Here is a 108,693-nt window from a genome sequence, read left to right as displayed (position 1 = left end):
CCGGGACGCGATGGATCAGGAGGTGGTGGCCGACGAGATCCGCGAGTCGATCGTCGGCCACGAGTTCCGCGTGCGAGGCACGCTCTCGATCGACGACTACGGCGCAAATCTGGAAGCGACCGAGTTCGCGCCTCGCGACGACGACCCCGCCGAGCACGCACGAACGCTGCTCGCCGAGGCCGACGAGGCGGGCGGGGTGGAGGTGGCAGAATGAGCAGCCGGCCGAACCGCGAGACCGCCTATCGGGTCTTCGCGGCCGAGTTCGACGATGCGACCCTCTCGTACGCTGAAAGCGACGAGGAGCGCGCGCCGAACTACGTCGTGACGCCGACCGGCGCGCGGCTCAACCGGCTGTTCGCCGTGGGCGTACTGACCGAGATCGAGGCGGTCAACGACGAGCAGCTCCGCGCCCGGATCGTCGATCTCACGGGTGCGTTCGTCGTCTACGCCGGCCAGTACCAGCCCGAGGCGCTCTCCTTCCTGGAACGCGCCGACGCTCCCGCGTTCGTCGCCGTCGCGGGCAAGGCGCGCACGTTCCAGCCCGAGGACTCCGATCGGGTGTTCACCTCGATCCGCCCGGAGAGCCTGAACGAGGTCGACGCCGCCACGCGCGATCGCTTCGCCGTCGATGCCGCCGAACTAACCCTCGAACGCGTTCGGACGATGCGCGCGGCGCGCGACCGCGACGAGCGCGGCGATGCGCTCCGCGACACACTCGAAGGCGAGGGTGTCGAACGGGGGCTGGCCGCCGGGGTTCCGCGCGCGCTCGCCCACTACGACACGACGCAGGAGNGGAGGTCGGCCCGCTCGACGTCTCGCCCGAAGGTCGATCGACCGGGCGCGATGCCGTGACCGAGCGTGCCGAGGCGACCGATTCGGGGGCCAGTAGCGACCGCGACGCGGCGACTACGGCCGGTGACGAATCCGACACGGAGCCGGCAGTCGAAACGGATGACGAGTCGATCACAGCTGAGAGCGCGAATGCGGACGACGAGACCACATCCGTAGCGGATTCGATGGGCGATACAGAGACCGAGACCGGTATCGAAGCCGAACTGGATCGAGAACCCGAGTCAGCTACCGAGAGCGAAACCGAGGTCGAAGCCGAAGCGGAGCCCGAACCAACTGCTGGGGACGAATCCGACGAACGTGAACGCGCCGAAGCGGCGGAGCCGGAGCGATCCGGGAACGAGCACGAGGACGGCGAGAACAAAACCGACGAGTCGTTCGGCGAGATCGACGGAACCGACGACGAGATCACTCCAGAGGTAGATGACGAGGAGGCCACCGGGACGGACAGTGAGGAGTCGGTCGAGGTCGACGTCGACGATCCGGAGGAGTTCGAGATCGATCCCGACGAGCGCGAGCGGATCGAGGAGGAGTTCGGTACCGACTTCGAGAGCGCCGCCGAGGTGGGCGACCCGGGCGAGGCCGACATCGAGACGCCGATGCCCGACGAGATGGACGAGGCGGGTTCCGAACCGGCCGATCCCGCTTCCGATACCGAACTCGCGTCGGAGCCCGGGGATGAAGGCGAAAACGACGATGTCGTTGCCGACGACGAGACCGACGAGGCTGCCGACGTCGATGACGGCGACGAGTCGGAGGGTGCCGAGGATGACCCCGATCCCGAGGAAGCGGTCGTGGCGGCGATGGCGGCGCTGAACGAGGGCGACGGCGTCGATCGCGAGGCGATCGTCGAGCACGCCGTCGCGGAGTACGATCTCACGCCCGAAGCGGCCGACGACGGGATCCAGGAGGCGCTGATGAGCGGCGAGTGTTACGAACCCGACGACGACAGACTCAAACCGATCTGATGGGCGGGAAGGGTCGCGTCGAGCCGATTCCGGGCGAACCGGCGGCCGTCGTCGAGTGCGGCGAGCGCGTGCTCTGCATCGCTGACTACCACGCCGGGCTCGAAGCCGCGCTTCGCTGGGAGGGTGTCTCGCTGCCGAGTCAGGCCGACGAACGCCGCGAGCGCGTGCTCTCACTCGTCGAGACGACGGCAGCCGAACGGGTCGTGTTCCTCGGCGATCTTGCCCACTCAATCGGCGGTTCGCGGGGTGACGAGCGCGAGGAGCTCGAAACACTGCTGGCCGCGCTCACCGATCGCGTTCCGGTCACGCTCGTCAAGGGCAACCACGACGGAGAGATCGAAGCGCTCGCCGAGGAGTTCGGCGTGGCCGTGACGCCGACCGACGGCATTCGAGTCGGCGGGGTGGGATTCGCCCACGGACACACCTGGCCGAGCGAGCGTGTACTCGAAGCGGATGTGGTCTGTGTCGGCCACGAACACCCGACCGTCCGGCTCGAAGACGAGGTGGGCGGGAGCCGGGCCGAGCGCGCGTGGCTCCGTGGATCGCTCGCGCCGGAGCCGTTCGAGGAGCATCACGACACCGAACTGGCGATCGACGGCGAACTCGTGGTGTTCCCGTCGTTCAACGATCTCTCAGGTGGGACGTGGGTGAACGTCGAGGGTCAAGAATTTCTCGCGCCGTTTCTGCCCGACGGACTCGCGAACGGCGAGGCGTATCTGCTCGACGGGACGCGTCTCGGCGCGTACCGACGGCTCTAACCCGGAGTTCTTAATCGGCTCGCACCCATAGAAAATCCAATGGCAGATAGCGAGGCCGCCGCCGATCTGGCGGCCTTTACACACCTCGGCGAGCAGGTGAGGGCGGCGCTCTCCGAGCGCGGGTTCACGACCCCGACCGAGCCACAGCGCAAGGCGATCCCGCCGCTGGCCGACGGGCAGGACGGGCTCGTGATCGCACCGACGGGCACAGGGAAGACCGAAACCGCGATGCTCCCGGTGTTCGACGCGCTCGCGGGCGAGGACCGGTTCGGGATGCAGGCGCTCTACATCACACCACTGAGAGCGCTCAACCGCGACATGCGCGACCGACTCGACTGGTGGGGCGAACAGTTGGAGCTCGACATCGACGTGCGCCACGGCGATACGACCCAGTATCAGCGCGGAAAGCAGGCTGAGGACCCGCCGGACGTGCTCGTGACGACGCCCGAGACGCTCCAGGCGATGCTCACCGGCGAGAAGCTCCGCAAAGCGCTCGGGGACGTCTCGCACGTCGTGATCGACGAGGTCCACGAGCTCGCGGCGTCGAAACGCGGCGCGCAGCTCACGATCGGGCTCGAACGCCTCCGCGAGCTCGCGGGTGAGTTCCAGCGCATCGGCCTGTCGGCGACGGTCGGCGATCCCGGCGAAGTGGGAAAGTTCCTCACCGGCGGGCGCGACTGCGCGCTCATCGAGGTCGACGTCGGCAGCCGGCTCGACGTCCAGGTGCGAAAGCCACGGATCACCGACGAGGACGAAACGCTGGCGGCGGAGCTCGCGAGCGATCCCGACCTCGCGAGCCACGTGCGGGCGATCCGCGATCTCGTCGCCGACAACGAATCCTCACTGATCTTCGTCAACACACGCCAGACGGCCGAAGCGCTCGGTTCGCGCTGCAACGCGCTCGATTTACCCATTGGAGTGCATCACGGTTCGCTCTCGAAGGAGGCCCGTATCGAGGTCGAGGACGCGTTCAAATCCGGCGAACTGGACGGGTTGCTCTGTACCTCGTCGATGGAGCTCGGCATCGACGTGGGGCGCGTCGATCACGTGATCCAGTATCAGAGCCCGCGCGAGGTCGCCCGCCTCCTCCAGCGCGTCGGGCGGGCGGGCCATCGCTCGGACCGACTCTCGTCGGGTACCGTGCTCACGACACGCCCGGACGACACGCTCGAAGCGCTCGCCATCTGCCGGCGCGCCCACGAGGGGCTGGTCGAACCCGCCGAGATCCACCACGGCAGTCTGGACACGGTCGCCAACCAGATCGTCGGGCTCGTCATGGATTTCGGCGAGATCGGCGCGCGCCAGGCCTACGAGATCGTCACGCGCGCCTACCCGTTCCGCGATCTCGGCGAGGAGGAGTTTCGCGAGATCGTCCGCGAGCTATCGGGCAACCGAATCCTCTGGCTCGACGAGGAGCAGGACAGACTCGAGAAGTCGGGCGGCTCGTGGCAGTATTTCTACGCCAACCTCTCGATGATCCCCGACGAGGAGACGTACACGGTCTCGGACGTCGCCTCCGGGCGGACGATCGGCACGCTCGACGAACGGTTCGTCGTCAACTTCGCCGGCCCGGGCGAGACGTTCATCCAGCGTGGCGAGATGTGGCGGATCGCGGAGGTCAACGACGAGGAGAGCGAAGTGAAGGTCAGTCCTATCGAGGATCCCGCCGGCGAGATCCCCTCGTGGACCGGCCAGGAGATCCCGGTGCCGCGGGCGGTCGCCAGCGAGGTCGGCGAGATCCGGGAAACGGTCGGTGAGTCGTTCGCCAACGGCACGTCGCGGACTGGGGTAGCCGACGATCTCGCCGAGCGCTATCCGACCGACGAGTACACCGCGAGCGAGGCGCTCGACCCGCTCGAAAAGCAGATCGAGGCGGACGGTCCGATGCCGACCGAGAACCGGGTCGTCGTCGAATCCGAACCACGGTCGGTCGTCGTGAACGCCTGTTTCGGCCACACGACCAACGAGACCCTCGGGAGGGTTCTGTCGGCGCTGCTCGGTCAGCGGACCGGCTCCTCGGTGGGTATGGAGATCGACCCATACCGCATCGAGCTCGACGTGCCGCGCGCGGTGTGCGGGAGCGACGTCGTGGAAATTCTGAACGAGACGGCCGCCGAGCACGTCGCGGGGCTCATCGAACTCAGCCTCAAGAACTCCGACGCGCTGAAGTTCAAACTCGCACAGGTCGCGGCGACGTTCGGTGCGCTCAAGTCCTGGCAGAGTGACAGTCGGTTCGGTCGCGGACGGCTGCTCGCGGCGCTCGAAGACACGCCGGTCTACGACGAGGCCGTCCGCGAGGTCTTCCACGACGATCTCTCGATCGACGACGCCGGCGACGTGCTCTCGGGGATCAAATCTGAAGAAATCGAGCTCGTGACCCACAGCGGGCACACCCCCGTGGGGATCGACGGGCGCTCGTCGGGCAAGGAGCTGCTCGCGCCAGAGAACGCCGACGCGAGCGTCATCGACACGGTGCGAGAGCGGATTCAGGAGGATCGGATGCGGCTGTTCTGTCTGCACTGCCAGGAGTGGGAGCGCACGCAGGAGGTGCGGCGGATCCCCGATCAGCCCGAATGCCCACTCTGTGGCTCGACGCGCATCGCGGCGCTCAACCCGTGGGCCGAGGAAGTCGTCGAGGCGATCAAAACCGACGAGAAGGACGACGAACAGGAAAAACAGACCGAGCGCGCGTATCAGGCCGCGACGCTCGTCCAGAGCCACGGCAAGCAGGCCGTCATCGCGCTCGCTGCCCGCGGTGTCGGCCCGCACAACGCCGCCCGCATCATCGCCAAGCTCCGCGAGAACGAGGACGATTTTTACCGGGATATCCTCTCACAGGAGCGCCAGTACGCCCGCACACAGTCCTTTTGGGGCTGACACCCTTCCGAGATGAGGCTAACGGCTATCATCGAAGACTACCTTCTCCTGTGGGTTCTCCTCGCAGTTGGTCTCGGAATCGCCGTCCCACGCGTGGCGGTCGTAACGGAGGTTTCAACTGTCATCCTTGCCGTGATGATCGGCAGCATCTCGCTGACGCTCTCGGTCGGGCAGTTCCGGCAGATCGAGGAACGAACCCTTGGGATCGCGCTTCTCGGTCACGTGACGATGCCGTTTCTCGCGTTCGCCATTGCTCGCGGTCTCGGACTGTCACCGGAACTCACCGTCGGTTTCGTCGTTCTCGGGGCGGTCACCCCCGAACTCGTGACGCCAGTGATGACCGAACTCGCGGGTGGTGACACCGCTCTTTCGGCGACGGCGCTCGCGGCCATCGGCATCGGGAGTATCGCGTTCATCCCAGCCGTCGTCGTGGTACTCGTCGGTGGCATCGGTGTCTCGACGGTCCCGCTCGTCGAACAGTTGCTGGTTGCCGTCGTCGGGCCGATGCTCCTCGCGGTCGGCGTCCGTGCGTGGCGGCCCGAGCGCGTCGAACGATACGACGACTACTACCCATCCGTGTCGGCACTGATGGTGATTCTCGTCATCGGCGGCGTGACCGCGACCAACGCCGCCGTGATCCGTTCGAGCGGGACGGTGCTGTTCGTTGTGGGTGCTGGGGCCGCTGCTCTCAATTTCCTCGGATACGGCATCGGATGGCTCGGGAGCGTCCACCGACCTCGGGACGAACGAATCGCGGTCGCCCTGTCGGTCGGGATGCGGGATTTTGCGGTTGCGGCCGCACTCGTCGTCGCAGCGGGGCTACCACCGAGTGCCTCGCTGCCAGCCGTCGTCTTCGGTATCGTCGAAATGACGACGAGTGCCGGTCTCGCACGGTACTTCGCTCGATAGCGTCGCTACGAAGACGCTCTCATAACGAACAGGGCCGGCTACCGCTTGCAAGTGGGGTCTCGACGTACCACTCCGGGTTTTCGTAACGGCTATCATACGACCCGAACAGCGTTTCGTATGGCCGGTCTGCCGTCCCGCCGCTGGCTCGTTCGGGGGCTGCTCGGGGTCGTCGTGCTCTCGTTGGTGCTCCTCAGCGGCGTGCTGACGCTCTCGTACGACGAACCGACGCTCAAACGCGGCGTCACGAGCACCACGCCCGACAGCGAGACGGTCATCTCCAGCCAGGGCTGGCACGCCCAGGGGATGTCACTGCCGAACCGTCCCGCGCGGCTCGTCTCGGTCGACGAGAACGGATCGGTGAACTGGACCCACGACGGCCTCAACGACCGGACGAACTGGTTCTACGACGTCGATCCATTACCGAACGGCAACCTGCTCGTCGTCAACCCCGTCCGGGGGACGACCGTCGTCTACGAGTTCGACCCCGATAATCGGGAGCGGGTCTGGACCGAGCGATTCGACAGTCCGGACATCCACGACGTCGATCTGATCGACGGCGACGAGTTGCTCGTCGCGGGCATCAACTACGATACCGGCTCGACGAGCAACGACAGCGTGTTCGTCTACAACCGGACGACCGAGACCGTGACGTGGGAGTGGCAGTTCAAGAACCACTACCCGGCGAGCGCCGACGACGGGATCGAGACGAAGGACTGGACGCACGTCAACGACGTCGACGAGTTCCGGGAGGGCGAGTTCCTCGTCTCGGTACGCAACATGGACCAGGTCATCGCCGTGAATCGCTCGACGAAGGAGATCGACCTGCGTCTCGGCAGCGACGACGATCACTCGACCATGTTCGAGCAGCACAACCCGTCCTATCTCGACGGCGCGAACGGTACACCGACGATACTGGTGGCCGATTCCGAGAACGATCGGATCGTCGAGTACGCGCGCACGGGCGGCCCACCCGGCGACGGAAGCTGGGAGCGCACGTGGACGCTTTCGGGTGGGCTGAACTGGCCGCGTGACGCTGATCGCCTCCCCAACGGCAACACGCTCGTCGTCGATTCGATGAACCATCGGGTGATCGAGGTCACGCCCGACGGCGAGATCGTCTGGGAGATGCACGCGCCCTGGGCGACCTACGACGCCGAGCGGGTGGCCCACGGCGACGAACCGAACGGACCGACGATCCGCGAGCAGAACGCCACCGGAGCCGTCACTCTCCACGGCGGGAGTCGCGAGACGATGCTGCCCTCGGTACCGGCCGTCGTGGACGGCGTGGTGTCCGCGACACCGCTCCCGGGCGAACTCACCGAGCTCGCCGTGCGCTGGAAACACGTCGCGCCGTGGCTCAAACCGACGTGGCTGCCGACCTGGGCCTTCACGGTTCTCGGCGTGGGTCTGCTCGTCTCGCTCGGCTGGGCGATCGGCGAGGGCGTCTATCAGCGCCGGCGCATCCGTCGACGGCTCGTGCGGGCGGTCGGCGGCGTTCGGGATACGTTGGAAGGCAGCCAGTAACACCGTTCGATCGGGGAACACGCCATCTCACTCGAACGTTGGCGTGATCGACTCGCCGGCATCCTCGAAGTGCTCGGCCGTAATGGACACCTCGTCGGCGTGTGCGGTGGCGTCGTCGGGGCTGTACTCGCCGGCGACCTCGCGGATGGCGGCCATCGAGGCCGCTCGGCAGAGCGCTTCGATGTCGGCTCCGGAGTATCCCTCCGCGTCGGCGGCCAGTCGATCGAGATCGACGTCCTCGGCGACGGGTTTGTCGTCGGTGTGGACGGCGAAGATCGCCCTGCGGGCGGCCTCGTCGGGGGCTGGTACCTCGATGTGCGTTTCGATGCGGCCCGGCCGGAGGAGTGCGGGATCGATGGCGTCCATCCTGTTGGTCGCGGCGAGTACCATCAGGTTCGGATTCTCGGCCAGTCCGTCGATCTCGGTCAGGAGCTGGGAGACGACCCGTTCCGTTACCTCGTGGGTTTCGCCGCGCCCGCCCGCGACGGCGTCGATCTCGTCGAAGAAGACGATCGCCGGGGCGGCCTGCCGGGCGCGGGCGAACACCTCTCGGATGGCCTTCTCGCTCTCGCCGACGTACCGATCGAGCAGTTCTGGCCCCGCCACGGAGATGAAGTTCACGTCGCTCTCGCCGGCGAGCGCGCGGGCGAGCAGCGTCTTCCCCGTTCCGGGCGGCCCGTGGAGGAGCACGCCCGCCGGCGGGTCGGTCGCGGTCGCCTCGAACAGCGCGCTGTAGGATAACGGCCACTCGACGGCCTCGGTGAGCGTGGCCTTCGCGTCGTCGAGCCCACCGACGTCGTCGAAGCCCGCGTTCGGGTTCTCGGCGACGTACTCGCGCATCGCCGAGGGATCGACGGCCGCCATCGCCGTCTCGAAGTCCGCGCGAGTGACGGCGAGCGAATCGCGCTCGGTGCGGTGTCTGAGTGCCGCCATCGCCGCCTCGACGGCGAGCGATTCGAGATCCGCGCCGACGAACCCGTGTGTGCGGGCGGCCAGCCGATCGAGATCGACGTCCTCGGCCAGCGGCATCGAGCGGGTGTGGACGTCAAGAACCTCCCGCCGGCCCGCCTCGCCGGGCGCGCCGATCTCGATCTCGCGGTCGAACCGTCCACCCCGGCGGAGCGCGGGATCGATCGCGTCCACCCGGTTCGTCGCGCCGATGACGACGACCTGTCCCCTGTTCTCCAGGCCGTCCATGAGGGTGAGCAGCTGGGCGACGACGCGGGTCTCCATGTCGGCGTCGTCGCCGCGCGCGCTCGCGATCGAGTCGATTTCGTCGATGAACACGACCGAGGGCGCGTTTTCCTCGGCTCGATCGAACGCCTCGCGGAGCTTCTCTTCGGACTCGCCCTTGTACTTCGAGACGATCTCCGGGCCCGAGATCGTCGTGAAGAAGGCGTCGACCTCGCCGGCGACCGCCCGCGCGATCAGCGTCTTCCCCGTTCCCGGTGGTCCGTAGAGCAGCACACCGGAAGGTGGCTCGATGCCGAGCTCCTGGAACAGTTCGGGCTCCGAGAGCGGGAGTTCGATCATCTCACGGACCTGATCGAGTTCGTCGTCGAGTCCACCGATGTCCTCGTAGGTGACTCGGGCCGAGCCCTCGCTCGCGTCGGCCGTCCCCGCCGTCGACGTCGCCTCGACCGTGGTCGTCGTGGTCGTCGTGTCCGTTTCGAGCTCGGCCCCACCGCGAAGCGCGATCGTCGTCTCGTTCGTGACGCGGACGGTCCCCTCGGGCGTGGTCGACTCGATCGCGAGCGGTGCCGGCCCGAGCCGTTCGATGCGCAGCTGCTCGCCGGCCTTGATCGGGCGATCGAGCAGCGCGCGTGTGACGAGTGCGGTGAGGTCGTCGTCCGCATCGAGGGTTTCGGGGACGTCGACGGTCACGCGCGTTGCCTCGGCGACCGAGACGGGCGAGACGGTCACGGAGTCGCCGACGGTCACACCCGCGTTCGTCCGCGTATCGGCGTCGATACGGACTCGATCCCCGGCGAGGTCGCCGCTCGCGGGCCAGACCTTCGCCACCGTGGCGCGCTCGCCCTCGACGACGACCGTGTCGCCGCTCAGCACGCCAAGCGTGTGTCGGGCTGTCTCCGGCAGGCGTGCGACGCCCCGGCCCGCATCCCGCTTCTGTGCACCTTCGACCGTCAGTTCGACGCCGTCGACGTCCCCACCGGCCATACTCGGACTGGCGGACCGACAGCCTTCAGCGTTCCCACTGGGGACAACACCTTTGGTCGTCGGTGGTCCACGTCTGGTATGGTGGTCGAAACCGAACGTGACGGGACCACGTGGCACGAGTGCGAACACTGCGGGCTCATGTTCGACGACGACCAGGAGGCCGCACAGCACGAGGAGACCTGTGACGCCGAGGACCCGAGCTATCTCCAGTGATCGCTAGTCGCTAATCGCCACCGATATCCGACGACTGCTCGCCGGACGGTCCCGCCGCCGGCACCGCGTCCGCCCACTCGACGTCGACGGCGACCTCGTTCGTCCGGAGGAAAGGCGGGGTGGACGGATCGTTGTATCCGAGACTGAACGGTTCGCCGACGGGCTCGACGTCGCTGTCGTCGAGCGAATCCAGGAGCTTCGACGCCTGCCGGCGCGTCCGCCAGTCCGGTCGCCACCACGAGAAACGCCGTGTCGCCACCGATCGCGGCGGTTCGACCGCGAGCGATACCTGTGAGTCCGTCGGCCGCGGCGCGGTGTTCGGCGTGTAGTTCGCGGGCAAATAGAATCCCATCCGAACGCCGTCGTCGTCCGTATCGGTGCGGACGGGAGCCGTCATCGACACCGATTCCGAATCGCTGCCGTTCTCCGTTCGGACGGGCGCGGTCATCTCGATTTCCTCGCCCACCTCTTCGTCCTCAGCAGTGTTCTCGTCAGTTCGTACGGGAGCCGTCATCGAGACGTCCGAGCGGGACTCGTTCGCGCCCTGGATGTAGTCGAACAGCCGTCCGAACGCCTCGCGCGTCGAATCGCCGGTGGTTTCGACGCGGACGAGTTCGGGATAACGCCTGATCTCGGTCCGGTCGTCGATCGTCCGTTCGACGGTGTAGTCGACCCGTTCGGCCGATCGCGTGCGCAGCACCCCGAAGGCGCTCCAGACCGCGAGTGCGCTCCCGGCCGTCACCGCACCGATCGCTCCGAGCCGTGCTCGATTCATGGACAGACGAGACGGTGACGACTGAAGGCTGTGTCGCTCGTTCCGGTTCGACGATTCTTCCCCTTCCTTTCCCCATATCCCACCGCTTTCCCACCACGGACGGAACGGACAGCTACGGCCGTTCGTAGTCGGGATCGAACAGCTGTGCCGAGAGTGGGGTCGGATCGCCCTCGGTACAGTTGTAGCGCTCGAAGTCGGTGACGCCGGCTTCGCGGAGCACGTCCTCGTCGTAGACGGCGTTGCCGGTGAACTCCTCGTCGCGGTCGAGCAGTTCGAGCACGGTGTCGGCGACGATGGCCGGCGAGCGCCAGTCGTCCTCCGTTCCCATGCCGAAGTAGCGCGTCGCGCGCGTGTCGATGGCCGTCACGGGCCAGAAACTGTTGGCCGAGATCCCCGTTCCGCGGAGTTCACTCGCGAGCGAGAGCGTCACGAACGTCATCCCCATCTTCGACCACGCGTAGGCCGCCTCGCCGGGTGCGCGATCCATCTTCACCGGGGGCGCGTTCGTCAGGATCCGTCCGCCACCGATCTCCTTGAGATGGGGGATGAACGCCCGAGAAGTGAGGTAGGTCCCGCGGATGTTCACGTCGGTCAGCAGATCGAACCGGTTGGCCGGCAGTTCCTCGACGGAGGCCATCTGGATGGCGCTCGCGTTGTTGATCACGATGTCGACCTCACCGAAGACGTCGATCGCCTCGGCGGCGGCCGCCTCGACCTGCTCCTCGTCGCGCAGGTTCAGCTGGATGGCGTGTGCGTCGACGCCGTGCTCCTCGCATTCGGCGGCGGTCTCGTGGATCGTCCCGTCGAGATCGCTATCGCTGTCGTCGACGGTCTTGCCCGTCGAGACGACGTTGCAGCCGGCCTCGGCGAGTGCGAGCGCGATCCGCTTGCCGATGCCCCGCGTCGTGCCGGTGATGAACGCCGTGTGACCGCTCAGATCCGGAGTCGCCAGTGCCATGCGCTGGGTCTGTGGGGGTCTCCCATAACATTGGCTATGGGCGATCGTTCGTGACAGTTCCCAAAGCCAGCTCGACGCTTATGGTTCCCGCTGGCGGAGGAGGGGGCATGGAACTCGAACGGTTCTCGCTCGACGGGAAGGTCGCGCTCGTGACGGGTGCCAGCCGCGGCATCGGCGAGGAGATCGCCGTCGCGATGGCCGATGCCGGGGCGAGGGTGGTCGCGCTCGCGCGCTCCGAGGACGATCTCGAAACGACCGTCGAGCGCATCGAAGCAGCTGGAGGAGATGCCATCGCCTGCACGGCGGACGTGACCGAGGACGCCCACGCCGAGGCGGCGTTCGACCGTGCCGAGGACGCGTTCGGTTCTGTCGACGTGCTCGTGAACAACGCCGGCACGAACCCGTACTTCGGCGATGCTCGGGAGCTCGCGATCGAAACCTGGGAGGAGATCATGGACGTGAACGCGACCGGAGCCTTCCGCTGTGCACGCGAGTTCGCCCGCCGCGTCGACGGGCGCGACGGCGAGGGCAGCGTCGTGAACGTCGCCAGCGTCGGTGGGGTCGTCGGGCTCCCTCACCAGGTTCCCTACACGGCCTCGAAACACGCGCTGGTCGGCATGACGCGAACCCTCGCCGTCGAATGGGCACCCGCCATCCGCGTCAACGCGATTGCCCCAGGCTACGTGAAGACCGAATTCACCGCTGGCGTCAGGGGGAACGACTCGGTCCACGAGGAGTTGCTCGCCGAGATCCCGCAGGATCGGTTCGCCGATCCCGAGGAGATCGCCGGCGCGGCGGTCTATCTCGCGGGCCCGGCGGCCTCGTACGCGACCGGCGAGATCCACGTCGTCGACGGCGGCTACGCGGCCCACTGAGCACTCCACCTCGGTAGGCCTTTGTGCGGCGGTCCCGAACCATTGTTGATGACACGAGCAAGCGTCGTGGGTGCCGACATGACGACGTTCGGCGTCCACGAGAGCACGCTGTCGGAGCTGTTTGCCGAGGCGGCGCTCGGCGCGTACGACGACGCCGGGGTCGAGCCGGACGAGATCGACGCGCTCTACTTCGGCAACGCGATGGGCGGCCAGACCGAAAACGACACGCATCTCGCCCCGGCGGTCGCCTCCCAGATCGGTCTCGCGGGCGTGCCCTGCCAGCGCTACGAGGACGCGTGTGCGACCTCCGCGAACGCCTTCAAGAACGCCGTCGAGGCCGTCGAAGCGGGCATCCACGACACAGTACTGGTGGGTGGCGTCGAGCGCTGCACGCCCGAAACGGGACTCGGCACCGGCGAGATGACGCGCATCTTCGCCTCCGCCTCGGATCGCCACTACGAACAGCCGACAGGTCTGACTTTTCCGGGCGTGTTCGCGCTACTCACCAAGCGCCACATGCACGAACACGGCACGACCGAGGAGCAGCTCGCCCACGTCGCCGTCAAGAACCACAAAAACGGGACTCGCAACCCGAACGCCCACTTCGGCAAGGAGACGACCGTCGAGGAGGTGCTCGACTCGCCGATCGTCGCCGATCCGTTCCATCTGATGGACTGCTGTCCGTTCTCCGACGGCGCGAGCGCCGTGATCGTCACGAACGACGACCGCGCCGACTCGTTCGATAAACCTGTGGACGTGAGCGGTGTCGGCCACGCGACGGACGTCGTCCCACTGAGCGCGAAACCCGTCCCGCACGCGACGCAGGCCGCCCGCGACGCCGCCGCGCAGGCCTACGAGCAGGCCGGGACGAGTGCTGACGAGATGGCCTTCGCCGAGGTCCACGACTGCTTCACGGGGGCCGAGGTGATGGCGAGCGAGGCCATCGGCTTCTTCGAGGACGGCGAGGGCGGTCCCGCGGCCGCAGAGGGCCGCACAGAAATGGATGGCGACCGACCGATCAACCCCTCGGGTGGGCTGAAGGCGAAGGGCCATCCGATCGGCGCTACTGGGACTGCGCAGATCGTCGAACTCACCGAACAGCTCCGGGGCGATGCTGACGAGCGCCAAATCGACAGCGCGGAGAAGGCCGTGGCACACAACCTGGGTGGCGACGCCGCGACAACCGTCGTCTCAGTCATGGAGGTGCGCGGATGAGCCTTACCCACGACGACTGGACAGCAGCACTCGAAGACGGCGATTTGTTGGGAGTGCGCTGTGGCGACTGCGGCGCGACCTATGGCACGCCGTTCGCGGTCTGTAACGACTGTGGTGGCCGCAATCTGGAGACGACCGAACTCCCCGAAGAGGGCGAGGTCTATTCGGAAACGACGGTGCAGGTGCCGCCGACGAGCTTCGAAGGTCCCTATCAGGTTGGAACTGTGCAACTCGACGGCGCGCGCGTGACCGCCCGACTGGAGGGCGACGTCGAGATCGGCGATCACGTGGTCTTCGACGGCGCTATCGACGAGTCGGGGGAGATCGCACCGGTCTTTCGCGTCGAGTAGTCCTGAAAAAACGAGTTCGGAGACGGACCGCGCTACAGGTTCATGTTGATCGTCTTGGTCTGTGAGTAGTGGTCGAGGGTCTCCTCAGCCTGCTCGCGGCCGATGCCCGACTGTTTGAACCCGCCAAAGGGCTGACCGGCCGGGAAGTCGTTGTACTGGTTGACCCAGATGTTGCCCGCCTCGATGTCCCGGGCCGCACGATTGGCCTTCGAGAGATCGTTCGTGATGAGCCCCGCCGCGAGCCCGTACTCGACGTCGTTGGCCCGTTCGATCATCTCGTCGTAGTCCGACCACGCGAAGACCTCCTCCACAGGACCGAATATCTCCTCCTGCACGGGTTCGGAATCGTGGTCGATCTCGTCGATCACCGTGGGGACGACGAAACAGCCGTCGGCGAGCGCGTCGTCTTCGGGTTGGCCACCGCCGGTGACGATCCGTGCGCCGTCCTCCCTGGCCTGGTCGACGTACGAGAGCGTGCGCTCGACCTGCTCCTCGGAGACCTTGGGGCCCAATCGGGTGTCCTTCGAGAGCGGATCACCCATCTGGAGCCCCTCGGCGCTCTCGACGAACGCGTCCATGAACTCCTCGTAGATCTCCTCGTGGACGAACAGGCGTGTGCCGGCGGTGCAGCACTCGCCGGTGTTGTAGAACATGGCGAGCATCATGACGCGGACGGCCTGCTGGATATCGGCGTCGGGAAAGACGACGACGGGGCTCTTCCCGCCGAGTTCGAGGGTGACGTCCGCGACGTTCTCCGCGGCGGCCTTCATGACTTCCTTGCCGACCGCGGTCGATCCCGTGAAGGAGACCTTGCGCACGTCGGAGTGGCCCGTGAGCGGCGCGCCAGCCTCCTCGCCGTAGCCCGTCACGACGTTGACGACGCCATCGGGCAGCACGTCGTCGATCTCCTCCATGACCCGCAGTATCGACAGCGGGGTCTGTTCGGCGGGTTTGAGAACCACGCAGTTGCCGGCGGCCAGCGCCGGCGCGAGCTTCCAAGAGGCGATCAGCAGCGGGAAGTTCCAGGGCACGACCGCACCGATCACGCCGTACGGCTCGCGAAGCGTCTGGATCGACTGCCCGCTCCCCGAAGGGATCGTCTCGCCGCCGTGCGTGCGGGCTGCGCCCGCGAAGTAACGGAACTGGTCGGCGACGAGCGCGACGTCGGCGCGTGCCTCGCGAATCGGTTTGCCGTTGTCGAGCGTCTCGATCCGCGCGATTTCGCTGCGGTTCTCCTCGATGCGATCGGCGATCTCGGTGAGCAAGCGCTGGCGTTTCGTTCCATCCGTGTCGGCCCACTCGCTCTCGTAGGCCTCCCACCCCGCCTCGACTGCGCGATCTACGTCGTCGCCGTTGCCGGCCTGTGCCTCCGCGAGCACCTCGCCCGTGGTGGGATCGCGCGTCTCGAAGGTCTCGCCCGAGGCGCTTTCGACCCATTCGCCGCCGATGTAGTGGTCGTACGAGTCGGCGAGCAGCTCCTCGCGCGCCTCGCGGTGGCGTTCCTTGATCTCGTCGCGGCTCTCGTCGATCTGCTGTGTTTCTGAAGACATCGTAGTGAGTGATTATTCGAACTTCTCGAACGGTTGGTTGCAGTCGTGACAGTAGTGCATCGACCGACAGAGCGATGGTCCTTTCGGATGCTCGCGCTCGGTGTTCGTCGACGCGCAGTACGGGCATTCGGTCCGCTCGTCCTTGCCGGTGGTGTCGACGCTCGGATCGCTAAACCTGTTCATCAGATGCTCAACCCGAACTCTCGGAGGTCGTCTTTGCCCTGTTCGGTGACCATCTCGACGGTCCACTCGGGCGACCAGACGAGCCGGAGTTCGGCATCGTCGACACCCTCGACCGCCGCGACCCGCTTGCGAACGGTCTCCTGAAGCATGTCGCGCGCGGGACACCCGGTGTATGTCAGGGTCATGTCGACCCGCGCGTGGCCGTCATCGATTGCGACGCCGTAGATCAGCCCCAGATCGACGATGGAGATGGGCATCTCGGGGTCATCGATATCGTAGAGGGTGTCCCAGACCGCGCGCTCGATGCCGGTACTTCCCACGCCGGTCGCGGGCAGTTCTTCGACCGACTCGCCCGATTCGTAGTCGGTGTACGCGCAGTATTTGGCGTCCGGATCGAGCTCGGGGTCGACACCTGACTCGCTACTCATCGTCGGGGTCCTCCATCAGCCGTGCCGCGTGATCGCGGCCGAGTTCGTCGTAGGTGTTCGTGATCTCGTCGTAGTGGGTCGCCCAGTGATCGGTGTGATCGCCACCCCGCCCGACGTGATCGGGCAGTTCGTCGGTCGACACTCGTCCGTCTTCATCAGTCGCGGGCGCACGAGCGTCGATCCCGATCTCGGTCAGCATCCCGGTGACGGTCTCGATCCACTCGGCGCGCATCGCCGACGGCGAGCGCGTACGGATTCCGAGATCGTCGATGGCCGCGTCTTCTTCCGTTTCCTCGAACAGCGTCAGCGCGTAGGGGAACAGCCTATCGACCGCCTCCTGTACGCGCTCGCGACCCTCGTCACCACCGACGAGTCGGCGCAGCCAGTTCTCGGCGTGCTCACGGTGATACCCCTCCTCGCCAACGATCTTGCCGACGCGATCGCGGATGCGCGGGTACGACGACTCTTCGAGCGCCTCCAGTCTGAGATGCTCGGCCTCGTCGTAGAAGTAGCTCCGCACGATGGCGTCGGCCCAGTCACCCTCCGCGAACGGAAGCTCGCAGAGCGTGCTGTGCCGGAACGTTTCGGGGTCGCGCTCCCAGATGAGCTCCGGCTCGGTGTGGCCGAAGTCCTCCAGCAGGTCGTACCAGAGCCGTGCGTGGCCGAGTTCGTCCTGCGCGATGTTGGCGATCGCGATGTCGGATTCGACGGTTGGCGCACGCACCTGCCAGTCGGTGTAGCGGTCGGCGATGACGAACTCGTCGTCGGCCAGCCGGTAGAGCAGGCTTTCGACGGCCGCGCGCTCGCGGTCGTCGAGATCGTTCGGCCCGGAGAGGCTCTCGGTGGCCGCCATCAGCGCCGCCCCCGTTCCTTCTCGGCGTCGGCCTGTTCGCTCTCGGAGTCGGCAACCTCCTCGGCGGCGGCCGTGATGTTGTACTGGGTCGCCCAGCGGTAGCCCTTGTCCGTGGTGCCGCCGAAGGTCGCGCCATCCTCGTTCACCTCACCGATCTCCTGCTGTGGCGTGACCCAGATGCTGTGGGTCGGCTTGCGCCGGCCGTGCTGGATCTGAGCGAACATGAGCGCCATCTCACGATCCGGCGCGTGGACGTTCCCGCAGTGGGTGTGGTACTTGCCAGCTCCCTCCTGTCGGAACACTTCCCAGATCATCTGTTGGCCCTCATCTCAGTCGGCCGCCTGCGGCGCGTGGCCGCTCGCCGTGGTTTCGTACTCGTCGAGCGTCTCGCGAACCCACTCGACCGCGTCGTGGGCGCGCTTGCGCGAGTCGATCTGTCCCCGTCCGGGATCGTACTCGTTTTTGGCGATCTGGAAGAACTCCTCCCAGTCGAGTTCGTCCTCGGCGACCCGATAGTTGCCGTCCTCGTCCTGCTCGATCGTCGGCGTATCCGGGATCTCGAGCCCGTACTTCTCGGCTTTCGGGAGATACTGGTTGAGGAACGACTGCCGGAGCTCGTCGTTGGTCATCTGCTTCAGCCCGACCTCGGCGGAGAAATCGTGATGGGTCGAGTCGTCGTCCGTGGGCCCGAAGAACTGGATGATGCGCGGCCACCAGGTCTCGAAGGCGTCCTGCACCATCTCCTGTTCCTTTTTCGACCCGGTAGCGAGCTCCTTCAGGATGGACTCGCCGTGTTTGATGTGAAATCCCTCCTCGAAGACGACCTTGTCCATCGCGTGGGCGTACGGCTCCCAGCTCGTTCGCTTGAGCGTCGCCTGCCGGCGCATCGCCGCACCGTCGACGAAGAAGGCGATCATCGGCGTCTCGACCCACGACTCCATCGGATAGTGGAAACAGTTGAGGAACTTGCCCTCCCCGTTGGCGAGCTCGTTGAGCATCTGCTCGCGCGTCTTGATCCCCAGCGACTCGGCCGCCCGATACAACAGCTGGCCGTGGCCGAGCTCGTCCTGGGTCTTCGCCGAGTAGGCCAGCTTGCGATCCAGACTCGGCGCTTCGCGGATGAACGGCCGTTCGAGATACGCGCCCATGATCTCCGAGTTCGCGTGGAACTGGATCATCCGCGTCGCAGCCTCACGATACTCCCGCGGCATGTCGTCGTCCGGGCTGAACTGGCGCGGCCCGGCGCGCTCTTTCACTGTGTCGAGATCCATTGGTACACACCCACATCGTCGTTCTATCATCATAGACCTTCACACGTCCATGAACGGGGTTTATACGTTCGCGGCGACGACGACGGTCGTGATAGACGAGTGTCTCGTCGTCGAGTTCCGCGTGCACGACGACGACTGCCCGCTGGCCGACGCCACGCGCGCGGCGGGCATCGAGATCGACGCTCAGCCGCCACAGCTGCGCGCCGACGGGTATGCCTTATTGAGTTTCACCGCCCCCGAATCCGAACGGTTCGCGACGGCGCTCGACGCGGACGACCGCATCCGCTATCTCCATCTCGCCAGAGTCGACGGCCGACAGAACGGTCGCTGTCTCTCGAAACAGCCCTGTGTGGTCCACGACCTCGTGAGCGCGGGCCTCATCGTCGAATCGCTGCGCTATCGCGAGGGCAGCGCGACCGTCACCGGTGCGGTCGTCGGCCACGACGTGCTCAGGGGCGTACTGGACACCGCCGGCGAGACCGTCGGCGTCGCGCTCGAACGCGCCTACCCGCTCCAGACCGACGACGAGGGGGCGATCGCGACGCGCTGGAACGTGACTCCCAGACAGGAAGAGGCGCTCAGGGCGGCCGTCGAACGTGGCTACTTCACCGTTCCGCGGGGCGCGACCGCCGCGGAGGTCGCCGACGATCTCGACATCTCGAAATCGGCGTTCATCGAGCGCCTCCACCGCGGCCAGCACGCACTGTTCTCGCAGCTGTTCGCCTGATCAGCGGTGATCGAACACCCGCTTCACCTTCCCGACCTCTGTGCGCTCGATCGTCCCGGGTTCGACCACGTCGATACCGTCGGGCGAGACGTCGAGCTCCTCGCCGAGTCGCTCCTCGATCGTCGCACGGAGCTCCGCCGGGGTGGTCGCGGAGCGTTCGTGTGGTTCGACGGTGATCTCCATCGTGTCGAGGCTGTCCTCGCGACGGAGATCGATCCGGTAGTGGGGTGCGACGTCGTCGATACCGACCATGACTGCCTCGATCTGGCTCGCGTAGACGTTGACACCGCGAACGATGAGTAGGTCGTCGGTCCGACCGGTGACGTTGCCCATCCGCCGTTCGACGCGGCCACAGTCGCACTCGTCCTCGTAGAGCCGCGTGATATCGCCCGTGCGATAGCGGAGTATCGGCTGCGCCTCCTTCGTGAGCGTCGTCAACACCAGTTCGCCCGTCTCGCCCGGTGGGAGGGTCTCACCGGTGTCGGGATCGACGATCTCGGGGTAGAACTGGTCTTCCCAGACGTGGAGGCCGTCCTGTGCTTCGGCACACTCGATCGCCACGCCCGGACCGACGATCTCCGAGAGCCCGTAGATGTCGATCGCGGTGACGTCGAGGGCCGCCTCGATCTCCTCGCGCATCGGATCGGTGAACGGCTCCGCGCCGATGACCACGGTCTCGAAGGGGAGCTCGCGCGGGTCGAGGCCGCGTTCTTCGGCGCAGTCGGCGAGATAGAGACAGTACGAGGGCGTACACGCGAGCGCGTCGCTCCCGAGGTCCTGAGCCATCGTGAGCTGACGGGCCGTGTCCCCGCCGCCCATCGGGACGACCGTCGCACCGAGGCGCTCGGTGCCGTCGTGGAGGCCGAGGCCGCCGGTGAAGAGGCCGTAACCGTAGGCGTTCTGCACCGTATCACCCGGTTCGACCCCGGCGGCGGCGAGCGATCGTGCCACGACCGCTGCCCAGCGCTCCAGATCCCCGTCGGTGTAGCCGACGATCTTCGGCTTACCGGTCGTCCCCGACGAGGCGTGGATCCGGTTGATCTCGCCGTCGTCGACCGCGAACAGTCCGTCGGGATATTCCTCGCGAAAGGCCGTCTTGGTCGTCACCGGTAGTGTTCCGATATCGTCGATGCCGTCGATGTCGTCGGGCGAAACTCCGTGTTCGTCGAGCCGATCGCGGTAGAACGGGACGTTCTCGTAGGCGTTCGCGACGGTCTCGACGAGGCGTTCGTCCTGTCGGTCGGCGAGTTCCGAACGACTTAGCTCGGGTTCGATGGGCACCGTCATCGCCGATCGACCGTCCATCGCCACGTTCGCCCGTCGTGCGTGGTCGCCCCCTCCCCCGTGACAGGAAATAACATACCAACCGGTGTCGGCGTGAGCGGATATAGATTTCCCCGCACATGGGGCGGGTTTATCACTGTCGACCGCGGTGCGCAAGTTTCAAACACTACGTGGGCGAACGGCGCACAACGCGCGACGCACGCAGCGATTCGTCGAACTCCCGATCCGTGGTGGGTCCGTTTGCTATGGCTGAGCGCCGCGCGAGTGACCACCATGAGAGAGCTGCTATCGACGCGACTCGGAACCGATCGGTCGCCGACGGTGCTCGTCATCTTCGCGAGCACGCTCGTCAGCGTGATGGGCGTCTCGCTCATCAGCCCAGCGCTCCCGACGATCCAGGCGGCGTGGAACGTCTCGACAAGCCAGGCGAGCCTACTCATCTCGGCGTTCACCTTCCCCGGCATCGTCCTCACTCCCTTCGTCGGACTCGTCTCCGACCGGATCGGGCGCAAGAGCGTACTCGTTCCCTCACTGTTCCTGTTCGGCATCAGCGGGCTCGCGATCGTCTTCGTCGGCGACTTCACGACCGTCCTCGCCCTCCGGATCGTTCAGGGCACCGCCGGCAGCGCCATCATGAGCCTTACCGTCACCCTGCTCGGTGACATCTTCACCGGCGAGCAGCGCAGCCGGTTCATCGGGCTGAATGCCGCGATCCTCGCGATCGGCGCGGCCGGCTACCCCCTGATCGGCGGTGGGCTCGCGCTTATTTCCTGGACTGTGCCGTTCGTCTGCTTCGCGCTGGCCGTCTTCGTCGCGATCGCCGGCTCGGCGATCCTGCCCGAACCCGAGGGCGAATCCGAATCGGGCGGGCTCTCCTATTTCCTCGAAGCGGCACGGGCGATCCCGACACGGACGGCACTCGTGCTCTACACGGCGATCTTCGGCATCTTCGTCATCCTCTATGGCGCACAGCTCACGGTCGTCCCGTTCGTGCTCGACGACGCCTACGGACTCTCCTCGGGCACGATCGGCCTCCTGCTCGGACTGCCGGCGGTGGCGATGGGAATAATCTCCTCACAGTCCTCGCGACTGCTCGGCTATCTCTCGCCGCTCCGGCTCATCGCGCTCGGCTTCCTCACCTACGGAGTGGGTCTCAGCGTCGCCGCACTCACCGACTCCATCCTCGTACTCGCCGGCGCGCTGTTCCTGTTCTGTCTCTTATACACATCTCTGAGCGGGCTNGGCATCATGAGCATCCGGACGAGCATCCTCCAGTTGGGCACGACCGTCGGCCCGCCGCTGTTCGTCTCCGGTGCCTCGATCGTCGGCTACAGCGAGACGCTGCTCGTCGCTGGCGTGACCGCCTTCGTCGTCGGCGTCGCCGGCATCGGCTATCTCGCGCTGTTCGGTGGCGAACGAACGACGAACCTATAGAGCGGCCGAAAACGACCGTCCTTCCGCGATCGTAAAAACCGAATTCGACGGGTCGGGTTACTCGTAGACCCAGGTCGAGGCGTCGCGATCCCAGTCGAGGAGTTCCTCGTCGTCGAAGAAGAGGTCGATCTCGCGTTCGTTCGCGCCCTCGTCCTCGTGATCCGAGCCGTGGATCAGGTTGTGGCCGAGATCGTTGCCGAGGTCGCCCCGGATCGTTCCGGGAGCGGCCTCGCGCGCGTCGGTCGCACCCATCAGTCGGCGGACCTGTCGGGTGGCGTCGTCGCCCTCCCAGACCATCGCGAAGACCGGCCCGGAAGTGATGAACTCGACGAGCCCGTCGAAGAACGGCTTGTCCTCGTGTTCGCCGTAGTGTTCGTGGGCGAGCTCCTCGTCGATCCGCATGAACTTGCCCGCGACCAGCTTCAGTCCCTTACCTTCGAGCCGGGAGACGATCTCGCCGATCAGCCCCCGCTGGACGGCGTCGGGTTTGGCCATCACGAAGGTTCGTTCGTCGTGTTCGCTCACGCGAGACACCCCATGTCGAGCGTGAGGTTGTCAGTCGCAGCCGGCGAGTGGAACGAGCCGGAACGTCTGACTGAACTCACAGGTCGTCCTCGTCGTCGGTCTCGCGGGTCGTCTCCTCGCCGACGTTCGCCTCGGCCTCGCTCTCGTCGACATCGGACACGTCCTGGTCCTCCTCGATGTCGGGGTCCGAGCCGCCGGCGCTCCGGCCTTCGACCTCGTCGAGTTCGTCGGTGTCGGCCGCGGCGTCGTCATCGACACGCTCGTCGGTTGCGGCCGCGGGCTCACCAGAGCGCGAACCGGCGTCGCCGGCCGCTGCCGCGACCGCCTCGGCCTCGCTCTCGCCCGGAACGGTGTCCATCTCGTCGGCGACGGTCTCGTCGCTCTCGCTCGGCGGTTCGGCGGCGACCTGTTCGGCCTCGTCGGGCGTCCCCGCCTGACTATCGGTGCTGCGCCGCCCCTCGGCGGTCCATTCGAGATTGCGGGCAGCACGACCGAGATCGGCGTTGTTCTCGCATTTCGACGAGCAGTAGTGGATGACCTCGCCGTCGACGCGGACGAACATCGTCCCAGTGCCGGGTTCGATCTCCGACCCGCAGTAGTCGCACGACCGCGTGTCGACCATCAGCGACCTCCTATCGAGTCGGCCTCGCGGGCGGTCTCCCTCAGCTGGAGCACGTCGCCCTCGCGAACCGGACCGAGACAGTTGCGCGTGATGATCCGTCCTCTGTTCTCGCCTTCCTGGATCCGACAGTTGACCTGCATCGCCTCGCCGTGCATCCCGGTCTTGCCGACGACCTCGATGACTTCGGCGGGCGTGGAGTCAGTTCCTTCGGCGCTCATCGTCCTATCGGAGGTCCTCGACGGTGGTGGTGATGTCTGCCACGTCCTCGTCGGCGTCGCCGGCGTCGACGATGGCCGCGGCGGCCGAGCCGACTTCGAGGCCTGCCGCGTGGCCGACGTCGTCCTGAGTCTCGACGAAGACGAAGGGGATCTCCTTCTCGTCGGCGAGTTCGGGCAGATGCATCACGATCTCTTCCGGGCTGACGTCCTCGGCGATGTAGACGAGCTCGGCGTTGCCGCGCTCGACCGCCTTGGTCGTCTCGTTGGTTCCTTTCTTTACCGTGCCGGTGTCCCGAGCGACCTCGAGCGCCTCGATGGCGTCGTCTTCGAGGTCCGCCGGAACGTCATAGGTGACATAAACTGACATTGTGTGGTCCTCCTGTACGCGAGTTCTGTCTCCCCCGCCATGTCAAAAGCCTCGCTTTTGACTGCTCGCCGAGGGGTTCTCGGCGGCGACCGAATCCCTGAGGCTGGGAGCTTCACAACCCCGTACAGGCTGTAGCCAGCGGTAGCGTAGCCCTGCATAAAAGCGCTTTCAAAGCACGCACGCCGTGCGAGGCGAGCGCACGGACGAGTTCACACAAACTTTTTCTTGCCGTCAGATGTGATCCGAACATGGCAACTCGGACGGACGACCTCCCCGATCACCTCTTCGAACAGGGACCGATACTGGTCGTCGGATTTATCCTTCTCTGGGCGTTCTGGGCGGTCTTCTTCGTGTTCGAGTACGTCGGCGACGACATCCGATTCTCGGCCTTTTTGCTCGCACTCGTCGGCGGAATGCTCGTTGGTGTCGGTTACGGGCACTGGCATCGGCGAACCGAGACGGGGCGGCGCGCGGATCGGTGGTATCGAAACGCATCGCTCAATCGGAAAGCCGCGTTCGTCCTCGTCGCTGCGATAGCGATGATCGGCGTGATCTATCTCACAGTGACCCTTGGGATCTCATCGCTGCTGCTTGAGGCGGCCCTCTTCGGCGCGGCCCTCACCAACCATCTCGTCGATATCGGCGTGGTCCACTCACACGCGAGAGCACACGGGTCGGTGTAGTCATCGTCGAACGCAACAGTACCGGCAGCGAGCGAGAACGATCGCGATAGATCTCGAAAATCGACTCAGACGTTCCGCACCGAGAGGCCGACGACAACCAGACAGATCACCACCGCGAGCGCCGTAACTCCGAGCAGGATCGGCCAGAGAGTCTCGACCAGCGCGGGACCGCTCGCGCGGGCGACGCTCGTGGCCTGGTCGATGGTCGTCGAGGCGACTTTCAGAATGACGCCACCGAAGGCCGCGACGAGGAGGAGTACGATCTGGAGTAGCGAGGTGAACCGTTTCCACGTCGGTTCGTCCGAATCGTCCCCCGATGCCGAATCCGATTCGCCGCCGAACCGCTCGCGAAGTTGCTCGAACGCCGACGTGGAGTCGCCGCGCTCGTCCATCTACTCGGCGTTCGTGACGCACGGACTAAGTTTTGTGGGTCGGGCTGAGACAGCGAACCGACGCGCCCATGCCGTCCGGTATCCGTCCATCGGTATGATCGCCGACCTCGCGGCCGCGCTCGGCGACGAGGCCCGCCGGGCGAACGAGCGCCGCGCGCTGGTGCTCACCGGCGAGCGCGAGGACTGCTATGCCGGGGCGCGCGAAGCACTCGATGCGGCCGGGATTTCGGGAGTGGCGACGACGCTCGTCGCCAACGAGGACACCGACGATCTCGACTGCGAGCGAATTACGCCGAAGCACGCCGACGAACTCCTCGGTCGAACTCGAGAAGCGATCGTGCTCGACTGCCACGACGAGTGTCGGCCGAACGCGATCGGGCGCACGGTGGGGGCGGTCGATGGCGGCGGACTACTCCTCGTGCTCACGCCGCCGCTCGATTCGTGGCCCGATCGCCGGGACGGCTTCGAGGCGACGCTCGCCGTGCCACCCTTTGAACCCGCATCGGTGGCCGGCAACTTCCGGCAGCGACTGGTCGACACGCTCCGAGCGCATCGGGGGATCGCCATCGCGAACGTCGATTTCGGAACCATCGAGTGCGATGGTCTGACCGATCCACCGCCGCGCGAGCAGCGGCCCGTACCCGCTCCGCCGAACGAACACGGGTTTCCAGAAACGGCCTACGAGGCCTGTCTGACTCCCGATCAGATGGCGGCAGTCCACGCCTTCGAGGAACTTCGCGAGCCGGGCGAGGCACTCGTCGTCGAGGCCGATCGCGGGCGGGGGAAATCGAGCGCCGCCGGGCTGGCCGCCGGTGCGCTGGCGGCCGACGGGAAGGACGTCCTCGTGACCGCCCCCGCCTACCGCAGCGCCGCGCCGATCTTCGAGCGCGCGCAGGAGCTGCTCGCGACGCTCGACGCGCTCGCCGATATGGATCGGGACGAAACCCCACATCGACTCGATGCAGTGGGGGGAGGGGAGGTGCGGTTCGCGACGCCCGCGATGGCGACCGAGCAAGCCGAACGGGCGGACCTGCTCGTGGTCGACGAGGCTGCCGCGCTCCCGGTCGACCGGTTGACCGAATTTCTCGCCGCGCCGGCGGTCGCGTTCGTCACGACCGTCCACGGCTACGAGGGGGCCGGCCGCGGGTTCTCGGTGCGCTTTCGCGATCGCCTCGACGACAGCGCGTTCGCCGTGCACGAGCAGCGCCTCGACGACCCCATCAGATACGCCGCCGGCGACCCGATCGAGGTGTGGGCGTTCCGTGCACTGCTGCTCGACGCGCGCCCGCCTGTCGCGCCGCTGGTCGAAGAGGCGACGCCCGAAACCGTCGCCTACGCACGGCCGGAACCTGTCGAACTGCTCGCCGACGAACACCGTCTGCGCGAGGCGTTCGGGCTGCTCGTCGCCGCCCACTATCGCACGGAGCCGAACGACCTCGCGCGCCTGCTCGACGCGCCGAACGTCTCCGTTCACGCGCTCCTCTCCGAGGGTCACGTCGTCTCCGTCGCGCTACTCGCCCGCGAGGGCGACCTTCCCGAAGATCTGTGCCGCGAGGTGTACGAGGGTAGTCGTCTCAAGGGCCACCTCCTCCCGGACGTGCTCACGAGCCAGCTCCGCGACGAGCGAGCGGGCGTGCCGACCGGCCAGCGCGTGCTCCGCATCGCCACCCATCCGGCTGCCCGCTCGCGCGGGCTCGGCTCGCGACTGCTCGACGAGATACGGGCGACCGCGACGACCGACTGGCTCGGCGTCGGCTACGGCGCGACGCCCGCACTCGTCGATTTCTGGCGTCGCAACGGCTTTTCGACGGTCTATCTCGCGACGACGCGCAACGAACGCAGCGGTGAGCACTCCGCGCTGATGCTCGCACCGTTGTCGGATGCCGGTCACGAACTCCGTGATCGCCACGCGCGGCGGTTCGTCGAGCGCGTCGGTGCGACGCTGACCGACGCGCTCGCTACGCTCGACCCCGACGTGGTTCGGGCCGCGCTCGGGGCGACCCATGTCACTGCCGAGGTGAATTTTTCCGACCACGAGTGGCGCGTCGCCGCCAGCGCCGCCTACGGCCCCGGCCTCGCGGAGATCCATCCGCACGTCTTCCGCGCGCTCGCACTATGCCACCTCACGGACGCGGACGGCGACCTCTCGGCGCGCGAGGAACGCCTGCTCGTCATGCGCGTGTTGCAGACTCGCTCGACGGAAGCGGTGGCCGGCGCGCTCGACTACGTCTCGACCGGCGCGTGCATGCGTGCGCTCGGCGACGCCTACAAACCGCTCGTCGATCGGTACGGGAACCGTGCGGCCCACGACGAGCGCGACCGCTTCCTGGATTGAGTCCATCAGCCGACCGCGCGAACGACGAGCCACGCGAGCGCGATCGCCGCGAGCGATCCAACGAGGTTCGCGAGTCCGTTGACCGCTGCCCGGCCGATTTCGCCCTCCTCGATCAAACGTACGGTCTCGAACGAGAACGACGAGAAGGTGGTGAAGGAGCCACACGCGCCCGTACCGACCAGGAGAACGATCGTCTCGCCCGCACCGGCGAACGTCACCAGCCCGAGTGCGAGGCTGCCGAGGACGTTGACCGCGAGCGTGCCGACCGGGTACTCGCCCTCGAAGCGCTGGCTCACGTACACTCGGGCGAGCGCACCGAGCGCGCCGCCCGTACCGACGAGATGGGCCGGGTCGATCGCGGTCATCGATAACCGCCACCGATCCGGCGGGCGAGCGCTCGTCCCACGAGCACGCCACCGAACCCGAGCGCGTAGGTCGCGAGCACGTTCGCGACCATCCACAGCGGGCGGGCGAGCAGCGTCGTCTGGAGCGCAAAGGTGCTGTACGTCGTCAGCGATGAGAGAAAACCGGTCGCGAGAACCAGCCGTGCTCGCTCGGTGAGGATTCCCGTATAGCGCGCCTCGTAAAGGACGAAGCCGAGCACGAAACTGCCGGCGACGTTGACGAGGAGCGTTCCGCCCGTTCCCGGGAGAAATCGTGCGACGAGAAAGCGGAGGTTCGCACCGGCGAACCCGCCGATGGCGATCAGGGCGATCGATTCGAGCGTGCGGAGTGGATGGGGTCCCGACATGGCAGTCTCCGGGAGGAGTCATCAGCTGGATGCCCAGCGATTGTGGCAGGCGGACCCCATCGCCCGATAGGTGAGGGTCGGTCCCGGCGTATTTAATCCCGTCAGTCCCCGATGCACGGTATGGTCGATATCGCCGTTCTTGCCGCCGTCGGTCTGGGCGTCCTCGGCGTCGTCGGCAGCGTCGTGCCGCTGGTGCCGGGCACGCTGAGTTCGCTCGTCGGCGTCTATCTCTACTGGTGGGCGAGCGGCTACACCGAACCCGGGCCGCTGTTGCTCGCCGCGCTGACCGTCGTCGGCGTGCTCGCGCTCGTCGCGGACTACTTCGGCGGTGCGGTATCAGCGCGCGCTGGCGGCGCGTCGATGGTCACGACGACGCTCGCGGCGATCGTCGGTATCGCCCTCTTCTTCGTCGTCGGGCCGCTCGGCATCGTCCTCGGCGTCGCCGGCACCGTGTTCGTCGTCGAGTTCTACCGCCACCGCAACCCGGAGCGCAGCCTGCGCGCGGCGCTCTACGCCGCCGTCGGGGTGCTCGCCTCGACGGTTGTCCAGCTGCTCGTGACGGTGACGATGCTCGTCGCGCTCGTGGCCGTCATCCTCCTCTGAGGGCAATCGTTGTATGGGTTCGTGCCGAACGATAGGTATGGCTGCGTGTGCCGAGGAGGGCTGCGATCGACCGGCAGCGGTACGACTCCACGTTCCGTGGGCCGCGAACCGCGAGGTCTGTACGGCGCACGGTCGCGCGCTCGTCCAGCAGGAGGGTGTCGTCGCCGAACCACTGGAGGGTGCGAGCGAGAACTGGCAGTGATCAGGGTTCGAGCGCCAGCATCACCTCGTCGATGTACTCGCCGTCGTACGTGTAGTGGTTCTCGCGGACGGCCTCGACCTCTCCACCGTGTGCCTCGAAGAACTCGACTGCCTCCTCGTTGGTCGAGGGGATCGAGTTGTAGAGCTTCTCGTAGCCCTTCTCGTCGGCCCAGTCGAGCCCGCGATCGAGCAGGTGGCCGCCGATGCCGTAGCCCTGGTACTCCTCCAACACCCCGAGGGTGAGTTCGGCCGTATGCGAGAGTTTCTCCAACTCCGGCGATTCGAGATGGATCCAGCCGACCACCTCGTCGTTGACGGTGGCGACGAAGAACATCCGCGAGTGGACGGGACTCTGCTGGACGACCGTCTCCTCGTGATCGATGATGTCGGCGACGCTCTCGGCGACGGTGTAGGTCTTGCCGCCGGCGACCTGTCGGATGACCCCGACCAGCCCGGAGCGATCGGTCTCGATCGCCGGCCGGATGGTGAACGTCAGGCCTTCGGCATCGAACTGCTCCTCGTCGGTCTCGTCGCTGCCCTCGAACGTCGCCCGGAGCTCGCTCCCCTCCTCGGTGACGAGCCCGTCACGCTTCAGGATGGCGACGTGGTGGCGAAAGCCGCCCGGATCGAGGCGGAGCGACTCGCGGACGTCGCCGGCGGCGACGGGGTCGTCGCTGTCTTCGATATACTCGTAGATGCTCTTCCTGTCTTCGTGGCTGAAATCAACTGTTTCCGACACTTGCATGTTCGTAGTTAGCACACCACGTCACTTAACTGTTGACCGAGGTCACGCACGACTGTCACGACCGATCTCTCGATCGGATTCTATCGCGTTGCTGCTTGCCTCTGAAGGGACATGGCTGAAACCGTTAGCAGCGTGCGTTCTCGCATCATGAGCGACGCGGCCGCCGGCGACGCCGGCGAGGTCACCACCGAGCTGAATCGGGATATCGGGCTGCTCGGAGCACTCGCCATCGGCATCGGGACGATGATGGCCGCGGGGATCTTCGTGCTCTCGGGACTGGCGGTGAGCAAGGTCGGCGTTATCGCCATTCTCTCCTTCGCGATCGCGGCGGTCGTCGCCGCTTTCACGGCGGCGGCCTACGCCGAATTCTCCTCGATCTACCCCGAGAGCGGCGGCGGCTACATGTACGTCGCCAATACTTTCAAGCAGAACTTCACCTACATCATGGGCTGGACGATGATCCTCGGCTATCCGGCGAGCGCTGCCTTCTACCTCGCATCGTTTTCGGACTGGTTCTACCGGTTCATCTACCCGCTCGTCGGCATCCCGCAGGCGATCCCCTACTGGCTGCCGGGGGTTGCCGTTCTCGCACTGTTGGTGTTCATCAACATCCGCGGCAGCGAGGAGTCGAGCCAGTTCCAGATCGTCGTCACCACGCTCAAGGTGGTGCTCGTCGGGTTCTTCCTCTACGGCGGGCTCCAGGCGTTCAATACGGACATCGTCGCGACGTCGGCGGCGGAGAACGTCGGTCAGTTCGCCGAGATCGGCGTGACGAGCGCGCTCGTGTTCATCACCTTCTTCGGCTTCTCGGCGATCGCGACCGACGCCGACTGTGACGTGCTCGTCGAGCGCCTCGGCGACGACGCCGCCGGCGACGTCGAATCGGTACTGCTCCCCACCGCTGGCGGGCCACACGCCGAGCTCAGCAGGGAGATCGGCCGGGCGATCTGTCGCGCCACGGGCGCACGGGCGGAGGTACTCCGGGTAGTCCCGCCCGACGGCGACGTCGACGACGCGCGCGAACAGGCCGAGGAGAGCGCGGCCGAGCTCCGGGCGGCCGAGGTCGCGGTCGAAACCACCGTCGTCGAGAGCGACGACGTGCTCGACGCCATCACCGATCGCACGAGCGAACACGACCTGACCGTCGTCGGCTCGACCCGCGAGGGGCTGCTCCAGCAGTTCGTCTTCGGCGCGATTCCCGAGGAGGTCGCCCGCGCGGCCGACGACACGGTCGTGATCGCGAAACGAAACGAAGGGCTATCGTCACAGGCCCGGTACTCACTCCGTCGATGGCTCCAGTAGACGACGTCCGCGCCGGCGATCCGCCGATGGCCGGCAAGCGGACCGACGACGATCGCGACGAACTCGACATCGCGTACGCCCATCATCGGCGGGTCGAGGAGATGGTCGACATCGTACGCTTCTGTCTCGAGGCCATCAGTCTGGAGTTCGACCGCTGGGGCGAACCGCACGTCAGCGGCCCTGGCTTCTACCTCGCGATCGTCTCGGGCACCTCGGTCGAGGGGTACGCCGACCCGATGGGTGCGAACCGCTGGCCGGTCGAGCGCTGTGCCAGCGTCTTCGGCGATATCGAGGCGTTCCACGCGGCGGCCGCGACGACCGCCGACCGGATGGACGGTGCGGTGATCGCGAGCATCGACGGTGTGCTCCAGGAACGGCTGGTCCGACTGAAGGATCTCGATCGTGCAACGCTCGAAGAGCACAACGGCGGCCCGATCGCCTACGCCGACTGGATGGGATCGCGACACATGAGCGCGCTCGACACCTCGCTGCGCGACGACGTGGTCGCGACGATCACGCTCAGTGAGGAGACCGGCCGTGTGACGACGTTCGTCGACGGCACGTTCGAGGACTACGATCGAGCCGAACTCGGCGGCCGCTGGCGTACACAGGACTAGCCCGTGCGCGCCGGGACGTGCGTGAGCAACTGCGCCGTCGCCCGGATGTCGTCCGTCCCGATGAGTACCTCGGCGGCCTTCCTGACGGTCGTGTCGGGCTCCATCGAAACGCCGTAACAGCGTGCGTACAGCGCGAGCCAGTCGTTCGTCGCACGGTGGAACCGGGCCAACTCCTTGTTCGAAAAGACGACCGCTTCGTCCGCAGTCCGCGCGTCGAGATAGAGCACCACGAGCGGGCCAAGCCCTTCGCGAAGGAACGTCATCGCCCGCTCCTCGTCCGGGGGATTCGGGGGCGGCTCGAACGTCGCACGGTCGCGGGCGGCCCGCGCGGCGAGTTCGCCGATCCGCTCGCGGTACTTCGTTTCCGGGCGAGCCATCAGCCCTCCCGGAACTCGACGCCCTTGCCGCCGCGCGGGTGTTCCCACTGCGTGTCGGCGACGACGGCACAGGTCCCACACTCGACGCAGGGCTGGGTGTCGAGGCTCACGACGCGCTCCTCGTCGCCGTTCGATTGTACTGTCTCCTCGCGATAGCAGCCACCGCCGAACCCCTCGGCACTCACCGGGCAGGCCGTCACGGCCGCACCGCTGGCTGCGACGGAGTCGTCTTCCAGAACGATATGTGGGTTGCCGACGTCGGTGTCGTAGGTCAGCTCGCCGATGCGCTCGCCGAGACTCGGCGGCTCGATGGTGTTGTCGTCCGCGACACGCGTTCCGAGCTCCTCGGCGATGATCGTCGGCAGCGTCACGTAGGGCGTCTTCGTATCGGGCATCATCGACGCCAGATACGGCGAGCCGTAGGCCCGCCCGAGCAACCCGGCCGTGTCGGCGGCACGCACGCTGGCGCGCCCGAGCGGCGAATCGAGCAGTCGTTCGGCGAGATCGGTGGTGATATCGTTCTCGCCGGCCGCGCTCGCGACCTCGTAGCGCATCGGTCGGAGCTTCGCCATCACGCCCTCGTCGTGGAGGCGCTGCTCGTAGCGCTCGCCGGCGGTACTGGGTTTTCCCCTGGAACGAGCTTCGACGAACGCCTCGGCAGCGAGCGCGCCGGCCGTCACCGCGTGGTTCATCCCCTTGATGATCGGTCCTTGGGCCTGCATCTGGCCGCCCGCATCGCCGACGAGCACGAGCCGGCCCTCGTGAGGCGAGGGGTTGGCGGCCTTCTTCGAATCGGGGACGAGTTTGGCCGAATACTCCCGTTCGTCGTACTCCTCGCCGAGCCACTGGGCGAGCAGCGGGTGGGTGAGCAACGCGTCGAGCAGCTCCTGTACCTCGGCTTCCTCCGCGACGATGCTGTCGAGATGGAAGACGTTCCCGATGCACAGCGAGCTCTCGTTGGTGTAGAGGAAGCCACCGCCACGGACGCCGTCGTAGAGATCGCCGGAGAACAGATGCGCCTCGCCCTCGTCGTCGTCGATCCCGAACCGTTCGTTGATGGCATCGCCGGGCATATCGACGACGGCCTTCACGCCCTGGAACCACTCCTCGGGCTCTTCCCAGTCCATCAGCCCTGCTGCGCGCGCGAGTTCGGAGTTCACGCCGTCGGCGGCGACGATGAAATCGGCCTCGATCGGGTCGAGCTCCTCGCAGGTGACGCCGACGATCTCGTTGTTGTCCCGCAGGAGACCGTTCACCTTCACGCCCGTCAGCAGCCCGCCGCCGGTCTCGCGGGTGAGTTCGTGGACCCGTTCGGCCATCCAGGAATCCATCTTCCGGCGGAGGACCGCGTCGGCCCACTCGGTGTCGCGCTCGTGTCCCTGGGTGATGTCGAATGTCTTCACCTTCTCGCCGGCGATGTTGTGGATGTAGTAGTCGGTGACGGGCCGTTCGGTCGCGTGCTCACGAAAGCCCGGCAGGAGCCCGTCGATCGTGTAGGGGGCGGATTCCTCGGCGTAGATGAGGCCCCCGGTGACGTTTTTCGATCCAGCATCGACGCCCCGTTCCAGGACCACGGTTTCGACGCCGTTGCGCGCGAGCGTCGCGGCCGCCGCCGCGCCGCCCGGACCCGCTCCGACCACCACCGCCTCGTAGTGTTCGTGTTCGTCAGTCATCGTTGGTGCCTCCATCGGCTGCGAGTTGCTGTGGCTCCAGTTCACCGGATTCGAGTGCCGCAGTGAGCGTCGGCAGTACATCGAAGAGATCGCCCTCGATGAAGTAGTCCGAAAAGTCACGGATGCGCGCGTCGGGATCGGTGTTCACAGCGACGATCGTCTCGGATTCGTCCATCCCGACCTTGTGCTGGACGGCCCCCGAGATCCCGGCAGCGATGTAGAGATCTGGTTCCACTACCTGCCCCGTCTCGCCGATCTGTCGTTCTTCGGCCGTATACTCCGTGACGTGGCCCGCGAACTCGTAGGCACCGGTGACGATCCCTCGGGAGACGCCGAGCGCGGCGTCGTCGAAGGCGTCACGGAGATCGAGCCCGAGCTCCATCCCCTCGGTGGGGCTGTCGCCGATCCCCCGCCCCATTGCCACCACCACGTCGTGACCGGTGAGATCGACGCCCTCGTCGAGTCGGTCGTGATCGGTGACCGAAACACGAAGCCAGTCCTCGTCGAGCTCGCCGTCGTGATCGACGATCTCGCCCTCCCTGTCGTGATCGGGTTCGGGCAGGTCGAAACTCCCCGGGATCACCGACGCGCCCTGTGGGTGGAACTCCCTGGTCGGGTTGTCGAGACAGAGGATGGTCGAATACTCGAACCCGGAGAAATCGGGGCGCTTCATGTGGAGCACGCGCTCGAACTCCTTTTTCGCGCCCGGTCGCCCGGTCTTGGCCGGATTCGAGATCATCGATTCCTCGATGTAGAGATCCGAACAGTCGGAGGCCAGTCCGGAGTCGAGTTCGCCCTGGACGAGCGCCGAGAGATCCCGTCCGTTGTTCGTCGCCGGGAACACCGTGTACCGGGGTTCGTCGTACTCGCGCCAGTCGACGGCTGCGTCGCGACCGCGGCTCTCACCGGGGATCGCGCCCGCCCGCGCCATGTCACAGAACAGTTCGGTGTAGGGCTTGTGCTGGAATCGCTCCAGTCGCTCGTCCTCGTGGTAGACGACCACGTCCGCGCCGTAGGCGACGACGTCTTCAGCGTGTTTTTCGACGTCGCTGCCGACGAGCACCGCCACGACGCGCTCATCCTCGTCGTACGTCTCGTTGTAGCCGTCCATCAGCTCGCGGGCCTTGCCGAGCATCTCCTTCGAGACGTCGACGAGCTCGCCCGCCTGCGTCTCGCAGTAGACCCACATGTCCCGGTACTCGCCGTCGTCGAGCGCCTTGACGTACTGTTTGTCCGCCGTCGGATGGTCGAGATCCGGATGTTTCTCTTCCGGAGGAACGACCTCGATCTCCTCGGGCTCGTCGTCTTTCTGGACCGACTCGATGCGTTTTTCGATGAGGTTCGTCGCCGCATCCCGATCCTCGCCGGCCTGTTCGGCGTCGAGGACTTCCCGGAGGCGCTCGGCGTCGTCGATACCCTGGAGGGCGTTGCCGAGCCCGGCCGTCGAGAGTTCGGTGGGATCGATCTCGCCGCCTTCGGCTTCCTCGTTTTCACCTACTTTCTCGATCCGGCTCTCGATCAGCGTCACGACGTTGTCGCGGTTCTCGCCCGCTCGTTCCGCATCGAGGATCGCGTCGAGTTCGGCAGGATCCTCGACGTCCTTGATCGCCGGGCCAAATTCGGCGATGTCGTACTCCGACGGGTCGAGCGCGAGGTCCTCGGATTCGTCCGCGTCGCCTGCCTCGCTTTCGTCGTCTCCACCGTCGTCCTCGATCTCGTCGGCCGACTCGCGGTACTCGCCCTCGGTTTCGGTGCCCTCGTCGATCGCGTCGTCCTCGTCGGTGTTCACCGCGCGCATCCGTGCGCGGATCGCCTCCTGGGCGCTCTTTCGCTGTTTGCCGTCTTTCTCGGCGTCAAGCAACCCTTCGAGCTCGCGCGGGCTGTCGATCTCGTCCAGCTCGTCCTGAAGCTGTTCGACGGTGTGCTCGCCGGGGTCGAGTTCGCTCATTGCTCGCCTCCCGCGTGGGCCGCCATCGCGTCGAAGACCTCGCTCATGCCCGCTTCGTCGCCCGGATCGACCATCGTCGCCTCGCGCTCGGCCGGCGCTTTCGGGATCGGGTCGACCGACGAGACGATCGTCGGCGAACCGTCCAGCCCGATGTAGTCGGGATCGAGGTTCAGATCCGCGTGATCCCAGGTCGTCATGTGCTCCTCGTGGTTCTTCGCGCGCTCTTTGGTCTCCGCACGGAGGTCTTTCAGCGTGAGGCGATCGCCGGCCGTGCGGTAGGTGGGCTCGAACTCCGGATCGGCGACGACGAACGCCGGTATCGGCGCTTCCACGGTCTCGATCTCCTCGATATCGCCCTCGACGAGTCGTTTCGCCCGCACCGTTCCCTCGTCTTCGTCGACGTCGAGCGCGATCACGTGGGTGATGATCGGCCAGTCGAGACACCAGCAGGCCTGCGGGCCGGTGTGGCCGGTCTCGCCGTCGGCGGTTTTGAACCCCGCGAACACGAGGTCGGGAGTCTCGTCGAGCTTCTGCAACCCGGTGGCGATCGTGATCGCCGTCGCCCAGGTGTCGGAAGCCGCGAGCTCGCGATCAGAGAGGAGATAGAGCTCGTCGGCGTAGACCGACTCCATCGCCTCGCCGAGCACGTCGCCGTAGCCCGGTGGCCCCATGCTCATCACGCTCAGCCGGCCCCCATGGCGGACCTTCGTCTGGAGCGCCGTCCGGAGCGCGTGCTTGTCGTTGGGATTCATCACCGTCGGGGTGTTGCCCCGTTCGAGATGGCCGTCCTCGTCGAACGATACCTGTCCCTCGCGGAAGTCGGGAACGCCCTTCGTCAGCGTGACTGTGTGCATTGCTAGTCGGTCTCCCGTGTGACTATTCCTAACATACTCCCCCGACAACTATTACCGTCCCGGTATTCCGTACGTTTTTGCCGCTATCGGGTCAGGTTCGGCCGGCACGGCCCGCGTCGACGTCGATCGCGTCCACGGGACAGACGTCGACACAGAGCATGCAGTCGATACACTGGGCCTCGTGGGTCGGGTCGGCCTTGATCTCGCTCTCGGGATGGTCGGGCGAGTCGACCCACTCGAAGACGTCGACGGGACAGTCCTCCAGACACGCGCCATCGGCGATGCAGATGTCGAAATCCACCGCGACGTGCGTGCCGTGGATCCCCAACTGTTCGGGTTCCTCGACCGGCCCCCAGACGTCGTGACCCTCGTGTTCGTCCACCGTCTCGCGGTTCTGTTCGAATTCAGGGTCGATCGCCATACCAATCAACACTCACGACAGCCGACTATTTAACTCTTCGACCGAACGGGATCGGTCACGGCGGGGCGAGCAGCGTCGAGATCCGTGCGTTCTCCTTCAAGAGGATCCCGCCGGACGGGATCGACAGCGGGACGCGTTCGACCTCGCGGACGAACAGCGTCGGGTGGAACGCACCGCGCTCGCGTAGTTCGGCGCGCGTCTGGAGGACGAGTGGTTCGTCGGCATCGACTCGTTCGTTGAATTCGACGAGATACTGGCCCGCTTCGAGCCGCCACCAGCCGTAGTCGTCCTCGGCGTTTCGCTTCTCCGTTCCACGGGGTGTCGTGCTCGCGGCGTCGAGCTCTCCACCGCCGAAGTCCACGCGTCCCGGCGTCTCGATCTCGTGGACGGCCGCGAGCGTCAGATCGAGTCCGTCGTCGCCGACCTGTGTCTCCTCGTGGACGATCCCCTCGACGTGTTCCGTGAGTTCCGCGCCCGTCATGGCGGCGATAGCACGTCCGGGGACGAAAACGTATGGGCCAAAACCGAAGACCGATGGCTCGGAGGGAAGAGAGTCGACGGCTCAGGGGTGGGCGTAGTACGCGACGGTCTCGTCCTCGTGCTGGGCGTCGATGCGTGCGAACCCGATGCGCTCGAACTGGACCATCTCGTCGGGCTCTCGATCGGCGATCCCGGGTTCGGCCTGACCCTCGACGTCGCCCTCCATCGTTCGCAATAGGACCGTGCGGTTGTCGTCGGCCGGCACCCAGTGCACCACGGGGACGTCCTCCTCGCGAACGACGTCGATGTCGGTGCCGACGAACTCGAAGGCGTCGCGCGTGTGGCGCACACAGCCGTAGCCCTTGAGCCAGACGCGCTCGCCGTTGGCCGGCACGTCGTCGGGTTCGATTAGCACACCCCCCTCGACGGGGATCTCGCGAACGCCGCGCTCCTCGTGATTGGGATGGACCGGTGGTTCACCCGTTTCCGGGCCACCGACGACGGTCTTTTCGACGCCGTCACGAACGAGGAAGGCGCGGTCGGTTTCCTCGTCGATGCGCTCGCGGTTGGCGGCGTAGATCGCGCTCATCGCCAGATCGACGTTGCTCGTCGACGTGCCGAGCGAGACCATCGCCTCGGTGATGGCGTCACCGCGGATCCCGCGCCGGCGAAGGCTCGCGACCGTGGGCGCGCGGGGATCGTCCCAGCCGTCGAGTTCGCCCGCCTCGACGAGTCTCTTGATCGTCGAGGTGCTCATCTTCACGTCGTAGGCGTCGATCTGGACGTGGCCCCAGTGGGTTACTTCGGGGTATTCCCAGTCGAAGTAGTCGTAGAGAAAGCGCTGGCGCTTGGCGGAGTCCTGGAGGTCGATGCCGCGGATGATATGCGTGACCCCGAACAGGTGGTCGTCGACACCCGACTGGAAATCGAGCAAGGGCCAGCATCGGTACTCGCTGGCCGCCTCGCGGGGGTGTGGCGTGTCGATCATCCGGAAGGCGACCCAGTCCCTGAGTGCGGGGTTCTTGTGCTCGATATCGGTGCGCACGCGCAGCACCATCTCGCCGGCGTCGTACTCGCCGGCGACCATCGCGTCGAACTCCTCGCGCGTCGTCTCGGGTGCTTTCTCCCGATGTGGGCAGGCCTCGCCCGAATTCTTCAGATCGGAGAACTCCGCGGCGGGACACGAGCAGGTGTACGCGCCGCCGAGGTCGATGAGTTCGCGCGCGTGTTCGTAGTAGGTCTCCATCCGGTCGGAGGCCCGGGCCACTTCGTCGGGTTCGAAGCCCAGATAGTCGATCGCCTCTAGGATGGCGTCGTAGGCCGCGGGATCGGGGCGTTTGGTCTCGGGATCGGTGTCGTCGAATCGGCAGAGCATCCAGCCGTCGTACCGGTCTTTGTAGGTGCCAATGACGGCGGGCATGCGGGCGCTGCCGAGATGCCACGGCCCGTTCGGATTGGGTGCCAGCCGCATTCGGACCTCCCCCTCCTCGGCGTTCGGCAGGTCGGGCAGTGGATGGTCGTCACCCTCGTCATCGGCTTCGAGATCGGCGAGCAGGTCGGGCGCGAGCGCTTCGAGGCGCTTCTGGCGACCCTCCTCGCCGAGTTCGTTCACCTGTGAGACGATAGGGGCGACGGCCCCCGGAACCTCGTCGCCGTGCTCCTGGAACTCCGGGTTCTCGCCCATCAGCGGGCCGATTACCGCGCCGACGTCGGCCTCCTCGCCGTGTTTGACCGCGTTGAGCAGGGCGTGGCGCTCGGCCTCGTGCTCGACGCGCTCGCGAAGATCGTCGTCCATTGAGGATGGCTCAGACGCGGGCGATGAAAACCCGTCGGGTTTCGGTGGCCCGCGGCGGTGGCGGTGCGGTCGCGGCAGCGGCGCGGTTGCCGTGTGGTGGTGGTCGGCGGTTCCTTGGTGGATGAAGGGCGAGCGCGACCAGCGAGAGCGCGAGGGCTTCTGCGGTGCTGTTTGGTTGCGGCAGTGTACGGTCAGCGATCGCGGTGCTGTGCGAAGGTGTGGCATCCGCGCGAACGGAGTGAGCGCGGTTCACCGCTCGCGCAGTTTGCGAGCGGGAGTTTTTAGCGTAGCTTTTTGCAAGCGGGGGTCGGGCGAGCCGAGCGGGACCGAAGGTCCCGCTGGCCGTGCGAACGGGCGGCGAAGCCGCCCGTGAGCAGACGTAGCGAGCGCGACCCCCGCAGTAAAAAGGTCCCTATGCGACGTTGTAGCCTTTGTCGCGGAGGAAGTCCTCGATGCGGCCGGTGTGATTGCCCTGGAGTTCGATGGCGTCGTCCTCGATGGTGCCGCCACAGGCGAATTTGGATTTCAGGTCCGAGGACAGACTCGACATGTCGACGTCCTGCGGATCGAACCCTTCGACGATCGTTACCTCCTTTCCGTATCTACGCTCGTCGATGCGGATGGTGATCTGCTGGGACTCTCTGGCGACGTCTTCGCAGACGCAGAGTTCCTCGGGCAGGCCGCACGTCGAGCAGACTTCCGACATTACAGCGATATATATGAGACGGCCATATTAAATACTGTCGGGACCTCGCTCGCGCGAGCGCCGAAACCGACCGAGCACGGGGGTGCGCTCGCCGCGGAGTTCGTCGACCAGCGCCCGTGCCTCGGTGGCGTCGGCGTCGCTCACCGCCTCGCCGTAGTGGGCGCGCTCGAAGAGCGCGCCGACCCGGCGGGCGCGGTCGTCGGCGTCGATCGCGGCGAGATACTCCCGTGGCGTCTCGCCGTCGCGACGTGGGCGGTGCTCGTCGGCGAGCAGGTATTCGAGGCGCTCGAAGGCCGCCTCGGTCGTTTCGGTCGGCGATCCGCTCGGCCAGTAGCGCAGCCAGAGCGCGCGGTAGAGTCGCTCGGCCAGCCCCGTGCGGTGTGCGCCCGCAGCGAGCCCGACGAGCGCGACGAGCCCGAACGCCACCTGCTCGCGCGACGGTGAGGGGAGTTCCGGCAGCGGTGACGAGTCCGTGGCCGACGTCGTGCCACCTGCCGCTCCCCCACCGGCCGGCGTCGCCGAGCCGTTGGCTGCATCCGGCGCGTCCTGCTCGGCGGCACGCTGGAGTCCGGCCGGGTTGGCCGTGTCGCTGGCGCTCGATCCCGTATCGTCGCTTCCGCCGGCGGGCGTCGCTTCGGGCGTCGGCGTCCATTCGCCGTCCTCCGAGCGGTTGGTGTCGACGTTCGATTCGTTGCCCGCGCGCGCGTTTTCGAGGTTACTCTCCTCGACGGCCGAGCGCGACTCGGCCGGTGTCGGATCGAAGCGCACCCAGCCGGTCTCGGGGAAGTAGACCTCGACCCAGGCGTGGCTGTCGAGCCCGCGGACGACCCACTCGTCGCGCGCGACGCGCTGGCCCGGTGTGTAACCCGTCACGAACCGTGCCGGGATGTCCTGAGTCCGCAGCATCGTCGCCATCGTCGTCGCGTAGTAGGTACAGTAGCCGGCGTTCATCTCGAAGAGATACGAGTCGGCGATGGAGCCGTCCGGCCGGTCCACGTCGAGCGAGTAGTTCTTCGATCCTTCGAGCCAGCGCTCGATGGTACGAGCGGTGTCGTAGGGGGTGTCGGCGTTGCTCGTGAGGCGATCGGTCCGGTTGGCGACGCGTTCGGGCGTGCTCTCTGGTAGCTGTGTGTATCGGCCCCGAATCCCGTCGGGGTAGTCCTCGCCGGCCGAGCGCAGTTCGTCGGCCGTCCAGTTCGGCCGCTGGCTCGTGACCGTGTAGCTCGTCCCGTTCGCCAGCGTTCCGTCGGGCTGGAGGCCGGCGAGCGACGTCACGCGCGCGTCGTCGGCTGGGTCGCCCGAAACGGTGCTCGGTTTCCACGCTGCCGGCATGATCGAGAGCGACATCTCGGTCGTGTAGGTCTGCGTGAGCCGTGTCGCGTCGCCCGGCGGACCGGCGAGCGAGCCGTTGTAGGGTCGGTCGTCACCGGTCCTGACCCATCCCTGGCCCGTGTAGCGGTCGTAGCTCGCCACGCGCCAATACTCCTGGTTCTCGCTCTCGACGGTGAATCGGACCTTCGGCGAGAGCGAGATCGAGCCCTGGACACTTACCTCGTCGCCACCCGTGAGCAGGCCGGCTTCGATCGTCTCCGGACCGCCACTACCCGAGGACACCATCGGATCGGCGGCACCACCGGGAACGACGCTCACGAGCGGTGCGAGCACGATCATCGCCGCGAGCACGGCCACGAGCGTTTCGACCTGTCCGACGCTCCCCCGGTGACGTTCGAGTTCGCCGAAGCCGACGACACCGGCCGCACCGACGACGCCGACGAGGGCGACGATCGGTCCTGCATCACCGGTGAGGACGAAGAAGCCGAGTGCCACGCCGCCGCTGATCGCGCTGGCGACGTAGTGTCGCCGCAGCGCCAGATACCACGTCAGAAACGTCGGCGCGGGCGCGAAACCGATCGCCCAGACGCCTGCCTCGGCGATCCGGAGGATCGAGAGCCCCGTCAGCAGCGCGATCACGTCAGCGCGCACCGCGTCGAACGAGCGGAGGAGCAACTCGCCGTTCGGCACCGCCTGGATGTAGCCCCAGAGCCCGACGGCGAACAGTCCGGCGGCGAGGACGGGTGCGAGCGCCGCCGGTAGGAAGCGCGCCAGCACCGTCGCCGCGAGCAGACTCCCGGCGACGAACAGCACCAGCCGGTCGGTGCCGCCGGCGACGTCGGTGACGTTCGAGAGAACGGCGAGAAAGGAGCCCATCAGCAGCGCCGTCGCGCCGAGGGCGAGCGCACGCCGCGCGCCATCGCCGACCCACGAGCGTTCGGTCGCGACGCTCACGACTCCGCCCTCCCGGTAGCCACGGCGTTCGCTGCTGTACCGATCGATTCGAAGGGAAACTCACGACCATCGACCGTGAGCCGCGTGCCGCGATCGTCGGTGAAGACGCGGAGATCGGCCTCGTGCTCGACACGGCCCGTGCCCGCCCGCGCGAGCGCGCTCAACACCCGCTCGCGCTGTTGCTCGCCGCCGGTACGTTCGACCTCGCCACCCGGATACCGGAGCGCGACGGCGAAGCCGGCGTCGAGCAGCGAGACGGCGACGCTCGCGGCCGCGCTCGCCATCTCGTCGGCGTGGCCGGCGGTCGCCTCGGCGGCGACCGTGAGGGCGGTCAGCTCGCGCGTCCCGTCGAACTCCATCACGACGAGATCGTCGCGTTTCGCGCTCGATTTCCAGTGGACGTCGCGGAGGCTGTCGCCACGGACGTACTCGCGGAGCCCGTCGAACCGCTCGCGCTCGTCGGCGTGCTCGGCGAGTCCGCCGACGACGCCCATATCGCCGACGTCGTGGAGTTCGGGATAGACGAGCACGGGCGTGCGCCGCGGATACTCGAACGTGCGCGAGAGCAGGCCGAACGCGTCGGTGACGGTGAGCGTGAGCGGCCCGAGCCGCTGTTCGCCGCGCTCTCGAAGCCCGATCTCGTACTCGATCGTCGTCGGCACGCTCAGGGTCGCCCCGTCGAACGTCGATGCCAGCCCGTCGCCGACCTGCTCGGAGAGCCGTGCGGCGAGCGGGTCGTCGGTCTCGACGGCGAGTTCGATACGGCGCGTCTCACCCGGAAAACCGGCAGCGGGCGGGCGACGTCGGATCGTCGGACGGTCGGCGAGCAGGAGCTGGACGGCGGCCGCGACGAGCGCGACGAGCGCCGGGACGACGAGCGCGTTCAGCGAGCGCGCGCCGAACGTGACGGCGAGCCAGACGGCCAGTACGACCAGCCCGACCAGCGCGACCGCCCGGCGCGTCGGTCTCATTCGACCCGAACCGACGACAGCGCCGCCCGGATCACGTCACGGCCCGTTTCGTCGCTCTCGCCGACCGGTCGAACCCGATGGGCGAGGGTGACGACCGCCTCGTGCTGGATGTCGTCGGGAACGACGTACTCGCGCCCGTCGAGGGCGGCCCGCGCCTGGGCGGCGCGCAGCAGCGACAGCGACCCGCGCGGGCTCACGCCGAGCTGGGCGCGCTCGCGGGTGTGATTGGCGAGTCTGGTGACGTACTCGCGAACGGGCTCGGCGACAGTGATCGTCGCGACCCGCTCGCGGGCGGCCCGGAGCTGATCGAGGCTGGCGACCGGTTCGAGCGTTTCGATGGGATGGGTGCCGACGACGTTCTCGAGCATCGCCGATTCGTCGTCCGGTGTCGGATAGCCGAGTTCGAGCCGTTTCATGAACCGATCGACCTCGGCCAGCGGGAGCTCGTACGTTCGATTGCGCTCGACGGCGTTCTGCGTCGCGATCACCGTGAATGGATCGGCGAGCGCGTGCGTCGCGCCGTCGACGGTGACCTGCTGTTCTTCCATCGCTTCGAGCAGCGCACTCTGGGTCTTCGGCGGCGCACGATTGATCTCGTCGCCGAGCACGACGTTGGCGAAGATGGGGCCGCTCCGGAACTCGAACTCCCGTGTTTTCTGGTTGAAGACGTTCACGCCCGTCACGTCGGAGGGAAGCAGGTCGGGCGTGAACTGCACGCGGTTGAACGAGCTCTCGAACGAGCGCGCGATCGCTCGCGCGAGCATCGTCTTGCCCACACCGGGCACGTCTTCGAGCAGGACGTGGCCGCGCGCGAGCATCGTCGTCACGATATGCTCGATGGCGTCGTGGCTGCCGACGATCACCTCCTCGGTGTTCTCGATGACGGCGGTGGCGAGCTCGCCGGTTTCGGCGATCGAGAGACGGGGCTGGCGGTCGGTCGCGGCGGCCGCGGGCCGCCCGCCATCGGTGTCGGCGTCCGCATCCGTCATGGCTGCGACGGCAGCGTTGGGGCGCTCGGACGGGGGGTGAAACACTCGTACCGACGCATTTGCACGTTTGTGGGGCCGAGCGCATGTAACGTTGCTGCTTCACTGTGACTGACAGACACACGGTCCCTCACTAGTTCGATCACCGATCGACCGGCGACGCGATTCCAGAAAGAAGTTATAGCCGCTTTCCATACCGCCGGCCGATGGCCCTCTCCGAGGAGGCACAGGAGCGTCTCGCCGACGTGGTGGCCCTCCAGCCGACGAAGAACGGCGAACTCGAGGAGCGCTGGGGGATGGACAGCGGCAGCGAGGTCCACCAGTATCTCGAAAGCGAGCTCAAAGCGTACTACTACCGCGACGAGGACAGTCTGATCCGCGCGACCGCCGACGCCGCCGATCTCGTCGGAGCCGACACCGAAGACGACGGCCCACGAACCGTAACCGTGCCCGAACTCCAGGCACAGGTGTTCGCCGTCGTCGCCGACGAGGACGACCGCGCCGAGAGCGTCGTCTCGGTCCTGCACAGCCTCCGCGACGCCCACGATATCGACCCTGCACCCGAGAACGTGCGTTCGGCGCTGCGCGGGCTCGCCCGCCGGGGTGTCGTCGACGTCGTCCAGAAGACCGTGCCGACCTTCCGGCTGGCCGTCGAGCGCGAGGACGTGGTCGTCGAACCGCTCGACGAGTAAGCTACTCGCCGGGCCGTTGGCGCTCGCGCCGGTCATCCAACAACCGCTGTATCGCTTTTCCGGGACCACCCTCGATCGGCCAACCGTGTGATCGCCACGTGGGAGGTTCGGGCTCGAATTTCGGACAGGAGCCCGCACACTCGGCGGCGCTCTGGTGTTTTTCCTTCGCCGCACACCACGGCAGGGCGGTCCGGCCGGACTCGCGAAGCTCGAAATGCCGACAGTCGGGGCGCATCGTGTCGGCGTACGACCGCCAGCCGCGCTCGTAGGCCCGCTCGGCGATGGCGAGTCGTTTCTCGGCCTTCCAGTCCGGATCGGCGAACTCGACGGTCGCCGCGCCCTCGTCGCCGCTGGCCCGGTCGGTGATCCGCGTGCCCGCTTCGGCGGCGGCGAGCGTTCGGGGATGCCAGGCGACGCTCGCGGCATCGTCGGCGTCGGTATCGACGACCAGAACACCCGCCTCGACGGGGAAATCCTCCAGAAGCACGGGTTCGATCGAGTGTTCGGTGCTGGCGGTGGCGACCCAAACCTCGTCGCAGAGAGCGAGCGCCACGTCGCGCTCGATCTGTCCGGCGAGGGCGCGCGCGGCGCTCGCGTCGAGATCGGGTTTGTTCTCGATGGCGACGATCCGCTCGATCCAGTTCGGATAGCGCCATTTCCGCCGGAGTTCGATGCGATTGTTCTGCCGACGGGTTTCGACGATTCCGCGGCCGGCGGCTCGATGGACCGCCTCGCGCACGTATCGCCAGGGGAAATCGGGCTCGGGCAGGGCGTCCCGATACCACGTCCACGATTCGGGGGCGTTCTCGACAACACGGAGCAGGTCGCTATCGAGCGCTCGAGTACCGAAACGGGCGCGCTGGGCGAGTGCCTCCCTGTCGGCCTTGATTATCACTGTGTCCCAGCGTCGGTATCTGGTGCCGAGCTGGCGCGCGACGATCGCCGCCGTATCGGGATCGAGATCGCCGTCGGGTGGCCAGTTGCGCTCGGCCCAGCCACAGACCCCAAGCTCGAAGACGAACTCGCTGTCGGGGCTCACATCCCGTCGGCCGCCGGTTCCTCAGTAGTCCGCATCGTCGATGTAGTCGTGAGCCTCCCGGAAGATGTCGCGTGGACCATCTTGGGTGATCGTGTTGAGCGCCTGCTCGTAGTCGCGCCACTGGTGGTCGCGGTGTTCGTGCGAGAGCTCGGCGCTGGCCTCGGCGGATTCGGCGATGAACAGATGCACCGTCTTGTGGATGGTTTCGCCGCCGGCCTGAAACACGTAGTCGTACTCGCGGCGGAACCCGTCGATGAGTCTGAAATCGCTGATCCCCGATTCCTCCGTTACCTCTCGAATCGCCGTCTGCTGGAGTTCTTCCTCGCCCTCGACGCCGCCTTTGGGGAACTCCCAGTCCCCGGGACGGCTCTTGAGCAAGAGATACTCGCGGCGGCCTCTCGTGTCGCGAAAGAGGATAGCCCCCGCGCTCGTCGCTTCGACTGCCATTGGAGTGGCTATTCGGGCAGCGTTTAATTGGTTGTTGTTTCACCGGGCGACGCGGCCAACCGGGGCCGTTTTGAGCGGGCGGGAACTCACTACCGAGTATGCCTTTCGTCACGAAGCTCGCCCTCACGAGCGGCGACCGGGGCGCGCTCGATCGCACGGTCACGGAGATCAAGGAGAGCGCCGCCCGCAAGGGCGTCGAGTTCGGCGGCCCACACGCGGGTCAGCCTCGCCAGCAACGCGCCCCACAGTCGAAACGGCTCTCGACGTCCGGCGGGCGGTTCGCCGACTGGACCTACACGATCTACTCGCGCACGATCGAGATCGTCGGCCACGACGAGTTCGCCCGCAGCGTCGCCGATAGCGGGTTCCCCGCCGGCGTCCACGTCGAGATCGACGTCGAACAGGTCCGCTGAGCGTCCGGATTTAAGAATCGGGGCCACGCAGTCGGCGTATGCAGGACGCCCGCCACGCCGACCTCGTCGAACTGCGCCGCGACCTCCACCGCCACCCGGAACCCGCCTGGCGGGAGTTCTACACCACGAGCCGCATCGTCGACGAGTGCGAGCGCATCGGCGTCGACGAACTCCACGTCGGCCCGGACGCGCTCGCCGACGGCGATCGCACGGCCGTGCCCGACGGTGACGAGCTCCAGCGATGGTACGACCGTGCCCGCGAGACCGGCGCACGCGAGGACGTGCTCGATCGACTGGAGGGTGGCTACACCGGCGCGGTGGCAGTGCTCGAACGCGGCGCGGGACCCACGGTCGCGCTCCGTGTCGACATCGACGGCCTGCTCCGCGAGGAGTCGGAGAGCGAGGAGCACACACCAGTCAAGGAAGGGTTTCGCTCCGAAACGGGCGCGATGCACGCCTGTGGGCACGACGCCCACGCGACCATCGGCATCGGGGTGCTCGAAGCGATCGCCGAGAGCGATTTCCAGGGGACGCTGAAGCTCCTGTTCCAGCCCGGCGAGGAGATGGTCGCCGGCGGGAAGCCGATGGCCGACAGCGGCCATCTCGACGACGTGGACTACCTTTTAGCTGTGCACGTCGGCCTCGACCACCCGACGGGCGAGGTGGTCGCGGGCATCGACGACTTTCTGGCTGTGCATCACTTCCGCGCCGACTTCTCGGGCGCTCCCGCCCACGCCGGCAACGAGCCGAACGCGGGCGACAACGCGGTACAGGCGATGGCGACTGCCGTTCAAAACCTCTACGCGATCCCGCGCCACGGCGACGGTCCCACGAGGGTGAACGCAGGGATGGTCGGCGGCGGCAGTGCGACGAACATCGTCCCCGAAGAGGCGTTCGTCGAGGGCGAAGTCCGGGGCCAGAGTACGGAACTGATGGAGTACACCCGCGAGCGCGCCGAGCGAATTCTCGACAACGCCGCCGCGATGCACGGCTGTTCGCTCTCGCTCTCGACCGTGGGTGGTGCGCCGAGCGCCGAAAGCGACGCCGGGCTCGTCGATCTCGTCCACGAGGTCACCACAAGTATGGAACGCGTCGAGACGGCGACCGAACGCGACGCGCTCGGCGGCAGCGAGGACGCGACCTATCTCATGCGAGAAGTCCAGGAGAACGGCGGGCTGGCGGCCTACGTCTGTGTCGGCACCGATCATCCAGGAGGGCATCACACCGCGACCTTCGACGTCGACGAGGAATCGATCGCCATCGGCGTCGATACACTCACCGATTCGATTCAGGAGATCGCCGAACGACGACCGTAACGCCGCGATTCCGACGATGATCGGTGTGAGCGCCAGGTCAGTTCGACTGCGGTCGGGGCTGTACCTGCGGGCGCTCGCTGGACGGTATCGACCGTTCGGAATCGTCCAGGAGCCGGCGCTTGGAGTTGTAGACGACGATGAGGCTGCTGACGGCCATCATGAGGGCGGCGAGCAGCGGCGTGATGACGCCGGCGATCGCGAGCGGGATCGCCACCGCGTTGTACGCGCCCGCCCAGAGCAGGTTCTGCTTGATGCGCCCGCGCGTCGCCGTCGCCAGCGAGAACAGTTCGGGCACGGCTTCGAGGCGGTCGTCCATCACGACGGCGTCGGCCGCTTCGATGGCGATCTCGGTGCCGCTCGCGACGGCGATGCCGAGATCCGCGCTCGCGAGCGCCGGCGCGTCGTTCGTCCCGTCGCCGACCATCGTGGTCGTCCCGCGCTCGCGCAGGCCACGGACGATCGCACCCTTCGACTCGGGGCGTACGCCCGAGAACACCTGGTCGACGTCGGGGTGGCTCGCGAACGTGCCGGTCATCCGCTCGTCGTCACCGGTCAGCACGACGATCTCGCGATCGTCGGCCGCGAGGTCCGAGACGACGTCGGCCCAGCCCTCGCGGGGCGTGTCGCGGACCGTCACGAGCCCACGTACCTCTCCATCCCACGCGACGGCGGTCGGATGGGTTCCCGAATCGTAGGCCTCGACGACTGCCCGCTCGATCCCTTCGGGCATCGCCCACTCGTCGCCGAACGAATCGGGATGACCGACGACGACGCGGGTGTCGTCGACGAGCGCCGAGACGGTGCGATCGGCGCGCTCGAAGGCGGAGACCGAGCGGGTGGTCGGCGGTGCGGCCGCGTCGATGGCGGCGGCGATCGGATGGCTCGATCGGCGTTCGACGGCGGCGGCCATCGCCAGCACCTCGTCCTCGCTCTCGCCCACGACGTCGGCGAGTTCCATCTCACCGGTGGTGAGCGTCCCCGTCTTGTCGAAGACGACGATGTCCGAGTCGTTGATCCGTTCGAGCACCGTCTCGTTGAGCACCAGGATCCGATCGTCGGCGGCGTCGCGGGTGGCCGCCGCGAGCGCGAGCGGCGTGGCGATGCCGAGCGAGCACGGACAGGAGATCACGAGGACCGAAACGCCGGCCAGCATGGCCGTGCTCACGTCGTTGCCGAGCGCGAGCCAGCCGACGGCCGTGAGCGCGGCGATCGAGACCACGAGCGGGACGAACACGACCGCGAACCGGTTGACGAGACGCTGAACGCCCGAATCCGAACTCTTGACGCTCCAGAGCAGCTCGACGAGCCGATCGATCGTGCTCGTGGCGTCCGGGCCGACTTCGACGACGATCGCGCTGTCGGTGAGCACCGACCCACCCAGCACGTCGTCGCCGTCGGACTTGCGCTGGGGGACCGACTCGCCGGTGACGAGCGCCTCGTCGATGGCCGCGGTGCCCTCGACGATGGTTCCGTCGACCGGGATGCGCTCGCCGGGTTTGACGAGCAGGTGATCGCCCGGTTCGCAGGCGTCGATATCGATCGTCTCGGTGGTGTCGCCGACCATCCGGCGCGCCTCGCTCGCCCGCGAGTCGGTGAGTTCGGTCCGGTTGCCGAGCGCGGCGCGCTTGACGCGCGACTCGATGTGGTTGCCGATCGTGACGACGACGAGCACCATCACTGCGACGTCGAAGTACGGGTCACGCCCGCCGGCGAGCAAGGTCACCAGCGAGTAGCCGTAGGCCGCGAGCACGGCGATGGCGATGAGCACGTCCATGTTCGGCCGGCCGACGCGCAGGCTCACGTAGGCCCCGCGGAAGATCGGATAGCCGAGGCCGATCAGGATGAGGGTGCTCCAGACCGCGAGCGGGCCGAACACCATCGCCTCGATGGTTCCCCCGTAGAGGAAGCTCTCTGGATAGATGCCGAGATAGACGGGATAGATGAACAGGATGTAGAGGACCAGCACGGGCATCATCACCACTGCGGCGAGAACGGCTCGATACTTCCCGAACTCGACGCGCGAGCGCAGCGAGTCGTCCTCCTCGTCGGGCCCGCTCGCACGATAGCCGAGGCGACTCACCGCCTCGGCGAGCGCCTCGCGATCGGTTTCGTCGGGATCGTAGACGATCCGGAGCATCTCGGTCGCGTAGCTCGCGCGCGCCTCGTGGACGCCCGACTCCTCCTCGGCGAGCAGTTCGATGAACCCCTCGCAGGTCTGACAGTGCATCCCGTCGACCGAGAGATAGGCCGTCTCGGCTCCCTCGGGAACCGAGAGTTCGGGATCTTCGTCGGCCGCGCGCTCGCGGATGGCCGTGATCGAGAGTTCGGTCTCCTCGTCCTCGTCGACGAGGCGGGCGACTTCGAGACAGCCACGACAGCAGAACTCGCCGTCGACGTCCGGATCGGTGATCGGTTCCTCGACGGGGAGTTCACAGAGCGTACACGCCGCCATTCAGGCGCCCCCACCCGGTCCGAGCGGCTGGTAGTAGGGGATCTCCGGCAGCGGGAGAGTGATGCCGAAACGCATGAAACCCATCGCCAGCAGTACGTAACCGAGCCCGATAAACAGTACGCCAAGGCCGTAGTGGACGACCTGTCGCTGGCGCGCGCTCACCGACTGGATGACCGTGCCGTAGAGAAAGACGCTCGGAATCGTCCCGAGACCGAGCGCGCCAAGCGAGAGGAGTCCGTGAAGGGGCGAGCCCTGTGCGAACGCGTAGAGAAAGGCAGGATAGAGCAGCATGCAGGGGAGGAGGCCGTGGAGCGCGCCCAGACCCATGATCCCGACGCCGTTGACCCAGCGGTCGATGCGCGTCGAGATGGCCGTGTAGCTCCGGGCGAACAGCGAGCCGATCCCCGTGCCGGCGACGATTCCCTCGACCGTGCCCTGTTGGTAGCCCGCCAACCGAGTGACGCCCATCACGACGATCGCGCCACCCATCACGATGCCGATCGCGCCCTGGATCGGGCCGAGCACGCCCGCGAGTTCCACCGTGCCGTAGAGGAGCGCGCCGGCGAGACCGAAGATCCCGCCGATGAGCGCGTAGCTGATCGTGCGCCCGAGGTTGAACAGCGCGTGCTGGCGCACCTCGTAGAGCGTGAGCGCGCCCGACCAGCGGTCGTCGGTCTCCATGCGCTCGGCGTAGGTCGCGACCAGCGGTCCGCACATCCCGATGCAGTGTGCGCCGCCGAACAGTCCGATGAGGAAGAACACCGCCAGCCCGTAGCCGCCCGTCGCGAGTCCCGAGAGCTGACCGGAGATCCCCGTCCCGACGGCTGCGAGCGGGCTGGCAACCATTGCAGTCGCTACGGTACGGTCGACGTAATGGGTTCTGGTTCGATGCTCGAACCGCAACCGCGAACGTGAGTTTCGGCGGCCCCGGGCCACCCGGTGGTGGCAGTCGCGGTGCGGTCCTGGCGGATGAAGGGCGAGGCGCGCGAGTAGCGAGGACCGAAGGTCCCTCGTACCCTGCGAGCGGGCCTCCGGCCCGCGAGCAGACGACCGTAGGGAGCGAGTAGCGAACGGAGTGAGCGCGCGCCGAGGGCTTCGGCGGTGCTGTGCGGAGAGTGTGCATCCGCGCGAACGAAGTGAGCGCGGTTTGCGAGCGGCAGTTTTTAGTCCAGGTTTTTGCGACGAGCGGTCGGCGAACGGAGTGAGCCGACCCGAGTCGTAAAAAAGTGGAGGTTGCCTACTGGAAGGTCCGGCCGACCTCGCGCTCCTCGGTGGCGGGTTCGCCGCTGTCGAAGCGGTCCTCGATCTCGTCGTAGCGCTCCTTGGTCTCGGCGGTGACGCTCGGCGTGACGTCGTCGAGCGCCTGGTCGAAGTGCTCGTCCTCGATACGGACGTTGCCGACGCTGCCGTCGAGATCCTCGGGATCCACAGTCTGGATGAACTCGCGGGTTGCGGCCATCGCAGCCTCGCGGGTGACGGCTTCGATGTCCGCGCCGACGTAGCCCTCCGTCCGCCGGGCGAGATCGTCGAGGTCCACGTCGTCGGCGAGTGGTTTGTCGCGCGTGTGGACATCGAAGATCGCCTCGCGGGCGTCCTCGTCGGGCACGGGGACGTGGACGTGTCTGTCGAGCCGACCCGGGCGCAGGAGTGCGCTGTCGATCAGGTCGGGTCTGTTGGAGGTGGCGATCACCACGACGTCCTCCAGCTCTTCGAGCCCGTCGAGCTCCGTGAGGAGCTGGGAGACGACGCGTTCGCCCACGCCGGAGTCGCCCATGTTGCGGCCGCGCTCGCCAGCGATCGCGTCGATCTCGTCGAAGAAGATCACCGTGGGAGCGTTCTCGCGTGCTTTGGAGAACACTTCACGGACGCCCTTCTCCGATTCGCCGACGAACTTGTTGAGCAGTTCGGGGCCCTTGATCGAGATGAAGTTCGACTGGGCTTCGTTGGCGATGGCCTTCGCCAGCAGGGTCTTCCCCGTACCGGGCGGGCCGTACATCATCACGCCCTTGGCGGCGTTCATGTCCATCGCCTCGAACACTTCGGGGTAGTCGAGCGGCCACTGGACGGTTTCGCGGAGGCGCTCTTTGGTGTCCTCCAGACCGCCGACGCTCTCCCAGGTGACGTCCGGGACCTCGACGAAGACCTCGCGGAGCGCGCTCGGCTCGATGCCTTTGAGCGCGCTCTTGATGTCGTCGCGCGTGACCTGCATCGATTCGAGCACCTCGGCGTCGATCTCCTCCTCGTCGAGATCGAGCTCGGGCCGGATCCGCCGCAGCGCGTTCATCGCCGACTCCTTGGCGAGGCTTTCGATGTCCGAGCCGACGAACCCGTGGGTGTTCTCGGCGTAGGTGTCGAGATCGATCCCGTCGGCCAGCGGCATGCCACGCGTGTGGACCTGCAGGATCTCCTTGCGCCCTTCCTTGTCGGGGACGCCGATTTCGATCTCGCGGTCGAACCGGCCGCCACGGCGCAGTGCGGGGTCGATCGCGTCCACACGGTTGGTGGCGGCGATCACCGTCACCTGGCCGCGCTCTTCGAGCCCGTCCATCAGGCTGAGGAGCTGGGCGACGACACGACGTTCGACGTCGCCGGAGGTCTCGTCGCGTTTGGGCGCGATCGAGTCGATCTCGTCGATGAAGACGATCGCCGGCTCGTTTTCTTCCGCTTCGTCGAACATCTCGCGGAGCTGTTCTTCGCTCTCGCCGTAGTACTTCGACATGATCTCGGGACCCGAGATCGTCTCGAAGTGGGCGTCGATCTCGTTGGCGACCGCTTTCGCTATCAGCGTCTTCCCCGTGCCGGGCGGGCCGTGCAGGAGAACCCCTTTCGGCGGTTCGATGCCCAGCTGTTGGAACAGCTCGGGGTGGCGCATCGGCAGTTCGATCATCTCGCGGACCTGTTCGAGCTCGCGGTCGAGTCCGCCGATGTCCTCGTAGGTCACCGATGGGGTGGTCCCGCCGCCGTCGCCGCTCTGGGCGTCGGAGACGATCTCCTCCGCGGGTTTCTCGCTGATCTCGATATCGGTGTTCTCGGCGACGATCACCGTGCCGTCGGGGTTCGTTTCGGCGATCCTGAGGGGGATGCGCTGGCCCGAACTGCCCGAAAACGGCCCGAAGCCGAGCGAGAACGGGATCGTCTGACCCTGCGTGATGGCCTGTCCCGAGAGCTTGTCCCGGACGTAGGGGCCGATGTTCCCCCTGATGCGGAGGTTCTGGGGCAGCGCCACCGTGACCGACTGGGCGGGCTTGACTTCGGCTTTCTCGACGCTCACGCGATCGTCGATGCCGACCTGGGCCTCGCTGCGGAGCTGGCCGTCGATGCGGATCACGCCCTGTCCCTGATCGTCGGGGTAGCCGGGCCAGACGCGCGCGATGGCGCGACCCTCGCCACCCTCGATCAGGATGTAGTCGCCGTTTTCGAGATCGAGGTCGTCCATCGCCGCGCGGTCGACCGCCGCCAGTCCGCGCCCGGCGTCCTTCTGTTTGAGCGGTTTGATCGTGAGGTTCATTGCGTCACCTCGACGGTAAGCACGCCGTTGTTGATGGTCGCTTCGGCCGTTCCCGACTCCGGAATCTCGAAGTCGGCCTGTTCGTCGCCGCTGACGATCATCACCGTGTTGTCGACGATATCGACCGTCGCCTCGTCGGCGTCGGAGCCGATATCGGCCGCGTAGACGACCGACGCGTCGTACTCGTACCGGCTCAACGCGTCCCCGTCTCGGTCATCGAACTGCTGGAGTGTTGGTGTCATCCTAACTCTGAGTTAGTGCTACTACTATATAAACGTTTCTCGAAATCGGCACCCCCGTGTCGGGAAGAGAGGGAGAACGATGGGGTTGCGGTTCAGGGTTTGGTTGGGGCTCGGAACGAAAGAGGATATCGGTAGCTGGGGCGCTGAACTGTGGATCGATCAGTGGAGAAGCGGTTTCGGTCGTCCGCCCACTGCGGAGCCGCGATACTGGCTTGCAGCCGGTCGCTACGAGATGAACTCGTTGTTGCGCCAGTCGACGCCCTTGCTCGCTGCCGGCCCCTCGGTGGGATCCTCGACGACTTCGAGGGAGGCCGGTCGTTCCTCGCCGTCGACGATGCGGGTGGCGGTGAGATCGCCCTCGCAGGCGGTGATCGCCGTCAGGGTGCCCTTCTCGGCGATCCGGGCGATGTCACGAAGCACCTCGAACATGGCGTACTGGACGGCGGTGTTCTGGAGGACGGTCTCCCGGTCGCCCTTGAAACAGGCGTATTCGACGAGCTCGGAGGGCGGCATCTCGTCCTCTTCGCCGGGTCCGCCACCCCAGCGCGGGCCGCCGGCGGGCGGTTTCTGTTCCTCTGGTGGTTCCTCGTAGACCCGGTTTTCGGACACGCTGGCTTTCAGCTGGGCCGTCGGCGTGTATTTACTCAGCGAGTCGTCCTCGGCGACGGCGCTGACGATGAGCGTGTTGTTCCGACGGGTGAGATCGATCGATTCGAGCTCCTCGGGGAGGGGCGGATCGTCGAGGAACTCGTGCAGGTCTTCGAGGGGCAGTTCGAGCGTCGAGTGGAGTTTGAATACACAGTCCTTCATGGTATCACCGGCAGTCGGGCGTGCTGCCGACGCTGCCCGTTCGTCGGTATATCGGTGGTCCGGACGTATATTCCCTGCCTTTCGTCCATCGCCATCACTCGCCGGCCAGCGCCGGTTCGAGATCGCCTTGCTCGTCGAGTTCAGCCAACACGTCGCTGCCGCCGATGAACTCGCCGTCGACGTAGGTCTGGGGCGTCGTCGTCCAGCCGCTGTGGGCTTCGAGCGCCGTCCGATACTCGTCAATCGATTCGAGCACGTCCACCGTCTCGAACTCGTCGCGATACTGGGAGATCAGCCCAAGCGCGCGATCGGAGTAGCCACACTGGGGCATCAGCTCGTTGCCCTTCATGAACAGCACCACCTCGTTCTCGTCAATCGCCGCATCGACGCGCTCGGTGACGGTCTCCTGCTCCAGTCCGCTGTCGGGTTGGAACGGCATGACCTTGCATAGGGGGCGTTCGGTCAAATGCATTGTGCCGCCGATGTTCCTCCACTACCCCCCCCCTCCTACTTCTCCCCGATATCATGACGTTTCTATCAGTTGGACTGGAAAATCAACCGGGCTACTCGGCAGTCTCGGTCGCCGGCCCGATGCGCTCACGCAACGCCTTCTTGTCGGTCTTGCCGATATCCGTCAGCGGAACCTGCTCGACGAACTCGACCGCGGCGGGCACGGCATGCTTTGCGACACGACCTTCCAGATAGTCGACGATCTCTCCTTCCGTGAGATCGCCGTCGTAGTCGGGATCGGGCTCGACGTAGACCTTCACGCGCTCGCTCCCGGGGCGCTCGGGATCGGGAACCCCGATCGTCGCCGGCCGCTTGACGCCCGGATGGCCGAACAGCTCCTCGTCGATCTCTTCGGAGTAGACCTTCAGCCCGGAGACGTTGATCATGTCCTTCACGCGATCGACGACGTAGAACCGGCCGCTTTCGTCGATCTTGGCCACGTCACCAGTGCTCACGAACCCCTCGTCGTCGAAGGGCTGCTTGTCGGCATCGAGATAGCCCTGCATGCGCTGCGGACCGTTGAGATACAGCTCGCCCTCGCGCTCGTCATCGATGGCCTCGTCGAGCGGGATCGGTTCGCCGGAGTCGACGTCGACGAGCTTTACCTCCGTGTCGGGCACCGGTACGCCGATGGTCGGCTGGTCGAACCCGCCATCGTCGGAGCTGCCGCCGGTCATCATGTCGAGCAACCCACGCGTGTTGAAATGCGTTATCGGCGACATCTCGGAGAGTCCATAGCCCTGTGAAACGCCCGTGCTCTGCTCGGCGAAGGCGTCCTTCGTCTCGCTCGCGAGCGGTGCCGATCCCGAGATGCCGATGATATCCTGTCCCAGCTCCTCGTCGACGATCTCCATGAACTGGGTGGGCACGCCCATCATGATCACCGGATCGTGCGTCTCGATGAGATCGCGCATCGTCCCCGTATCGCGCGCGTCGGGAACCGTGAGTACATCGAGCCCGAGCTCGATCAGCGAGTGCAGTACCGAGTAGCCGTAGGCGTGATAGAGCGGCAGCGCCATCAGCGCCGTCTCGCCGCCGCGCATCAGCTGTGCCATCCGACTCATGTTCGCCGTCGCCTGGAGGGCGTTCGCGGTGACGTTGCGATGGGTGAGCAGACAGCCCTTCGGTCGGCCGGTGGTGCCGCCGGTGAACAGCAGCGTGTGGACGTCCTCCTCGGGATCGAAGTCGATTTCGGGCGGCTCGTCGTCGGCGCGTTCGATTACGTCGGGCAACCATTCAGCACCAGCGACGTCGTCGTGATCGCTCGGCGGATCGTCGGAGTAATCCGCGATATCGGTAAGGATCAGATGGTCGAGATCGAGGTCGTCGCGGAGCGAACACAGCAGCTCGCGGTGGTCGTCCAGCCCGACGAGTACCGCTGGATCGCCCTCTTCGAGACGATAGCGCAGGTCGTCGTCGGCGTCGAGAACGTCGTTCGGGATGTGGACGCCGCCGGCCCGCGAGATCGCGTAGTCGGCGAGCACGAACTGGATCGAGGTCGGCAGGATGGTCGCTACGCGATCGCCCTTTCCGACGCCGCGATCCGCGAGCGCGCTCGCCAACCTGTCGACCGCCTCGGCGAGTTCGGGATACGTGAGTTTCTGTCCGAACTGGACCAGCCCCTGCTCGGGATGGGCGTCGGCGCTCTCGTACAGAAACGAGTGGGTCGGTTCGTCGGGATACGGTTCGAGGGTTTCCGGAATGCCGAACTGTTCGTACTCGTCGAACCACGGCGCGGCGTCGGGCATGGTTCGTGGTAGCTCGCGTCGTGTCTAAACCCGTCTGCGGCTATGCCCGGTGGTTCAAGTCGTCGTCCCGTTCGTCGTTGTTGTCTCGGCAGTTGTGGTTTCGACCGTCGTCCCGTCGGTTGTCGTTTCGGGTGCAGACGTGGATGACTCCGTAGTCTCGGTTGGCGACGGAGTGGATGTCGTGATAGCGGTCGTTTTCGCGCTCGTCTCTGTAGACGTGTCCGTCACGTTTGCTTCGGTGGTCATCGGTACCGAAGTCGTGGTGGAACTTGTGGTCACACTGGACTCCGTCGTAGTCTCGGTTGCAGTTGACGTCGTATTCGTTCCGTTTACGCTCGTTGTCGTGTTCGCAGTGGTGTTCCATGTCCCAGAGGAGAAAGAGACTTCGCCGGCTGCTGAATCTCCAAGTTGAGCATAGGTAACGGCACCACCGCCGGCACCTGCGATGGCGATAGCGCACACCGCGACAACTGTGATGAGTCGGGTTCGCTCCATCATCAATCCTCCGTGTTTACATCTGTCGGCCCGTCCGTCTCTGTCGGCGTGTTTCGCGCTGCGACCGCGAGATCGTAGATCTCTCCGAGTATCAGTAGTCCGAGTGGTATCCCGACCAGCGCAAGGAACCCCATCTGGGTGCCTGCGAACTTGATCACGTATCCGATAAATGGGATCGAGAACGCGAGTGCCCCGATGACATTCCTATCAGATACTTGTTGCGGGTCTCGGTTCTCATTTGCATCACCCTTCGTGACGAACTCTCGGCCCTCGTCCGTCTGGACGACTTCAACGACGCGATGAGTTGTTGGGGTTGCCTCGTCTTCGGTAGCGAATGTGATGATGTCACCGCGCTCGATAGATGCTGGTGACTGTTCGGCCACGAGGACGGCATCGCCCGTCGAAATCGCCGGTTCCATGCTCCCCGAAAGGACGACGTAGCTGTGATCTGCGCCGACGGCATTCGGTACGGCGTAAAGGGCAAACGGGGCAACTAGTGCGATCAACACGATCAGTACGACAAACCGCAAGATCGTCCCGCGATCTGGCGTGTTCATGATCGTGGTTCCCGTCTCCCAGATTGCTGTCCTCTGGATCGCGATCGCCGAGTTCGTTCGAGCTTCGTCGTTTGTATCGGTGTCATCATCACAATCAATATCGCTGTTTCAGTCACCGGTGCACGGATTGTTCGTCCCGTCGTGGTGACGGGCCTGCATCGCGTGGAATCGGAGATCGAATCCGAACTCCTTGTTCTGAACCGTGGCGTCGGTATCGTCAGGAAGTTTCCAGTCGATGCAGAGACACGGTCCGGTAGTCTCGCCCGACGAACTCGGCTCGTACGCAGTCTGTTTGCCTGCATCGCGATCCCGACCCTTGGAATCGAGCGGAAGTCCATCGTTGAGTGCCGAGAACACACTACTGAGGTTCCGATTCTTCTCACCGATGGGATTCCCCTTCGTCCCATCCTGGTCGCGATAGCGAACCGTGGCCTCTATCGCATCCGCGAGGTCGCTACTGGTGGTCAACTCGCCACAAGCCCAGAGGTACGCCGGGTTGTTGGCGAGCTCGAAACAGAACTTCAGTTGCCCGGAATCACCGGTCATGAGTTCGCTATAACCGGGCAACTCGGTCGATCCCTGGCCGTCGATAATCCCTGAATCCGTTTGTTCGTCATCGCCCACGTATGTCCGGTCGTAGTGAACGCGCAAGTCGAGCGATCCGCTCGTAAACGTCGCTTTCGTGCTCGCGGTGTCGCTGAAGACTGCGTACGTGCCGGCACCCCCGAGCGCGCCGATCCCGCCAGCGGTGGCGATCGCCGTCAGTACGCGTCGTCGTGTGGTTTCATCGGTCATCTGTGTTCTGTTGTTGTTTCGAAAAATCACGCGCTGGGAGCGTTTCGACTGCCAATGGGGCTGGCAGCGCGCTGTGCGGTCGCCAGTCGGTCATTGCTGGCGTTTCAGGTTCCGCCGTTTAGGTTGTCTCCCTCGCTTTGATCGCTAGATGCGTTTTCGCCGGGATTGTAGGACCCATCCGTCGGATCGCCATTGTGACGTGCTTGGATGAAGTCGAAGCTGAACACGATGTCCAATTTGTCTCCCTGGACTTCGTTACCGGTCTCGTATGGAAGCGACCAGTCGTAACCGAAGTTGATCTTCCCGCCCTCGCCCGCGGGTGGCAACGGTTCGAAGCCCTGATCGTTGCTGTCGTCGAGTGCTTGACCATTGAGAAGTACGCAGCCATCCCCCATCTCAGGAGCGCCATCGGGCGGAGATTCGAGAGTACCGCCCGAGTTGTCGTCGTTCAGCCAGTCACGCGTGCCCTGCGAGAGCCCCGCAGACGTAATGTCGCTCACAGTTCTCGCACTCAGGTTGTCAGTAGAGTTGTCCCAGTATGCATCTAGCGTCCCGCTCCCGATCTCCACCTTATTTGGAGGACCACTCCCGGTTGGATCGAAGAACGACGAGCTGACGTTTGTATCGTAGAACGGGATCATGCGCATGTGCTCGTCGAGTTCACCATCGTCGTTCTCGGTACTCACGCATGAGGCGACCCACGCGGGGTTGGTTTTGACTTGGAGTCCGAACACGAGACTACCGTAGTCGCCCGGTTTCAGGTCATTGACTCTTAATGCGACGTGATCAGCATCAGGGTTTGCCTGAATCATCCCAGATGTCGAATTGACGGTTTCACCGTTGTAGCTCGCCTCGTAGCTGATCTTGCCGTCGAGCTCACCAGCGGTGAACGTTCCATCTGTTTGCGCCCGATCGCTGAACGCGGCCCACGAGCCCGCTCCGAGCGCGCCTGCTGCACCGATCGTTGCCATGCCGCCGAGCACCCGTCGCCGGGTCAGCGGTGATTTGTCGTTGTCGTCTGCCATTGTCTTGGATCTCCGTATTCCGTTCCCCATCAGCGGGGACCATCGTCCGCCGTCGCTGCACGCCCCGCGAACATCGACATCGATGCAGCGTGGCGCGCTACCTGAGGCCATGACTCCCACCCCCATTGTATCACGCCGCCTGAACGAATCGCAGGCATCGTTTGAAGCGGCGCAAACGCGGCCTGAACGGCAGTAAAGGGAGCCTGAAGAGCAGTACAGACGGCCTGAATCGGTGTATCGACAGCCAAACGAGCATCGATGCTCACGAGAGGGGGAGTTGTCAGAACAGATCGGCGAGATCTAGTTAGCTAGAGTGCAAATCTAAGTGATACCGTGTTTCGTATTGGTATATGAGTGCAATCGACACCATCGAACTGCTCGCACGGTCGGAACATCGCGTGCGGATACTCGATCTGCTGTGCGAGAACGGTACGCTCGAAAAACACGTACTCGGAGATCGAATCGATGCCTCGCGGACGACGATCGGTCGAAATCTCGACGCGCTCGAAGAGCAGGGCTGGGTCAGCCGGACGAACGGGACGTGTACGATCACCCGGCAGGGCGAGCTGGTCGCGGAGGCGTTCGCCGATCTCGTGAGTGAAGTGGAGCTCACGGACAAACTGCGATCGTTCATGCGGTGGGTTCCCGACGACACGCTCGACCTCGATCTCTCGTTGCTCGCGGAGTCGAAAATCACGCTGGCACAGCCTGGCGATCCGTACGCGATGATCAACAAGCAGGTGCAGCTCATCAAGGAAACGGAGTGGTATCGGGTCGTACTCCCGTTTACCGGGCTGCACGCAACGGAGGCAGCGAACGAGCAGATCGTCGGTAACGGCGCGGAGGGCGAGCTCGTCGTCGAGCCGGATATCGCGGAGCTCTACTGTTCGGCCCAAGAATACGCCGATCTGTGGGGTGAAATGGAGGCGACCGGACGACTCGAACTGTTCGCTTACGACGGAACGTTGCCGTACTCGCTCGGAGTGTTCGACGACACAGTACAGATCGTCGTTGCCGAGGATGATGAACCGCGTGCGCTGCTGGAAACGACCAACGAAACGGTGCGTGAGTGGGCGTTGGAACAGTATCGACGCTACAAGCGCCACGCCGACGGCTTCAGCGTATCGTGAACGTTCATCGAGAAGTCACTCTCCAACAGGGAAAGCCACGCACAGCCGGTGTGCATCCCCTGCACGCTGTGCAGGAAGTACACTGATAGTGAATCCAACAAACGGGATAGACATGGGCACGGCCACAAGCGACCCTCCAGCCGAACCGGACGTGACCGACGGACAGCCGTCGGCGGAGCCGGTGGGGGCGGACGAGAACGATCGGAGTGGCCGAAATCTCTCACGGGATGCGCTCTTCGACGTACTGAGCAACCACCGCCGGCGGTACGCACTGCACTCGCTCAAACAGCACGAACGAACGGCGAACATCGGCGATCTCGCCGAACAGGTCGCCGCGTGGGAGAACGACGTTCCGCGGGTCGATCTCAGTGCGGCCGAGCGAAAGCGCGTCTACACCGCCCTCCAGCAGTTCCACCTGCCGAAGATGGATTCGGCAGGTGTCATCGAGTTCGACGACGCACGGGGTACCGTCTCGCTCACCGCGGCGGCCGACGGTCTCGACGTCTATCTCGACGTTGTCGGCGAGGACGACATCCCGTGGAGTCGGTACTATCTCGGCCTGTCGGCGATGGCGCTCGCGGGCGTCGGGGGCGTCTGGCTCACCGGCTTCGAACTAGTGCCCGAGCTGGCGTGGGCCGCACTCGTCGCCGGCGTCGTCTTCCTCTCGGCACTCGTCCACAGCTACTACGACCGACGGATGCAGCTCGGTGCGGCCGATACGCCACCGGACGCACCGGAGCGCTGATGTATCCCGTTCAGGCGGTCACGACGACCGCCTGCCGCCGAGGAGACGGCGACACGGTATCCGATCAACCACGCGAATCGATCGACGACAGCGACGACGATCGCACTCCGTCGATGGCGGTCGTTCGCGCGATCTCGCGACTCCCCGGCATCCGGGAGCGAGCACCCCGCCGGAACGCGCTCGTCATGTTCACCTATCTGCTCCTCGCAGCGTCTCTCGCCGGCCTGTTCGGCTGGATTATCGATAACGTCCCACTCGCGCTGTAGTGTGCTTTGGCAGGCGGAACCCCGACCTGAGAATCAGTCGTCGGCCGGTGCGGGCTGACCGCTCTCCGGCTCGATGCTCGGCGGATATTTCCCTCGATCGAGCTTCAGATCGGAGAGCGGCCGCGCCATGCAGGTGAGGGCGTACTCCTCGGCCTCGCGCTCGGAGAACCCGCGAGCGGCCGGCTGCGTCACCTCGCCCTCGACGATCTCGGCCGAGCAGGCCAGACACATCCCGACCCGACAGGAGTATTCCTGGGCGATCCCCTCTTCGAGACAGCGCGAGAGGATGGTCTCGGTCTCGGCGACGGTGATCGTCTCGCCGGTCGAAACGAACTCGACGGTGTGCTCGGTCATACCCTCCACTCCAGCCGGCCCCGACAAAACCCTTTACCCATGTCGGCCGACGGGATGGCCGCGACGGGTGGGAAGAGTTTTCCACCCGCCCCTCGACCATCGCCCAATGCGAACGCACGAACCCGACGTCACCATCGTCGGCGCGGGGACCGCCGGCTGCTACGCCGCCGCGACCCTCGCGCGAGCGGGCTACGCTGTCGTCATCGTCGAGCGCAAAACGGCCGACGAGGCCGGCCACATCGCCTGTGGCGACGCGCTCAAGGGAGCCGACGCCTTCCCCGAGGCGATCCCGAAATCCCACATCGCACCCTCGTTCACCAACACCGCAGTCGATCACGGCCGCTTCGAGATCCCTCAGGAGGACGCCGTCCTCGACATCCCCGTTCCGGGCGAACTCGCGGTCATCGACCGACTCGAATACGGCAAGCTCGTCATCGAGGGAGCCAAGCAAGCAGGAGCGGAGATCCACTACGACACCGTCGTCAACGACGTCCAACAGAACGACGAGCGCGTGACGGGCCTGACTGGCAAGCGACAGGGCGAGCCCGTCGAGTACGAGAGTGAACTCGTCATCGACGCCGCCGGTGCGCTCTCCGTGCTTCAGGACAAGGCCGATCTCGCGGACGCGACCTTCGACACCAACGTGAACTACTCGCAGTTCTCCTCGGCCTACCGCGAGATCGTCGAGGTCGACGAGCCCGTCGAGTGGCAGGACGCGCTCGTTCTCAAGCCAACCCAGCGCGCGGCCGGCTATCTCTGGTACTTCCCGCGGACGCCGACCGAGATCAACGTCGGGCTCGGCTTCCAGATGAGCGAGGAGCCGATGGAGCTCGTCGAGGCGCTGCGGCGCGATCTCCGCGAGCGCTCGGAGTTCAAAAACGCCACCGTCAAGGACAAGCTCGGCGCGGCGCTGCCGACACGTCGGCCGTACGATTCGGGCGTCGCCCCCGGCTTCATGGCCATCGGCGACGCTGCCGCCCACGTGAACCCGACCACGGGCGGGGGGATCGCGGGAGCAGCCTACGCCGGCAAATACGCCGGCGAGGCGGCCATCGACGCCATCGAGGACGGCGACGTGAGTGAGGACGCGCTCTGGGAGTACAACGAGCGGGTGATGGACCACTTCGGCGGGCGCTACGCGGCACTCGATGTCTACAACATCTTCGTGATGGCGACCGGCCTCAACAACCTCACCGGCCTGCTGGCCGCCCTGCCCGCGGCGAAGCTCTCCGACGCGCTCTACTCGGGCAGCGCGACGATCGATCTCCCGCTCAAGATCAGAACCGCGATCAAGAGCTTCGGCCACTGGAAGACGGTGTTCGATCTCTACGAGACGAAACAGGAGGCCGACCGCCTGCTCGACCACTACGAGGAGTATCCCGACAATCCCGACGAATTCGAATCCTGGCAGGCCCAGCGCGACGGGCTGATGGACGTCATCTACGCGACGACCGGCGCAAGCGCGAAATACTAATCGAGCCGTTCGGCCGCGTCGCGCTCCAGCAGCGGCGTCACGTTCACGTCGGGGAGCGTCACCACGTCCTCGCTCGCGAGATCGTACGTCCGCTCGTCCGCCCCGAGGATCTCGCCGACGTCGCGCGTGATGCGAACGGTCGTTCGCTCCGTTTCTCGCCCTGCGTCGTCAGCCGCAGCATCCTCATCCGATTCCACACTTGTGTCGGCCGTATCGGGCGAAGCCTGCGTAGTTTCAGGTGTGGGTTCGGCTGCCGATTCTTCCATGGAATCAGACGTCTCGCCACCCATCACGTCGGCCGCGCTGACGCCGCCCTCAGCTTCCGGCGGGGATTCCCGCCCGCTCGTCCCCTCCGCAGCCTCCGGTTCGACGGATTCGGGTGCTGTCGGCGGCTCGGTCGCCGCCGTCGAGGGTGCATCGACACCGTCTGATGCGTTCTCGCCGCCTGGTGCGGCGTCGGTCGTCGCGCCAGCACTGTTGACGAGAACGTCGTCCAGGACGTGCTCGCGGTTCGACTCGATCGCGTCGACGAGCGTTCCGAACAGGTCGCGCTCCTCCTCGGTGAGCCCGTCTTTCTCCGCAGGCATGCCGGCGGCGGCGAGGCTGGCGAGCTTGACGAGCTTGCCGACACGGCGCTCGTAGATCGCTTCGACGGTGTCTTCGGCCGTCTCGATGTCGTCGGTCAGTCGGCGGACCTCTGGCGCGTCGAAGGGGTCGTCGGTGGCCTCGGCCGCGCGCTCGCGTTCGGTTCTGAGTTCGGCTACGAACGCCCCCACGTCACTGTAAAAATCCTCGCGCAGATGCTGGAGACTGTCCTTCTGGCGCTCCTTGCTCCGTGTCGACTGGAGATCTCCGAGGTTCATTCTTCGCCCTTCTCGGCGGTGCCGCGCGTCATGAGGAACACGCCGACGTACTCCGGGACGTGAGATGTCCCCGCCGGCACCGTAAAGCTATCGCCAGCGAGTTCCGTGGTCGTTGCCTCCTCGCACTCGACGGTGATCTCCTGCCCGCGGAACGTCGCCGGGATCGCGTCGACGAGCGGGTCGAACCCCTCGATCTCGTCGCGTGCGAGCCGTTCGACGGAGAGCCCGCTCCCGCCGTGGAGGCTGCCCGGCAGGCGGATCAAGCGATTGGTGTCGGTGGTGACGGGTTCGTCGATCGGTGCGTTGTCCGCCGCGACCACCTCGGGGAACAGTCGCTCGGCGAGCGCGTAGAAGGCCGGATGGACGTCGACGTTCCCCGCCTCGATCTCGTCGCCGTTCGTCCGTGCGGCGCGCAGTGCAGCCGCGGCCTTACCCTCGCCGATGCCGTCGAACTCCCGGAGGCGGGCAAGCGCGTCGTCCTCGTCCATGGCGAGCAGTTCGTCGACGAAGTCGAGGAGATAGCGGTGTGCGCGCCGGCTCCAGCCGCCGGTCGTGTCGAGCGTGCGCTTCTGGGCCGGACTGCTCCGGCCGGCCGTGCCGCCGACCGCTTCGTGAGAGATGAGCGCGTCGATGTCGATCCCGATCCCGCGGACGTAGTCGACGATCTCCCGGCGCGCGTCGCTTTCGAGCGGCTGGACGCCCGCGTCGCGGACGTGGACGTGGTAGCCGCGCCCGCCCGAGAAGACGATCGTGAGATCCCGAAAGCCGAAGTCGTTCTCCAGGAAATCGAGCAGGCGCAGCAGTGCGGCCTTGCACTTTTCGAGCATCTCCTTGTACGAGTCCGCGCCGAGCTCCACGCTCGGAAGGTGGTCGGCGTCGAGATCGAAGACGAGATCGGAGCCGCGCCAGCCCTTCTCGGCCATCGAGCTCGCGCCGGGATCGTCGTATCGCCCCGCCGAGAAGTAGACGTGACGGGGGCGCTCGCGCGCGAGGAAATCCGGGAGGGAGCCGAGATCGAGCGTCGAGTTGTGGCGCACCATCGTGGTGCCGGGACCGGCGGTCCACGGGATATGGCCCCATTCGCGCGCGTCGGCGTCCGGCGGCAGCGTCGGCTCCGTCCGGCGGTAATGGTCGCGAAAGCGCCCCCGGAGATACGCGCGCGTGCGCTCTTCCATCGGGCGACCTATTCGAGAACACCACGCAAAACGTTGCCGTCTCGACGACGGCAGCCGACCTCCTCGTTCGCCATCGGATCGGACGATGGAGAAGTTCCCGTCGAATCAGTTCTGGATAAACGAGCAGTGGGTGGCTCGGTAAAGGGCCTCGTCACACGGGGCTCGGCGGGGGTAACGGTTCGTCATCGCCACCACCGGAACCAAGCGGGGCGGCGGGCAAAAACGCTTCCACACCGCCGGATCATCGGCACTCCCGTCGTCAGTCGTAGCGAAGCCAGATGAGCAGCCGCTCGTTCTCGCGGGTCTTCGTCGAGACGGTCCCCGGAACGCTGTGGAACGACTGCAGGCGGCCGAAGGTGACGCGATTATCGTGGCCCTGCAGCCGCAACCACGACCGAACCGAGTGTGGCTGGAGCATCGTCACCTTGTGCGCTCGCCCGAGTCGCTGGGGACGATAGTCGATTTTCGTGGGAACCCCAGCGATGGCGACGGGCGTCCCGGCATCGACCTCGCTCACCGAACGATCGATCTCGTCGAGCGCCGACCGCGTGACGTCGCCCGTCTCGCCCCAGCCAGAATCGGCGTACAGCAGCGGCGACGCGGCGAGCGACGGGACCAAGAGAACCAGCACGGCGACGACGACCAGCGCGTCGGTGTCCCGATTCGAAAACGTCCGCCATCCGTCGACGGCGGGAAGCGCGGCGTCGAGACAGACCGCGGCCAGCGCGAGCAGCGGTATGGCGAAGAAATACGCGTCGCGGAAGGCGAACTGCTTGGCGAGGAAGAACAGGGGCAGCGGCGAGAGCAGCCACAGGAAGAAAAACCCCATCGAACGGCCGGCGGTGAACGAGCGGGCCGAAGCGATGGCCGCCAGCAGCGCGCTCGCGGCGCCGACGGCGAAGACGATCCCGGCGGTGTACCAGCCGGCGTGATCGATCGCGTCGACCGACGCGAGTGGCGACGCACCCGGAAAGCGAGCGACGACGAGCAGAACGGCGAAGCCAACGATGGCGACGACGAGCGGGAGAGCGCGCCGCGGGGCGATCCGGCCGAGTGTACGATCACGGGCGAACGAAACGAGCAGCGCCAGCGGAACGGCAGTCACGACGGCGATCACGAGCGGCGTCGAAACGCCACTGATCGCAGCGAGAACGTCGGCCTGATAGACCAGCGAGAGCACGTACTGCACCGGAAAGAGGAGTGTCTGGGAGAGCGGCGGGTCGTGCGTGTAGCCACCGATGCCGCCGAGCACGGCGAACCGGACGGCGAGATAGCCCACCGCGACGGCCGCCAACGGGGCCACGGCGACGATGGCCCGGCGATACGTCGAGCGTTGGCGCAGCGAGGGCCCTTCGAGCACTAGCCAGAGGAAGGCGAGCGGGCCGACGACGGCTGCGGTTTCCTTGGAGAACAGCGCGAGTCCGTAGGCCACGGCCGATCCGACGCGCAGCCGCCGGCTGTCACGGCGGACGCTCTCGACGAACAGCCAGAGCGCGAGCAGGCCGAACAGGGCGAGCAGCATGTCCTGCCGCCGCGAGATCGCCGGCACGACGTCGGTGCCGAGCGGGTGGATCGCGAACAGCGCGCCCGTGAACGTGCCGACGCGGAGCGAATCGGTCAGCGAACGGATCGTGAGCACGACGAGCACGCTGACGAACCCGTGCAGCAGCAGGTTCGTGAGGTGGTAGCCGAACGGGTCGACGCCCCAGAGCGCGTACTCGGCGGCGTAGACGAGGTTGACGACCGGCCGGTAGAACCGCCCGGCGTCGAGATAGGAGGTGCCGTACAGCAGTGGTTTCGTGAAGATCGTCCGGAGATCGGCGAGCGAGGCGATGCGGCTCGTCTCGACGAGCGCGATCGAGTCGTAGGAGGTGAACCAGTAGCCGAGCGACTCGACGTGTGCCAGCACGGCCAGCGAGAACGCGAGCACCGCAGCGAGCGCGACGCCGTGTGATCGCTTCATCGGTGGTTACTCGTCGATGACGCGACCGGGGGTACTCCTCTTTGTGGTCGCTCGCGATCCGTCGCTCGCCGAACCCAGACGAGGGTCGCCCGCTCGCGTGCCTCGGCGTGGAAATCGAGTTTTGGGAGATCGGAGACGGTCGCAGACCGGACGAACCGGACCTGCGTGTCGGCCGTGTCGGTGAGCGAGAGCCACGCCTCGACCGAGTATGGCCGCAGCGGCGTCACCGACTGCGCGTGCGGGGCCGACCGCTCGTCGGCGTCGAACGCGTTCGGGAAGCTCGCGACGTAGATCGGCTCATCGCCGGGCGCGTCGTCGATCGTGTCCGCGAGGCCCGACAGCGAGCGTTCGTTGAGCACGCCGACCGAGCGCCAACTGTCGCCGGCGTAGAGAAGCGGTGATGCACTGATCACGGGAACGAGCAGGAGGAGAACGACGGCGATACGCGCCACGTCGCCGGTGGGCAGCGCGGTGGTGCGGTCGGCACCGAGCGCGCTGCGGACGGTGGAGACGATCCGTTGCAGGGCGGGAACCAGCAGCATCGCGAGCGCGGCCATCGCGGGCGCGGTCGCGAGATAGGCGTTGCGCATCCCGAACCCGAAGGTGAACGGCTTGCTCGCGACGAACCCCCGCGTGCCGAGCAGGACGATCGGGACGAGGATCCAGCAGGCGAAAAACGCCAGCTGTCGGCGTCGCGAGTCATCGATGACGATACCGTCCGCGAACAGCGCGGTGGCGAGACCGGCGAGACAGGCGCCGACGAACAGCAAGCCGACGAGATAGCTCCCGAGAGGATCGCCGACGGCCGGCAGCGCTACCGAGCCAAGCGATTCGCCGGCGAGCACGAGCGGGATACCCGCGAAGCCGACGACGCTCGCGACCGGTGTGAGCGCCCGCAGCGAGCGAAACCGACCGCGATGGAAGTAGCCCCGCCGGAGCAGCGCCATCACCGTGATCGCACCGACGACCAGCACGACGGCGACGCCGACGACGAGCGACGGCACCCCGACGGAACGTATCGCCGGCAGCTCGACGACGGCGTTCTGCGGGACGAACAGCCAGAGGAGATACTTCACGCCGAACAGGAGCCGATCGGCGAGCGTGGCGCTCGTCGGGACCGCGTAGCCGCCGAACCCGCCGAGTACGGCGATGCGGACGGCGAGATACAGCGCCGTGACGGCGACGAACGGGCCGATCGTCCCGACGAGAGTTCTGACGATCTGCGTTGGGCGGTCGCTGTCGCGGTCGAGCAACACCCAGACCGCGGCCAGCACGGGAACGACGAGCGCCGTCTCCTTCGCGCCGATCGCGAGCGCGTAGGCGACCAGTGCGGCCACGAGCCCGCGATGGCTCGTCCACTCCCACGGGAGTCGCTCGTCCGGCGGGGTCGCGCGATACCAGCGGACGAAGAGGGTGAGCGCGGCCAGCACGAAGATCGTCAGGAGGGTGTCCTGTCGCCGCGCGGTCACGGGAACGACCTCGGTCGTGACGGGATGGATCGCGAACAGCGCCCCCGCGAGCGCGCCGACCGCTCGACGGCGCGTGATTCGAGCCGTGCAGACGGCGACGAGCGCGGCGGCGATCGTGTGCAGGAGGACGTTCGTGAGATGATAGCCGAACGGGTCGAGCCCCCAGACGGCGTAGTCGATGGCGTAGCTGAGCGTCGAGAGCGGCCGGTAGAACAGCGCAGTGGTGGTGAAATCCGATCCGGCCATCAGTGGCTGGGCGAACAGCGAGACGAGTTCGGCGGGATCGGTCGCACGACTCGTCTCGATCAGCGGCAGCGTGTCGCTCGCGACGAACCAGTAGCCGAGCGTTTCGGCGTGAGCGAGGAACGCGAGCGACACGACCGGCAGGAGCCACCGCCACCGGCCGGACCACGAGCGCATACGTCGAATGGAACTAGTCGGCGCGCATAAGTGGGTCGAAATCCGCCTCGATGAGCGAGCAGTCCCCACAGCATTCGAAAGCGGGTTTCAGCCCGTTGGAATCGTCGGCTCTCCCGTGGATTCGTGGACAACTGTTTTCGTAACCGTTCTCGAACATCGGTCCAGCTGGAGCACCAGGAGCCGAGCCACGATAGATGACACCGAACCGGCGTCGTCGCGACAGGGAGCGATCGACGGCGCGCTCGAACGAAGAGACGAGGAAGAGCTCGCAAAGCTCGTCGGAAATCTTTCGTCAATTTCCGGCGAGACGTGCAAAGCGTGTCTCCGTCGGCTGAAAGCCGCGGTGACCGACGATCCGGATCTCGTAGGGTCAGCGCTGCCGGCATGTGAAGGTTTGCTCACCGACGACGAGCGCTCGGTGCGACTGACGACTGCCAAGCTGTTCGTCGCGGTCGCGGAAACCGACCCGGATTCCGTCGTTCCGACGGTGTCGAAACTCGCCGATCGGCTGGCTGACGACGAAGAGTTCTACTACGTGCGCGCTCGCTCGGCCGAGGCGCTCGGTTACGTCGCGATCGACCATCCCGACACCGTCGCGACACCCGAGCTGCTGGCCGATCTCAGGATCGGGCTATCGTTCGACGAACCGGAGGTGAAGGAGAAGCTGGCGAAGGCGCTCGAACACGTCGCGCTGGGCGATCCCGAGCGGCTCGCTCACCACCACAGCTCGGCCCTCGCCGAGCATTGCGATGACGAAAGCGAACTCGTGCGCTATCACCTCTGTACGGCGCTGGTGATCGTCGGCTGTGAGCAGCCCGAGCATCTGTCCGATGTGGTGGACACGCTGCGAGAGCGACTGACCGACGAAAATCCGTACGTGCGGGGGCGGGCGGCGGAAGGCATCGCCCTGCTCGCACAGTCGTCGACGGCGATCGGTCCGATGCCCGATCTCGACCAGGTCGACTCGGTGGACGACCCACCGTCGTTTCTGGTCGATCGCGTGCGTTTCGCTCGGCGGGCACTGGACGACGAGCGGCCTGCGGCGACCCCCGGAGTTCTCGGAACTCTCGATTCGGTTCGCGACGGGACGGACGATCTCGTCGCGGAGATCACGTCGCTCGATGCCGACGGCGAGTGTTCACACTGTCGCTAGTTGTCCACTCTACCAGTCACGGTACGAGCAAGTGCGTAGAAATCGGCCAGACGTGAGGCGGAGTCCCAGTGTAGCATGTGNTCGCTAGTTGTCCACTCTACCAGTCACGGTACGAGCAAGTGCGTAGAAATCGGCCAGACGTGAGGCGGAGTCCCAGTGTAGCATGTGCGAGAGGCACTCCACTGAAGAGAATCTGTCGAGCTACGGATCTCTCGTTGGTGATTCCGGGACAACTGTGCCCGTAGGAGATAGCTGTCGCTCCTCGCCAGCCTCGCTTCGATCGAAGCGAGGCGGCTCAGGCGAGTCCGTGATCGCATCCCGCCGGCAATCCCACCCCGTTCGTTCGATACTTCTCCTTCCACCCGAGTTCATCGTCTAACACTCGTTCGACTCCGTGGAGAAACCCATCACTGAACGTGAATTCCACCGGAAGTGCTCGCCCGCCACGTCGTGGCTGGGCGAGCACCGCCCACTGGAGCACGACCCACAACTGCTCTAACAGAAAGCCAACACCCACGTAGAACAACCGAATCGTCGTCGATGGCGTTGTTGTGAGGGCACGCGCTTCACGGAACTTCTCGTAGCTCTTCTCGATCCGTGACCGGTTGTCGTAGACTGTCGCGACCTGCGCTGGCGTGCGGTCTTCCAGACCGTACGCCGCGTATCCCGTCCGTTTCACACCGGACTTTCCTCGATCACCGTTCTGATAGGTCACGTTTACCGCCAGCGGGTACGTTTGTTCGTACTCCTTGCCTTCACAGATCGTCTCTTCGGTCATGTATGACGCGTTGACCGAAAGCTTCTCCCGGAGCGAGTCTTTCCCGGTCTTGACCGGAAAGACTGGCGGAGCCGTCTCACGAAGCACACCGATCAGTTCCCCGTTGAAGGCAGCTCTATCGATGAGAATCCGCTCGATCTCGAAGGGATAGGTCTCGACGCGGGCGAGCACGCGCTCGACCGCGTCGGCCTTGCTGTCCTCGCCAGCTACTGGCTCTACGGCGAGGGTCAGCGGCTTTCCCCGGGCGATGACGAACGCTGTACAATAGCGGTGGCACTTCGTTGTTCCGTCACGGGCTTGCATCCTCCTGAACTCGTCTTCGTCCTCCGGATGGCCGTGGAACGGGTTGTCCATGAAGTCGATACAGACGGTTCTCGACCCGCCACGGTCGAGAACCGTCATTGCGACCAACGCAAGAATATCGTTCACAGCGTCCAGTATGGCGGGTTTCTGGAGGGTATGGAGCCAGTCCATCACGGTCTCCCGGTTTGGCGTATCGCTGGTCTTCGTCGTGACCCCGTTGACCGATGTGGTTCCAACAGCGGCCCGAAGCACGACTTCCATGATTTCCTCGGGATCGAGGCCGGAGCCCTCGATCCCTTCCATCGGAATCAACTCCAGCATCTCCAGAGCAAGAGACTTCAACTGGGCGTTCGAAATGAACTCGTCCGGATCTGTGAGAACTTCCTTGAGTAAGGGTAGGTTCATCACTCACAAATCCGGATAGCGGGTGAATCAGGTCACTGATTCATCCGCTTCGTTCCTACAACGTATCAGCTACTGGGCTGTTGAGCCAGAGTGGACAACTAGCGANTAGCGGGTGAATCAGGTCACTGATTCATCCGCTTCGTTCCTACAACGTATCAGCTACTGGGCTGTTGAGCCAGAGTGGACAACTAGCGACTGTGGCCTCGAACTGCCGGAGAGCGGCCCACCGGTCTGTCCGCGCTGTGGAGCGCCTCACTGACCACCGATTTTGGCTTGCCTAAAGTTCGGAACGCTTTTGCCGTGTTAGGCGAGCCTAAACTATATGGCAGACGACGCTCCCGAACGCGAGGCACCGACGCGGCGCGACTACGTGAAATACGGCGGCGCGGTCATCGGTGGCGGGCTGCTCGCCGGCTGTACTGGTGAGAGTAGCCCAGCCGGCAGCGGCGACATGCCGGGACCGAACGGATCGGACGACTCGACACGGACACGAAACCGGTATACGGCAGCGATCGAGCCGGTCGGCGAGGTCGAGTTCGATTCGGTGCCCGAGAAGTGGATCACCCACGAGTTCTCCCTGGACATGGCGGTCGTCTGTGGGACGACCGACGGCATCGTCGAAACCGCGTGGCGACCGGGCGAGTACGTCCTCTCGTTCTACCGGATGCTTCCCGACGTCGACGTGCCGAGCGTCGCCGAGATGAACGGGATTCTGGGCAACAGCGAGTCGATGAACAAGGAGTACATCTACGAAGTCGACCCCCACATGATCGGTGTCGACCCGAACTGGTTGCTCCAGTATTCGTCGGGCACGGGGAAGGACATCGAGGAGATTATCGACAACGTCGCCCCGTTCTGTGGGAGCTACAACCAGCGAAAACGCGACGACTCCTGGCCGACCTGGCCCGACGGGAAATACCGGTACTACGACCTCGCCGAGGTGACGAAATACTGGGGCCAAGTGTTCAACCAACCCGAACGCGGGGAGGCGATGGCCGAACTGAGTCGATCGATGGCCGAGCGGATCAGGTCGCAGGTCCCCGAGACGGACGAGACGATGGGGCTTCTCTGGGCCGGACCGCCGGACAGCGGCGAGATTTACATCTACAAACCGACCCAGGAGACGGAGAAAGTCTACGGCAGGAAACATTTCAGCGATCTTCAGGTGAACGACGCCCTGGCCGGCCAGTACGACGGCAAAACGTCGATTTACGTCGATGCCGAGGTGATTCTGGAGGCCGATCCCGACAAGATAGTGCTCCATCACGGGCTGATGAAGAACCAGCTGCCGGCCTCGGACGCGTACGACGGGAACGACACGGAGGGCAAAACGATCGCCGAGTACACGCTCGACCTGTACCGGAACGATCCCGTGCTGTCGGAGCTGACCGCCGTCAAGAACGACGAGCTCTACATCGGAACGATGGAAACCACGGGGCCGATACAGGGTCTGTTCAACACCGAAGTGCTTGCCAAACAGCTGTATCCGGAGACGTTCGGCGAGTTCCCCGGGTTCGACGACGACAACACGTACGACGTGCCAAAGAGTGAACGGCTGTTCGACCGCCAGCGCGTCGCTGACATCTGCAATGGGAACCTCTGACTATGGGTGACAACGATAGCGACACCACGACCGGGCCACCGACGCGCCGAGAGTACGTGAAATACGGCGGTGCAGTCATTGGCGGCGGGCTGCTCGCCGGCTGCACGGGTGAAAGCAGTTCCGAGGGAGGCACGGGGGCCGGAGCGACAAACACTGCAAACGAGACGACGACCGGCGGGAACACGACCGAGAATGGCGAGGACCCCTATTCGATACGAATGGCACCGATGGGGAACGTCGCGTTCGATTCGGTGCCGGGATCAGTTTTCACACGCCTTACACATCTAGCCGGGATGGCGTTCGCGCTCGGACGGGGAAACGACGTGAACGCGATGCACGCGCCGGACTACTACGACGCGCTGTGGAACCAGTTCACGCCCCGTCTCGATGGGGTATCGCTCGATTGGAGTGGGCTGTACTCCTCGTGGGAACCGAGCAAGGAGAAACTGTACGAACTGAACAGTGATGTCCATCTTGCGGACCCGGCAGGCGTTTTCTCGCTGGACGGCTGGAGCAGGGCGGACGTCAAGGAGATCCGAGACAACGTCGCACCTTGGTTCGGGAACTACTACAGCGATCGCCACGCGGAACCACCCGCCGAGTGGAAGGACAGCTATCGATACTACGGCCTGTGGGAGATGTTCGAGAAGGTCGCGAAGGTGTTCCGCGAAAACGAACGGTACGAAGCACTCGCGAAGATCCATCGCGAACTGCTCGATACCATCGAAGTGAACCGTCCACCCGCCAGCGAGCGGCCGACGGCGGTGATGGCGCTTCCGACGGACTTCGACGAGATATACGTATATAAAGTAAACAACCCCGGATTTCTGACGGCCCACACCCGACCGCTCGGAGCAACCGAGGCGTTCGGAGACGAGACTTCCTCTGGCGATACCGTCGACATGGAGGGACTGTTAGAGGCGGACCCGGACGTGATGCTCGGACTCGGCGGCATGCATCCCGAAACGGGCATGCAGGAGGTGCGAGAGAAACTGAATGAGAACCCGGTCGGAAAGCAGCTTTCGGCGGTCACAAACGATCGCGTGTATGCCCAGGGCGCACGCTATCAGGGACCGATTCTGAACCTCTTCCAGCTCGAAATGACCGCCAAACAGCTCTATCCCGGGCAGTTCGGCGAGTGGCCGACCTACACCAGCGGGCCATATCCTGAGATCCCCAAAGAAGAGAGACTGTTCGATCGCCAGCGTGTTGCGGACATCATCAACGGAAACCTCTAACCATGCCCGACGACACACCGACCGCCCGTCGAACGGTTCCGCAAACCGACGACGGCCCGATCGGACACCCATCGTCCGATTATCACTCGTACGGCGACGACCGGCTGCGCCAGTGTTTTACCGGCGCAACAGTCGCCTTCTCCGCGAGTACGGGCCGGACTGGCGGACGATACACACGCTGTGTGGTCGAGGAACGACTCCGCGTCCGTGGTATCGATCCGCTCGACGTCGTTGCGGAGCTGAACGATGACTGACTCCGACAACACGACCGACGTTGACGTCGTTATCGTCGGCGGCGGACCGGCAGGCTGCTCGGCAGGCGTGTTCACCGCTCGGTACGGCCTGAATACCCTGATTTTCGACCGCGGGCGCTCCTCGATTCGGCGGTGTGCACATTTAGAGAACTATCTTGGCTTCCCTGCCGGCATCGATATCGAGATGTTTCAGGACCTGCTGCACGCCCACGCCACGGAGGCCGGCTGTGAAATCGTGCCAGATATGGTCGAATCGGTCGAACGCGCCGACGACGGCGGGTTCGTCGTCGAACCACAGGAGGACGACGACGTCACCGCGGCGCGGGTCGTCGCGGCGACGCGCTACGGTGGCGAGTATCTCCGCTCGCTCGACGGCGATGCGATGTTCGAGAGTCACGAACACGATGGCGAGACCCACGAACGGTTCGGCCGCTCGTACGCCGCGACGGACGGGACGACGCCGATCGACGGACTCTACGTCGCATCCCCTTCCGACGAGTCGGATCGACAAGCGATCATCGCCGCCGGGCGCGGCGGACGCGTCGGATTGAGGGTCGTCGACGAGGTGCGCCGCGAACAGGGCTATTTCGAGGGGTTCGTCGACCACTACGACTGGGTGCGCGACGAGGCCGAACTCGCCGGCGAATGGGCCGATCGCGAGCGCTGGCGCGAGTACGCCGATGCCAGCCGACCCGACGATCACGACGTGAGCGAAGAGCGGTGGGCCACGCTGCGAGAGCGGGAGATCGACCGCCGGTTCGCGCAGTATATCGATGTCGAGGAGATCGAGCGTCGTGGTACGGCGGGTCAGCGAGCACTTCTGGAACACATCGACAACGATCTCATCCGTGAGCACGCAGCAACCCTCGATCAGCAACGATGACTGGCAAATCGGACGATCACAGCGCGTACAGCGTCGTCATCGTCGGCGGGGGCGTGGCGGGCCTGTCGGCGGGGATCTTCACCGCCCGGCACGGCCTCGACACGCTCGTCGTCGACGGCGGCGACTCGATCATGCGACGGAACGCCCACCTGGAGAACTATCCGGGCTTTCCCGCCGGCATCAACGCCCGGCTGCTCCTCGAAATGATGGGAAAGCAGGCCGATGGGGCTGGCTGCGATCGCCACTCGACCGAGGCGATCGCCGTCGAGGCGAAAGCGGATGGTTTCGCGGTCGAGACGGCCAGCGACGACCGCTATCACGCCGAGTACGTCGTCGCCGCGACGAAAAACGCCACCGACTATCTCACCGACGTCGACGGAGTCGGGATCGTCGATCGCGGGAAGACCTACGTCGAGACGGACGAACGCGGGCGGACGGGCGTCGAGGGGCTCTACGCGGCGGGCCGCCTCGCCGAGAAACCCCATCAGGCGATCGTGGCCGCTGGCCACGGTGCCGAGGTCGCCGTCACGCTCTTGGAGGACGACGACCGCCCGTTCTACCACGATTGGGTCGCCCCGGAGGGCTACTTCACCGATCGTGGGCGGGAGCTCCCGCCTGGCGTCGAGGAGATCGGCGAGGAGGAACGCCGTCGCCGGGCGGCCGCGTCACGGGAGACGCTGCGCGAACATGTCGCCGAACCACATCCCGACGAGCAGCAGACGCATCCGAGTCTGGAGGACTGATCCCGTCAAGCGCTGAGTGGGGTTTACGAGTCGGTGGTCGATGTGGGTGAATGTCACGGTGGTTTTACGTTCCTTTAGGTCGGCCTAAAGTGTATGGTCGATACCACAGTCGCGGTTCCAGCGTGCAGCGGAACGGGCACGGCTGCCAGCACGCTCGTTCGCGATGGAGCGCTCACGGACTGTGCGAGCCGAATCGGTGCCGATAGCGCGACGAGCGGATCGAAGACAACGAGTGAAGACACGACGATCGCCGATTCGCGACTGGCCCTCCGAACGACACGAAATCAACCATCGATGACCGAACCCACGCTCGACGATCTCCGCACTCGAATCGATTTCCTGGCGACCGACGTCGGCCGGTACACCATCGTCTGCGCTCGCACCGGCGCGCGTCCGGTGCCGATCGCCGGGCGACAGTTCCCCGATCGGGAAGCGGCCACGCGGGCCGCCCGCGCCGCCCAGCGCTACCGTGCGCGGCTGCGCCGCTACGACTCCCGAGTGGCCTACCACGATCTCATCGTTCGTGAAACGATGGCCACCGGCGAGGAACGAAACACGTGCGCGTCAACGAGCCGTGACTGGCAGTACCGGTTTTGGGCACTCGCCGACCGCGAACTCGCGCGCCTGCGTGCGGCTCACGAGGGCGAGCCATGACTGTCGAGACCCATATCCGACAGGCGATCGATCGCGTGCACGAGGAACAGACGGCCATCGACGGGAAACAGGCGGCGTACAAGCGCTTCGTCACCGGCGTCGAAGGGGTTGCCGTCGAGACGCCGACTACCCAGCGGGGCGGGCTCCGAACCGGCCCCGCCGCCACGGTAGCGGCGAGCTCGTCGGGCGGATCGAACAGTCGGCAACAGGTCCGTGAACGGTTCGCCGAGACGGTTCGCCCGCACAGCACTGCGGACGTCGACGATCCCGAAACGCTGCTCGAAACGGTCGGGGCCGAACTCTCCGAGCAGGTCGCGATGGCTCTCGCGCCACAGAACATGACGGGGTTCACCGCCAACCTCAAGCAGGGCGTGCTCTCCGAGGCGGCACAACGACGCCACGAGCTCCGGGTGATGGAGCGCGCGCTCGACCGCGAGGAGGCGTCGCTCGTCGCGGCGAACGACGCCATCGACGAGCTGCTGGCGTGGATCGTCGACGCGAACGAGACGGCGCTCACTGACTGCGGATTCGCGGCGCTTCGGGCACGACACGAGCGGCTGGACGGGTTCCACGACCGATGCGGAACGATCGCTCACGAGCGCCAGTCGCTGCTTCACGCGACCACCAGCGTCGACGCACAGGTCGGCATCACCCAGCAAGAGCTCGTGAACTGTCTCTACGACGGGTTCCCGGTGGCGTATCCCGTTCTCTCGACGATCGCCCGGGTCGAACAGATCTGTGACGAGTGCCAACGAGCGATCCGAGCGCATCTGGTGCGACGGGTGTGAACGGACGATCGACAGAACGGCTACCATCCCCACGAATTGATACGTTTCCAGGGGCCTCTCATACTAACGAATACATCGCGGCACGATCACGCGAGAGATGCGTCGTCGCCTCACTCGCCACCATGTTTTGACGTCGTACTCCGTGTGAAACCTGGTCGATGCTGCCGTGCGATGACTGATGGCCATCGAGGCCATACTGCGATCGATGGCCGATATCCGAGCGCCGAGCGTTCCCGACGACCGCCTCGACGGCTGGACGAGGATCGAGGGGACGACCGAGACGCTGTTCGCGCTGCCGACGATGCGGGTGCGCGGCCACACGCTCGTCTACGAGGACGGCCCGCTCCGCGAGGCCCTGCGGGCGGCCGACGACGCCCTCGACATGCCGTGGCGATTTTTCTTCGCCACCCGTCTTGCCTTCCGTCCGCCGCTCGCACCCGGGATCGGCACGGCGTCGGTGCTGCCGACCGTCACGACCGAGCTCCGCCGATCGTTCGCGTCCGACCTCGAAGACAGGGGCTTTCGCGCGGTCGAACGGGGACGAAACCAGCGCATGCGTACCGATACCGGTGATCGCGCTCGTCTCACGAAATACACCGCCCGATACGCCGTCGAGCGTCGCGACAGCGATCACGACATCGCCATCGAAGGCTGGGTCGCCATCTGGACGCGGCGAGGCGGGTTCCGCATCGCCGGCGGAGCCTACCCGACCCAGGGGTTCGCCGCGCTGTGCGAGAGCGCCGGGGTCGACCCCGACGACCCGAACGCGTACCGCGAGGAACTGCTCGGGCTGCTCCGCGCCGTCGAGTGAGATGCGTGTTCATCGAAGGCAGCTCGCTGACCAGCATTTTTATCCCCACGATGGGCGATTGCCCGAGCGCGCATGCGATTCAGGCGCGTTCTCGACGCGGTGCGGACGGCAGCGCGGCGGCGGGTGGGCGCGCGACGGCTGCGCGTGCTGCTCGGCCGGCGAGTAGCCGTCTGGCTGACCGTCGCGGTGGCGCTGCTGTCGATCCTCACCGGCGTGGCCGTGCTCGGCTCGCCGGAGACGTTCGGCCCGCTGACCGGCATCATCGCCAGCGGCGTCCGGCGAACCGCGGGGTTCTCGGCGGTGATCACGGGCTTTCTCCTCCTCATCAGCGCGCTCGATCTGCGCAGCGGGCGGCGCGCGGCGTGGCTCGCGACCGTCGTCCTGCTCTCGATGACGGTGTTCGAGGCGGTCGTCCAGTCGAGCCTCGTCTCGTTTCCGGTCGCCGCCCTCTCGGTGGCGACGCTCGTCGTGCTGGTGCTCACCCGCAACCGCTTCGACAGGGGGCTCGACCTCTCGACGACGCAGATCGCCGCACTCATCGCCGTCAGCGGCGCGCTGCTCTACGGCACCGTCGGCGCGTACACGCTCCGCGAGTCATTCCGCGGCGTCGAGACGCTCACCGACGCCGTCTACTACACGATCATCACCGCGAGCACCGTCGGCTACGGCGACGCGACGCCCGTCACCGGCCAGGCACGGCTGTTCACCGTCTCGGTCATCGTCGTCGGCGTGTCGAGCTTCGGGCTCGCGATCGGTGCGCTCGTCTCCCCGGCGATCGAGGACCGCCTCACACGCGCGCTCGGAACCATGACAGACACACAGCTCGCCGAACGCGACGACCACGTGCTCGTGCTCGGCTACGGCAGCCTGACCGAATCCGTCATCGACGAACTCGATATCGACGACTTGGTGCTCGTCGTCCCGGAAGCCGACGAGCCGAAACTCCCGCCGGCCGCCGAGCGCGAGCTCCCCGTCTTCGTCGCCGATCCGACCGACGACGCGGCGCTCGACCGTGCCGGCATCGACCGCGCTCGAGCGGTGATCGTCGCCAGCGACGACGACGCGACCGACGCGCTGGCGGTGCTCACCGTCCGCGAACGGAACCCCGAGATCACGGTCGTGGCCGCCGCCACCGAGGGCGAAAACGGCCCGAAGCTCGAACGCGCCGGCGCGGACGCCGTCGTCACTCCCGCTGCCATCGGTGGTCGCCGGCTCGTCGAATCGGCGCTCGGTGAGGAGTGACCATCGAATCGATTGCTTTGATTCGGCAGTTGTGCTACGCAGGGAGGGTGAACACAGCCATCCGTCTTGTGTTTGATGCTAAGCCGTGTAGCGACTCGATCCGACGATCATCACGGCCACCACGCCCACGACGAACGCCGCGAAGACGTACCAGAGAACACCGTTCGCGATTTCGAGGTGATCTAGTACTCCAGTCAGAACGGTTACGCCACCGACGAGCAGGGCTAATGACCCTGTGAACTCTGCAAGCCCCGATTCGTCGACGATCTCGTCCGAATCGTAGCCCGCAATGAGCCCCACCATGCCACGATACTTGATCAGGTAGCCGACGAGCACGACCGACAGACCGCTTGCACCGACGAGTAGTACACGTCCGAGCGCCATATCTAATCGTTCATCCCACGTGGCAAATACTCTCTGCAGAGTGGGGTGTATCGCCGTACCGTTGAACGGCAATTTCTATAGGCGACGCAGCGGTAGTGAGTCGTATGACCGAACACGTCCTCGTCCCCATCGATGGCTCGCCGCGGTCCGAGCGGGCGCTGGAGCACGCACTCGACATGGACGACGTCGAGCTCACCGTCATCACCGTCGTCAACCCCTTCGACACCGATCCGAACACGATCGGCCTGCAGTCGCCGACCGGCATCCCCGGCATGCCCGGCTACTCCGAGGAGTGGTACGAGGGCGCGCGGGCGGAAGTCGAGGAACTCCACGCGGCGGCGAGCGAGCAGGCTGCCGAGGCCGATGTCAAGTTATCCNAGATGTGTATAAGAGACAGCAGTTGGAGGAGAGATCGAACGCGTCGGCGAGCAGTTCGTGCGAGCGGAGCACGTCGTCGGGATCGGCGAGCTGGCTCTGGACCATGACGCGCTCGACGCCGGCCTGTGCGGCCATCTCTTCGAGGAGCTCCCGCGCGGTCTCGGGACTGCCCGAGATTTGGCGCGGCCACTCGCCCGGTTCGAGCGGCTGCTCGGTCGGTTCGGGCACCCCGCCGAGCTCCTCGATCGCTTCTTCGGTCGAGCGGATCGGCGGCGCGTCGGCGATGCCGCTCTGGAGTCGCTTGCGGGCGGCTTCGGTCGTCGCGCGCAGCCGTGCGGCCTCCTCGTCGGTTTCGCCACAGGTGACGTTCACCGCGAGCATCCCTTCTGGACTACTCGGCCCGGCACCGAACGACGAGGGCTGGAACCGCTCGCGATAGGTCTCGAACGCCTCGACGGCGGGGCCGGGTCTGATGAACGACGCGAAACAGTAGGGCAGCCCCAGTTCGCCGGCGATGGCCGCGCTCGACGGGCTCGATCCGAGCACCCACACCTCGGGAACCGACTCCGCCGAGCGGGCGACATCGAGCTCGCTGAACTGGTGATCGTCGGGAAAGCCGTCGTAGAGGTGGGCGGCGGTCTCGTTGATCTTCTCGGCGTGGTCGTCGCTGCGCCGGCGCTGGCTCCGATCCGGCTGGAGGGCGTAATCGCTCACCGGGTTGCCGGTCGCCCGGCCGAGCCCGAGATCGATGCGATCGGGCGCGAGCGCGTCGAGCACGCCGAACGTCTCGGCCACCTTGTACGGGCTGTAGTGGTTGAGCAACACTGTGCCGGAGCCGACGCGGATGCTGTCGGTTTTGGCCGCGATATGGGGGATCAGTGCCTCCGGAGTAGTGCTCGCGAGGCGATCGGGAAAGTCGTGATGCTCGGCCACCCAGAATCGCGAGTAGCCGAGCTCTTCGGCGTTTCGAGCGCGTTCGACGGTGTTCTCGAACGCCTCGGTCGCCGACCCGTTCTCTGGTACTGGTGCCAGATCGACTATCGATAGTTCCACATGATAGATCGCGGCGGCGGACGAATAAACCGTCCCATCGCCCGAGCAGCTACCGCCGATCGTCCAATATCGTGTCCGTCAGCCGCGGGCTCGATCGGTCATCGCGCTCGGAATTCACTGGCGTGGATCCGGTATCCGACGTGTGATCGGCGTTCGCGGGATAGTCGCGGTGGCTGTGTGAGGCGGCGTTGCGGTCGGGGGAGTGTCGTTCACCGTCATAGTTGCGGCTGGTGCCGCCGACGAGGCTACCGATAGCTCCACCGAGGGCGCTGTTCGCCCCGAGAACGACGGCGACGACGATCACGAACAGCGTCGTCCCGAAACCGGCGAGCAGGCCGCCGGACTGGCTCAGAACCCCGATCTCGATGCTCGCAACGGAGACTCCGATGCCGAGGGGGATCGCCAGCAGGAAGCCGCCGAGCGAGCCGGCGAGCAATCCGTGCCAGAGCCCGCCACCGATGGAGCTGTCGGCGCGATAGCCGGCGACGAACCCGCCGACGAAACCGGCGACGAACTGCCCGATCCCCGGAACGACGAGGCCGACGACGCCGAGCACGAACTCGACGGTCAGGCCCAGCCCGACCGCGCGCCAGTTCGTCATGCTCGAATTCGGTGCTCTCCGAACTAAACGGTCACGGGCGTGCTTGTATCGAAAACAATTGATGAATCGTAGAGAGGATCGAAAGAAGAGCAGGGTGTTCGTGAGTGTCAGCAGGATTCAGAGGAAGTCGCCGACGTTGATACCCTCCCCCGTGCCGGCGCTTTCACCGCCCGATCCGCCCCCGTCGGGGTTGCTCTCCTCGTAGGGCTGGACGATGACGAACCCGTCTTCGCCAGCGAACTCCAGTTGGAAGCTCTCGCCCGACGAGCGCCCGATGAAACTCTTGATGTTCAGGTCGCGCTTCGCGCTCGGCGAGACGTTCGCGCTCCAGGCGACGGTCGCGTTCGGGTCGGTCCGGACGGGCGTCGGCAGCACCAGCGGCTCGCCGTGAGTGGTGATCGCGATGTGGCCCGGTCCCTGGAGATAGACGTTGAACATGCCGCCCGAGGAGACCCCGGCGATGGAGCTCATCATCTTGATGTCCCAGTTTACCGACTCCTCGAAAGCGAGTACGTCGTTGCCGTTGACGCTCACCTCGTCGTCGGCGTCGAGTTCGAGGATCTGGACCTCTTTGCCGGCGTCGGCGAGATAGAGGTGGCCAACGCCGCTCGCGCGCATCATCACGCCTCCCTCGCCGGTGACGCGCTTTTTCAGCATGCCTTTCAGCCCGCCGGAGGATTTGCGCTCGAAGGCAACCTCACCGGTGTAGCCGATCATCGAGCCGGCCTTGGCCATGACGGCCCCGTCGAGGGCGACGTCGAGCATCTTCGAGCTCTCGCGGTCGAACGTCTTCGTAGTCTCGTCTGGTCCGTGCGATCGGACGAAATCGTCGAAATCCATTGGTGTGCTCCGAGCCACGCGGTGGCTCGCTCGAAGGGAGGTCGTTTCGGGCGATATAGCTACCGAGTGCTACCATCCCACAGTGTGAAACGATCCCGCGGTGTGCACTGATCCCACACGATGGCTATACCATCTGCACGCGCCTTCGTTCGTCCGTTGGCGGCGTCGCCGCCGGCGCTCGTGCGAACGATCGAACCCACAGGAGACCACAGATGGCAAGCAGCACACAGGACATCGGCATCGACGAGGAATCGACGACAAGCGACAGTGAATCCGGACTCGACAGCACCACCGCGGGGGCGCTCTCATATCTGTTCGGCTTCGTCTCGGGACTGCTCTTCTATCTCATCGAGCGCGAGGACCGGTTCGTGCGCTGGCACGCCGCCCAGAGCATGGCCTTCACCGGCGTACTCGTCGTCGCGTACATCGCGCTGACGTTTCTCGGAACGGCCGTCTCGATGGCATCGATGAGCGGGAGCTCCGGCCTGTTCCTCGCGGGGAGTCTCTTCGGACTGATCCTCGGGCTGGTCTGGCTCGTCGTCGGCGTCGGCAGCTTCGTCGCCTGGATCTATCTGATGATCAAGGCCTACCAGGGAAACGTCGTCAGACTCCCCATCGCCGCGTCGATCGCCGACCGGCTCGCGTAATCGCGACACGACTCTCCCTCTTCTAACCCTACTCACACGACACACGATACGAACGCCCGACCACGGCGTGACACCGGGAGCCGACGGTCAACACGCCGATGAACACCCACAGCGAACGATGACACCGATCACGACCGAACGAACGCTGAACGCCCACATCGACGAGGAGCACGGCTACCGTCTCGCTCATCCCGCCGACTGGTCGGTCGCGGTCAACGGCGGCGACACGACGTTCGCGGCCCCCGACAGCGACGTCAGCGCCGTCGTCGAGTGGGACGGACGAACGACGCCGGCGTCGACGACCGCGCTGCTCACCGAACTCGACGTCGACGGATACGTCACCGGATTCGAACTGTTCATGGACGGAACCGTTCGGGTGGCGGACGGACGGACCGGCCGCGTGCTCGAGTGCACCTACGTCGCCGGCGGCGAGCGCTGGCGGCTCTGCTATCTGTTCGTCTCCGCGAACGACACCGACTACAGCCTCGGCATCGACTGGCGCGACGCCATCGCCTTCGCGGCGACCGCCGGTGCGATGGTCGAGTCGTTCGCCGTGACGGCGTAGTCATCCGGGAACCACACCACGGCGCACCGGAGTATCGTCGAGAGCTGCCGGTACGTCGGACGGTGATGTCCGAAACCGAACATCGAGGGGCAAAATCGGGTTTCGAGCCACTGATTTCCTCGATTAGCGTTTTCACGCGCTCGGCCGTCGGTCGGGTATGCGAGCGTACAAGGCGAAGTCGGTCGAGCGAATCGAACTCCCGGATCGCGGGGCGCGCGAACGCCACCTCCGCGAGGCGGGCTACAACGTCTTCGATCTCGACGCCGAGGCGGTGTTCGTCGATCTGCTGACCGACAGCGGGACGGGCGCGATGAGCGACGAGCAGTGGGCGGCGCTCCATCGTGGCGACGAATCCTACGCCGGCAGCGAGAGTTTCCAGAACCTCGAAACCGCGGTCGAAGACGTGATGGGATTCTCGCGGATCGTCCCCGCCCATCAGGGCCGCGGCGCGGAGAACGTTCTGTATGGTGCACTCGTCGCGGAAGGCGAATACGTTCCGAACAACACCCACTTCGACACGACGCGGGCACACGTCGTCAACGCCGGCGGCGAACCCGTCGACTGCCCGATCGAGAGCGATCCCGGCGATCCCTTCCAGGGAAACCTCGACACCGATGCGGTGCGCGAACTCGCCAGCGAGGTCGGTGCCGAGCGGATCCCGGCCGTCGTCGTCACGATCACGAACAACTCGCTGGCTGGCCAGCCAGTCAGCATCGCCAACCTCCGGGCGGCCCGTTCGATCGCGGACGAGATCGATGCACGACTCGTGATCGACGCCTGCCGGTTCGCCGAGAACGCCTACTTCGTCGCTCAGCGCGAGGCCGAGTTCGAAGGTGAGAGCGTCGCCAGCGTCGCCCGCGAGCAGCTCTCGATGGCCGACGCGATCGTGATGAGCGGGAAGAAGGACGGGCTCGCCAACGTCGGTGGGTTCGTCGGCGTGCGCGAGAACGACGACGAACTCTACGAGCAGGCCCGCCAGCGCGGCATCCTGTTCGAGGGGTTTTCGACCTACGGGGGGATGGCCGGCCGCGATCTCGAAGCGATGGCCGTCGGGCTGCGCGAGGCGGTCGAGAAGCCCTACATCGAATCGCGCGTCGAACAGGTCGCCGAACTCGGCGAACTTCTCCAGGAAGTCGGCGTCCCGATCCGCACGCCGACCGGCGGCCACGCGGTCTACGTCGATGCCGGTGAGTTCCTCCCCTCGATCCCGTGCGAGCAGTTCCCCGGACAGGCGCTCGTCTGTGCGCTCTACGAGGAAGGTGGCGTGCGCGCCGTCGAGCTCGGCGAACTCGCTTTCCCGGGTGAGGAGCGCCCCCAACTCGTCCGTCTCTGTCTCCCTCGGCGCACCTACTTCCGCGATCACCTCGAACACGTCGCCGAGACGTTCGCGGCGGTCGGCGACCGCCGCGAGGAGCTCCCGGGTTACGAGATCGTCGACGAGCCCGCGATGGCCGAACTTCGCCACTTCAGCGCCGATCTCCAACCGCTCGACTGAACTTGGTTATCGACGCCGTCAGGAACCGCGGAGCAGGTGTGTCACGCCGGCGGTCTCGGCGACGACCCACGCGACGAACAGCCCGTAGCCGACGAGCAGCGCGTACGATTCGAGGGTGGTGATCGAGAGTTCGGTCCGGAGAACGGTGAAGAGCAGCACTGTCGCGAGCGTGAGCACGCCGAGCATCGGCACGGCGACGGCGAAATCGACCGGAACGCTCCCGACGATGAGGACGCCGATCGGGATCGCCACGAGCAGGTCGAACGTGTTCGAGCCGAGCACGTTGCCGAGGCTGGTGGTGGAGTTGCCCGCCCGGGCCGCACGCACGCTCACGAGCAGGTCTGGCAGGCTCGTCGCCGCCGCGATGACGGTGACGCCGGCGAGGAATTCGGGGACGCCGAAGGTGGTACCGAGCGCCTCGACGCTGCCGACGAGCTGCTCGACGGCCACGAGGATGACGACCAGCCCGACGGCGAGCTTGCCCCACGCGCGCCCGATATCGGTCTGGGTGTCGCCGACGGCGTCGTGATCGTTCACGTCCTGCCACTGGATGAACAGGTAGAGCCCGTAGAGCAACAGCGGGATCAGCGCGAGCGGGCGCGTGACCTGGCCGACGAGGCCGCCTCCCGGGCTCGGAATGTAGATGACGGCGAGCGAGAACGTAACGACGAGCGTGGCGACAGCGAGCATGTAGAACTGCGCCTCCTTGTAGACGATCTCGCGGTTCGCGTCGAGATCCGAGTCGGTGGCGATGCCCGACAGCGCGGGGATCATCAGCACGTTGAACACCGCCGAGCCGACGATCGCCCCGACACCCATGTCGAAGGCCCCGGCGAGCGCCGTGAACACGACGCTCGACAGTTCGGGAAAACTCGATCCCACTGCGACGACGATCGAGCCCTGGACGACCGGCGGCAGACCGTAGTGGGCGGCGAGCCGTTCGGCCGATTCCTCCAGCCAGCCGCTGCCGAACCAGATGAAACCGGTCGCGGCGACGATCACGAGAGCGTGGACGATCGGGCTGTCGGGGAGCACGCCACCGAGGACCATCGTCGGCCGTTCGCCCACCCGCCGAATCAAGCCGTCGATACTTCGCGGCGGAAAGACCGCGAACTCAGTCGGCCGCTCGCGCCGCGTGCGAATAGACGAACTCGCGGAGGAGTTTGCCACCGAGGGCGGCGGCCTGGCCGTCGTCGCGGTCGTTCACTTCCACGACGTCGAAGCCGACCGAACGGGGAGCGACCGTCCGGACGACCCGGCGTAGCTCGCGGGGTGCCAGCCCGAACGGCTCCATCGTCCCCGTGCCCGGCGCGAAGGCGGGATCGGCGGCGTCGATGTCGACGCTCAGATAGGCGTCACCGTCGAACGCGGGTTCCCAGTCGGAGACGTCCTCGGGCGGTACCACCGTGACGTCGTCGCGGTCGGCGCGCTCCCACTCGGCTTCGCTACCGGTCCGCGCACCGAGGACGATTACCTCGTCGACGACGTCGAGGGTGCGCCGGGTGACGGTCGCGTGGCTCAGTTCGTTGCCCGCGAACTCCTCGCGGAGATCGAGATGGGCGTCGAGACAGACGAAGACGTCGGGATCAATCGCGCGCACGCTCGCGGCGCTGACGGTGTGTTCGCCGCCGACGAGCAGCGGGAGGCGATCCTCGCCCTCGATGTCCGTGACCATCCCCTGGAGGAAGTCGAGATACTCGGCGGCGTCCTCCCAGGCGTCGAGATCGCCGGCGTCGTGGACGCCGAGATCGGTGAAGTGGGCTCCCGTACGTCGGTCGTAGTCGTCGAAGGTGTGTGCGTGGTGGCGCACCTCGCGGGGACCGAAGCGGGTGCCGGGCTGGAAGCTCGTCGAGACGTCGAGCGGTGCGCCCAGAAGGACGTAGTCGGCCGTTTCGCGCGCGTCGTTCGCGCCGGGAAACCCCATCAGACGATCTTTCGCTGCTCGTCCATCTCCAGATACTCGATCTCGTCGTCCGGCGAGAGCTCCGTGTCGCCGGGCGTCTTGATCGTGAACGTCTCGTAGGTATCGAGATCCATCACCTGTGCGACGTCCTCGCTCTCGACGCTGACGACCTGACCCTGTTTGCGCTGGATGATCGGCACCCAGACCTTCGCGTCGACGGGTTGGGTGAAGTTGCGCTTGTTGTCGTCGAAGACGCCCTTGCCCTCGACACGTGCCTTCGCGCTGCCGTGTTTGCCGGGTTTCGCCGTGCTGTAGGCGGTGATCTTGCACGGCGCGTCGTCGATCATCACGTAGCTTCCCTCGTCGAGCTCGCGGACCTGATTCTGTTGCCTAGCCATGTCCGCGATTGCTGACGGGGCGGTATAAACGGTTTGGATAGCCCGGATGCTATCGGGCGTTCTCGACGACCCGACCGACGCGCTCCAGTCCAGCCTCCAACTCGTCGGTCGGCAAACCGAACCCCAGCCGAAAGCGGTCGTCGAAACCGAACAGGTCGCCAGGCGCGAGCACGACCGACTCCTCCTCGACCACCGTGCGACAGAACTCCCGGGAGTCGTCGAACCCCTCCGGAACCGTGGGAAAGGCGTTCACGCCGACAGGTTCGTGCCAGTCGAGTCCGTACGCTGCGAGGAACTCGCCAACGCGCTCGCGATGCTCCTGCGCGAGCGCACGGTTCTCGTCGAGAATCGTATCTTCCTCGGCGAGCGCCTGTCGGGCGACGTGCTGGCCGAAGATCGACGGCGAAATCGTCGTATAGTCCTTCCAGCGACGGGCGGCATCGACGATCTCGGGCGGGCCGGCGAGCCAGCCGAAGCGCAGTCCCGCCAGCCCGTGGGCCTTCGTCAGACTCGTCGTGCTGATCCCACGTGGCCCCAGACTCGCCACCGGCGGGAGGGAATCCTCGGCGAGCAGCCGATACACCTCGTCACAGAGCAGATAGGCGTCGTTGTCGGCCGCGAGGTCGGCGATCGCGTCGATCGTCTCCCGTGAGTGGTATGTCCCGGTCGGATTGTTCGGGTTGTTCACGACCACGAGCCGCGTGTTCGGTTCGATCGCGTCGGCGACGACATCGGGATCGAGGTTCCACTCCGGGGGTGCCAGCTCGACCGTCGAAACGTCCGCGATCGAGCGGGGCAGCGCGTGCAGCGACTGGTAGGTCGGCGTGACGACGACCGCGTGATCCCCGTCGTCGAGCGTCGCGAGCATGGCGAGGAGATTGGCCTCCTGCGTGCCGCAGGTGAACACCACCTCGTCGGCCGAGCGACCGTAGCGTGCGGCGATCTCCTCTCGAAACTCGGGATCGCCATCGGTCGGGATCACGTAGCCCAGCTCACCGGGATCGGTGTCGAAACGCGAGGCAGGCAGGCTTCTGATACCGCTCTCGGCGAGCATGATGTCGGCGTCGTGTTCGTACTTCCCGAACCAGCGTTCGAGTTCGAACGGTTCGATTCGCATGTGGTCGCTACGCGAACGACGGTGAAAACATGCGGTGCTGTGGGGTCAGTCCGATTCCGGTGGAAAGGGTAGTTCATCGGACGTCTCACGACGCATCACGTCGCGGATGAAGAGGCGTGCTTCGTTGTAGAGATCGTCCTCGGCATCAAACGTCCGAACGGTGGCATCCCACCGGTCGGCGACGGCGGCGATCATCGCGCTTTGGACACCCGCTTCGTGGAGGAAGAGCACTCGCTCGCGTGCCCGATCGCTCATGTCTTCTAACACCGCTCCCGTCTCGATTCCGACGCCGAGATTCCGTCCGTCGTTTCGAACGACGAAGATCACCGCATTGCTCGCTCGGGCAAACTCCAAACTCTGTGTTCCGGCATCCATCTCATCGAGTTCGATTCCGACATCAGTTGCGAGGAAGGCGTTGAATCCTTCCGAACGGAGCCCATCACGAACCCGTTCGAGAAACGCGAACGCCGCCTCGTTCTCGATGTCGTGAGCCTTGTACGCCCCCATGACATACACGAGAAATCGTCGATAGCGTGTGGGTTCGAGACTGTCGAGGAGACGGTCGCGCATTCAACAGATGAAAAAGACCATGTCGATATAAACATGGCGGGTTTTTCAATCTATCTTGAGTCAAGAAGGGTTAAGTAACACGCCACGTATTCTGTAGTGTGAGTATGGGTTTGGAGCCCATCATGGGCACCGAACCCGAAGGTTGGATCATGGCCAAAGCACAACGCGATCACGCACCAGACCTCCCCGAAGACAGTGTGCTCTCGCTCGAAGAATATCTCGCCATGCAGCGCGCCATCGGCGAGGAGACACGCTACAGGGTGCTTTCCGAACTCCTTGCCGAAGGCGAACTGAGCGCAACTGAACTCGCCGAGACACTCGAAATCCCCTCGAACCGGCTGCACTACCACCTCGACAAACTCGAATCGGTGGGGCTGATCGCCAATCGGAAGCGGAAGGAACGCGGTGCGGATGGACTGTATTCGTACTACGCCGCGACGGCGCTCGGCGAGGCGATCATGACCCACGGGATCTCCGAGCTGCTAGCCGAAGAACGGGAACTGCTCGAACGATACGGATAGACCGACTTTTCATGCCGGCCATCGAGTTCGGGATATGGCCAAACAGCCACACCTGCTCGTCGAATCGGGCGATCTGAACGACGTCGCGCTGCTGCCGGGCGATCCCGGTCGCGTCGATCGTATCGCGGGCCACTGTGAGGACGCGACCACGGTGGCCGAAAACCGCGAGTACAAGATCGTCAACGCGAGCTACGAGGGGACTCCCGTGACGATCTGCTCGACGGGGATCGGCTGTCCGTCGGCGGCCATCGCCGTCGAGGAACTCGCCAACGTGGGCGTCGAGAGCGTCATTCGCGTCGGAACCACCGGCGCGCTCCAGCAAGAGATCGAGGTCGGCGATGTGGTGGTCGCGACCGGTGCAGCCAAAGACGAGGGGACGACGGGGCGCTACGAGCGCGATACCGTCCCCGCGGTGCCCGACTACGACGTGCTCTCGGGGCTGGTCGAGGCGGCCGAATCCCGCGAGGAACCCGTCCACGTGGGCGCGATCGCCTCGGACGACGCCTTCTACGCCGAGACCGACGAGTACATCGAATCGTGGGAGCGCGCGGGCGTGCTCGCCGTCGAGATGGAGGCCGCGGCGATCTTCACGCTCGCGCGCCGGAAGGGGCTCCGCGCGGGCGCGCTCTGTACCGTCGACGGCAACCTCGTCGCGGGCACGCAGAAGGGTGAAACCGACGGCGAGGAGCTCCCCGAAAAGGCGAAGGACAACGTCGAGCGCGCCATCGCCATCGCGCTCGATGCAGCCGTCGAACTCTAACCGCCGCTGACCGGCGGGAACGCGGCGAGTTCGTCGTCCTCGTCGAGTGCCGTATCGAACCCGTCGCCGGCGGTGAAGGGATCCTCGCCGTTGTGGAGGAGGTTGATATGTTCTCGCAGTTCGCCGTCGTCGACGATCTCGTCTTCGAGCCCCGGGTGGCGATCGAACAGCGCCGCGAGCGCGTCGTCGAGCGTCGCGTTCGGCTCCGTCTCGATCGCGACCTCGCGCTCGCCGGCGGTCTCGGCGAGCGTGGCGAACAGTTTCCACTGCATACTCACTCCACGGGCGGCGACCACAAAGAGGTTGTCCGAGTCGGCCTGGATCGAAAGGCTCGTTCGGCGCTACCGAACGCGGATGATGCCCGAGCGGAAGACGCGGTCATTCGGGACGATGAACTCCTCACCGTCGTTTTCGACGTGGGTGACGAGGACGTCCACCTCCTGGACGATGCCCGAGCGCCCGTCGATGCGGACCTCGTCGCCGATGGCGATCGGTTCGGCGAGCAGGAGATAGAAGCCGGCGGCGCTCGCGGCGAGGAGATCACGACAGGCGAGCCCGCCGAGGAAGACGAGCCCGAAGGCGTAGGCCCCGAGCAGCACCAGCAGGGCGACGTTCGAGATGCCGACCTGTCCGAGCGCGACCAGCGCCGCGACGTAGATGATGCTGTATTTGATCAGTAGCGCGAGCAGCCCGATCTCGGGGAGCTTGACGCTGCGGAGTCGCTCGGAGACGAACACCTCGGCCTTGTCTGCAACGATGAGCCCGAGCACGACGACCAGCGCGGCGACGAACAGCTGCGGGAGGAAGTTGATGAACTGGCGAAGATACACCCGCACGTCGAGCACGGCGGAGATGGTGAGCGCGAGCACGACGAACACGAGGACGACGAACAGCGCGAACAGCCCCGCGAGCATCGACACCGTCGAGCTGCCGAGCCGTCCGACGGTGCGCTCGAAGGCGGTTCCCTCGACGGCCTCGCCGACGCCGGCGGCCACGAGCATCCGCTCGCTCACCTGGCCGACGAGATAAGCCACCAGCACGCCGACGATCAACATGATGACGATCAGCACGAGATCGAACCGGCCGCCGAGAAGGTTCTGGAGCAGCGCCCCGAGGGCCATCAGTACTCCTCCGGATCGAGTTCGAGAATCAGCTCGCCGCCTTTGAACGCCCGCACCAGCCGATCGCTCTCGCTCAACACGACCGCCGTCGCGTTCGTATCACGCGTGACCGACGCCGCCGCCATGTGACGCGTGCCGAGCCCTTTCGGGATGTCGACGCCCTCGGCGTTCGGTTCGAGATAGCGGTAGGCCGAGACGATCTTCCCCGAATCGCTGATGACGAACGCACCGTCGAGCCGGGAGAACTCCTTCAGCATCACGTTCACGATCGGATCGCCGACGTGGACGTGGGATTTCTCGAACGGGTTGTACGAGAGGGGGCGGGATTTGTTCATCACCTTGCCGGCGTCACCGATGACGAACAGCGCGCCGACGGGTTTCCCCTTCTGTCCCTTCTGACCGAGTTCGACCGCGACGTCGACGACGGCACTGATGACCGCCGGGTCGGCGCGCGAGGTCGTGAAGAGATCGTAGACGCCCGAGCGATCGAGATCGCCCACGCGCACCCGGCAGACGCTGTCGATGACGTCGTCGAACAGTTTCAGCGCGCAGGCCACCTCGTCGCCCTCGGCGAGGAAGCCTTCCTCGGCCGCGCCCTCGACGCCGAAGCGGATACGCTCTTTGGCCGCGACGAATTCGAGCGGGAGTTCGACGAACCGCTCGGCCCCGACGCCGTTGTCGCCGGCACAGACGATCACCGAGACGTCCTCGATCTCCCGACAACGTTCGTAGTAGGCCTCGCTCGGCGAGAACAACAACACCGTCTCGACCCCCTCGACGAGTTCGTCGAGCAGGTCGCGTACGTTCGCCATTCGTATACCATAGCGCCAGCCGAACCCGCAAAAAGGTTGTGACAGCGGCGTTTCTCGGTCCGTGGCAGAATCACCATAACCGCCACTAAATTTCATCATCGTCCACAGGTTTTTGAGTGCCGCGGCTAACGCATCGGTATGCAACGACGCCGAGTGCTCGTCGGCATGGGCAGCGGTTGCGCCGGACTTCTGGCCGGCTGTCTCGGCGCTGGCGAGGGCAAATACGCACGGCGCATCGCGATCAACGGCTCTCCCACCACAGCGGCGACCGAGACGGCCGCAGCCACCGGAACCACGGAAGCCACCGGCACTACCGAAGCTACTGGAGCCACCGAAACGACCGACGCACCGACGAGTCAGGGGCTCGTCCTGCTCGACCACGAGTTCTATCGGAGCGGTTCGGGCGGCGTCCGTGGACGCACCACAAACCGCGGCGACGTCGATCTCGACTTCATCGCGGCGTACGCCCGGTTCTTCGATCGATCGGGCACCGACATCGGTCGCGCCTCCGACAGCCAGAGCGACTTCGCGGTCGGCGAGACGTGGGCGTTCGACGCACAGGCGCTCGACACCGACCCCGCGAACGTCGCGCGCTACCAGCTCGTGCTCATCGACCAGCGCTCCTCGGAGGTCGATCCGTTCGCCGGCACGGGCTGAATGATATAAGGGACCGTGCTGACCTCGCCGAAGGCTTTTGCCTCGATGCACGAGTGCATCGAACATGGCCGTCCGTTCGCGTCTCGCGGCGCTTCACTCGCGGCTCTCGCCGAGTATCGACACCAGCGCGGTCGAGGGCGTCGTCATCGGCGGGCTGTTCGGCGCGCTGCAGGCCGGTCTCGTCATGAGTCTCTATCGCACCGAGATGGTCTACGAGATCGGCGGCATCGTCGGTCTCTACTCGCTCAACGGTGGCTGGTACGTGCTGTTGGCGCTCGGTATTCTGTTCGGCATCCCGTTCGTCGCGTTCGTCTCCGGATCGATCAACTCGTTCGCCAACACGGTCATCATGCTCTCCTCGCGGAGTTCGGTGCTCCAGAAACTGCTCGTCCCGCTGCTCAAGCGCTCGGCGCTCGGCGTCACCTGTGCCGGCGTGGGTCAGCTCTACGGGATCGCCGTCGGCGTGCTCTTCCAGCTGATCGCCATGCCGATCTGGCTCCGGCTGGTGATGGGACTATCGGTGCCGGCACCGTATCTCACCGTCGGCGGGATCGTCGGCCTCGTGGCGTGGGCGCTCTACGGCGGGGCGATGGGGCTCGTCTACGGACTGATCCTCGAAAACTCGACGGGGTAGCTCGTACCGTCGGACGGAACTGGTTGGAAATCCGTGCTGCGAAACGTCGCCCATGCGACGGATCTCCACGATCCGGATTTCACGGGCTTCCGCCCGACAGTATCAGGCGAGTCGATCGCGAACCCAGCGGAGCGCGCTGCCGACCACACCGCCGACGGCACCGTCGAAGCCGACGAGCACCGGAAGCACCACGAGCGTGGCGACGAGCGCGAGCAACGGTTGGCGGGAGAACACCGCCGAGACCGCCGGCGTGAACGCCCCGATGATCGTCGGTGTCTCGATGAAGACGAATCCCAGAAGCAGTCCCTGGCCCACACCCAAGCCGGCGAGGACGATCCCGCCGACGACCGCCGCGACGACACCGTGGACGATCCCACGCACCAGCCCACCAGCAGCGTAGGCCGCGATGAATCCGCCGACGACGCCACCGGTGACGAAGCCGAAAAACGGGATGATCGGGACGACCAGCGAGAGCAGCCCGATCAGAAACGTGGCAGCGATGCCGGCGTAGAGTGCCTTCTTGTCGATAGTGCCCGCGAGCGCCTCGATGCGCTCGGCGACGCCGGTTCGCACCGTCTGCACGCGCTCGCTCGTTCGCGATCGGATGCTCATGTCGATTCCTACCACGCCCGACGCATAGTCGTCGTGACGGCGTGACACGGTGCTTTAAATTCCCGAATAGAGCAACTGTGTCACCTGTACGTGGTGGTATGATTTCGTGATGGTTAATCCAGAATCAAAACGATTGTCACTATAACGAGTTAGTGAGCGAAGAGCTATCCGGAGACACCTCATACGTATCTGATAATGACGGGCGGGACAATCCGTGACATCCCCAAAATACGAGAGCTCTTAGAAACTGCCCAAGAACTCTCGCGTTTCGAGCAAATTTTTCCTCTGATCAAGCCTGTTATGGAGCAGATTGGAGTGGACGTGGACGGCGTCGAGGAAGCCCTCGCCGACATTGAGAAAATCGAACAAGAAGTGAATGAGTTAGCCACCCTCCCGGACCGGTTCAATGAGCAATTCGTCGAGAGGGGTTGGATTTGTTACGAAAAATTCCACATTGGAGTTGCTAAAACAGCAGTTGAGCTAGCAGAAGCAGGGAACACAGAAGCGGCCGAAAAAGAACTGGTAGCTTACTACGAGAGCGAAACCATCGAACAGCAGCTTAATTGGTTGAAACAGGTTGATCCGTTTCTGGACAAGGCCGAGCCAGTTGTAGAAAAAGAGGGCGAATTTGTAGACAGAGAAACACAGTCACGATTTGATCTCGCACAGAAAGCATTGGAAGATTATGACGCCGGCCGTTACCATGCTTGTGTCCCGATAGTCTGGGCACTAGCTGACGGTTTGGCTCAGCAGTCCTACGTCAATGCTCATAGCCAAGGTGGAGCACTCTCATCAGAAGAAGCGAATCATGAGGCATGGAATTCGATTGCAGGCCATAGTACAGGATTAGAACGTCTGAAAGGAGTTGTCATGACTGGGCGAAAGGCGACCAGAACAGAGAAAATCGAGATACCGTACCGACACGGAATCATGCATGGAATGGATCTCAACTACGACAATGAAATTGTCGCCGCCAAAACATGGAATATACTCTTTGCCGTCGGAGAATGGGCACGAGAGGCCGAAACTGATAATCTTGCACCCTCGGGAAATGAAGGCGGATCAGAATTCAGCAGCGTTCTCGAGCAACTACAAGAGGCAGCAGAGCGTCACAAAGAAACTCAAAAGAGCAAAAAGCGGATTGAGGAATGGGAAGCGAGAGAAATCACCGTCGGTAAAGATATTCCGGCATCAGGAGACCCCGAAGAATACGCCGATGAGACACCAGAACGTGCTCTCATCACTCTGCTCTCAAAATGGAACGATGAAAATTACGGGCATATGGCGCAATTTCTTAGAGGGGCTGACGGAGAAGCAGAAGAACCCGGTTTCATTAAAGACCAATTCAAAAACGCCAAGCTCAAGTCATTCGAATTAACCAATATCGACGGCAAACCGGCCGCCTCGGACATTACAGTTAGACTTTGTATTGAACGGTTCGGAGAGGATGTGGCTGAGAAAAAGGAAGTGAGAATGGTACGTATCGCGGATGATGGAACAGCAGCAGCAGTTTGGGGTAGCGAAGAAGGAGAGTGGGTGCTGCCATCGTGGCCATCACTTCTCTGACTGGCTGTAACGAGGTTTTCTGAGGAAGGTACACTGGATTGGATTTGAATTATGGCGGTCGGCTTTCCACCGTGAACGAGCGCAGCGAGTGAGCGGGCCAAGGAACCCCCGAAGGGGGTGACGCCGGCTTTTGGTCCAGATTTTGCCAGCGGAGCGAGCGTCAGCGAGCGGAGTGCAGCAAAAGGTGGATGCGCGGGACCGGATTTGAACCGAAGCCAGACGGTCCGGCTCGCTACGCTCGCCGGCTGCGACTGGCAGGGTTCAAAATCGGTCCTGCTCGTTCGCTCCCTTCGGTCGCTCACTGCGCGGGACCGGATTTGAACCGGCGGACCCCTACGGGACAGCGTCCTAAGCGCTGCGCCGTTTCCAAGCTTGGCTACCCGCGCGCAGTCTGCCTTCCGGCGAGTCGAAAAAGAACCTGTCGCTTACTGGCCCATCAGCCGGCTCTTGATCGCATCGGCCACGTTCTCGCCGTCGGTCTCGCCGAGGGGTTCGAGCTCGTCGCCGACGTGGAGATCGCCACCCTCGACGACGCTGACGCAGATGCCGCCGCGGTGGTTTTTGAGCGCACGGGCGACGCCGGACTCGTCGGCGACCTGCTCGACATGGGCACACGGCGGGCGCGGGCGTGTCCCCTCGAAGGTCGCCTCGCCGATGCGGAACTGCTGATCGAGCAGCTCCTGGACCGAGATGCCGCGCGTGACGATGTTGCGCCGGTGGCGACCGTCCGAGAGATCGATGTCGTACTCCTCGCGGATCTCCTCGATGGCCTCGCTCTCGATGAGCGTCACCTCACACTCGTCCATCCCGGAGTAGTAGCCCGTCCCCTTCATGTAGCGATCGCCGCGCAGCCCCTGCCGTTCGACCGCCTCGATCCCCTCGACGGTCTCCATCGGCGCAGAGCCCTCCGGCGTGGTGTAGATCGTCTCGACGGTGGCCATGCCTCCGGTTGGCGAGCGTGTTGGAAAATCCTTCGTTCCGTGGCCAAGCGGCCGAGCACGTCGAACGGGAACCGTCGCGGAGCGGACCACGAACCCCTTTGTTGCCGGCCGACCGAGGGATTACATGGACCACGACGCCGACAGACCGCGTGGCGTCCTCTCGCCGGCCGATCGGGCGTTCCTCCGCGGCGAGACCGAGATGACACACGACCAGTCGCGCCGGAACGCCGAGGCACGCATCCGCAAGCGCATCGTCAACGCCATCAAGGACTTCACGCTGCTCGTCCACGCACTCAAACCGAAGGACAGGGAGGGGGTTTTCGACACCGTCGACGATCCGGCGTTCGTCGATGGCGTGCTCTCGATGCTCTCCTTTACCTATCTCGGACTGAAGGAGAGCGGGATGGATTTCGAGCGGGTGCTCGTCCCTGCCGTCCGCCGTGCCGAGGAGGTTCACGCCGCCGACACGCTCGGTAGCACCGCCGACGTCACCGTCGATTTCGACGTCCGCGCCGAGTACGGAACGTCCGTGGCCGACACCGCCGACCGCATCCGCTCGGACACGCCAGTAACCCCCGAGGAACTGTTCGCCGTCGCGATGGCCGACGACCCCGTCGTCTCCGAAGCGGAGACGATCCTCGTCCGGCTCCCCCACGGCACCGACGCCGACGACGGCGTTCTGGATCGGCTCGCGAGCTATCTCGACGCCGAGCTCACTCACCGACCGCCGAACCGCGTCGAACTCTATCTATAATCCATTTTGGATTATCGTGTCGTCTGTTGTTGCGGTAGGTTTATGCCGATTGCGGGACAAGAGGGAGTATGTTCGTTGCAGCGAACCGATTCACGGTCGCGGACGGCTACGGGGACGAGCTCGTCGATCGCTTCACCGAGAGCTCCGAGGACATCGCCGAACAGCCGGGGTTCGTCAGGTTCGACTTCCTGACACCGCCCGAGGACGGCAACACCTACATCGCACAGACCTACTGGGAATCGGAGGAGGACTTCGAGGCGTGGACCGAGAGCGAGCAGTTCGCGAACGCCCACGGCGGCGACGCGCCGACGGAGATGTTCGAGGGCCATCCGACGCTCGAAACTTACGAGACGGCCATCACGCACGAATAGCACAACCAACCGTCGCTTCAACGCGACGGCAGCGCCGACCGGATGCCCGTTCCGACGGAAAGCGTTCGCTCCACTCGCTGCCGTCGCGCTCTCAATCCCGCCAGCAGACGTATCCCCAGAAACGTTATTGATATCGCCGGAGCAGTTCAGAGCGCTACCATGACCGACCCCACGGAGCCACCGGAACTCGCACGCGAGGACGTGCTGACGCTCGACGATACCAGGTTCACGAGCGACAACGTCGCGCTCGTCACCGGCGCTGGCTCGGGCATCGGCCGAGCGACAGCGCTCGCGCTCGCCCACAACGGGCTGACGGCCGTGGCGACCGACATCGACGAGGACGGGCTCGACGAGACGGTCGCCAAACACGACGCACTCGATCTCGACGGGACAGTCGAGACGGTCACTGGCGATCTGACCGATGACGACGACATCGATCGCGTGGTCGATCAAGCGGCCGACTGCGGGCAGATCACCTTCCTCGCGAACATCGCGGGCCTGCAAACCGTGGCCCCGATCGAGGAGTTCCCGATGGAGAAATACGACATGATGCAGGAGGCGATGCTCCGCGCGCCGCTCGCGCTGACGAAGGGCTGTCTCCCGCACATGCGCGAGGGCGACGGCGGCGCGGTCGGCAACATGTGCTCGATCCACGGCCACTACGTCACGCGCGACAAGGTCGCCTATAACATGATGAAGTTCGGGCTCCGGGGGCTCACCCAGTCGATCGCCGCCGAGGGCGACGGCGACGTCCGCGCGTTCTCCTTCTCGACGGCCTACGTGAAGACCCCGCTCGTGACGAACCAGATCGCCGACATCGCCGAGGAGCGCGGCATCAGCGAACAGGAGGTCGTCGAGGATGTCATGCTCGGCGAGGCCAGAGTCAAAGAGATGATGGATCCGATCGAGGTGGCGAACGTCTTCACGATGGGCTTTTCCGAGCACGCGAGCCACCTCGACGGCGGCGATCTGCTGTTCGACGGCGGCTACACGCTGACCTACTGACGGGCCGCAGCGAGCAGTTCCACCGCCACGCTCACGACCTCGTCGGCATCGATCCCTCGGAGACGATCGTCGCCGAGCAAGAGGCGCAGACGCGGGCGACCGACGTCGATCGGTACTTTCTCCGTCTCGATGAGGCCGCCCTCTTCGAGACGCGTCTTCTTCCGTGAGAACGTCGCCCGGCTGGCGATACCGACGCCCTCGCCCCAGGTGCTGATGTCGTACAGCAGCGCCTCGTTGCGGGCGGCCGCGAGCAGGCTGATGTCCACCTCGTCGAGATCGTCGTCCGCTTCGGCGAGTGCGATGCGCATGCGCTCGAAGTCGGCGGCCAGTTCCTCATCGAACTCCCGTTCGAGGCTCTCCTGGACGCGCGACAGCGGCGGCGTGCGGAGTCTGAACGGTTCGGCAGCCGCCCAGCGGTCGGTGTACGCCTCGCGCGCCGCATCGACGAACGCCGCGTCGTCGGTGGCGAGCCCGGCGGTCCGTTCGTCGGTGGTGACGAGCGAGACGACCCGGTCGTCGGTGACCAACAGCGGCCCGTCGAGGCGCTCGGCGCTCATCCGCAGCGACAGGCTCTCGTCGGCGACCAGATCGGCGATGACGCTCGCGTCGGTAAACTCGCTCACCGACGCTTTGAGCACCGATTCGGTGGCCAGCAAGCGGACCGATGGCCCGTTTTCACGGTCGGCGAGCATCGCTACCAGTCCATCGACGACCGTCGGCGAGGGGCCGACTACGAGCACGTCCTCGGTGGCGTCGTCGAGAACCGTCCGGCAGACATCGGCGACGTTCTTTTCGATCAGGGGTGGCTGCATTGTGAGACTCATCCGGATGGGACAATGAGCCGGAGCGACGTAACGAATGACTCTAGCTGTTTAAATCGAGCCGGGATCCATCGCCAGGCCGTCCGATCAGTGGAGTTTGAGTTCGATCCGGCGGCCGTCGGGATCGCGGACGTAGGCCGCCCAGTCGCGGCCGTAGACGCCGAGGCGCTCGTGCGGCTCGTCGTCCTCGACCTCGATGCCGGCCTCGCGGAGGTCGTCGAGCAGTCGCCCTATCGCCTCGCGCGTGTCGGTCTCGTTCGAGCGCAGGAGAATACAGATATGCTCGCCATCGACGTCGAACGGCTCGTCGGTCGGGACGAGATGGAGATGTCGCCCGCCCGCGGCGACGGCGACGAACGGCACTTCGTCGCGCTCGAAACGCTCGCGATCGCGGATCGAGAGCCCGAGCTGATCGTGATAGAATTCGAGCGCTTCGTCGATATCGCGGACGCGAATCGCGACGTGGTCGAGATCGACCGGTTCGAATGCCATGTAACCGCTAGCGGCCGCCGGAGCAAAAGCCCGCTGCACGGGCAGCGATTCCACCGGTTCCGAGCGATCGATTTCCTTCGAACCGGTTTCGCCCACCAGCCGCGTGCCGTCCCGACGAGCGCCGACCGAAAACGGGCGACGAAACGGCTTTGAGCGCGCCCGTCGTCCCTCCGGCCGTGACGCAGGTCTGTCTCGTCGGCGGGGACTGCGAGCTCCGCTACGAACTGCTCTCGCGCGAGACCGCCCGGCGCGCGCTCTCGACGTACGATCTCGCGGAGCCGTACACGAACACGCTCTCGCTCACCACCGTGAGTCTCGGCGCGGCCGTCTCGCTGCTCAACGATCTGAACTGGTATCTCGTCCGCTTCGCGAGCGACGCGCTCGTCCGCGATCCATCGATCAGTGATACCGAGTGGCTCTCACGCCCACTCGCCGAGTCGATCCGTGACGGACACGTCCTGCCCGGCGAGACCGGCGATACGTACAAACTCTATCCGATCGAGGAGGGGGCGCTCGCCGCGCCGTCGTTTGCGACAGGAGAAGAGCAGTTCGATCACGAAAACGAACTCGTCGTCCGGATCACCGAGGACGAGTACGAGGGCTGAAACTCACTCGCCGGTGGGCGAGCGGAGCGCGCTCTCGATCGGTTCGTCGCCCGCTAGGATTTCGAAGGTCTCGCCGTGGGTGCTCGCCATGTCGATCGCCGTCACGAGCGTCCGCGCGACGTCGGTGCGCGTGATCTCGCCGGGATCGAGTTTCGTCGCTGCCCGGATCTCCCCGGTCGCGGACTCGTCGGTCAGCGCGCCGGGTCGGACGATGGTGTACGTCAGCTCGCTCTCCTGCAGGCGGTCGTCGGCCGCCTGCTTTGCGAGCAGGTAGTCGGTGAGTTCGTCGGGACCGGCCTCGGGATCGTCGGCGTTCATCGAACTGAGCATGACGAACCGCTCGACACCTTCCTCCTCGGCGGCCTCGATCATCCGGATCGCTCCGTCGCGGTCGACACCCTCGACGTCCTCGCCGCCCGAACCAGCCGCGAAGACGATCGCGTCGTGGCCGGCGACCGCGTGTGCGACGTCCTCGGTCAGATCCGCGACGACCGTCTCGACGCCGAACGCTTCCATCTCGTCGACCTGCGATTCGGTGCGCACCATCGCCGTCGTCTCGTGATCGCTGTCGCTGAGGAGTTCGGTAATATGCTGGCCGACCTGTCCATGTGCGCCCGCAACGAGAACGTTCATGGGCACGGTACGGCCCGCCGATCCCTAAATCGTCCGCTTCCTTGGGGTCAGTAGCCGCGCTCGATGAGATACTCCGCCAGCCCGGCGAGCAGCTCGTGTGCCTCGTTGTCCGGCAGCACGTCGAGCCGGGATTTACCGCGCTCGACGAGATCGCGACTCAACGTTCGCGCGTACTCGATGCTGCCGGCCTCCTCCAGCGTGGCGACGGCGGCGTCGATCTCGGCTTCGGTCACGGCGTCCGGGTCGTCTGTCGTGACGAGCGACTCGACGTCGACGCCCTGCTCGCGGGCGTGCAGCGTCACCGCCGTTCGCTTGCCCTCGATGAGGTCGCTGCCGCGCTGTTTGCCCAACTGCTCGCTCGGCACCGTCAGATCGAGCACGTCGTCGCGGATCTGGAACGCACGGCCGACGTCGAGCCCGTACGCACCGAGCGCGTCGGCGGTCTCCTGATCCGCGCCGAGCAGGAGCGCCGGGACCCGTGCAGCGGCCGCGTAGAGCACCGCCGTCTTCTGCTCGACCATGTGGATGTACTCGTCGGTCGTGACCGCCTCGCGGCGCTCGAACTCGACGTCGAGCGACTGGCCCTCACAGATGCGCGTACAGGTCTGAGCGAGCTCCGAGAGCGCCTGCACCATGCGCTCGGGTCGGCCGCCGGTTTCGAGCATGAACTCGAAGGCCTTCGAGTAGAGCGTGTCGCCGGCGAGGATCGCCGTCTCGGTGTCGAACGCCCGATGGACGGCCGGGACGCCCCGTCGGAGGTCGTCGTCGTCCATGATGTCGTCGTGGATCAGCGTGAACGACTGGATCGTCTCGATGCTCGCCGCCGCCGCCATCAGATCGATCTCGTCGCTCCCGTCGAGCGTCGGCACGGCCTCGTACTGCTCGCCAGCCACGTCACCGTCGACGAGCGCTTCGGCGACCAGCAGCGTCACGACGGGTCGGAGCCGCTTGCCGCCGGCGTCGAGCAGGTGGCGCGAGGCACGGTAGAGTCGCTCTGGCTCCTCGATCGGCAGTCGCTCGTCGAACGCCGCGTTGACGAGTTCCCGCCGGCTCTCGACGGCCGTCTTCACTGTCGACGCCGGGGCGCTCATTCCACCAGCGAGATGACGTTGCCGTTGCGCGTCGCGTGGACGTCACGGCCCATCCGGTAGCCCTGACTCTCGGCGAGATCGACGTAGCGCGCGAGATGCTCCATGTCGTTGTGCGCGGGGATCACGTGCTGGGGCTGGATGGCATCGAGCATCTGGTAGTGGCCCTCCTGGGACATGTGACCCGACACGTGGACGTCGTCGTAGATGCGCGCGCCCTGCATTCTGAGTAACTGTTCGGACTGGTAGCGCTGGCCCTCGTTGGTCGGCTCGGGGATGATCCGTGCCGAGAAGACCACCTTGTCGCCCTCGTCGAGCTGGTAGGGCGTCTCGCCGCGACCCATCCGGGTGAGCATCGCGCGCGGCTCGCCCTGGTGGCCCGTGACGATCGGCAGGAAGTTCTCCTTGCCCTCGTTCATGATTCGTTTGAACGTCCGATCGACGGACTGGCGATGGCCGAACATACCGAGATCGTCGGGGAAGTCGACGAAGTCGAGGCGTTCGGCAGTGCCTGAGTATTTCTCCATCGAGCGGCCGAGCAGCACGGGCTGACGGCCGATGTCCTTGGCGAACTCGACAATGGAGCTGACGCGGGCGATCTGGCTGGAGAAGGTGGTGGCGACGATCCCGCCGTCGTAGTCCTCCATGCTGTAGAGGACGTCGCGCACGTGATTGCGCGCGTGCTGCTCGCTCGGGGTGCGGCCCTTGCGACCCGCGTTCGTGCAGTCCTCGATGTAACAGAGCACGCCCTCGCCCTCGCGGCCGATCTCGCGGAAGCGATCCATGTCGATCGGGTCGCCGATCACCGGCGTGTGATCCATCCGTTTGTCGAGTCCGTAGATGATCGAGCCCTCCGGCGTGTGAAGCACGGGGTTGATCGCGTCGATGATCGAGTGGGTGACGTTGACGAACTCGAGTTCGAGCCCGTTGCCGATTGCCATCGAGTCACCGGCGTCCATCTTGACGAGATCGTTGCCGACGCCGAACTTCTCCTCCGATTCGACCTGCTGTTTGACCAGTTCGATCGTGAACGGCGTCGCCACGACGGGGGCGTCGTAGCGATGGGCCAGTTTCGAGATGGCCCCGATGTGGTCGAGGTGGCCGTGGGTGGGGACGATGGCCTGGACCTCGCCGTCGAGGTCGCTCATCACTCTGTCGTCGGGGATCGCACCCATGTCGATCAGGTCGAGACTGTGCATTCGCTCGGTCTCGACGTTGTCGTGGATGAGTACCTTCGAGAGGTTGAGTCCCATGTCGAAGACGACGATGTCCTCGCCCGCCCGCACGGCCGTCATCTGCCGGCCGACTTCCTCGTAGCCGCCGATTGTCGCGATATCGATTTCCATAGTTGTTGCTCCCGAGCCGCCCGCAGCGTGCATGAAGGACTGGCTGGCCGGTCGCGTGACCCGCCCGCCCGCCCCGAACCGCACCCGGGGCGGTCTCTCGGATAGGTGGGGCTATGGGCAGGGGTGGTATAAACTCCGTGGGTCGCCACGCAGTATAGAAACCGTCGTTCAGCCGACGCGCGTCCCGGGCGATTCGCCGTCGATGAATCCCTCCAGCCCATCCAGCCCGAACACCGATGCCGGCGCATCCATGTCGAGCAGCGCCCGGACTTTCGCGGCCATACCCCCAGTGACGTCGGTCGCGTCGCTCCCGCCAAGTGCCTCCTGAACCGCCGCGAACGACTCGATGCGGTCGATGACTTTTCCCTCCTCGTCGAACACCCCAGGAACACCGGCGCACAGTCCCACGCGCTCGGCATCCAACTGCTCGGCGAGCTCCACGACGAGTTCGTCGCCACTCACGACGGTGACGCCGGCCCCCGTGTGGGCGATGACGTCTGCCTGCACCGTCGGCACGAACCCCTCTGAGAGCATCGTTTCGACTGGCGTCGACAGCGAGAGCTCGCCATCGCCGTCCCGCGCAGCCGCCGAAAGAGGGTGAATCGGCAGCGCAGGCACGTCGCGTTCGTGGAGGGCAGCGAGCACAGCGTCGTTCAGCCGTCGCATCGCATCGTGGACCGCGAACGCGCCGGTGACGTCGTGGCTCCCCGCCTCGCTGCTGATGCCGTGCTCGCTGGCGTGATGATGGCCGAAACTCCCGCCGCCGTGGACGAGCACCAGCTCCTCGTCGTGCTCCGCGATCGCTGCGGCCGCGCGCGCGAGATGTTCCTCGTCGAGCGTCTCCGGGCGCTGCTTGTCGGTGATGACGCTCCCGCCGAGTTTGAGGATAAGGGTCATCCGTCCTCCCGGCGCACACCCTCGAAGTCGAGTTCCGCGCGGAACGACTCCACACAGCCCGGCGTGTAGCCGAGCGCCGTCCGGCTGGCTTCGCTCTCGTCGAGCGCGACGATGCAGCCACCGCCGCCCGCACCCGTCAGTTTCGCGCCGCGTGCACCCGCCTCGCGGGCGGCCCAGACCATCGCGTCGAGCGAGCGCGACGAGACCCCGAGCGCACTCAGGAGACCGTGATTGACGTCCATCAGCCGCCCGAGCTCGGCGATGTCGCCCTCGTCGAGCGCGCGCTCGCCCCGGCGGACGAGATCGCCAACGGCTTCGACCGTGTCGGCGGCGAAATCGTACTCCTCGCGGAGTGCGCGCACGCTCGCGACCAGTTCACCGGTGTCGCCCGCGCCACCGTCGTAGCCGATGACGAACGGCAGGTTCGGCGCGTCGAGTTGGCGGCAGTCGTCGCCCTCGACACGGACCGCGCCGCCCATCGCCGAGCAGAACGTGTCCGCACGCGAGGCCTCGCCGCTCTGGACCTCACGTTCGACCCGGTAGGCGCGCTCGGCGAGTTCTTCGGTGGAGAGTTCGACGCCGAGTTCGCGCGTCGCGGCGTCGATACCTGCGACCGCGACCGCCGCCGACGAGCCGAGTCCCGCGCCGAGCGGGATGGCACTCTCGATGGCGACGTCGAAGCCCACGTCGGGCGCGTCGGCCGCGTCACGGGCCTGTGCGACCGCACCGTCGACGTAGCCGGTCGCGGCCTGGACCAGCGACTGCGGGACGTCCACGTCGGGCGCACCGTCGCCGCCGTACTCGACGGTGAACCCATCGAGTGTGAGATCGCCGGCATCGACCCGGAGCCGGCCGTCCGAGCGCGCCGACACCTCGACCGTCGCGCGGCGCTCGATGGCGCAGGGCACTGCGGGTTCGCCGTAGACCACCGCGTGCTCGCCGAAGAGATAGACCTTCCCGGGGGCGCTTGAGACCGCCATGCGCGTTCTCTGCGGGCGAGCCTAACAGTCGTTGCGAATGCGTCGGCGACCGCCCGATCGATTCCCGGAGTGATGAAAGAGACTCGTGATTGCTATCGTCGAACGCCGGTCCGCCCGTGATCGGTTCTCAGATGCCTTCCTCGAAGTCCTCGAGCGCGTAGCCCGGATCGCCGCCGGTGCGATCGACGGTTTCGTTGGCGAGCAGCCAGTAGACGACCGACAGCGCCCGTCGCCCCTTGTTGTTCGTCGGCACGACGAGATCGACGTTGCTCACGGAGTTGTTCGAGTCACACATCGCGATCACCGGGATGCCGACGGTGACGGCCTCCGTGACGGCCTGCGAGTCACCGATCGGGTCGGTCACGACGAGCACGTCGGGTTCGATGTAGCCGTCGTAGTCCGGATTGGTCAGCGTTCCCGGGATGAACCGTCCGGTCCGGGCACGCGCGCCGATCGCGTCGGCGAACTTCTCGGCCGGGAACCGACCATATTGACGCGAGGAGGCGACGAGCACGTTCTCGGCGTCGTAGTTCGCGAGGAAATCCGCCGCCGTGCGGATGCGCTCGTCGGTCCGGCCCACGTCGAGGACGTAGAGCCCGTCCGTGCGTACGCGATGGATGAACCGCTCCATGTCCTGGGTCTTCTGCTGGGTGCCGATGTGGACCCCAGCACTCAGATAGTCCTCGACGGGAATGAGGAGGTCGGCCTCCTCGTCGGCCATCACGTCCTCGTCGAAGGTTGGACCCGTGTCGGTGTCGGCTTGGTCGTCGCTCGATTCGTCTCTGACGTCTGTGTCGGGGTCCTCGGCGGGATTCGCGCCGGCCTCGCCGGTCGGCTCCTCGTCGATCTCCGTTTCGGCCGCTTCGAGACCCTCTTCGTTGTCGCTCATGCGGTTTCCTCGATTCTGATGAGTTCGTTCAGTTTCGCGGTTCGCTCGCCGGCGACCGCGCCCGTCTTGATGAACGGGGCGGCGGTCGCCACGGCGAGGTGTGCGATCGTCGTGTCTTCGGTCTCGCCCGACCGGTGAGAGATCACCGGCGTGAGACCGTTCTCGACGGCGAGTTCGACGGCGTCGACGGCGTCCGATAGCGTGCCGATCTGATTGGGCTTGACGAGAATGGCGCTCGCCGAGTCGGCCTCGATGCCGCGTTCGAGGCGCTCGACGTTCGTCACGAACAGGTCGTCACCACAGATCAGTGTCTCGTCGACCCGATCGGTGAGATCGGCGAAGCCCGCGAAGTCCTCCTCGTCGAGTGGGTCCTCGACGTACGCGAGATCGTACTCGTCGGCGAGCTCGCCGACGTACTCGATCTGCTCGTCGGGCGT

Annotated in this window: 118 protein-coding genes, 1 tRNA gene, 3 pseudogenes and 1 riboswitch (2 of these 123 cut by a window edge); of the genes and pseudogenes, 51 read left to right on the top strand and 71 right to left on the bottom strand. The window is 65.7% G+C overall.

What is annotated here, in order from left to right; translation table 11 throughout:
* The 7 genes and pseudogenes from C451_RS17120 to C451_RS17095 form a co-directional block, all read left to right on the top strand.
* Positions 1-214, top strand: partial view of a Single-stranded DNA binding protein gene (locus tag C451_RS17120; protein ID WP_007742516.1) — the final stretch only. 1,079 nt of this gene lie to the left of the window's left edge; only the last 214 of its 1,293 coding nucleotides appear in the window; its start codon lies off the left edge, out of view; it ends in the stop codon at positions 212-214.
* A pseudogene (locus C451_RS24620) lies at positions 211-786 on the top strand (RPA family protein); the annotation flags it as partial. The gene C451_RS17120 and the pseudogene C451_RS24620, both read left to right, overlap by 4 nt.
* A 62-nt stretch (positions 787-848) precedes the next feature.
* The gene (locus C451_RS23855; protein ID WP_007742513.1) at positions 849-1,817 is read left to right on the top strand and encodes a hypothetical protein; all 969 of its coding nucleotides are present in this window, start codon (positions 849-851) and stop codon (positions 1,815-1,817) included.
* Entirely contained in the window at positions 1,817-2,575 is a 759-nt protein-coding gene (locus C451_RS17110; protein WP_007742512.1) for a metallophosphoesterase, read from the top strand. Before C451_RS23855 ends, C451_RS17110 begins: the two co-directional genes overlap by 1 nt.
* A gap of 39 nt (positions 2,576-2,614) precedes the next feature.
* Positions 2,615-5,452, top strand: coding sequence for a DEAD/DEAH box helicase (locus tag C451_RS17105; RefSeq protein WP_007742511.1), 2,838 nt, complete (start codon positions 2,615-2,617; stop codon positions 5,450-5,452).
* A gap of 12 nt (positions 5,453-5,464) precedes the next feature.
* A complete protein-coding gene (locus C451_RS17100; RefSeq protein WP_007742510.1) occupies positions 5,465-6,361 on the top strand; it encodes a bile acid:sodium symporter family protein in 897 nt (298 codons plus the stop codon).
* Between the two features lie 117 nt (positions 6,362-6,478).
* Entirely contained in the window at positions 6,479-7,885 is a 1,407-nt protein-coding gene (locus C451_RS17095) for an aryl-sulfate sulfotransferase (protein ID WP_007742509.1), read from the top strand.
* Between the two features lie 27 nt (positions 7,886-7,912).
* Here C451_RS17095 and C451_RS17090 read toward each other — a convergent pair whose 3' ends face one another.
* The gene (locus C451_RS17090; protein ID WP_007742508.1) at positions 7,913-10,063 is read right to left on the bottom strand and encodes a CDC48 family AAA ATPase; all 2,151 of its coding nucleotides are present in this window, start codon (positions 10,061-10,063) and stop codon (positions 7,913-7,915) included.
* Between the two features lie 78 nt (positions 10,064-10,141).
* Here C451_RS17090 and C451_RS24125 point away from each other — a divergent pair, with 78 nt between their 5' ends.
* Complete coding sequence (locus tag C451_RS24125) at positions 10,142-10,276, top strand: DUF7128 family protein (RefSeq protein ID WP_007742507.1); 135 nt, start codon at positions 10,142-10,144, stop codon at positions 10,274-10,276.
* A gap of 10 nt (positions 10,277-10,286) precedes the next feature.
* Here the strand turns inward: C451_RS24125 and C451_RS17080 are convergent, their stop codons facing one another.
* Positions 10,287-11,051 carry an SOUL family heme-binding protein gene (locus C451_RS17080; protein ID WP_007742506.1) on the bottom strand — a complete coding sequence of 255 codons (765 nt, stop codon included), beginning with the start codon at positions 11,049-11,051 and terminating at the stop codon, positions 10,287-10,289.
* A 112-nt stretch (positions 11,052-11,163) separates the two neighbouring features.
* Complete coding sequence (locus C451_RS17075; RefSeq protein ID WP_007742505.1) at positions 11,164-12,009, bottom strand: SDR family oxidoreductase; 846 nt, start codon at positions 12,007-12,009, stop codon at positions 11,164-11,166.
* A 107-nt stretch (positions 12,010-12,116) separates the two neighbouring features.
* On the opposite strand from C451_RS17075, the gene C451_RS17070 reads away from it, so the two are divergent.
* The 3 genes from C451_RS17070 to C451_RS17060 are packed head-to-tail and all read left to right on the top strand — an operon-like array spanning position 12,117 to position 14,449.
* Positions 12,117-12,884: an SDR family NAD(P)-dependent oxidoreductase gene (locus tag C451_RS17070; protein WP_007742503.1), complete on the top strand. Its 768-nt coding sequence runs from the start codon at positions 12,117-12,119 to the stop codon at positions 12,882-12,884.
* Between the two features lie 48 nt (positions 12,885-12,932).
* Positions 12,933-14,099 (top strand): thiolase C-terminal domain-containing protein, encoded by a 1,167-nt coding sequence (locus tag C451_RS17065; RefSeq protein WP_080503558.1) that lies wholly within the window; start codon positions 12,933-12,935, stop codon positions 14,097-14,099.
* The gene (locus C451_RS17060; protein ID WP_007742500.1) at positions 14,096-14,449 is read left to right on the top strand and encodes a Zn-ribbon domain-containing OB-fold protein; all 354 of its coding nucleotides are present in this window, start codon (positions 14,096-14,098) and stop codon (positions 14,447-14,449) included. Before C451_RS17065 ends, C451_RS17060 begins: the two co-directional genes overlap by 4 nt.
* A 32-nt stretch (positions 14,450-14,481) precedes the next feature.
* Here the strand turns inward: C451_RS17060 and C451_RS17055 are convergent, their stop codons facing one another.
* From C451_RS17055 to paaA, 6 genes are read right to left on the bottom strand one after another with little or no spacing between them, the layout of a single operon-like run.
* Positions 14,482-15,999: an aldehyde dehydrogenase family protein gene (locus tag C451_RS17055; protein ID WP_007742498.1), complete on the bottom strand. Its 1,518-nt coding sequence runs from the start codon at positions 15,997-15,999 to the stop codon at positions 14,482-14,484.
* Between the two features lie 12 nt (positions 16,000-16,011).
* Entirely contained in the window at positions 16,012-16,182 is a 171-nt protein-coding gene (gene paaE / locus C451_RS23000; RefSeq protein WP_007742497.1) for a 1,2-phenylacetyl-CoA epoxidase subunit PaaE, read from the bottom strand.
* Complete coding sequence (paaD, locus tag C451_RS17050) at positions 16,182-16,610, bottom strand: 1,2-phenylacetyl-CoA epoxidase subunit PaaD (protein ID WP_007742496.1); 429 nt, start codon at positions 16,608-16,610, stop codon at positions 16,182-16,184. The genes paaE and paaD overlap by 1 nt, the downstream gene beginning before the upstream one ends.
* Positions 16,603-17,463: a 1,2-phenylacetyl-CoA epoxidase subunit PaaC gene (gene paaC / locus C451_RS17045; protein WP_007742495.1), complete on the bottom strand. Its 861-nt coding sequence runs from the start codon at positions 17,461-17,463 to the stop codon at positions 16,603-16,605. The genes paaD and paaC overlap by 8 nt, the downstream gene beginning before the upstream one ends.
* Positions 17,463-17,777, bottom strand: coding sequence for a 1,2-phenylacetyl-CoA epoxidase subunit PaaB (gene paaB, locus C451_RS17040; protein ID WP_007742494.1), 315 nt, complete (start codon positions 17,775-17,777; stop codon positions 17,463-17,465). Before paaB ends, paaC begins: the two co-directional genes overlap by 1 nt.
* Before the next feature lie 15 nt (positions 17,778-17,792).
* Positions 17,793-18,734 (bottom strand): 1,2-phenylacetyl-CoA epoxidase subunit PaaA, encoded by a 942-nt coding sequence (gene paaA, locus C451_RS17035; protein ID WP_007742492.1) that lies wholly within the window; start codon positions 18,732-18,734, stop codon positions 17,793-17,795.
* Between the two features lie 88 nt (positions 18,735-18,822).
* Between paaA and C451_RS17030 the strand changes: the two genes are divergently transcribed.
* On the top strand, positions 18,823-19,461 hold the full coding sequence (locus C451_RS17030; RefSeq protein ID WP_049913201.1) for a helix-turn-helix domain-containing protein: 639 nt from the start codon (positions 18,823-18,825) through the stop codon (positions 19,459-19,461).
* Here the strand turns inward: C451_RS17030 and paaK are convergent, their stop codons facing one another.
* Positions 19,462-20,748, bottom strand: coding sequence for a phenylacetate--CoA ligase PaaK (gene paaK, locus C451_RS17025; RefSeq protein WP_049913200.1), 1,287 nt, complete (start codon positions 20,746-20,748; stop codon positions 19,462-19,464).
* Between the two features lie 270 nt (positions 20,749-21,018).
* Between paaK and C451_RS17020 the strand changes: the two genes are divergently transcribed.
* The gene (locus C451_RS17020; protein WP_007742486.1) at positions 21,019-22,179 is read left to right on the top strand and encodes an MFS transporter; all 1,161 of its coding nucleotides are present in this window, start codon (positions 21,019-21,021) and stop codon (positions 22,177-22,179) included.
* A 57-nt stretch (positions 22,180-22,236) separates the two neighbouring features.
* Here C451_RS17020 and ndk read toward each other — a convergent pair whose 3' ends face one another.
* From ndk to rpl7ae, 4 genes are all read right to left on the bottom strand, one after another.
* Positions 22,237-22,704, bottom strand: coding sequence for a nucleoside-diphosphate kinase (ndk, locus tag C451_RS17015; protein WP_007742482.1), 468 nt, complete (start codon positions 22,702-22,704; stop codon positions 22,237-22,239).
* 76 nt (positions 22,705-22,780) lie between these two features.
* A complete protein-coding gene (locus C451_RS17010) occupies positions 22,781-23,326 on the bottom strand; it encodes a 50S ribosomal protein L24e (protein WP_007742480.1) in 546 nt (181 codons plus the stop codon).
* Positions 23,326-23,544, bottom strand: coding sequence for a 30S ribosomal protein S28e (locus tag C451_RS17005; RefSeq protein ID WP_004054950.1), 219 nt, complete (start codon positions 23,542-23,544; stop codon positions 23,326-23,328). The genes C451_RS17010 and C451_RS17005 overlap by 1 nt, the downstream gene beginning before the upstream one ends.
* A gap of 4 nt (positions 23,545-23,548) precedes the next feature.
* Positions 23,549-23,911, bottom strand: coding sequence for a 50S ribosomal protein L7Ae (gene rpl7ae, locus C451_RS17000; protein ID WP_007742479.1), 363 nt, complete (start codon positions 23,909-23,911; stop codon positions 23,549-23,551).
* A gap of 248 nt (positions 23,912-24,159) precedes the next feature.
* On the opposite strand from rpl7ae, the gene C451_RS16995 reads away from it, so the two are divergent.
* Positions 24,160-24,594 (top strand): hypothetical protein, encoded by a 435-nt coding sequence (locus C451_RS16995; protein ID WP_007742477.1) that lies wholly within the window; start codon positions 24,160-24,162, stop codon positions 24,592-24,594.
* A gap of 65 nt (positions 24,595-24,659) precedes the next feature.
* Here C451_RS16995 and C451_RS16990 read toward each other — a convergent pair whose 3' ends face one another.
* On the bottom strand, positions 24,660-24,986 hold the full coding sequence (locus C451_RS16990) for a hypothetical protein (RefSeq protein ID WP_007742475.1): 327 nt from the start codon (positions 24,984-24,986) through the stop codon (positions 24,660-24,662).
* A 94-nt stretch (positions 24,987-25,080) separates the two neighbouring features.
* Between C451_RS16990 and tmcA the strand changes: the two genes are divergently transcribed.
* A complete protein-coding gene (gene tmcA / locus C451_RS16985) occupies positions 25,081-27,321 on the top strand; it encodes a tRNA(Met) cytidine acetyltransferase TmcA (RefSeq protein ID WP_007742474.1) in 2,241 nt (746 codons plus the stop codon).
* 5 nt (positions 27,322-27,326) lie between these two features.
* Here the strand turns inward: tmcA and crcB are convergent, their stop codons facing one another.
* A complete protein-coding gene (gene crcB / locus C451_RS16980) occupies positions 27,327-27,686 on the bottom strand; it encodes a fluoride efflux transporter CrcB (RefSeq protein WP_007742473.1) in 360 nt (119 codons plus the stop codon).
* The gene (locus C451_RS16975) at positions 27,683-28,072 is read right to left on the bottom strand and encodes a fluoride efflux transporter FluC (RefSeq protein ID WP_007742472.1); all 390 of its coding nucleotides are present in this window, start codon (positions 28,070-28,072) and stop codon (positions 27,683-27,685) included. Before C451_RS16975 ends, crcB begins: the two co-directional genes overlap by 4 nt.
* Before the next feature lie 5 nt (positions 28,073-28,077).
* Positions 28,078-28,145: riboswitch (Fluoride riboswitch) on the bottom strand.
* Positions 28,146-28,192: 47 nt separating this feature from the next.
* Here C451_RS16975 and C451_RS16970 point away from each other — a divergent pair.
* Positions 28,193-28,675, top strand: coding sequence for a DUF456 domain-containing protein (locus C451_RS16970; RefSeq protein ID WP_007742471.1), 483 nt, complete (start codon positions 28,193-28,195; stop codon positions 28,673-28,675).
* Between the two features lie 37 nt (positions 28,676-28,712).
* Positions 28,713-28,877 carry a hypothetical protein gene (locus C451_RS22995; protein WP_007742470.1) on the top strand — a complete coding sequence of 55 codons (165 nt, stop codon included), beginning with the start codon at positions 28,713-28,715 and terminating at the stop codon, positions 28,875-28,877.
* On the opposite strand, the gene C451_RS16965 is transcribed toward C451_RS22995, so the two are convergent.
* Complete coding sequence (locus C451_RS16965) at positions 28,878-29,621, bottom strand: GNAT family N-acetyltransferase (protein ID WP_049913184.1); 744 nt, start codon at positions 29,619-29,621, stop codon at positions 28,878-28,880. It abuts the gene before it with no gap.
* A gap of 147 nt (positions 29,622-29,768) precedes the next feature.
* On the opposite strand from C451_RS16965, the pseudogene C451_RS24615 reads away from it, so the two are divergent.
* The 3 genes and pseudogenes from C451_RS24615 to C451_RS16955 form a co-directional block, all read left to right on the top strand.
* Positions 29,769-30,452 (top strand): annotated as a pseudogene (locus tag C451_RS24615) (APC family permease); the annotation flags it as partial.
* Positions 30,453-30,458: 6 nt separating this feature from the next.
* Entirely contained in the window at positions 30,459-30,923 is a 465-nt protein-coding gene (locus C451_RS24610; protein ID WP_449271511.1) for a universal stress protein, read from the top strand.
* The gene (locus C451_RS16955) at positions 30,911-31,540 is read left to right on the top strand and encodes a diadenylate cyclase (protein WP_007742463.1); all 630 of its coding nucleotides are present in this window, start codon (positions 30,911-30,913) and stop codon (positions 31,538-31,540) included. Before C451_RS24610 ends, C451_RS16955 begins: the two co-directional genes overlap by 13 nt.
* Here the strand turns inward: C451_RS16955 and C451_RS16950 are convergent.
* The 11 genes from C451_RS16950 to C451_RS16900 form a co-directional block, all read right to left on the bottom strand.
* The gene (locus C451_RS16950; protein ID WP_007742462.1) at positions 31,537-31,917 is read right to left on the bottom strand and encodes a hypothetical protein; all 381 of its coding nucleotides are present in this window, start codon (positions 31,915-31,917) and stop codon (positions 31,537-31,539) included. The two genes, C451_RS16955 and C451_RS16950, sit on opposite strands and share 4 nt — an antisense overlap.
* Positions 31,917-33,590: an FAD-dependent monooxygenase gene (locus C451_RS16945; RefSeq protein WP_049913183.1), complete on the bottom strand. Its 1,674-nt coding sequence runs from the start codon at positions 33,588-33,590 to the stop codon at positions 31,917-31,919. The genes C451_RS16950 and C451_RS16945 overlap by 1 nt, the downstream gene beginning before the upstream one ends.
* The gene (locus C451_RS16940; RefSeq protein ID WP_007742460.1) at positions 33,583-35,538 is read right to left on the bottom strand and encodes an electron transfer flavoprotein subunit alpha/FixB family protein; all 1,956 of its coding nucleotides are present in this window, start codon (positions 35,536-35,538) and stop codon (positions 33,583-33,585) included. Before C451_RS16940 ends, C451_RS16945 begins: the two co-directional genes overlap by 8 nt.
* Complete coding sequence (locus C451_RS16935; protein ID WP_007742458.1) at positions 35,535-36,392, bottom strand: electron transfer flavoprotein subunit beta/FixA family protein; 858 nt, start codon at positions 36,390-36,392, stop codon at positions 35,535-35,537. The genes C451_RS16940 and C451_RS16935 overlap by 4 nt, the downstream gene beginning before the upstream one ends.
* Positions 36,393-36,483: 91 nt before the next feature.
* Positions 36,484-36,813 carry a 4Fe-4S dicluster domain-containing protein gene (locus tag C451_RS16930; protein ID WP_007742457.1) on the bottom strand — a complete coding sequence of 110 codons (330 nt, stop codon included), beginning with the start codon at positions 36,811-36,813 and terminating at the stop codon, positions 36,484-36,486.
* Positions 36,814-36,868: 55 nt separating this feature from the next.
* Positions 36,869-37,294 (bottom strand): hypothetical protein, encoded by a 426-nt coding sequence (locus C451_RS16925; protein ID WP_007742456.1) that lies wholly within the window; start codon positions 37,292-37,294, stop codon positions 36,869-36,871.
* 81 nt (positions 37,295-37,375) lie between these two features.
* Positions 37,376-39,088, bottom strand: coding sequence for a glutamate--tRNA ligase (locus C451_RS16920; protein ID WP_007742455.1), 1,713 nt, complete (start codon positions 39,086-39,088; stop codon positions 37,376-37,378).
* A gap of 412 nt (positions 39,089-39,500) precedes the next feature.
* Positions 39,501-39,794, bottom strand: a complete 294-nt coding sequence (gene yciH, locus C451_RS16915; RefSeq protein ID WP_004054969.1) for a stress response translation initiation inhibitor YciH — start codon at positions 39,792-39,794, stop codon at positions 39,501-39,503.
* A 27-nt stretch (positions 39,795-39,821) separates the two neighbouring features.
* Positions 39,822-42,080, bottom strand: a complete 2,259-nt coding sequence (locus C451_RS16910; protein WP_007742453.1) for a transglutaminase TgpA family protein — start codon at positions 42,078-42,080, stop codon at positions 39,822-39,824.
* Positions 42,077-43,051, bottom strand: coding sequence for a DUF58 domain-containing protein (locus C451_RS16905; RefSeq protein ID WP_007742451.1), 975 nt, complete (start codon positions 43,049-43,051; stop codon positions 42,077-42,079). Before C451_RS16905 ends, C451_RS16910 begins: the two co-directional genes overlap by 4 nt.
* On the bottom strand, positions 43,048-44,040 hold the full coding sequence (locus C451_RS16900) for an AAA family ATPase (protein WP_007742449.1): 993 nt from the start codon (positions 44,038-44,040) through the stop codon (positions 43,048-43,050). The genes C451_RS16905 and C451_RS16900 overlap by 4 nt, the downstream gene beginning before the upstream one ends.
* 203 nt (positions 44,041-44,243) lie before the next feature.
* Between C451_RS16900 and C451_RS16895 the strand changes: the two genes are divergently transcribed.
* Positions 44,244-44,729 carry a DUF5797 family protein gene (locus C451_RS16895; RefSeq protein ID WP_007742448.1) on the top strand — a complete coding sequence of 162 codons (486 nt, stop codon included), beginning with the start codon at positions 44,244-44,246 and terminating at the stop codon, positions 44,727-44,729.
* A 1-nt stretch (position 44,730) separates the two neighbouring features.
* On the opposite strand, the gene C451_RS16890 is transcribed toward C451_RS16895, so the two are convergent.
* Positions 44,731-45,768 carry a DUF5787 family protein gene (locus C451_RS16890; RefSeq protein ID WP_007742447.1) on the bottom strand — a complete coding sequence of 346 codons (1,038 nt, stop codon included), beginning with the start codon at positions 45,766-45,768 and terminating at the stop codon, positions 44,731-44,733.
* A 21-nt stretch (positions 45,769-45,789) separates the two neighbouring features.
* Positions 45,790-46,215 carry a bis(5'-nucleosyl)-tetraphosphatase gene (locus C451_RS16885; RefSeq protein ID WP_007742445.1) on the bottom strand — a complete coding sequence of 142 codons (426 nt, stop codon included), beginning with the start codon at positions 46,213-46,215 and terminating at the stop codon, positions 45,790-45,792.
* Positions 46,216-46,313: 98 nt separating this feature from the next.
* Here C451_RS16885 and C451_RS16880 point away from each other — a divergent pair, with 98 nt between their 5' ends.
* Positions 46,314-46,628 carry an uS10/mL48 family ribosomal protein gene (locus C451_RS16880; protein ID WP_007742444.1) on the top strand — a complete coding sequence of 105 codons (315 nt, stop codon included), beginning with the start codon at positions 46,314-46,316 and terminating at the stop codon, positions 46,626-46,628.
* A gap of 38 nt (positions 46,629-46,666) precedes the next feature.
* The gene (locus tag C451_RS16875; RefSeq protein WP_007742443.1) at positions 46,667-47,944 is read left to right on the top strand and encodes an amidohydrolase; all 1,278 of its coding nucleotides are present in this window, start codon (positions 46,667-46,669) and stop codon (positions 47,942-47,944) included.
* A gap of 37 nt (positions 47,945-47,981) precedes the next feature.
* Here the strand turns inward: C451_RS16875 and C451_RS16870 are convergent, their stop codons facing one another.
* From C451_RS16870 to C451_RS16840, 7 genes are all read right to left on the bottom strand, one after another.
* A complete protein-coding gene (locus C451_RS16870; RefSeq protein WP_007742442.1) occupies positions 47,982-50,396 on the bottom strand; it encodes a heavy metal translocating P-type ATPase in 2,415 nt (804 codons plus the stop codon).
* Positions 50,397-51,242, bottom strand: a complete 846-nt coding sequence (locus tag C451_RS16865; protein WP_007742441.1) for a sulfite exporter TauE/SafE family protein — start codon at positions 51,240-51,242, stop codon at positions 50,397-50,399.
* A 391-nt stretch (positions 51,243-51,633) separates the two neighbouring features.
* On the bottom strand, positions 51,634-53,904 hold the full coding sequence (locus tag C451_RS16860; protein WP_007742440.1) for a CDC48 family AAA ATPase: 2,271 nt from the start codon (positions 53,902-53,904) through the stop codon (positions 51,634-51,636).
* Complete coding sequence (locus C451_RS16855) at positions 53,901-54,146, bottom strand: DUF7127 family protein (RefSeq protein WP_007742439.1); 246 nt, start codon at positions 54,144-54,146, stop codon at positions 53,901-53,903. The genes C451_RS16860 and C451_RS16855 overlap by 4 nt, the downstream gene beginning before the upstream one ends.
* 225 nt (positions 54,147-54,371) lie before the next feature.
* A complete protein-coding gene (locus C451_RS16850; RefSeq protein ID WP_007742437.1) occupies positions 54,372-54,956 on the bottom strand; it encodes a DUF7110 family protein in 585 nt (194 codons plus the stop codon).
* 94 nt (positions 54,957-55,050) lie between these two features.
* Positions 55,051-55,395 (bottom strand): glutaredoxin family protein, encoded by a 345-nt coding sequence (locus tag C451_RS16845; RefSeq protein WP_007742436.1) that lies wholly within the window; start codon positions 55,393-55,395, stop codon positions 55,051-55,053.
* A 124-nt stretch (positions 55,396-55,519) separates the two neighbouring features.
* Positions 55,520-57,214 carry an AMP-binding protein gene (locus C451_RS16840; RefSeq protein ID WP_007742435.1) on the bottom strand — a complete coding sequence of 565 codons (1,695 nt, stop codon included), beginning with the start codon at positions 57,212-57,214 and terminating at the stop codon, positions 55,520-55,522.
* 49 nt (positions 57,215-57,263) lie between these two features.
* Between C451_RS16840 and C451_RS22160 the strand changes: the two genes are divergently transcribed.
* Positions 57,264-57,626, top strand: a complete 363-nt coding sequence (locus tag C451_RS22160) for a hypothetical protein (protein WP_152420489.1) — start codon at positions 57,264-57,266, stop codon at positions 57,624-57,626.
* Between the two features lie 85 nt (positions 57,627-57,711).
* Here the strand turns inward: C451_RS22160 and C451_RS16830 are convergent, their stop codons facing one another.
* The 3 genes from C451_RS16830 to C451_RS16820 all read right to left on the bottom strand — a co-directional run bounded on the left by C451_RS16830 (position 57,712) and on the right by C451_RS16820 (position 60,086).
* Positions 57,712-58,266 (bottom strand): signal peptidase I, encoded by a 555-nt coding sequence (locus C451_RS16830; RefSeq protein WP_007742432.1) that lies wholly within the window; start codon positions 58,264-58,266, stop codon positions 57,712-57,714.
* 108 nt (positions 58,267-58,374) lie between these two features.
* Complete coding sequence (locus C451_RS16825) at positions 58,375-59,061, bottom strand: TasA family protein (protein WP_007742431.1); 687 nt, start codon at positions 59,059-59,061, stop codon at positions 58,375-58,377.
* Positions 59,062-59,165: 104 nt separating this feature from the next.
* Entirely contained in the window at positions 59,166-60,086 is a 921-nt protein-coding gene (locus C451_RS16820) for a SipW-dependent-type signal peptide-containing protein (protein WP_007742428.1), read from the bottom strand.
* Positions 60,087-60,436: 350 nt separating this feature from the next.
* Between C451_RS16820 and C451_RS16815 the strand changes: the two genes are divergently transcribed.
* The 3 genes from C451_RS16815 to C451_RS16805 all read left to right on the top strand — a co-directional run bounded on the left by C451_RS16815 (position 60,437) and on the right by C451_RS16805 (position 62,227).
* Positions 60,437-61,216 (top strand): helix-turn-helix transcriptional regulator, encoded by a 780-nt coding sequence (locus C451_RS16815; protein WP_007742425.1) that lies wholly within the window; start codon positions 60,437-60,439, stop codon positions 61,214-61,216.
* Positions 61,217-61,328: 112 nt separating this feature from the next.
* On the top strand, positions 61,329-61,961 hold the full coding sequence (locus C451_RS16810; protein ID WP_007742423.1) for a DUF7344 domain-containing protein: 633 nt from the start codon (positions 61,329-61,331) through the stop codon (positions 61,959-61,961).
* A complete protein-coding gene (locus C451_RS16805; RefSeq protein WP_007742421.1) occupies positions 61,961-62,227 on the top strand; it encodes a hypothetical protein in 267 nt (88 codons plus the stop codon). The genes C451_RS16810 and C451_RS16805 overlap by 1 nt, the downstream gene beginning before the upstream one ends.
* Before the next feature lie 33 nt (positions 62,228-62,260).
* On the opposite strand, the gene C451_RS16800 is transcribed toward C451_RS16805, so the two are convergent.
* Entirely contained in the window at positions 62,261-62,581 is a 321-nt protein-coding gene (locus C451_RS16800) for a 2Fe-2S iron-sulfur cluster-binding protein (protein ID WP_007742420.1), read from the bottom strand.
* 106 nt (positions 62,582-62,687) lie between these two features.
* Here C451_RS16800 and C451_RS16795 point away from each other — a divergent pair, with 106 nt between their 5' ends.
* Positions 62,688-64,055 (top strand): geranylgeranyl reductase family protein, encoded by a 1,368-nt coding sequence (locus C451_RS16795; RefSeq protein ID WP_007742419.1) that lies wholly within the window; start codon positions 62,688-62,690, stop codon positions 64,053-64,055.
* On the opposite strand, the gene C451_RS16790 is transcribed toward C451_RS16795, so the two are convergent.
* The 4 genes from C451_RS16790 to C451_RS16775 form a co-directional block, all read right to left on the bottom strand.
* Positions 64,052-64,918 carry a hypothetical protein gene (locus C451_RS16790; RefSeq protein ID WP_007742418.1) on the bottom strand — a complete coding sequence of 289 codons (867 nt, stop codon included), beginning with the start codon at positions 64,916-64,918 and terminating at the stop codon, positions 64,052-64,054. The two genes, C451_RS16795 and C451_RS16790, sit on opposite strands and share 4 nt — an antisense overlap.
* Entirely contained in the window at positions 64,915-66,093 is a 1,179-nt protein-coding gene (gene priS / locus C451_RS16785; RefSeq protein WP_007742417.1) for a DNA primase small subunit PriS, read from the bottom strand. Before priS ends, C451_RS16790 begins: the two co-directional genes overlap by 4 nt.
* A 259-nt stretch (positions 66,094-66,352) precedes the next feature.
* Positions 66,353-68,056 carry a glycosyltransferase family 39 protein gene (locus C451_RS16780; RefSeq protein WP_007742416.1) on the bottom strand — a complete coding sequence of 568 codons (1,704 nt, stop codon included), beginning with the start codon at positions 68,054-68,056 and terminating at the stop codon, positions 66,353-66,355.
* Complete coding sequence (locus tag C451_RS16775) at positions 68,053-69,945, bottom strand: phospholipid carrier-dependent glycosyltransferase (RefSeq protein ID WP_007742415.1); 1,893 nt, start codon at positions 69,943-69,945, stop codon at positions 68,053-68,055. The genes C451_RS16780 and C451_RS16775 overlap by 4 nt, the downstream gene beginning before the upstream one ends.
* 190 nt (positions 69,946-70,135) lie before the next feature.
* Here C451_RS16775 and C451_RS16770 point away from each other — a divergent pair, with 190 nt between their 5' ends.
* Positions 70,136-71,098 carry a HEAT repeat domain-containing protein gene (locus tag C451_RS16770; protein ID WP_049913194.1) on the top strand — a complete coding sequence of 321 codons (963 nt, stop codon included), beginning with the start codon at positions 70,136-70,138 and terminating at the stop codon, positions 71,096-71,098.
* Positions 71,099-71,393: 295 nt separating this feature from the next.
* Here the strand turns inward: C451_RS16770 and C451_RS16765 are convergent, their stop codons facing one another.
* Positions 71,394-72,584: an ISH3 family transposase gene (locus C451_RS16765; RefSeq protein ID WP_004053631.1), complete on the bottom strand. Its 1,191-nt coding sequence runs from the start codon at positions 72,582-72,584 to the stop codon at positions 71,394-71,396.
* A gap of 322 nt (positions 72,585-72,906) precedes the next feature.
* Here C451_RS16765 and C451_RS16760 point away from each other — a divergent pair, with 322 nt between their 5' ends.
* The 9 genes from C451_RS16760 to C451_RS16720 all read left to right on the top strand — a co-directional run bounded on the left by C451_RS16760 (position 72,907) and on the right by C451_RS16720 (position 80,800).
* Positions 72,907-74,187: an ABC transporter substrate-binding protein gene (locus C451_RS16760; protein WP_007742411.1), complete on the top strand. Its 1,281-nt coding sequence runs from the start codon at positions 72,907-72,909 to the stop codon at positions 74,185-74,187.
* Between the two features lie 2 nt (positions 74,188-74,189).
* Positions 74,190-75,425: an ABC transporter substrate-binding protein gene (locus C451_RS16755; RefSeq protein WP_007742410.1), complete on the top strand. Its 1,236-nt coding sequence runs from the start codon at positions 74,190-74,192 to the stop codon at positions 75,423-75,425.
* A 2-nt stretch (positions 75,426-75,427) separates the two neighbouring features.
* The gene (locus C451_RS16750; protein ID WP_007742409.1) at positions 75,428-75,679 is read left to right on the top strand and encodes a hypothetical protein; all 252 of its coding nucleotides are present in this window, start codon (positions 75,428-75,430) and stop codon (positions 75,677-75,679) included.
* The gene (locus tag C451_RS16745; RefSeq protein WP_007742408.1) at positions 75,672-76,562 is read left to right on the top strand and encodes an NAD(P)/FAD-dependent oxidoreductase; all 891 of its coding nucleotides are present in this window, start codon (positions 75,672-75,674) and stop codon (positions 76,560-76,562) included. The genes C451_RS16750 and C451_RS16745 overlap by 8 nt, the downstream gene beginning before the upstream one ends.
* Entirely contained in the window at positions 76,559-77,305 is a 747-nt protein-coding gene (locus tag C451_RS16740; RefSeq protein WP_007742407.1) for an FAD-binding protein, read from the top strand. The genes C451_RS16745 and C451_RS16740 overlap by 4 nt, the downstream gene beginning before the upstream one ends.
* A 93-nt stretch (positions 77,306-77,398) precedes the next feature.
* Complete coding sequence (locus tag C451_RS16735) at positions 77,399-77,959, top strand: DUF7552 domain-containing protein (protein WP_007742406.1); 561 nt, start codon at positions 77,399-77,401, stop codon at positions 77,957-77,959.
* Complete coding sequence (locus C451_RS16730; RefSeq protein ID WP_007742405.1) at positions 77,956-78,747, top strand: DUF7260 family protein; 792 nt, start codon at positions 77,956-77,958, stop codon at positions 78,745-78,747. The genes C451_RS16735 and C451_RS16730 overlap by 4 nt, the downstream gene beginning before the upstream one ends.
* A gap of 178 nt (positions 78,748-78,925) precedes the next feature.
* Entirely contained in the window at positions 78,926-79,558 is a 633-nt protein-coding gene (locus tag C451_RS16725) for a hypothetical protein (protein ID WP_007742404.1), read from the top strand.
* 72 nt (positions 79,559-79,630) lie between these two features.
* Complete coding sequence (locus C451_RS16720) at positions 79,631-80,800, top strand: NAD-binding protein (protein WP_007742402.1); 1,170 nt, start codon at positions 79,631-79,633, stop codon at positions 80,798-80,800.
* Positions 80,801-80,878: 78 nt separating this feature from the next.
* Here C451_RS16720 and C451_RS16715 read toward each other — a convergent pair whose 3' ends face one another.
* On the bottom strand, positions 80,879-81,184 hold the full coding sequence (locus C451_RS16715; RefSeq protein ID WP_007742399.1) for a DUF3784 domain-containing protein: 306 nt from the start codon (positions 81,182-81,184) through the stop codon (positions 80,879-80,881).
* Positions 81,185-81,288: 104 nt separating this feature from the next.
* On the opposite strand from C451_RS16715, the pseudogene C451_RS21190 reads away from it, so the two are divergent.
* Positions 81,289-81,561: pseudogene (locus C451_RS21190) on the top strand (universal stress protein); the annotation flags it as partial.
* On the opposite strand, the gene C451_RS16705 reads toward C451_RS21190, so the two are convergent.
* The 3 genes from C451_RS16705 to C451_RS16695 all read right to left on the bottom strand — a co-directional run bounded on the left by C451_RS16705 (position 81,551) and on the right by C451_RS16695 (position 84,056).
* Entirely contained in the window at positions 81,551-82,615 is a 1,065-nt protein-coding gene (locus tag C451_RS16705; protein WP_007742395.1) for an LLM class flavin-dependent oxidoreductase, read from the bottom strand. The pseudogene C451_RS21190 and the gene C451_RS16705 sit on opposite strands and share 11 nt — an antisense overlap.
* Before the next feature lie 49 nt (positions 82,616-82,664).
* Complete coding sequence (locus C451_RS16700) at positions 82,665-83,216, bottom strand: DUF5518 domain-containing protein (protein WP_007742393.1); 552 nt, start codon at positions 83,214-83,216, stop codon at positions 82,665-82,667.
* A gap of 117 nt (positions 83,217-83,333) precedes the next feature.
* Entirely contained in the window at positions 83,334-84,056 is a 723-nt protein-coding gene (locus C451_RS16695; protein ID WP_007742392.1) for an AIM24 family protein, read from the bottom strand.
* A gap of 212 nt (positions 84,057-84,268) precedes the next feature.
* On the opposite strand from C451_RS16695, the gene C451_RS16690 reads away from it, so the two are divergent.
* The 3 genes from C451_RS16690 to C451_RS16680 all read left to right on the top strand — a co-directional run bounded on the left by C451_RS16690 (position 84,269) and on the right by C451_RS16680 (position 86,763).
* On the top strand, positions 84,269-84,703 hold the full coding sequence (locus tag C451_RS16690; RefSeq protein ID WP_007742385.1) for a DUF4870 domain-containing protein: 435 nt from the start codon (positions 84,269-84,271) through the stop codon (positions 84,701-84,703).
* 118 nt (positions 84,704-84,821) lie between these two features.
* On the top strand, positions 84,822-85,268 hold the full coding sequence (locus tag C451_RS16685) for a hypothetical protein (RefSeq protein ID WP_049913181.1): 447 nt from the start codon (positions 84,822-84,824) through the stop codon (positions 85,266-85,268).
* 157 nt (positions 85,269-85,425) lie between these two features.
* Positions 85,426-86,763, top strand: coding sequence for a tryptophanase (locus C451_RS16680; RefSeq protein WP_007742383.1), 1,338 nt, complete (start codon positions 85,426-85,428; stop codon positions 86,761-86,763).
* A gap of 18 nt (positions 86,764-86,781) precedes the next feature.
* On the opposite strand, the gene C451_RS16675 is transcribed toward C451_RS16680, so the two are convergent.
* From C451_RS16675 to C451_RS16655, 5 genes are all read right to left on the bottom strand, one after another.
* Positions 86,782-87,813 (bottom strand): sodium:calcium antiporter, encoded by a 1,032-nt coding sequence (locus tag C451_RS16675; protein ID WP_049913191.1) that lies wholly within the window; start codon positions 87,811-87,813, stop codon positions 86,782-86,784.
* 64 nt (positions 87,814-87,877) lie between these two features.
* On the bottom strand, positions 87,878-88,687 hold the full coding sequence (gene speB, locus C451_RS16670) for an agmatinase (RefSeq protein WP_007742381.1): 810 nt from the start codon (positions 88,685-88,687) through the stop codon (positions 87,878-87,880).
* On the bottom strand, positions 88,687-89,064 hold the full coding sequence (locus tag C451_RS16665; protein ID WP_007742380.1) for a translation initiation factor IF-5A: 378 nt from the start codon (positions 89,062-89,064) through the stop codon (positions 88,687-88,689). Before C451_RS16665 ends, speB begins: the two co-directional genes overlap by 1 nt.
* Positions 89,065-89,113: 49 nt before the next feature.
* Positions 89,114-90,181, bottom strand: a complete 1,068-nt coding sequence (locus C451_RS16660; RefSeq protein WP_007742379.1) for an aminotransferase class I/II-fold pyridoxal phosphate-dependent enzyme — start codon at positions 90,179-90,181, stop codon at positions 89,114-89,116.
* 45 nt (positions 90,182-90,226) lie between these two features.
* Positions 90,227-90,751 (bottom strand): DUF7509 family protein, encoded by a 525-nt coding sequence (locus C451_RS16655; RefSeq protein ID WP_007742378.1) that lies wholly within the window; start codon positions 90,749-90,751, stop codon positions 90,227-90,229.
* Between the two features lie 122 nt (positions 90,752-90,873).
* Between C451_RS16655 and C451_RS16650 the strand changes: the two genes are divergently transcribed.
* Positions 90,874-91,272, top strand: coding sequence for an ArsR/SmtB family transcription factor (locus tag C451_RS16650; RefSeq protein WP_007742376.1), 399 nt, complete (start codon positions 90,874-90,876; stop codon positions 91,270-91,272).
* A gap of 34 nt (positions 91,273-91,306) precedes the next feature.
* On the top strand, positions 91,307-92,032 hold the full coding sequence (locus C451_RS16645) for a nucleoside phosphorylase (RefSeq protein ID WP_007742374.1): 726 nt from the start codon (positions 91,307-91,309) through the stop codon (positions 92,030-92,032).
* Here the strand turns inward: C451_RS16645 and C451_RS16640 are convergent.
* The 3 genes from C451_RS16640 to dacZ all read right to left on the bottom strand — a co-directional run bounded on the left by C451_RS16640 (position 92,029) and on the right by dacZ (position 93,965).
* Positions 92,029-92,304, bottom strand: a complete 276-nt coding sequence (locus tag C451_RS16640) for a ubiquitin-like small modifier protein 1 (RefSeq protein WP_007742372.1) — start codon at positions 92,302-92,304, stop codon at positions 92,029-92,031. The two genes, C451_RS16645 and C451_RS16640, sit on opposite strands and share 4 nt — an antisense overlap.
* Positions 92,305-92,373: 69 nt before the next feature.
* Positions 92,374-93,153 carry a mechanosensitive ion channel domain-containing protein gene (locus C451_RS16635; RefSeq protein ID WP_007742371.1) on the bottom strand — a complete coding sequence of 260 codons (780 nt, stop codon included), beginning with the start codon at positions 93,151-93,153 and terminating at the stop codon, positions 92,374-92,376.
* The gene (gene dacZ, locus C451_RS16630; RefSeq protein ID WP_007742370.1) at positions 93,153-93,965 is read right to left on the bottom strand and encodes a diadenylate cyclase DacZ; all 813 of its coding nucleotides are present in this window, start codon (positions 93,963-93,965) and stop codon (positions 93,153-93,155) included. Before dacZ ends, C451_RS16635 begins: the two co-directional genes overlap by 1 nt.
* A gap of 138 nt (positions 93,966-94,103) precedes the next feature.
* Between dacZ and C451_RS16625 the strand changes: the two genes are divergently transcribed.
* Both C451_RS16625 and C451_RS16620 read left to right on the top strand, forming a co-directional pair.
* Complete coding sequence (locus C451_RS16625; RefSeq protein WP_241431251.1) at positions 94,104-94,622, top strand: FxLYD domain-containing protein; 519 nt, start codon at positions 94,104-94,106, stop codon at positions 94,620-94,622.
* Positions 94,623-94,686: 64 nt separating this feature from the next.
* Positions 94,687-95,256, top strand: coding sequence for a hypothetical protein (locus tag C451_RS16620; RefSeq protein WP_007742368.1), 570 nt, complete (start codon positions 94,687-94,689; stop codon positions 95,254-95,256).
* Positions 95,257-95,358: 102 nt separating this feature from the next.
* Here C451_RS16620 and C451_RS16615 read toward each other — a convergent pair whose 3' ends face one another.
* The gene (locus C451_RS16615) at positions 95,359-95,868 is read right to left on the bottom strand and encodes a hypothetical protein (protein WP_007742367.1); all 510 of its coding nucleotides are present in this window, start codon (positions 95,866-95,868) and stop codon (positions 95,359-95,361) included.
* Positions 95,869-96,063: 195 nt separating this feature from the next.
* Between C451_RS16615 and C451_RS16610 the strand changes: the two genes are divergently transcribed.
* A complete protein-coding gene (locus C451_RS16610; protein WP_007742366.1) occupies positions 96,064-97,434 on the top strand; it encodes a hypothetical protein in 1,371 nt (456 codons plus the stop codon).
* A gap of 302 nt (positions 97,435-97,736) precedes the next feature.
* On the opposite strand, the gene C451_RS16605 is transcribed toward C451_RS16610, so the two are convergent.
* Positions 97,737-97,820 (bottom strand) — tRNA-Leu (locus tag C451_RS16605).
* Positions 97,821-97,859: 39 nt separating this feature from the next.
* On the bottom strand, positions 97,860-98,375 hold the full coding sequence (locus tag C451_RS16600) for an MOSC domain-containing protein (RefSeq protein ID WP_007742365.1): 516 nt from the start codon (positions 98,373-98,375) through the stop codon (positions 97,860-97,862).
* A gap of 124 nt (positions 98,376-98,499) precedes the next feature.
* On the opposite strand from C451_RS16600, the gene C451_RS16595 reads away from it, so the two are divergent.
* From C451_RS16595 to C451_RS16585, 3 genes are all read left to right on the top strand, one after another.
* On the top strand, positions 98,500-99,129 hold the full coding sequence (locus tag C451_RS16595) for a hypothetical protein (protein WP_007742363.1): 630 nt from the start codon (positions 98,500-98,502) through the stop codon (positions 99,127-99,129).
* A 68-nt stretch (positions 99,130-99,197) separates the two neighbouring features.
* The gene (locus C451_RS16590; protein WP_007742361.1) at positions 99,198-99,500 is read left to right on the top strand and encodes an antibiotic biosynthesis monooxygenase family protein; all 303 of its coding nucleotides are present in this window, start codon (positions 99,198-99,200) and stop codon (positions 99,498-99,500) included.
* A 159-nt stretch (positions 99,501-99,659) separates the two neighbouring features.
* Complete coding sequence (locus C451_RS16585) at positions 99,660-100,505, top strand: SDR family NAD(P)-dependent oxidoreductase (RefSeq protein WP_007742359.1); 846 nt, start codon at positions 99,660-99,662, stop codon at positions 100,503-100,505.
* Here C451_RS16585 and tbsP read toward each other — a convergent pair.
* Positions 100,499-101,317, bottom strand: a complete 819-nt coding sequence (tbsP, locus tag C451_RS16580) for a transcriptional regulator TbsP (protein ID WP_152420487.1) — start codon at positions 101,315-101,317, stop codon at positions 100,499-100,501. The two genes, C451_RS16585 and tbsP, sit on opposite strands and share 7 nt — an antisense overlap.
* A 96-nt stretch (positions 101,318-101,413) precedes the next feature.
* A complete protein-coding gene (locus tag C451_RS16575) occupies positions 101,414-101,818 on the bottom strand; it encodes a VOC family protein (protein ID WP_049913189.1) in 405 nt (134 codons plus the stop codon).
* Positions 101,819-101,994: 176 nt separating this feature from the next.
* Here C451_RS16575 and C451_RS16570 point away from each other — a divergent pair, with 176 nt between their 5' ends.
* Complete coding sequence (locus C451_RS16570; protein WP_049913180.1) at positions 101,995-102,423, top strand: DUF5804 family protein; 429 nt, start codon at positions 101,995-101,997, stop codon at positions 102,421-102,423.
* 3 nt (positions 102,424-102,426) lie between these two features.
* On the opposite strand, the gene C451_RS16565 is transcribed toward C451_RS16570, so the two are convergent.
* From C451_RS16565 to eno, 7 genes are all read right to left on the bottom strand, one after another.
* Complete coding sequence (locus C451_RS16565) at positions 102,427-103,056, bottom strand: SDR family oxidoreductase (RefSeq protein WP_007742354.1); 630 nt, start codon at positions 103,054-103,056, stop codon at positions 102,427-102,429.
* Positions 103,057-103,103: 47 nt separating this feature from the next.
* Positions 103,104-104,147: a geranylfarnesyl diphosphate synthase gene (idsA3, locus tag C451_RS16560; RefSeq protein WP_007742353.1), complete on the bottom strand. Its 1,044-nt coding sequence runs from the start codon at positions 104,145-104,147 to the stop codon at positions 103,104-103,106.
* Positions 104,144-105,490 carry a ribonuclease J gene (locus tag C451_RS16555; protein WP_007742343.1) on the bottom strand — a complete coding sequence of 449 codons (1,347 nt, stop codon included), beginning with the start codon at positions 105,488-105,490 and terminating at the stop codon, positions 104,144-104,146. Before C451_RS16555 ends, idsA3 begins: the two co-directional genes overlap by 4 nt.
* A 168-nt stretch (positions 105,491-105,658) precedes the next feature.
* Positions 105,659-106,387 (bottom strand): isopentenyl phosphate kinase, encoded by a 729-nt coding sequence (locus tag C451_RS16550; protein WP_007742342.1) that lies wholly within the window; start codon positions 106,385-106,387, stop codon positions 105,659-105,661.
* Positions 106,384-107,367: a mevalonate kinase gene (gene mvk, locus C451_RS16545; protein ID WP_007742341.1), complete on the bottom strand. Its 984-nt coding sequence runs from the start codon at positions 107,365-107,367 to the stop codon at positions 106,384-106,386. The genes C451_RS16550 and mvk overlap by 4 nt, the downstream gene beginning before the upstream one ends.
* 127 nt (positions 107,368-107,494) lie before the next feature.
* Positions 107,495-108,256 (bottom strand): 30S ribosomal protein S2, encoded by a 762-nt coding sequence (rpsB, locus tag C451_RS16540; protein ID WP_007742335.1) that lies wholly within the window; start codon positions 108,254-108,256, stop codon positions 107,495-107,497.
* Positions 108,253-108,693: the 3' end of a phosphopyruvate hydratase gene (eno, locus tag C451_RS16535; RefSeq protein WP_007742334.1), read on the bottom strand. The gene runs 759 nt beyond the window's last position; 441 of the gene's 1,200 nt are visible here — the last part of the coding sequence; its start codon lies off the right edge, out of view; its stop codon occupies positions 108,253-108,255. The genes rpsB and eno overlap by 4 nt, the downstream gene beginning before the upstream one ends.

The sequence above is a fragment of the Halococcus thailandensis JCM 13552 genome (assembly GCF_000336715.1).
Lineage (GTDB): Archaea > Halobacteriota > Halobacteria > Halobacteriales > Halococcaceae > Halococcus > Halococcus thailandensis.
The sequence above is the reverse complement of the archived record's forward strand: the minus strand, read 5'-3'. Positions and strand labels throughout refer to the sequence as shown.

What these genes read in the sequence shown, in the direction of transcription:
- C451_RS17095 (WP_007742509.1), top strand. Translation starts at nt 6,479, where the DNA reads ATGGCCGGTCTGCCGTCCCGCCGCTGGCTCGTTCGGGGGCTGCTCGGG.
- C451_RS16675 (WP_049913191.1), bottom strand. Translation starts at nt 87,813, where the DNA reads ATGGTCCTCGGTGGCGTGCTCCCCGACAGCCCGATCGTCCACGCTCTC.
- C451_RS24125 (WP_007742507.1), top strand. Translation starts at nt 10,142, where the DNA reads ATGGTGGTCGAAACCGAACGTGACGGGACCACGTGGCACGAGTGCGAA.
- C451_RS16665 (WP_007742380.1), bottom strand. Translation starts at nt 89,064, where the DNA reads ATGGCTAGGCAACAGAATCAGGTCCGCGAGCTCGACGAGGGAAGCTAC.
- paaB (WP_007742494.1), bottom strand. Translation starts at nt 17,777, where the DNA reads ATGATCTGGGAAGTGTTCCGACAGGAGGGAGCTGGCAAGTACCACACC.
- C451_RS16935 (WP_007742458.1), bottom strand. Translation starts at nt 36,392, where the DNA reads ATGCACACAGTCACGCTGACGAAGGGCGTTCCCGACTTCCGCGAGGGA.
- C451_RS16830 (WP_007742432.1), bottom strand. Translation starts at nt 58,266, where the DNA reads ATGAACACGCCAGATCGCGGGACGATCTTGCGGTTTGTCGTACTGATC.
- paaK (WP_049913200.1), bottom strand. Translation starts at nt 20,748, where the DNA reads ATGACGGTGCCCATCGAACCCGAGCTAAGTCGTTCGGAACTCGCCGAC.
- C451_RS16855 (WP_007742439.1), bottom strand. Translation starts at nt 54,146, where the DNA reads ATGACACCAACACTCCAGCAGTTCGATGACCGAGACGGGGACGCGTTG.
- C451_RS16900 (WP_007742449.1), bottom strand. Translation starts at nt 44,040, where the DNA reads ATGACGGATGCGGACGCCGACACCGATGGCGGGCGGCCCGCGGCCGCC.
- C451_RS16860 (WP_007742440.1), bottom strand. Translation starts at nt 53,904, where the DNA reads ATGAACCTCACGATCAAACCGCTCAAACAGAAGGACGCCGGGCGCGGA.
- C451_RS16865 (WP_007742441.1), bottom strand. Translation starts at nt 51,242, where the DNA reads ATGGTTGCCAGCCCGCTCGCAGCCGTCGGGACGGGGATCTCCGGTCAG.
- C451_RS16945 (WP_049913183.1), bottom strand. Translation starts at nt 33,590, where the DNA reads ATGACTGACGAACACGAACACTACGAGGCGGTGGTGGTCGGAGCGGGT.
- idsA3 (WP_007742353.1), bottom strand. Translation starts at nt 104,147, where the DNA reads ATGAGCGCCCCGGCGTCGACAGTGAAGACGGCCGTCGAGAGCCGGCGG.
- C451_RS16725 (WP_007742404.1), top strand. Translation starts at nt 78,926, where the DNA reads ATGGCCATCGAGGCCATACTGCGATCGATGGCCGATATCCGAGCGCCG.
- C451_RS17060 (WP_007742500.1), top strand. Translation starts at nt 14,096, where the DNA reads ATGAGCCTTACCCACGACGACTGGACAGCAGCACTCGAAGACGGCGAT.
- C451_RS16740 (WP_007742407.1), top strand. Translation starts at nt 76,559, where the DNA reads ATGACTGGCAAATCGGACGATCACAGCGCGTACAGCGTCGTCATCGTC.
- C451_RS16575 (WP_049913189.1), bottom strand. Translation starts at nt 101,818, where the DNA reads ATGGCATTCGAACCGGTCGATCTCGACCACGTCGCGATTCGCGTCCGC.
- C451_RS16635 (WP_007742371.1), bottom strand. Translation starts at nt 93,153, where the DNA reads ATGGCCCTCGGGGCGCTGCTCCAGAACCTTCTCGGCGGCCGGTTCGAT.
- paaE (WP_007742497.1), bottom strand. Translation starts at nt 16,182, where the DNA reads ATGAACAGGTTTAGCGATCCGAGCGTCGACACCACCGGCAAGGACGAG.
- C451_RS16585 (WP_007742359.1), top strand. Translation starts at nt 99,660, where the DNA reads ATGACCGACCCCACGGAGCCACCGGAACTCGCACGCGAGGACGTGCTG.
- C451_RS16940 (WP_007742460.1), bottom strand. Translation starts at nt 35,538, where the DNA reads ATGAGCGAACTCGACCCCGGCGAGCACACCGTCGAACAGCTTCAGGAC.
- paaD (WP_007742496.1), bottom strand. Translation starts at nt 16,610, where the DNA reads ATGAGTAGCGAGTCAGGTGTCGACCCCGAGCTCGATCCGGACGCCAAA.
- C451_RS22995 (WP_007742470.1), top strand. Translation starts at nt 28,713, where the DNA reads ATGGCTGCGTGTGCCGAGGAGGGCTGCGATCGACCGGCAGCGGTACGA.
- C451_RS17065 (WP_080503558.1), top strand. Translation starts at nt 12,933, where the DNA reads ATGACACGAGCAAGCGTCGTGGGTGCCGACATGACGACGTTCGGCGTC.
- C451_RS16930 (WP_007742457.1), bottom strand. Translation starts at nt 36,813, where the DNA reads ATGGCGATCGACCCTGAATTCGAACAGAACCGCGAGACGGTGGACGAA.
- rpsB (WP_007742335.1), bottom strand. Translation starts at nt 108,256, where the DNA reads ATGAGCGACAACGAAGAGGGTCTCGAAGCGGCCGAAACGGAGATCGAC.
- C451_RS16620 (WP_007742368.1), top strand. Translation starts at nt 94,687, where the DNA reads ATGGCCGTCCGTTCGCGTCTCGCGGCGCTTCACTCGCGGCTCTCGCCG.
- C451_RS16645 (WP_007742374.1), top strand. Translation starts at nt 91,307, where the DNA reads ATGGCCAAACAGCCACACCTGCTCGTCGAATCGGGCGATCTGAACGAC.
- C451_RS17080 (WP_007742506.1), bottom strand. Translation starts at nt 11,051, where the DNA reads ATGAATCGAGCACGGCTCGGAGCGATCGGTGCGGTGACGGCCGGGAGC.
- priS (WP_007742417.1), bottom strand. Translation starts at nt 66,093, where the DNA reads ATGGAAGAGCGCACGCGCGCGTATCTCCGGGGGCGCTTTCGCGACCAT.
- C451_RS16700 (WP_007742393.1), bottom strand. Translation starts at nt 83,216, where the DNA reads ATGACGAACTGGCGCGCGGTCGGGCTGGGCCTGACCGTCGAGTTCGTG.
- C451_RS16795 (WP_007742419.1), top strand. Translation starts at nt 62,688, where the DNA reads ATGCGAACGCACGAACCCGACGTCACCATCGTCGGCGCGGGGACCGCC.
- C451_RS16895 (WP_007742448.1), top strand. Translation starts at nt 44,244, where the DNA reads ATGGCCCTCTCCGAGGAGGCACAGGAGCGTCTCGCCGACGTGGTGGCC.
- C451_RS16925 (WP_007742456.1), bottom strand. Translation starts at nt 37,294, where the DNA reads ATGACGGGCGCGGAACTCACGGAACACGTCGAGGGGATCGTCCACGAG.
- C451_RS16995 (WP_007742477.1), top strand. Translation starts at nt 24,160, where the DNA reads ATGGCAACTCGGACGGACGACCTCCCCGATCACCTCTTCGAACAGGGA.
- C451_RS16800 (WP_007742420.1), bottom strand. Translation starts at nt 62,581, where the DNA reads ATGACCGAGCACACCGTCGAGTTCGTTTCGACCGGCGAGACGATCACC.
- tbsP (WP_152420487.1), bottom strand. Translation starts at nt 101,317, where the DNA reads ATGCAGCCACCCCTGATCGAAAAGAACGTCGCCGATGTCTGCCGGACG.
- C451_RS16950 (WP_007742462.1), bottom strand. Translation starts at nt 31,917, where the DNA reads ATGGCTCGCCCGGAAACGAAGTACCGCGAGCGGATCGGCGAACTCGCC.
- C451_RS17075 (WP_007742505.1), bottom strand. Translation starts at nt 12,009, where the DNA reads ATGGCACTGGCGACTCCGGATCTGAGCGGTCACACGGCGTTCATCACC.
- C451_RS16565 (WP_007742354.1), bottom strand. Translation starts at nt 103,056, where the DNA reads ATGAACGTTCTCGTTGCGGGCGCACATGGACAGGTCGGCCAGCATATT.
- C451_RS16695 (WP_007742392.1), bottom strand. Translation starts at nt 84,056, where the DNA reads ATGGATTTCGACGATTTCGTCCGATCGCACGGACCAGACGAGACTACG.
- C451_RS16975 (WP_007742472.1), bottom strand. Translation starts at nt 28,072, where the DNA reads ATGTCGGGACCCCATCCACTCCGCACGCTCGAATCGATCGCCCTGATC.
- C451_RS16790 (WP_007742418.1), bottom strand. Translation starts at nt 64,918, where the DNA reads ATGAACCTCGGAGATCTCCAGTCGACACGGAGCAAGGAGCGCCAGAAG.
- C451_RS16765 (WP_004053631.1), bottom strand. Translation starts at nt 72,584, where the DNA reads ATGAACCTACCCTTACTCAAGGAAGTTCTCACAGATCCGGACGAGTTC.
- paaC (WP_007742495.1), bottom strand. Translation starts at nt 17,463, where the DNA reads ATGGCGGCCACCGAGAGCCTCTCCGGGCCGAACGATCTCGACGACCGC.
- C451_RS16965 (WP_049913184.1), bottom strand. Translation starts at nt 29,621, where the DNA reads ATGCAAGTGTCGGAAACAGTTGATTTCAGCCACGAAGACAGGAAGAGC.
- C451_RS17100 (WP_007742510.1), top strand. Translation starts at nt 5,465, where the DNA reads ATGAGGCTAACGGCTATCATCGAAGACTACCTTCTCCTGTGGGTTCTC.
- C451_RS16590 (WP_007742361.1), top strand. Translation starts at nt 99,198, where the DNA reads ATGTTCGTTGCAGCGAACCGATTCACGGTCGCGGACGGCTACGGGGAC.
- C451_RS16870 (WP_007742442.1), bottom strand. Translation starts at nt 50,396, where the DNA reads ATGGCGGCGTGTACGCTCTGTGAACTCCCCGTCGAGGAACCGATCACC.
- C451_RS16610 (WP_007742366.1), top strand. Translation starts at nt 96,064, where the DNA reads ATGACGGGCGGGACAATCCGTGACATCCCCAAAATACGAGAGCTCTTA.
- C451_RS16970 (WP_007742471.1), top strand. Translation starts at nt 28,193, where the DNA reads ATGGTCGATATCGCCGTTCTTGCCGCCGTCGGTCTGGGCGTCCTCGGC.
- C451_RS17005 (WP_004054950.1), bottom strand. Translation starts at nt 23,544, where the DNA reads ATGAGCGCCGAAGGAACTGACTCCACGCCCGCCGAAGTCATCGAGGTC.
- C451_RS17055 (WP_007742498.1), bottom strand. Translation starts at nt 15,999, where the DNA reads ATGTCTTCAGAAACACAGCAGATCGACGAGAGCCGCGACGAGATCAAG.
- C451_RS16955 (WP_007742463.1), top strand. Translation starts at nt 30,911, where the DNA reads ATGGCTCCAGTAGACGACGTCCGCGCCGGCGATCCGCCGATGGCCGGC.
- C451_RS16730 (WP_007742405.1), top strand. Translation starts at nt 77,956, where the DNA reads ATGACTGTCGAGACCCATATCCGACAGGCGATCGATCGCGTGCACGAG.
- crcB (WP_007742473.1), bottom strand. Translation starts at nt 27,686, where the DNA reads ATGACCGCGATCGACCCGGCCCATCTCGTCGGTACGGGCGGCGCGCTC.
- C451_RS16685 (WP_049913181.1), top strand. Translation starts at nt 84,822, where the DNA reads ATGACACCGATCACGACCGAACGAACGCTGAACGCCCACATCGACGAG.
- C451_RS16885 (WP_007742445.1), bottom strand. Translation starts at nt 46,215, where the DNA reads ATGGCAGTCGAAGCGACGAGCGCGGGGGCTATCCTCTTTCGCGACACG.
- C451_RS16550 (WP_007742342.1), bottom strand. Translation starts at nt 106,387, where the DNA reads ATGACCCTTATCCTCAAACTCGGCGGGAGCGTCATCACCGACAAGCAG.
- C451_RS16920 (WP_007742455.1), bottom strand. Translation starts at nt 39,088, where the DNA reads ATGGACGACGATCTTCGCGAGCGCGTCGAGCACGAGGCCGAGCGCCAC.
- rpl7ae (WP_007742479.1), bottom strand. Translation starts at nt 23,911, where the DNA reads ATGTCAGTTTATGTCACCTATGACGTTCCGGCGGACCTCGAAGACGAC.
- tmcA (WP_007742474.1), top strand. Translation starts at nt 25,081, where the DNA reads ATGATCGCCGACCTCGCGGCCGCGCTCGGCGACGAGGCCCGCCGGGCG.
- C451_RS16990 (WP_007742475.1), bottom strand. Translation starts at nt 24,986, where the DNA reads ATGGACGAGCGCGGCGACTCCACGTCGGCGTTCGAGCAACTTCGCGAG.
- C451_RS16615 (WP_007742367.1), bottom strand. Translation starts at nt 95,868, where the DNA reads ATGAGCATCCGATCGCGAACGAGCGAGCGCGTGCAGACGGTGCGAACC.
- C451_RS17090 (WP_007742508.1), bottom strand. Translation starts at nt 10,063, where the DNA reads ATGGCCGGTGGGGACGTCGACGGCGTCGAACTGACGGTCGAAGGTGCA.
- C451_RS16655 (WP_007742378.1), bottom strand. Translation starts at nt 90,751, where the DNA reads ATGCGCGACCGTCTCCTCGACAGTCTCGAACCCACACGCTATCGACGA.
- C451_RS16840 (WP_007742435.1), bottom strand. Translation starts at nt 57,214, where the DNA reads ATGCCCGACGCCGCGCCGTGGTTCGACGAGTACGAACAGTTCGGCATT.
- C451_RS16820 (WP_007742428.1), bottom strand. Translation starts at nt 60,086, where the DNA reads ATGGCAGACGACAACGACAAATCACCGCTGACCCGGCGACGGGTGCTC.
- C451_RS16745 (WP_007742408.1), top strand. Translation starts at nt 75,672, where the DNA reads ATGACTGACTCCGACAACACGACCGACGTTGACGTCGTTATCGTCGGC.
- C451_RS16905 (WP_007742451.1), bottom strand. Translation starts at nt 43,051, where the DNA reads ATGAGACCGACGCGCCGGGCGGTCGCGCTGGTCGGGCTGGTCGTACTG.
- paaA (WP_007742492.1), bottom strand. Translation starts at nt 18,734, where the DNA reads ATGGATCTCGACACAGTGAAAGAGCGCGCCGGGCCGCGCCAGTTCAGC.
- C451_RS16850 (WP_007742437.1), bottom strand. Translation starts at nt 54,956, where the DNA reads ATGAAGGACTGTGTATTCAAACTCCACTCGACGCTCGAACTGCCCCTC.
- dacZ (WP_007742370.1), bottom strand. Translation starts at nt 93,965, where the DNA reads ATGGCGAACGTACGCGACCTGCTCGACGAACTCGTCGAGGGGGTCGAG.
- C451_RS16760 (WP_007742411.1), top strand. Translation starts at nt 72,907, where the DNA reads ATGGCAGACGACGCTCCCGAACGCGAGGCACCGACGCGGCGCGACTAC.
- yciH (WP_004054969.1), bottom strand. Translation starts at nt 39,794, where the DNA reads ATGTCGGAAGTCTGCTCGACGTGCGGCCTGCCCGAGGAACTCTGCGTC.
- C451_RS16880 (WP_007742444.1), top strand. Translation starts at nt 46,314, where the DNA reads ATGCCTTTCGTCACGAAGCTCGCCCTCACGAGCGGCGACCGGGGCGCG.
- C451_RS16780 (WP_007742416.1), bottom strand. Translation starts at nt 68,056, where the DNA reads ATGAAGCGATCACACGGCGTCGCGCTCGCTGCGGTGCTCGCGTTCTCG.
- C451_RS17110 (WP_007742512.1), top strand. Translation starts at nt 1,817, where the DNA reads ATGGGCGGGAAGGGTCGCGTCGAGCCGATTCCGGGCGAACCGGCGGCC.
- C451_RS17010 (WP_007742480.1), bottom strand. Translation starts at nt 23,326, where the DNA reads ATGGTCGACACGCGGTCGTGCGACTACTGCGGGTCGGAGATCGAACCC.
- C451_RS16815 (WP_007742425.1), top strand. Translation starts at nt 60,437, where the DNA reads ATGAGTGCAATCGACACCATCGAACTGCTCGCACGGTCGGAACATCGC.
- C451_RS16735 (WP_007742406.1), top strand. Translation starts at nt 77,399, where the DNA reads ATGGTCGATACCACAGTCGCGGTTCCAGCGTGCAGCGGAACGGGCACG.
- C451_RS16805 (WP_007742421.1), top strand. Translation starts at nt 61,961, where the DNA reads ATGTATCCCGTTCAGGCGGTCACGACGACCGCCTGCCGCCGAGGAGAC.
- C451_RS16875 (WP_007742443.1), top strand. Translation starts at nt 46,667, where the DNA reads ATGCAGGACGCCCGCCACGCCGACCTCGTCGAACTGCGCCGCGACCTC.
- speB (WP_007742381.1), bottom strand. Translation starts at nt 88,687, where the DNA reads ATGGGGTTTCCCGGCGCGAACGACGCGCGCGAAACGGCCGACTACGTC.
- C451_RS16595 (WP_007742363.1), top strand. Translation starts at nt 98,500, where the DNA reads ATGGACCACGACGCCGACAGACCGCGTGGCGTCCTCTCGCCGGCCGAT.
- C451_RS16810 (WP_007742423.1), top strand. Translation starts at nt 61,329, where the DNA reads ATGGGCACGGCCACAAGCGACCCTCCAGCCGAACCGGACGTGACCGAC.
- C451_RS16555 (WP_007742343.1), bottom strand. Translation starts at nt 105,490, where the DNA reads ATGGAAATCGATATCGCGACAATCGGCGGCTACGAGGAAGTCGGCCGG.
- C451_RS16750 (WP_007742409.1), top strand. Translation starts at nt 75,428, where the DNA reads ATGCCCGACGACACACCGACCGCCCGTCGAACGGTTCCGCAAACCGAC.
- C451_RS17070 (WP_007742503.1), top strand. Translation starts at nt 12,117, where the DNA reads ATGGAACTCGAACGGTTCTCGCTCGACGGGAAGGTCGCGCTCGTGACG.
- C451_RS16680 (WP_007742383.1), top strand. Translation starts at nt 85,426, where the DNA reads ATGCGAGCGTACAAGGCGAAGTCGGTCGAGCGAATCGAACTCCCGGAT.
- mvk (WP_007742341.1), bottom strand. Translation starts at nt 107,367, where the DNA reads ATGGCGGTCTCAAGCGCCCCCGGGAAGGTCTATCTCTTCGGCGAGCAC.
- C451_RS16625 (WP_241431251.1), top strand. Translation starts at nt 94,104, where the DNA reads ATGCAACGACGCCGAGTGCTCGTCGGCATGGGCAGCGGTTGCGCCGGA.
- C451_RS16775 (WP_007742415.1), bottom strand. Translation starts at nt 69,945, where the DNA reads ATGCGCTCGTGGTCCGGCCGGTGGCGGTGGCTCCTGCCGGTCGTGTCG.
- C451_RS16660 (WP_007742379.1), bottom strand. Translation starts at nt 90,181, where the DNA reads ATGCGAATCGAACCGTTCGAACTCGAACGCTGGTTCGGGAAGTACGAA.
- C451_RS16600 (WP_007742365.1), bottom strand. Translation starts at nt 98,375, where the DNA reads ATGGCCACCGTCGAGACGATCTACACCACGCCGGAGGGCTCTGCGCCG.
- C451_RS16825 (WP_007742431.1), bottom strand. Translation starts at nt 59,061, where the DNA reads ATGACCGATGAAACCACACGACGACGCGTACTGACGGCGATCGCCACC.
- C451_RS16720 (WP_007742402.1), top strand. Translation starts at nt 79,631, where the DNA reads ATGCGATTCAGGCGCGTTCTCGACGCGGTGCGGACGGCAGCGCGGCGG.
- C451_RS16755 (WP_007742410.1), top strand. Translation starts at nt 74,190, where the DNA reads ATGGGTGACAACGATAGCGACACCACGACCGGGCCACCGACGCGCCGA.
- C451_RS16640 (WP_007742372.1), bottom strand. Translation starts at nt 92,304, where the DNA reads ATGCAGTGGAAACTGTTCGCCACGCTCGCCGAGACCGCCGGCGAGCGC.
- C451_RS16715 (WP_007742399.1), bottom strand. Translation starts at nt 81,184, where the DNA reads ATGGCGCTCGGACGTGTACTACTCGTCGGTGCAAGCGGTCTGTCGGTC.
- C451_RS17105 (WP_007742511.1), top strand. Translation starts at nt 2,615, where the DNA reads ATGGCAGATAGCGAGGCCGCCGCCGATCTGGCGGCCTTTACACACCTC.
- C451_RS16845 (WP_007742436.1), bottom strand. Translation starts at nt 55,395, where the DNA reads ATGCCGTTCCAACCCGACAGCGGACTGGAGCAGGAGACCGTCACCGAG.
- C451_RS16650 (WP_007742376.1), top strand. Translation starts at nt 90,874, where the DNA reads ATGGGCACCGAACCCGAAGGTTGGATCATGGCCAAAGCACAACGCGAT.
- C451_RS16690 (WP_007742385.1), top strand. Translation starts at nt 84,269, where the DNA reads ATGGCAAGCAGCACACAGGACATCGGCATCGACGAGGAATCGACGACA.